The sequence below is a fragment of the Paenibacillus sp. FSL R5-0517 genome (assembly GCF_037974355.1).
In the GTDB taxonomy this organism is placed as follows: domain Bacteria; phylum Bacillota; class Bacilli; order Paenibacillales; family Paenibacillaceae; genus Paenibacillus.
Window position 1 is genome coordinate 5651664 of the sequence record NZ_CP150235.1, and the last position, 115343, is coordinate 5767006.

Sequence of the window (115343 nt, forward strand, 5' to 3'; positions counted from 1 at the left end):
TACCGACATAGATAATCGTGCCTTCACTGTTCTTCATCAGGTAACAACCTGACATATCTGGCAGCAAAGCGAGCTTGTGGCGAATCTGCTCCAATGCCTTCTCCTGATCCTGCAAATCATTCATGAATTGATCCATAATTCGGTGAATCCTCCTTCCCGAAAAAGCTGAAATCCTGACTTTACATGAGTTACTCCGATGACAAAATGATCTTTTGGTCGCCGTAATACAAGAATTTTAATACCTTTATATCAGTTAAACTAAAGATAATTCACACGAACACTACGATAACAGAACAACCATCCAATCGCTGTTATCCCCTGATTTTTTGATTCCCTTTTTTAAAAGGGAAAATCCGGTGATAGCGTATGCTTCCGATGCAGCTTTCTTTCAGAAAGCTTTTAGGCGAACGCTTCGCTTCTACAGCTCATTGCTGTCTCCGTTAACATGTAAATTTCCAGTTTCATTTTATATAAATAGTATACTTTATATTGTCCTATATAAAGGTATTCGACGCAAAACGCCCCCGGTATGTAAACCGGAGGCGTATGTTTAAGCCTGTAACTTATTGGTGTTTTTCAATAATTCCTTTGAGCGCATCTTTCGAGTTCAGACCAACCACTTTATCTACCGGTTGACCATCTTTGAAGAAAATCAACGTTGGAATGCTCATTACGCCAAAGCGGGAAGCAGATTCCGGATTTTCATCCACGTTAACTTTAGCAATTTTCACTGCATCGCCAACTTCTGTGGACAGCTCTTCCAGGATTGGAGCGAGCATTTTACAAGGACCACACCAAGGCGCCCAGAAATCAACAAGAACCGTTCCTTCGCCTTCTACTTCAGCGTTGAAGGATTGATCGGATACGTTAACAATAGCCATGAAATTGTCCTCCTTATATATACTTACGGTTTTATTTTAACCTGTAACGTCGTGAACGACACTTCCAGTATAACACAGGTACATTAAACTTGTGAATTGAACGCTGCAATGTTCATCTTCCCAACATCAAATCTTCACAATTACAGGATGTAGCATACCACTGCAAAATCTTTACAAACGCTTTCTTTTCCAAGTATACTAAAATTACTCCGGGTTTGCAGCCGCTTCAGGCCAAGCTGTCATTCCCCATAAGGAGGCAATAACATGGATGCAAATGTGCGGATCAGCGACCCGCGTGAACATGTGAACGAGGAACCCCGCAACGATCTATTTGATCTGATCGCGGGTGTTGCCGGCATGGCCGGCCTGATGACAGTGATCTTTTTCGGTATGGTCATCTTCAAATTCCTCACCGAATAGGTTGCTCAGGCTCACGCAGGACCAGAAAAGCCCGGTTTTCGCACAATGCGAAAGCCAGGCTTTTTTTGGGACTACTTATAATGTAAAAAGTACATTTTACCGATCAGACCAAAAGAATTACCGGTTAACGTTTGCCGCGCTGATTCTCACCCCGAACGGAGATGACATCCACGAATGGACGAATCCGGTCCATGAGACGCTGGCCTTTATTCATTTCCTCGCCGTCCCGATTGGTGAAGCTAAGATGTTTTTCAAGCCCATCCAGATTGTAATTGGACGTATAGAACGTTGGTTTGCGATTCATCCGATAGTTCAGAATAGACCCCATCACATGATCCCGAACCCAAGGGTTCAGATTCTCTGCCCCGATATCATCAAAGATGAGCAGATCACAACTTTTCAGAACATCCGTCATTTCCTTCAGCTTCTGCCCTTCACTGATCATGGATTTCAGATCCTCCACAAAGTCAGGCATGTAAATAATGACACCCGTGTGGCCTGCCACCGCCAGTTCATGCAGCAGATAACACATCAAAAACGTCTTGCCTGTCCCGAATGTCCCTTCCAGGAACAGTCCTTGCGGAGATAATCCGTTCTCCTTGGTCTCCCTAATATAACGAAGCACCTGATTCACTGCCGGAGCACGCATCCGATCCTTGCCCATGATCTCCACGTCGTTATATCCAGCACTTAGCGCACGCTCATCCACATAGAAACTGCGAATGCGTTGCTTAATGATATGTTCATTTTGCCGGGCGACATGTTTGGAACAAGGTGCTTTTATATCTATAATTTCGGGTTTACCGTTAAAATGTTCTACTTCCAGTTTGCAAAAGTGGCCCTGAAAATCGTTAGGACAGTTGTCGAGTCCCGGACAATTCGCACAGTTCTTTGAGTCTTTGGCGTACTGAAACAGCTTGCTCAGATCGGTCATGAGCTGTGCATCTTGCAGTTCAGGATGACCTGCACGGAATTCGCGTACGTACGGATTTTCCATCAATTCCGCCGCAATCCGCCGCGATTGCTCACGAAAGGCAGGGTTCAGCTGCTGAAGCAGTCCTCCCAAGGATTCCATGGCTTCAAGCCCCCTTAATGTTTCAATATAGAATAAACAATTGAAGTGCTCCCTAGCCATGTTGATGGCATAGAAACTTTCGATCGTTTGCAATTCTACTGTTCATTCTATAGAAAAACAACCAATAACTCAACAGATACATCTGGTAAATAGCGTACCCCTTCCACCACCATACGTAATACCTGATTCATCGCATACTAGTAGTCCTGTACCTTTTAGTGCATGTCCAAAAATCTGTTTTTCAACCTCGTTTAGCGGCGCAAGCCGACAGTGATGATCTCACATGAATCAGCCTGTATGTTCCATTCCTTACTGGCAAATGATAATGTTGATGCCTCTTCTATGCTGTGGGTATGGAGCCTTTCGCCCTCTTCTTCCAATATGTTGCTCTTATACGCCAATTCGAATGGTTGCGGATTTGCTTGCGATGCAGCAAGCTTCAAGTTAACGGACTCGGTGGTCATATTGTACCAACGGAGCATCACATCACCGGAGTCTTCATTCACCTTGAGTGAGGAAAAAGCCAAGCCGTCTCCTTGCCATGCCAATGGTGTGCTGCTAGGTGTCAGATAACCCGGATGTACTTCCGTCTGTGCCAATGTCCATGGAACTTGGAACTGGTAGGCCTCCTTATATGCACCTGACGCTGCACCATTGCCATCGTGAGGAATAACCTCGATCTGAAATGTATGTTCACCAAGGCATTGTGCTTCCGGTGTCGGGAACAATCCCCAGTCTCCAAGTTCGCCCACAGCACGAAGCAACGTAACGGCGATGGTGTTTCGTCCATCCTGAAGAACTTCATATTCGTTCAGACCCAGATTGGCTACGACCAATCCCGCATCTTTTTCACTCACATCCACAAAACTCTGTTGATGTTGTGTATTGCTTGGATTTTGCCACTCCGGTGCAGGTGTGTTATCACGTGTCGCAATTTCAAACATGGAGTCCACATGATGAACAGCAGATACAAGATCTGTTGGGAAGAGTGCGCGCACCCGATGATCCTTCGCCTGATTGTTGAAGGTGGTTTCCATTTGCACTCCTTTTCCACTACGGCTTAATGATATAACCGTACGGATCTGGAGGGGAATCATTTTAGTTGAACGCTGGGCTTTGCGATGTGGATAATAAATCAGTTCTCTCTGTTCCTTGTCCAGCGTTTCATCCGCTGACTCCGGTATTTCCCAATGATGAATCACTTCGAACGAGGCCGAGTAGGAAGTATCCTCAAGAACCCGAATCTCTGCTTGAAGGTCGCGTGTTGTTCGCGCCACTTCGTTCTCTGGCTGCTTGAACATGTATTCATTACCGATATCGCCCACATTTTCGTACACGCCAAGGTCTTTGTAGGTCCGGCCTGTCCGTTTATCCGTGAGGGTGAATGAACCATTGTTCGCTATCGTGACGATCATATGTTGATTTTCCACGCCACGTTCCCCACGCAACAAGGTAGTCGTTTGTGATGGAATACCACTCGTTGCGGCATCCGTAAAGTTGACCAATGCATAGGTCTTCAGACCAAATGCAGCTACATTCTCTGTTTCAAAACGAAGACGAACACGCCGACAGCTATACGGCTGGCGGAAGCGATCATCCGGCAGATCATAGCCGAATTGCAGACCCAGATCCTCCACCGTACATGGAATCTGCGTACCCTCTTCATCTACCAGGATACGATCTGACAGGTCAACAGCTTTCATCTGCACCGCCATCTCTTCCAGCGTGTATCCTTCCCGGAAATATAACCGAGCCGCATCCAGTTCCATCTGAACCACACCGCTACGTTCCCAGCCCGTTGTATTAAATACCACAACAGGTCGAGCACTTTCGCCATAGCGTGCAAAGATGGAGGTATCCACGGCTGTGGCAATCTGATTGGTGCTGTCCTCAATTAATGCTTCTGCCACATGGCGGCTCTTATCAAATCGCGTCACCATCTCGCGATGCACCTCATCCACACTGCATCCACAGATGCTGTCATGCGGGTGATTCTGCATAAGCGTTTTCCAGGCATATGTCAGCTGATCATGTGGATAGGCATGCCCAAGCAGATAGGCATAGGATGCCAGGGGTTCAGCCACCTTTTCCAGCATGGTCTGGCCCAGCTGGTTCATCTGTTTCAGATACACACGAGCCGAGGCAGTGTTCACTAGAGTTCCCCAGCCATCGGTACGTTGGCTGCGCAGTTCACCTTTGACCGTGGACAGCTCATGTTCAGCCGATGCTCTCAGGGCAGTCAGATAATCTGGAAAGTTCGAGTGAATGAACTCGATATCGGGATATAATTGCTCAGCCATACGAATCGCTTCCGGCAGGTCTCGCTGAATCGGCTGGTGATCACATCCGTTCATGTATAACAACTCATTCGTGGATGCATATTTCTCCGCGTCGGCAAGCTTGGTTTCCCAGAACTTTCGGGCCGAAGCCTCGTCTACCGGAACTTCATTCCCGTTGGAGTACCAGTTGGCGAATAATACGCCGAGTACTTTCGATCCGTCTGGCCCTTCCCACATCAGCTCCGAGAAGCTTGATTCATATCCGGCATCCGATACCGTATTATTGAAGCCCGTAGGCTTCACACCCCGGCCAAAGAACACATTATCAATGCCGGATTGCTGCATCAGCTGCGGAGTCTGTCCGACCAATCCGAATGTATCGGGAAAATAACCAATTTTCGAAGGGGTACCATAACGCTTGGCGTCCTTATGTCCAACCTGCATGTTGCGTACATTGGCTTCTCCACTCGTCAGAAAGGCATCCTGTAGAATGTACCATGGTCCAATCACAATCCGGCCATTGCGGATATGCTTCTCCAGTCTTTCCTTCTGCTCCGGGCGAACCTGAAGATAATCTTCGATGATAATCGTTTGTCCATCCAAATAAAAGCTTTTATAGTCTGATCCTTCATCCAGCTGATCCAACAGTGAATCGACGAGCTGAACGAGCCGCATATGATGCTTCTCATACGGCAAGTACCATTCCCGATCCCAGTGGGTATGCGAAATAATGTGCGCTCTCTTCGACTTGTTTGTCCGGTTGATCATCGTGTTACGCCACCTCTTTCCTCATGTTGTACAATCTCAACCTCATCCGGGCGATATACGGCCTTCAGCTCTCCGGCAGCATCTGTGGCAAACAGCACCGAACGATTTTTCTCCAATTGGAACGCATACGATACACCCGTACGTTGATCTCTCACATGAACTTCATGGTTCAAGGCAAACTCCGATACGAATACATACAGATTTCCTTTTGGAAAACTCAACTTCCGGCCGTAGATTCCAGCGATATCCCCACCGGATATCCATTCCAGCTCCTGTTCGACGCCCGAAATCTCAGTGGCATAACGATACAATTCAGCAAGTGGTTCATCCCGTCCGTTTAACTCGAGCGGCAGTGGGGTCCAGATCAATTTTCCTTTACCCAAAGGCAAAACAGTTACTTCATCTGGTGTACCCTTATCCCCATGAAGTAAAGTCTCCTTCGCCACCTCGGCGATCCGACGTCGTCCATAGGTCACCCGGTGATTCACGCCATTAATATTCAGCAGCTCTTCCCGCTGCACGTTACCCAGACTGCGTTGGCCGACGATATGATCTGCCCGGTCACTTGTTTTCCAGTACGCATCCAATCCCAGCGGCCCTGTAATGAGCAGGCTCGTGCCTTCCTTCTCTGCAAACGTGAGCAATTGATGCAGTGCGTCGCTGTCCATATTATGCGGACTCGGCACGATAACCAGCTTCGGTGGCTCCTGCTCCAACGCTTCCAGATGATATTCGGATAACGCACGGAATGGCAGTTTCAGATCATAGGACATCACGCGAGTCAGTTTTGTTGTGGCATCATAGGCTAGAGCACGATTGGAAAAGTCATTGGAATACGGGAACACCACGGCAATATCCTCCAACTCGCGGTCTTCAAAGAGATCACGAATGCCATGCATGAATCGGCCAAAATCATAAGACACATCCGCCTCTGGCTTCTCCGTGCCATCTGCACGCAGCGCTCCGATATGAGACTCATTGGCATTATCCATATAGAAGTTCGTGTTCCAGATCCATTGCACTGCTCCTGCGCCACCTGTCGAGAAAGCATAGGCGTACTTGCGTTCGAGAATGCCGCGCAGCTCTTCTTCCGTACGTTTGGCTCGTCCATCCGGGGTTTCCACATACATGATGCCCGTCTCCTGAATGAGATTGGGCTTATGTGGCGTTTTGGCGAAAATACCGTCCCAGATCAGATCATCGTTTAACCACCAGGAATGCACCGTAGTATAATCCACTTCACGTTCATAGAAGAACGGCGAAGGGCGCTGCGCACCAAGGGCTTCATCCTGCCCCACGGTGACCAGATGATCGGGAACCAGATCCTTGATCGTACCTACAAGCTCTCTTGCCCAAACATTGTGCATCTCCATAGAAAAGAGACAATAATCGAGCCAGCGTGTTCCTTTTTTGGCCTTGTGCATATCCTGTACATCAAAATTAATCTCTTCTGCCTCCGGAATGGCCGCTGCTGCAAAATTGGGAAGCTGCTTCGGTGACATGTTCCATGCTTCCTGCAATGCTTCAATCGTCTGATGCCGCTGCTGAAGCCACTCTACAAAAGCCTGCTGTTCATACGCATCCCTCGTGGAGCGTGGGCCAGCCGAAAAAATCTGTACTGGATCAAACATCGATGGCTCATTAATCAGATCCCAGTCCACATGCGTTGTATGCGTGTGACGACTAACGATGCTGCGGATGAAACGTTTCTGTGCTTCGACACTTTGCTGGTCCAAATACGGATTCGTCCCTTCCCATGTCTCCGGTGTAAAGGAGAAGAAGGTAAACGTGACCTGCAAACCATGCCGCTTCGCTGTTAACAGGAAAGCATCAATGGCACGCAGCACGTCCTCAGCCATGTGACCGTCCACCTGCATCATATTGCGATAAGCGGTCCAGATTCCCGTCCGAATCCAGTTGATCCCGGCTTTCGCCATCTGTGCCATGTCGCGATCCCAGACATCCGCGTTCGGCAGAAACAGAAATTTCCGTGCCACATCCGAGGTCATGTAGGTCATACCCACAACAGGGAGAGGTCGTCCATCTTTCACAAAATAATCTCTGCTGCGGGTGATTACTTCCCCTTCTGCCAGCAATGCGGCATCCTGTCCCCAGAAGCCTTGCCGAAGGATTCGAACTTCCCCATCAGGTGCCTGTGCACGGCTCACAATCCGATACAATCCACTTTCAATGGAAACCGGGAGAAGTATGCGTTCGAAACGCTGTTCACCGGAAAGTTCCATCTCCAGTCGATGGCTCCATACCTTTTCTGCCATGCCATTAGCGCGATTCTCATGCTCCACTGTTATGTCGAATGTCCACAGCTCAGACGCTGTACATCTGTTGCCTGCTCGCTGTAAAATCTGACCTTGAAGTGTGAGAACTGCCCGCTCATCTGGCTCATACGAAGCATAATTCGTTTTCAGGGTTAGCTCGGTGACACCTTGCGCACAGAATTGTGCCCACTTCACCATCTCGCCTGCGCCATCCTGCTCCCAGAATGAAGGAGTCAACGGCAGATGTACAAACATCCAGCGCGAACCAACGAAAGTCCCCCGGGAATTTTCCCATAGGACGATTGGAGCAGCAATGCTTCGATCATCCTTGTTGATCCCGCGAAGCAAAGAGTGAATCTGTGTACTCATCGTGCCTGCTGAACCCATCTGGTGTGGCAAATCACTGTTTTTGGTCGTATGCGGAACCAGATTCCATGTATCTGAAATCTCGAAAAGTCCTTCTTTTCCGGCCAGAAGCGGGATCTGTTCAGATGAAGTGAACGATTGCACACCGTCAGCAGATACGTTTAACGCCTCATGAATATAGAGCTCCTGGTGATAGGCGGTCTGCTCGGACTCTACAACCCATGCCCCATTCTCATATCGAACCGGGCGTTTAAATGGTGCGCCCCCCACACTGATCAAGCTTCCACCCTGATGCAGATAAGCTGCAATCTCCGTCCAGGCGGACTTGGGGAAATAGGGTGCATGCAGATTGATAAAACATCCTTCACCAGCCGTCGCTTTCAACGCCTCTGCAAGTTCATCAGCGTTCACAACACTAATCTCTTTGACTGCTTCCCACGTATTCAGAGCCTGTTCAGTTGGAAAAGCCCCATCCACTGGAAACGCAGGGTCAGCGAAGATAATCAGCTTTTGATCCTTAGGTTGGATACTCATAATAGGCCATCCTTCATGGATGTATAGACCAACTGGGAGAACAGGCTGTTGGACCATGCAAACCATTTTCGTGTAAAGATCGTTGGATCATCGGCGTGGAAGCCTTCATGCATATATCCGGTATCTGCATCTGTCGCTTCAAGCATGCGGATAATCTCCAGTTTCTCCTCGGCAGACTGCGCAGTCAATCCTTGCATGGACAATCCCATATGCCAGATATAATTCGGCGGGGTGTGCGGGCTACCGATTCCTTTGGCAACCTTACCCTCATAGTAAAATGGATTCTCTTTGCTCAGAGCAAAGCGGCGCGTATTCTGATAGATTGGATCATCCGCCGTGACGTAACCCAGATAGGGGATGGACATGAGTCCCGGTGTACCGGCATCGTCCATGAGACAGTGGTTGCCATAACCGTCCGTCTCGTACGCATAAATCGGTCCAAATTCGGGATGACGATAAATACCATACAGCTGAATGCCGTGATCCACGTCCTGCTCCAGATCCTTCAACTCCTGCAAAATTTCCATATCCCTGAATACCCACTCGGCAAACTCCTGCATCTGACGCAGAGCAACAACCGCGAACATGTTGCCTGGAATGTTGTAGTGGAAGTCACACGCATCATCACTGGAACGGAAACCGGACCAGATCATACCTGTGTAGTTGACTGGCATGCCTTTTCCGTGATTGCGCAAGGAATCTGTCGGGATACCGTTATTGCGAGTGAAGCGATACGGAGATTGTTCCATATGATGCTGTTCGACTTTGAACAGATCCACAATTTTACGCATCGCTGCCTTGAAACTGGAATCAAAAATGTCAGTCAGCTCGGTTTCCTTCCAATATAGATAGGCCAGGCGCACAACGAAACATAATGAGTCAATCTCAAATTTGCGTTCCCACACCCAAGGTGACATCTCGGTCTCGTCCGTGGTATTCCAGTGCCAGTCGTTGGCCGTCTCATTGAAGGCATTGGCATATGGATCGATGTGAACGTACTGGATATGACGTTTGATCAGCCCGCCGATGATGCGTTGCAGGTCCTCGTCTTCTTTTGCAAACGGAATGTAGTGTACGACCTGCTCCACCGAATCACGCAGCCAGGAAGCCGGAATATCTCCTGTGATGACAAAAGTGGTACCGTCCTCCATCAACTTAGTGGTTGTTTCGATGGTATTGGGGAAGCAGTTTTTGAATAATTGTAGCAGCTTTGGCCTGTGAGCCAGTTTCTGTTCTGCTTCTTCGAGCACGGCCTGAATGGATTGTGGCAAAGCAACAGGCGGCATGGGTATTTTGGGTAATCTAAACTGTTCCATGGATGAGTGCAACTCCTTAAACAAATTGAATGGTGTAGCTATACAGGATGAAACAAAAAATTTACACGGGACCACTGCGCGGTCAGAAATATCCTCCGATCGCTGTTATCCCCAGATTTTTTTGATTCCCTTTTCTAAAGGGTAAAATCTGGGAATAAAGGCGAACGCTTCGCTTCTTCGAATTCTTTCTGTCCTCTCCGTTATTGTGTAAATTTTTAGTTGAACATATATAGCTCGAAATATTTCAAAAAGGTTTACCGCAGTAGCACGGTTTGTATTTCGTAAGGTTTAAAAGATAGTGTGATCTGGCCGTTCGTGTGGGCCAGTGGTTTGATTGGTTCTTCCAGTGCGTTGGAGTGATAGGCTTGCTCGAACGCATGTGGCCATTGCAATGTGATGTTTTCGCGTTTGCCTGACGACTCATAAAAACGCAGCACGGTGCCTTGTCCATCCTCTGCCAGTTTGACGGTATCCAGAATGACATGCTGGCTTTCGAAGTTAATCCATGATCCAGTTGCTGGACGTGGGTGTGCAGCAGTTACTGTTACATCTGCCGTTGGATATACTTCAGCCCCTGTGCTTTGTTGTGATTGATCCATCTGCTGCACCTGTTCCATCGATTGCACTTGTTGTGGCTGTTGTGTTTGCTCTACTTGTTGCACGACCACTTCCGTGTTCAGTTCAGCTGCCTGACGTACGGTGTGTGCGTTTCTCCAGTCTCCGTCGTGCGGGTACAGGGAATATGTGAATTCATGTTCTCCCAGATCAGCCGTGCGGTCAGGCCATTTTGGGGCACGCAACAAGGACAAACGAATCGTGCTGCCTTGCACGTCATAACCGTATTTGCAATCATTGAGCACGCTCACGCCGTATCCATATTCGGATACATCTGCGAAGCGATGTCCGCAGACCTCATACTGGGCTTGTTCCCAGCTTGTGTTACGATGCGTTGGACGTTCCAGTGCGCCAAATGGAATCTCAAATGTCGCTTTGGAGGTCACCACATCAATAGGGAAGCCGACTTTCAGAAGTTTGTGATCTTCATTCCAGTTCACGTGTGTCTGGAAGTCGATTCGCCGTGAGTCGTGATAAAAGACGATATCTTGTGTGATTTCCGATTGATGTAGCTTCCACCGGAAGCGCAGGACATCCTTCGTTGTACCCGCCAGCACCAGCTTTTTCTCCAACAGTTCCACTTCGCCAGCAATCTGTTCCTCATAACGACTGTCGATATCCCATGCATCCCAGAGTGTCGGACGGTCGTGGAAGAAGTGAAGTTGATTGCCACGTTCACCTGGCTTCAGCATCTCGCGCTCTGCGGTCTTATCCCACAGACGGGTGATCTCCCCGCGTTCGTTGAACTGTATATGATAAAGAGCGGTATCCCATGTATCATTAAAGGTTGGTTGTGCGGCAAGGTTGGTCATTTCCTGTACATTCGTTTCCCTTGTGTTTTCCGGTACCAGCCAGATCGTTTTATATCCAAACGCCGGAATGTCTGTCACGAGAATAGACATGCTGCCATCCTCCCGATCCATCCGCAGGCGTTGGCCTTCTTCATCGACGCCATAGCGATCCAAGCCATCCTGCACAGAAAGTTGAACGACTGCACTCCGTTTCCAGCCCAGGCTGTTGAATACAACATAGGCTAGTGAACCTTCTGGTCCCTTGGTGTTGATAGCCGTTGTCAATGCTGCAATGCCTTGATGCAGTCCGGTTCTACCTAATTCAAATACCTGTACATATTCCTCATTCGAAGTCACGTAGGACTCTGTAATCGCCGATCCCGGTATAATATCGTGGAATTGATTCAGCAAAATCAATTTCCAGCCGTCATGCAGTGCTGAACGCACTTCAGCTTCGGTATTCGCCTCCATATCCGGTTGAGCGAGTGTATTCCACAACTCAGCTTCTCGATACAGAACCTCCGCTTTCCGATTGTTGCGCTTATTGCGCGCATGTGTCGTGTAGGTTCCCCGATGTAACTCCAGATACAGATCACCATGCCACTTCGGAAGTACAGGTTGTTCCTTTTCAATTCCGGCAAAGAAAGCTCCAGCTGTGCTATAACGGCTTGCAGGCTGTCCAACCATCAGTTCTGCGCGATCCATATACTCCAGCATCTCGCGTGTTACCCCGCCGCCACCATCTCCGTGTCCATATAGAAGCATATGCTCCGGATGGGCTGCTTTCTCACGGTAGGATTGCCAGTGATCGTGAATATCTTTTGGCAGGGTGTTCTCATTAACACCATGATTGAGGTAAGACAGAATGGGTGTGCCGTCAATGCCCACCCAATGGAAGAGATCGTACGGAAACACATTCGTGTCGTTCCATCCCAGCTTTGTTGTCATGAAATATTCCACATTGCCATGTTTCAAAATCTGTGGCAGGGAGGCACAATACCCGAATGTATCCGGCAACCATTCAATTTGTGATGTCTTGCCGAATTCCTCCATATAGAAACGCTGACCGTATAACATCTGGCGAATCAGAGACTCGCCGCTTGGGATGTTCAGATCCGGCTCAACCCACATGCCGCCAACCAGTTCCCAACGTCCTTCTGCAATCCGCTGCTTCACGCGTGCGTACAATTCGGGATCATGTTCCTTCAGGAATGCATATAACAAGGGTTGACTCTGGGAATACACATAGTCTGGATATTCATTCATGAGTGCGTCCACGGTGGAGAAGGTACGGCTCGTTTTGCGTACCGTCTCACGTACAGGCCACAGCCACGCAATATCAATATGGGACTGTCCCACCATATGCTCCAGACCTTCTGCGTTACCGCCAATCTCACGTACATGATGCTTCAGATTATGCTCAATCCGACGAATACCTTCCTCCTGCTTGATCTCTTCTGCTGACATGCCTACAAATTGGTCCATCGCACGATAGATGGCTTCCAACAGACGAACCCGCCTGAAGTCACTCTCTGGCAGCAGCACAGCCGAATCACGCACAATAATGACGGTGTACATGAGACTGCGAACGGCTTCATTTGGTCTTACCAGCAGGCTCGTAATCGATGTGATCGGCGGCTGAATAACCGCCTGTTGATTCAAGGGGTCCACAGGTTCAGGTACTGGATCGAACATCTCAATCTCAAGTTCTGGGTTGGTCCCGACTTTGGACGGATCAAGTGTGACGTAGGTATGATTGCGGTCCAATCCCTGGTAGGAGTGTCCATTCACCCGCAGTAAACCTTCTCCCCCCGTTTCAAATACAAGCCCATAAGGCGCTTGCTGCCATGTAGCAGGGATCTCCAAACGTGTTCTGAAGAAATAAGTTGTTCCCTGTTTGCTCGGAAAACGCTCATAATCTTGCCCTTCCGGGTACTCACCCTGATCCTCATACTGTCCTGGCACATTGTAATAAGCACGAGTAATGTCCCAGCTGCGCAGCTGCAATTGCTCCAGCCACTGATGTTCGGACAACTCGCGAATCAATCGTCTGATACGTTCCACAGTCTTACGCCTCCCTTACGGTCAGTTCGGTCATATGCGTATCGTTTACGCTGCCGCCGATATGAATATGAAACAGGCCCGGTTCAACGACAGGCTTCAAATCACGACCAATATACTGCAACTGCTCCGCTCCGATTCGGAATTCCACGGTCTGTGTCTCTCCAGGCTCCAGGTTCACTTTCGCAAACCCCTTCAGTTCCTTGGCAGGACGAGTCAGTGAGCTAACCACGTCCGAGATGTACATCTGTACAACTTCTGCACCTGCATAAGGGCCGGTGTTGGTCACATTCACAGACACCGTGACTGAATCCCCCGCTGTCATGGATGCATCACTCAGCTGCGGTTCACTGTACTCAAATGTGGTATAACTCAGTCCGTACCCAAATGCATAACGTGGCTCCAAATCCTCTTCGAGGTAACGCTTGCCTCGGGAACGTTTGCCGTTGTAATAGATCGGTAATTGGCCGACATGCTTCGGAATGGAGATCGTCAATTTGCCTGACGGATTCACATCACCGAATAGAATATCTGCAATGGCATGCCCGCCCTCTTGACCCGGATACCACGCCTCCAGAATTGCATCGGCATGTTCATCCACCCAAGGTTCCGTGATGGGACGACCATTAATGTAGACAACGACAAGCTTTTTGCCGAGCTTGTGAATCTCCTGAATGAGTTCCAACTGTACTCCGGCAAGACCCAGCGTCATTCGGTCGATCCCTTCACCGCACTCCATATCGTTCCATGAGTGATCCGATACATTGGAAGCGCCCGTCTTCAGATCAATTGTTCCTTCTCCAAAGTCACGCGCACTGGAGCCGCCAACCACCATAATGACGGTATCTGCCTGACTGGCAACTTCGATAGCCCGCTCAAATCCTTCTTTTGAATCACCTTTAATCCGGCATCCTGGTGCATAGAGAACCTGATCTACACTGCTGCCATCAGTCACAAAACCAACAGAACTCTTCTCCGTTTGCAAATCCATACGATTAGCCAGCTTACTGCGAATGCCATCCAGTACCGTCGCCACTTTCGACTTCGGTTGCGGAGACGTGTAATCACCCAGCTGATTGTAGGCCTGATCGGCATTGGGGCCAATGACGGCAATCCGGCCCAAATTTCCTATCGATAAAGGTAGCGTGTCAGCCTCATTTTTGAGAAGCACAACGCCTTCTGCCGCCAACTGGCGTGCGAGCTGAATATGCTGTTCACTGCCAATCACTTCTGTTGCCCGATCAGCATCCACATAAGGCTGTTCGAATAAGCCCAGTCTGAACTTCAACGCCAGCACGCGAGAGACAGCCTGATCCAGAACCTGCACATCAAGCTTGCCTTCTGCCACCGCCTGCACCAGATATTGCTCGAACATCTCACCGGACATTTCCATATCGATGCCTGCCTCAATCGCCTGCACCGATGCATCCAGTCCATCCGTCGCGACATCATGCCCACTAGCCAACATGTTGATCGCGCCACAATCCGTAATAACCAGACCATCAAAGCCCCAATCTTTACGCAAAACATCTTCCAGCAGTTCGGTATTTACCGTACAAGGTGTGCCATCAATTTCGTTATACGCCGGCATGATGGAAACTGCACCTGCTTCTACAGCTTTACGGAATGGATACAGATCCACTTCCAGCAGTTCACGCCAGCCCATATGTACAGGCCCTGCATTGCGTCCACCTTCCGAGCTGCCGTAACCGACAAAATGTTTTAACGTAGCAGCAACTGCATCGTCCCGATCCAGACTTTCACCTTGAAGTCCTTCCACGGAAGCAACTGCCAGTTCTCCAATGAGAAACGGATCTTCACCGAAACATTCCTCCGTACGCCCCCAGCGCGGATCACGCACAACATCCAGTACCGGAGAATAGGTGACCGCACCGCCTTGAGCACGTGTCTCCCGCGCTACTGCCTGACACATCTCCCGGTATAGATCCACATTCCATGTGCTCCCCAGTAAAAGGGGAACGGGATAGACCGTCCCGTCAATGGCCATATGACCATGTGAGCACTCCTCCCCAATCAGGATGGGAATGCCCAGTCTGGAATGCTCTACCGCATAACGTTGAATCAGGTTAACCGCCTCAGCGCCTTCTCTGGCAGATAGTCCATTTTCCAGTGTAACGCCAGTCCAGGGATCTGCCCGAAGTGCACCATAGAGGGAGCCAATGCCGCCATTCTCCACTTGCTGCTTAAAGGATTCATTTAATGTGATGTTCCCCTGATCATTCGTATAGGTCTGCCAGCCAAATGGCTGCGTAAGTTGGCCTACCTTTTCTTCCGTAGTCATCAGGCTCAGCAGGTGTTGTACCCGTTCCTCTACGGATTTGCTTTGGTCCTTGTAAGTTATCAATCTGCATCTCTCCAATCCTATAGCAAGATCCGTTTATTCTTTGACCGCGCCCACCGTCAGACCCTGTACAAAATAACGCTGGAAGAACGGATAAGCGAATATAATTGGCAACGTGGCAAGCACAACCATCGCCATTCGGGACGTATCCTGCGGAATGGACTGCATGGCTGCCAGACTCATCGAACTGTTAGCAGAGTTCTGCTGGATGAACTGGATGCTCGACTCAATCCGCATCAGCATGGATTGCAGCGGCACCAGATTGGGATTATCGATGTACAACAGCGCATTGAACCAATCATTCCAGTAACCAAGTGTACTGAACAACCCGATGGTTGCCAGTCCCGGCAAGGAGAGTGGAATTACAATTTTCATAAAGGTATAGAATTCTCCGGCACCATCAATTTTCGCCGATTCAATGACTGCATCCGGCACACTGGTGGAGTAGAATGTACGCAGGATCATGATGTAGAAGGCATTCATCGCCAGGGGCAGAATCAGTGCCCATAACGTATCTTTCAGTCCAAGCAGCTGGGATACAACCATATAGGTTGGAATCATCCCGCCGTTAAACAACATGGTCAGAATCGCAAAGATGGAGAAAAATCTCCGATATCTGAAGCTCTTTCGGGAGATCGCATACGCATATAGCGACATAAGAATCAGACTGATGATGGTACCAAGTACCGTCACCAAAATGGTAACTCCATACGCCCGCAGCAGCGTATCCCCGCTCTGCCAGACAAATTGATATGCCGCCAGACTCCATTCTGCCGGAATCAGACGATATCCATCACGGGCCAGTGCTTTCTCGTCCGTAAACGAGATGATGACTACAAATATAAAAGGAAATACACAGATCAGAGCGAATAGACCGGCGATGATGTTCATGATTACGTTCCAGCCGCTGGATACGTGGTGGAAGTCGCGTTTTTTAACAAGCCCTGCTTGAGCCATGGTGGTTCACTCCTTTCCCTGTCCTAGAATAGGCTGCTGTCTTTATCTACTTTGCGCACAACATAGTTGGAAATTATAACGAGTACAAAGCCCACGACGGATTGATACAATCCCGCAGCTGTGCTCATGCCAATTTCACCACTTGTTTTCAATCCACGATATACGTACGTATCAATAACATTGGTAACGGAATAGAGCGTACCCGAATCCCTTGGCACCTGATAGAACAGTCCAAAGTCGGCATAGAAAATGCGGCCTACGGCCAGCAAGGTCATAATCGTAATGATGGGTGACAGCAATGGAATCGTAATGTTACGAATCTGCTGCCACTTGCTTGCTCCATCGATCATGGCTGCTTCATAGAGAGATTTATCAATCCCCAGAATGGAAGCCAGATAGACAACGCTGCTATAACCAATCGTTTTCCATAACGCTACGAATACGAGAATATACGGCCAATATTTTGCCTCGGAGTACCACTGAATCGGTTCCATCCCGAACCAGCCGATAATCTGATTCAACATCCCGCGGTCCATGCTCAAGAAGCTGAAAGCGAAGTAACCAACGATAACCCAGGATAGAAAATACGGCAGAAACATGCCAGTTTGATATAGTTTGGCGAGTCGTTTATTAACCAGTTCCGAGAGCAGGATTGCCAATGCCACAGCGAATACCAGTCCCAGGAAGATAATGGCGATGTTATAAAAGAGGGTGTTGCGTGTAATAAGCCATGCGTCACTTGTGCTGAACAGGAATTTGAAATTGTCCCAGCCTACCCATTCGCTCTTCATCAGACTTGCCCAGAACCCTTCACGGCTGAACCGATATTCCTTAAAGGCAGCCACTGTACCCACAAGAGGCAAGTAGGAGAAGAAGAAGAACCAGATGGCGCCTGGCAGCACCATGAACAGCATGACCCGGTTTCTAATCAGGTTTTTCAAAAATGTAGTCATTGTGGAGTTCCTCCTTCAGGCTTGAATGAAAAAGGACCGGACGCGATAAGCAGCCGCCCGATCCTTACGATGTACTCTTACTTGTTTTCCGCTCTCCAGGCATCCAGCTGGCTTTGGGCTTCCGCCATTACTTTCTCCAGTCCGGCTTGATTGAACTTCTCAATCACTTGATCCAGATTGGCTGCCGGGTCCAGTGTACCTGTCATCAGTGCTGCCCAATACTGCTCTTTCACGTTCTGTACCGCCGTCAGTTCGGCAGATACATTGCTTGAATCAAAGTTAAAGCTGAGGATCGGGGAATTGGTACCTTCAGCGTTAAACTTCTTGAACTCATCCCATTTGTTGTCCGGGTCATTGCTGTTCAGATAGAGCAGCATGTTATTCCCAAGGGAGTATGAAGGCATATCGTAGTTTTTCGATTCAGGCAGATTTTCCATATGCGTGTCATCCACTTTTTTGTAGTGTGTGCCCTCGATACCGGAGTCCACCATATTGCGCAGCACAGGATCTGTATTCAGCAGGTTCAGGAACTCCATCGCTTTTTCTGGATATTCCGAGTTAGCCGAGATCGCCATAATGGAACCTTGTACAGATGTATTCGTTATAATCGCTTCACTTGCAGGTGTTGAAACAACTTGATAACCGTAACTTGCAGACCATTGGTTGTCCGCGAGCGGCTGTGTCTGTGCACGATCCAGGAACCAGTTGCCCGATGTTGTCAGGTCGTTCGTGGAACCTGTTGTAGCTGCTTCTGCCGATACATAACCGGCTTTGTAATATTTGTGCATCGTCGTAAGTGCTTCTTTCATTTCAGGTGTTTCCAATATGTTCACGAGCTTATAGTCCGTTGTATCCAGCTTGATTGCCATCGGCAGATTCTGAATGACATAGTCATACGGCACGTAAGGAACATAGTTTTTATCCATGGCAAAAGGTGTTACACTTGCCTCGTTTTCCTTGATCGTTTTCAGCAAAGGCTCCAGACTGTCTAACGTACGGACACCAGAGGTGTCCAGCTTGTATTTATCAACCAGCATTTGGTTAAAGCGCCATACCTCTTGTTGAGGCAGCTCTTTGTTGGCTGGAATTCCGTAATTGTGTCCGTCTACCTTCGAACCGCTCAGGAATGCAGGATCAATGGTCTTGGTGAGATCCTGACCGTATTCAGCAAGCAGGTCATCCAGTTCAAGGAATGCACCTTTTCTGGCATTTTGTACATAATCGAATCCACCGGAAGAGGTGAACAGAATGTCCATTGGCTCACCGGATGCTACGTTAACCTGCATCTTCTGTGGGTAGTCACCCCAGTCAACCATCTTCATCGTTACCGTGGCATTAATTTTCTCTTTGGTATACTTGCTCACTTCTTCCATCACTTTGTTGACGTCTTTCTGAGGGGTACCGATGGTATACCAGATCAACTCTACCGCGTCGTCTCCAGCTCCCCCGGATTCCGAAGCATCTTTGCTTCCTCCACAGGCACTAAGAACAAGTGTAACGGCCATTAACAATGCAAGAACGAGTGAGAAGCGTTTTCTTTGTTTACTCATTTCTTTGATCCTCCCTTTTCGTGTTCCCTTAGGCACTACTTACTAACTGCTTTAACCTTATCGAATGAAAGCATTTACAAAAAGAAGATAAACTTAAGTTTTCGAGGTACAAATTAAAGAGAAATCGTCCTTGGACGACTATTTTGTACCTATTTAAATAAATCGCTTACATGAAAGAGACATGCCGGGTAACGTACGGCATGATCTTCATGCTGCCATTCCTGTTCCCGATATGTCTCTTGGATCTCCGTCCGTACAGTTGAATCTACCGGTCACCAAATTAACCAAACACCTTGAAATCCGTCGGTGAAATTCCCACATATTTGCGGAACTGTTTATAGAAATACCCTGTCTCCCAATACCCCACATTTCGGGCGATCTCATGTACCTTCAGATTGGTATTCCGCAGCTGTTCCTTCGCACGTTCAATCCGGTATTTATTGATGTATTCGGCAAACGTTTCTCCAGTCTCCTTATGAAACAACTGTCCCAAATACACCGGATGCAGATGATAGTGGGCACCCAGCAGCTTCAGGGAAAGTTCTTCTGCGTAGTGTTTGTCGATATGCTGAAGGACTTGGTTCACAATTGGATTCTTCATATCCTGCAATAGGGATTGAATCGTCTGCGCCGCAACTTGCTGAAGCGCCCGCACGAGTTCATCAAAAGTGCCACTGTCCAGCACAAGTTGAAGCCCTTGTTGGTATATGGCAGACTCATCCGAGTGTTTGATGCTCTCCAGTTCCATTTTGAAGCGAATCACCACTTCCAATGCGGTATTCTGTAACTCCCCAGGCGTAAGTCCATTGCGATGCTGTTCAAAATCCATACGAATGCGCTCCGCAAGTTGTTCTGTATTCCGGGACAGAATCAGTTTCGCGTAATCCCTCCAGTCAATGAAGAAGGACGCTGCCGAGTTGCCGCAACGATCCAGGATGGCATGGTCGATGACTTTCAGATCGGGATAGATCATCACGTATTGGAGCGCCTTTTTTGCCTCCTCATAACTGGCCGGCGCATGGTATATCCCCTTCATCAACCTGCCCGCCCCAATACGTACCGCAGGATGTGTTACTGAGATGGCATCGGATAAAGCCCGAAGACCATCCATTAACTTCTGTTCCTCATCCTCGTTACCCTCGACATTGGCAACAATGACGAGATCACCATCGATGTCATGAAAGACATTCAGATGGGACTTGTCCTTCAGCATCTCCTCCACACGTTCAAACATGCCGAATGTTTGCCCTTTGTCTTTGTCACGCAATATAGCGACAGCCACATCCGAGGCTTCCAGAGAAAGGTTCATAAACCGGGCACGTTCCTCAAATTCGGTAGCTGCAATCTGTCCCGTAAGCCATCGATGAAGAATGTTATCTTTCAGAATCTGAATGCCATACGCATCATCGGTTTGAGGTGTCACTGTATGATCCAGCTTGGACGCTGTATTCCTAAGCGTGGATTCCAATTCCTCCACATTAATCGGTTTGAGCAAATAGTTTTCGATCCCCAGCTGCATGCCTTCCTTCAGATATTCGAACTCATTGAAACCACTCAGGATAATGACTTTCATCTCAGGTTGCACTCGCCTTGCTTCCCGAATCAGGTCAAGACCATTCATGAGTGGCATGGATATATCCGTGATCAGGATGTCCACAGGCTGAGAGGAGAGCGCTTGTAACGCTGCCTGCCCATTACCTGCATGGTTCACAATTTCCATACCAAATGAAGACCAATCCACAATATCGTATAACCCTTCAATGATGAACGGCTCATCGTCTACAATAAAAACCTTGTACATGTTAAACCCCCGTCCCTTCTGTATGTGGATAACGCACCCTGATCCGTGTTCCCTCACCGAGGGTGCTCTCTATGGTGATACCGAACTCCGGCCCATACAGGAAGCGCAATCGACTATGAACACTGCGCAGTCCGAACATCTGGCCAGACTCTTCTGGACGTTCCAGTTCTTCAAGGATTTCCGTCAGGCGTGCAGGATCAATGCCTTTGCCGTTATCTTTGATCTCCACCTGCATCACATTATCCGTCTCTTCCACAACAATCGATAATCGGTTATCCGAACGTTCCGTCTGAATGCCGTGCACGACATAATTTTCAATAATGGGTTGCAGCGAAAGTTTGACCACAGGGTGTTGATAATAAGCAGCATCGATCTGGATCGTATATATGAAAATATCCTTGTAGCGGATTCGGAATAACTCCAGATACAAGCGGCAAGCTTCCATCTCATCCTTCAGCGTGTAATTCTTCTTCTGCTGTACCAGGCTCTTGAACAATACGGATAGGCTATAGATCATCTCGCCGACATCTCTCGCCCCCTGGGATATGGCCCTCATTCGAATCACTTCAAGCGTATTGTAGAGAAAGTGAGGATTGATACGCGCCTGTAACGCGACCAGTTCGGTCTCCTTCTGTTTGATCTCGGCTTTGTAGACGCGTTCAATGTACAGATTCAGCTCATCCAGCATGTCGTTGAAGCTATGCGAGATCTGCCCCAGTTCATCATCGCGCGCATCGTCGATGCGAGCCGTCAGGTTGCCGTATTTTACTTTTTGGGTAAAGCGAATGATTCGACGGGTTCGTTTGGCAAAGTTAATAATGAAAAACGCCGGAACCAACACGGCAAACAGAATACACACGATACTGATGGAGATGATGGTATTACGAATCCCCGCATAGGTCTCAGCCATTTCTTCCACCGGAACAGTACCAATAACCACATAACCCTGATCCGCGGAGACAAACTTGTTCACATACATGTTCTGCTCCTTCTTCATCGAATCCATATCCGTCTGATCAAACAGGGAATCGGCCACATTCACGTAAGGGTACTTTTTCCCGTAATACTGATTGTTGGAGTCGAACAGGACTGTTCCTTTGGCCGATAACACCACGATTTCTCCCTTCAGGTTACTCTCGTAGTTATCCAGTGCATTCCCGATTCCCTCCGAGTCAAAAAACACCAGAAACTGCCCCAGATTACGAAGCGTCTGTGTATTATTAATCGGTACGCGGATGGAATAGAGCGCAGGGTCCCATTGATTGATCTCTTTGCGAATCCAGTAATTGGGTGCACTGATATTGGGCGTTTCCATCGCCATCACGTCCGGTATATAGGAATGAGCTACATTGGTGTCCAGCTTGCGGAACTGCTTGTGTTGATTAAAGGCAGACAGATCCTGCTGCTCAGCGCTATACAACATGAGTTGGTTAATCTGCGAATTACGATCCATAATGTTCTGAAAATGTTTCAACACATCGGCCGAATAGTCGTCCTGATTGGCGTAATATCCATTCGTCATGTGCTGCACATATTCAGCGTAGGAGTGGTTCATCAGATACGTAATGTTGGCGGAGAGTGCCTCATTCTGATGCATGTCCCTCACCATGTTTTGCACCGATTCATACTGCTGATGAATATAACGATCCACATGTTCCATCGCCGCTTTCTGGATCGCCAGTTCCCGGCGAATCGTGGAGTCGGACACCGACAGGAAGATGATATAAGACAATGTAATGATCGTGACAATCGATATCATCGAGAAGGTCAGGAGCATTTTCATAAACATATTATTTTTGAAGAAATTATTGTAAACGCTAACAATTTTCAAGTCGCATGTTCCCTCCGATGCTGTTTTCCTGACTATATAAGTTGAAGTAAAGATATTTACACTGACACTACGATGACAGAATAACCTTCCAATCGCTGTTATCCCCAGATTTTTTGATTCCTTTTTTCTAAGGGAAAATCCGGTGATAAATGCGAACGCTTCGCTTTTTCAGGTTTTTTCTGTCCTCTTCGTTATCGTGTAAAAAATTAGTTTAACTTATATAGAATTATATCATTAGGCTTCTGACATTAACTTCTCACCTGTAACTTTTCTTTAGTTTGTACTCGCGTTTCTTTAATTTCACCCTATTTAAAAACGCTTTCATCCACTATCGTTAACCATAAGTTTAGCTTTGTGTAAAAGAATGCCAACCATTCATTCCACTTGAAGGAGGAACATCATGACACGCAAACTCAAACCGAAAGGCATCATTCCCAAAGTAACTGCCATGGTATTGACTACGGCATTGCTTGGACAAGTTGTTGCATCATCCGTTTATGCAGGAGACACGCTCCCTTACACAGGTGAAAGCGCCAAAGGGGTGAATCAGCCCTATCAGCACGGGTATACCTCAGCCCAGATTCTGAACTGGACACCTGAAAGTGACATCCATGGTGATCTGCTTCGTGCCCATGTCCCCTTGCAGCCCCGTAATGAACCGTTCGCTGCCACGCAAGCTTATCCTGAGCTTAGTCCAGACACCCAGCTATTTACGATGAGTGGCGATTACGGCAATGCATTCTTCGATAGCACACCTTATACCAATGAATTCAGCCAATATCTCTTTAATTATTGGCAGTATACAGACTACTACAGCTATTGGCATGGCATGGCTTCTGCCGGAGTGCCGGAGGAATTATACGATCCCAGTAAGGAGTGGACGGAGAAATACTTCGAGTTTGGCATTTTGAATATCCCGAATCCGGCCTATACCAACGCAGCTCACAAAAATGGCGTCAAATCCATTGCCAACATCTTTTTCTCGGACAATGACCGTGGGCCACAAACCTATAAACAAATGCTGATTCAGGATGAAAACGGCAATTTCCCTGTAGCCGAGAAACTTGCCGAGATGGCAGAATACTACAACTACGATGGATACTTCTTCAATCAGGAAGAGGTTGCCCGGGGTGTAGCCCCTGAGGATATCGCTTCCTACAAGAAATTCATGAAATATCTAAGAGATAAAGGCCTGTACGTTCAGTGGTATGATTCCACCATCAATACAACAGGCAAGATTCAATACCAGAACCAATTTAACGGCCTTAATAGCCCCTTTGTAGAGGATTCCGTTCTCGGCAGAGTCTCGGATTCCATCTTCCTGAACTACGTATGGAACCACAAGATGCTACGCGATTCCCGCGACCATGCCCTCAGTCTGGGACTTGATCCACTGGAAACCGTATTTGCAGGTGTTGAAGGTGGTCATGACAGATTCGGCCGCTGGAAGCAATCCTACGACCTGCGCCACAATCTGGATGAGAACGGTCAGCCCATGAATAGTATCGCGACACTAGGTGCCGATTTCACCCACAACGCTCTGGATGAAGAGATGGGCGATGGCGTCACCAATCACCGAGCCGAAGATGAGTACCAATGGATGACCTTCGTGCGCGATCGTGCTTGGTGGTCTGGTCCAAATCAGGACCCTACGGATGCGCGTCGTAACGCTTCTGCCAATCTGTCGGATGTGTATGCTTCCGGCGCAAACTGGGATGGGATTGCTGCATATCTTACCGAGCGATCCGTCATCAATGGCTCGAATTTTGCGACAAACTTCAATACAGGTCACGGTTTGAAATATTATGAAGACGGCGCTGTCTCGAACGACAAGGAATGGTCCAATATCAACATTCAGGATATCCCCGTCACTTGGCAATGGTGGATGGATAGCGAAGGCGACAAACTGAGTGTCGATTTTGATTATGGCCCATCTTATGAGAAAGGCGCAAGGTACAACTACGATTCCATTGGCGCATTCCAGGGCGGCAGCTCACTCGTGGTAAACGGTACACTGAACGCGGAGAACTTCCTGCGCCTGTACAAGACCGACCTGTCCGTCAAAGGACAATCCACACTGGAGCTGACGTATAACAAACCGTCCACCAGCGATGCTTCCTCCCTGCATGTTGGGTTAATCTTTGAAGATGATCCATCTAACGTGGTCAACGTAGAAGTGCCTCAGTCAGGTCAGCATACGGAAGGCTGGAAGACAGCTACACTGGATTTGAGTGCCTATCAAGGCAAGACCATTGCTGCCATGGGATTGTCCTTTGACCCGAATGGTGCAGCAATTGAGAACTATCAAATGAATATTGGTGAGATCCGCATGTTCGACGGTTCAGCGGCTGTGCCGGATGCACCGACCGGATTCCATATTGCCAAAGCACTGACCAACACCAATGAACTGGTTGTCGCATGGGACATGAAGGACTATTCAGAGGTCAAACAATACAATTTGTATGAAAATGGTGCCTATGTTGGCGGCGTGTATGATTCCACTTTTTATATTAAATCGCTAAAACAGCCTTCTGGAGAACTGTCCATACGTGCTGTTGGTGCAGATGGTACCGAAAGTGAAGCAACCGTCCTGCCTTATGATCTGAATGCAGCCGTTCAGAATATTGATGTGAAATTGAAAAAGAATGGCGATGCCATTGTAAGCTGGGACCACCCGAAGAAAGCAAAAGATACAGGGAAAGACAAAGATAAGAATACGGATAAGGATAAGGATAAGGATAAGGATAAGGATAAAGATAAAGACAAGGGTAAAGGTAACGAGTCAATTCAGATCACACTAGAAACCGAATACACCAATAAACCCTTCACCGAGTCGCTTCAGGTCAAAAAAGGAAAATCATCTGCCGTTCTGACCGGACTTCCAACCAACGGTGAACATTATGTACTGAATATCGCCATTGGCGGGCAGAATCCGGTTAGCCATACCGGACAGCTCGCAGATCTTCAGATTACACCATACGCCAAGGATAAGGTCACGGTAAAAGATGGGAAGTACACGCTTGCCCTGCCGGATCTGGAGGACTGGTACAAGATCTATGTATATGAAAATGGGGTAGCACGCGAGTTCGGCGTCACTTACGTTTCGCAGAAATTCCCGTATATCATTCGTGGAAGAACAAAACTGAGTGAACTGACCTTCACACCAGCGTCCAGCAACAGCTCATTGAAGCTAGTCATTGAGGATTATGCAGGCAATCAGGCCACTACGATTTTGAGGTAATTATAATTTTCGTGCACGCCCGTATGCTAGTTGAGATACGTACAGCCCTTCACTTCCCAAAGGAAGTTGAAGGGCTGTTTGTTCCTATAGGAACGCACCCACCTGCTGAACATTCATTGCTTTTGAATCAATGTATTTCTTTGATTACACCCCGTTGGACAACATTGAGGATAGATACTTCCGTAACTGCTTTTTGTCTATTTTATCCACAGCCGTTCTGGGCAAATTATCCACAATGAACAGCTGAGTCGGCCATTTGTACGGAGCAAGGTGTGGCTCACAAAACGCCCGCACCCGCGTTAGATCCAACCTTGCACCGTCCCGTAATACTATGAAAGCAACGAGTTCCTCTCCTTCGTCTGGAAGAGGATGTCCGATTACAGCCGCCTCGCTTACCGCCTCATGGTTCATAAGGACATGCTCCACTTCGGCACAAAATACATTGGAACCGCTCACAATAACCATATCCTTCAAGCGATCAAACACATACAGGTAACCTTCTTCATCCAGGCAACCGACATCCCCAGTTCGAATCCAACCAACGGGCATGGTCTCGGCAGAAGCCTCCAATTGACGCCAATATCCCATCATGATCTGTGCACCTCGAACAACGATTTCTCCAGCCTCACCCGTCATTGTCTCACTTCCGTCCGTATCTAATATCCGAACTTCGAAGGCCTGCTCACCCTGAACAGCCAGGTCGGCTGGACGACCTACGGATCGAAGGCGATGAGAATTCCCCATATGCTGAGCAGGAAAAAGACGGCTTATGGACATCCCGCATTCTGCTTGTGAGTAGTTATTCACAATAGTAGCATCAGGAAATTGCGATACAACCTCCTGTAGTGTATCCGGGGAAATAATGGACCCTCCGCAGCCAATAAGCGTTAGGCTCTTCAAGTTTCTCACTCCTACGGCTGCCTCGCGGGTAAAATCCCGAAGCAGTTGGCCTACTGTACTGAGTTGCGTAATCTGATCACGTTCAATAGCTTCCATAACGCGGTTTACATCCGCCGGGTATTCGTCTAGGAATACAAGACAACCTCCCGCAGCCATGGTCGCCCACAACTGGAACTGACCCACCAGATGGGATAAGTTAAGTACCAACACACGACGACTGAGATCATGACCGAAGCCTGCAGAAGGCGTAAGTTGATTCCAAGCAGCCATACCACGATGCGAATGCATGACCCCTTTGGGTCGGCCGGTTGTCCCACCCGTATAAATCAGGACTGCCGTATCGTCTACACTTGGTTTGAATTGGTCTTTTGGAGAGAACGCAGGTTCATGCTGCAAAAGAGCAGCGAGCAAACTGTTATTCGTCCCTTCTTCGTCTGTCGTGAACAGTTTTGGACAATACCCAAGAAGCTTTACCGTGGCGATCGCTGCGTTAGCATGTTGGTCATCATGAATAATCATATGTGGTTCTGCATCCTGTAATATGGCAGCGAGTTCAGGCACTGTTAGCATAGGAGACGGTACGAGCGGTATAGCACCGATCCCAACTGCTGCATAAAACGCAACAACGAGCTGGGGATCTGGATCACCTAAAAGGGCAAAGCGATCACCAGCCCGGAGTCCTTCAACATATAGAGCATGACTCAGTCTTTCAACTTGACCGTTAAGCTCCCCATAACTCATCGTTTGCCCATGTCGCATTAACGCAGGTTGCTCAGGGTACAGACTTGCTGCAATTGGCAATCGTTCGGATAGAAGCAAGCAATTACCCCCAACATTTATATTTCCATTTTCTCCGTTAAGAAAACTATGGAATAAAAAGAGAGTAGCATATATCTGGAATAATAAGTAATCACTATCCCCTATTAAAATCATAAATTCTTCTGATATTACATTTCTATCAACCCTGGTTAAGTACGGAACGAAGGCGTACCCCAAGTACCCGAAGAAGAACTTTGGCTCGTGCTCTCTAGTTTGTGTCCTCCCATAGTTGGACGAAAAAAAGTATCTTTATATACTAAAAGTGAGAACTTTACATCAAAAGTAATCTTCAACTTGTTTAACTCTTTTCCAATATACTTAACAAAAGTTCATATCGTCTCTTTAACCATTGAAATGACCTACTTATGATGTTTGTAATTATACGTGTATGAGTGATCCGTAGGACGTCCAAATTTTTAAAAAAATAATCCCAACCTTTATTTCGCCTGGCACACTATATAATTGTCAGGAATTACAGATGCAACTATGGAGGAAACAATGGATTCAATTAGTACAAACGGAAAAGAAGTCGCAGAAGCGATTCGGAGCTATGTGAAACCGATTTTCGGTTTTGCGTTAAACCGGGTCAAGCACCGGGCCGAAGCGGAGGATCTGGCTCAGGAGATTATGCTGCAGTTGTTAAAATCCTTCTCTGGGCTGCGGGACATTAGAAGCCTTGACGCTTACGTCTGGACGGTTGCTCGATACACTTGGGTGAATTGGTTGAAAAAGCGCGAGCACGCTCCCCAAGTAATCGAAATCAACGGTATGTCTGAACTGTCTGCCGCCCCTTCCCGGGAGCCGCTTGACCGGTTGCTGGCAACCGAAGCTTCACGCGAGCTGCGCCGAGAAGTCGCGTTTCTGTCCGATATTCATCGCCGGATCGTGGTCATGCATTACTACGAAGAGCTTAAAATCAGCGATATCGCGATTGCTCTGGACATTCCTGCAGGCACGGTGAAGTGGCATTTGAGCGAAGCTAAAAAGGAGTTACGGAAAGGGATGAAACGTATGCGTGCAACAGGAACTTTAAGTGTCAATCCAATCAGCATGGGGGAAATGGGTCATTCCGGTTCGGCCGGCAAAATGGGCGAAACCAACGATTTTCTTGGGCGCGCCTTGGCGCAAAATATCGTTTACGCGGCTTATCACAAGGCGCGTACCGTGCATCAAATCGCGGAGGAGCTCGGAATGCCGCCATCTTTGCTGGAAGGCGAAGTCCAGCACCTGGCCGATTACAATTTTCTCATCCAAACCTCTCCCGGCAAATATCAAAGCAATACCATCGTCTGGGACCTTTTCGAGTTGGCCGTAGCCGGTCATCAATTCTGGCAAGATTGCGCCGCCGAAGTGGCCGATGTTCATTTCGACGCGTTAATGGAAGTTCGCCGGCAAGTCGAGGATAGCGGAGTATACGTTCCAGACGGCGACTATAACTTCCTGCTCTGGACCTTGCTGCCCAAGAACATCGAGGAGCAATCTTGGCGGAGCATGCCGGCTGGCGAAAACTTCGATGCGGTCGCACCAATGCGAAAGGACGGAGGTCAATATATTGCCTATGCGGCGTTAAATCGGAGCCACTATGCCGATCCGGGTTTTGATATGAGTAGTTTCGTCACCTTCGGTCCGTCGCTTCGCTACGTCGAAGACTCTCCTTTATACTTGTGGCAATTCAATACGTACTGGAGCGACCGCCAGATGGATTGGCGTTTCCTGGAATATCGGAATGTCGAGATTTGTCACGCGTTCCAACAAGGGGAACTGCCCGACAACGAAGAGAACGCTGAGCAATATTCGTTCCTGCTGGAGAAGGGGTACATCCGCAAGACAAAGGAGGGGTACAAGTTCAATGCGGTTTGGATGGACTCCCCGCAAACGTTGGATCGGTTGAACAAGGCAATGCCGGATTTGTCCGCTCTGTATGCGCCTGCTGTCGGCAAGCTCTACGACAAAATGCTCAACCTGTTCCTGCAAAATCAGCCGAAGCATCTGGAGCCGCAGCTTGCTTACATGGTGAGAGGCAACACCGGCGGAGGCCGGCTTGTCGCTTATATTTTGAAGCATTTGATCGATAACGGGAAGCTGAAACCGCCGTTGCCGCATCAGCAGAAGACGATTTCAACCTGGATGGGACCGGTCAAGTAAGTCGGTTCGGAGGTGTATACGAAGAATAGTCGTTCCCGGGCAGTGGCCATTTTTACACAAAACTCTGTCTGTCCAACGAAGTGATTAGGACATCTCTATTTCACAAGGCCCCCTCCTGAACGTATGGAAATGATTAAAAACTACCCATGACGCATGTGCGTCATGGGTAGTTTTTAATCGCAATCGTATCTGCCAGAGTTCTCCTCTACCTTACGATTTTTTATCTTTCTTGTTGTCACGTTTTAAAACCTCACTTCAAATCATCTCTAAAATTTCATATCTTTACAAATTAATCATGATAAGCAAAGATTGTAGTAGTCTACGAGCCATTTGTTTTCTGCAACGCCTATAAGTTAACTAGTTCTCTGAAATGTCACAACGATCTGGAGGAAATCACATCAGGTAACCGCCTCCCAACTTAAGGAGTGATAATCATGAAATACACCCATGCTTTATTATCAAGCATCATTGTTTTAGGTAACTTAGGCACGTTATCCACTGCACCAATTTCATTTCATGCTTCTGATAAAGTAGCACACATTGCTACTAAAACAACTTCTGTGAACGCTTCGACATACCAGAATATACCTAAGTTCCATAAAACGATCGGCTCAAACAAAATGGTCTGGAAAGGTGACAACACCACTATAACTGCAAATACTGTAGAGCAGGATGCTGCTGCCGACTTTGAGCACAACATGATTGACACGATCACAGTTGCTCATGGTAAAGAAAAACACATCCTGCATACGGAAGACTTTGGAGTGAAATTAATCGATATCACAAGTGTTGCTGAATCTCCATCTAATAGCTGGATTGCTATCCGAGCAGAAAAAAGTGCCGGCAGCAATCTTATTCTTGTGAACGTTAAAACAGGAAAGTACATCATCTTAAACGAACGTCTTGAAAACGCAGGTAAACAAGATGTCGAAACCATTACATCTTATAATTGGTCACCAAAAGAAGACATCATTGCATTTGCTTATGGAAATACGGAGAAGAGCATTTTAGCCATATACGATACAAAGAAAGACCGTTTAGTTCATCTCCCTCGGGCAACCAACTATATTAGCACAGGTTTAATTTTATGGCATAAAAACGGAAAAAATATGGATTACATTAGTGAGTATCCTTCAGATCAATGGATTCTTTTCAGATACGATACCACAAGCAAAAAAGTTAAACCTGTAAAAAAGATGACTCGGAAAGAATCTCAGCAGTGGTTTAAATTAGATAAATAACATCATTATTTAACTCCCTTCCCTTGTCCCCTGCCTACTGACAACAGTTCTCTTGTCCATATTTTGTAGTAAACCGTTTTTCTTTACGACTTTCATGTCCTTTGTAGCGTTCATATTAGTGAACAGAATATTATAGTAAATTTGGGTTTCATCAAAGAAACAGGAGGTGATTGGTTTTTCCCCGTTAGAAGTCTAGTACTACGCAAATTAAAACCGAGGTGTAAAATGAAGAAATCTATCATCCTGTTACTATTCAGTACGCTGCTACTCTTGCTAATCCCCATGCACACCCATGCAGCTACGAATCAAACTAAAATTATTTTAGATGGCCAGGAGCTAGTTTTACCTCATGATATTGAAGTCGTTAATGTACGAAACAATATTATGATTCCGATTCGGGTAGTCGCTGAGAATTTAAAATTCAACGTGAAGTGGGACCAAAAAACACAAAATGTAAATATCGAACAAGCTTCCAATGCAATCTCCTTGACCGTTGGAAAGGATCAAGCTACAGTCCAGAACAACACCGTCCAACTTAATATCGCTCCACAAATGATCAAGAATACGGTTGTTGTTCCCCTACGTTTTGTTAGTGAAGAGATGGGTCTGAGAGTGGGCTGGAATAACAAAGACAAGATTGTTACGCTAACTAGCAATAATGTATCACAACCAGCTTCACCCTCTCATGGAAATGATGCAGGCACTAACCTGGTTCATGATATAACGTATGCCAATAATCAACTCGTCGTCTCATTGGACCGTGAAGTTGCTCCAGTCATATCTACACTTAAAAATCCCGAACGAATTATTTTGGATTTCCCATCCACCAATTTCGGAAATATGGGACAGGTCCCCTCTGGAGGATCCATGGGAAGACTGAATGTTAACGAATTCCCAAGTGTTACTGATATACGTTATTCTCTTTTCAAAAATGATCCTCCTCAGGTTCGAATCGTAATCGAATTAAACAATATAAATTCGGTGAATTACACACAACAGACAATCGCCGGCAAATTTATCTTTGATCTAAGTATGGCTAATGAACCTGCACCTGCAACTCCTGTGAACAGCGGCAAGAAAATCGTCATTATTGATCCGGGACATGGAGGAAGTGATCCAGGTACAATAAGTTACACTAAGCAACCCGAGAAACATTTTGCCCTTGCTTTAGGGCTAAAAGTGCAGGCTCTTTTGAAAAAGGAACCTGACATAGAACTAATAATGACTCGGGAAACAGATATCTACCCTACACGACCGGAACGTGTCAAACTTGCCAACGATCTCAACGCAGATGTGTTTGTATCTATACACGGTAACAGCGTCCCTGCTGCTCCTCAGATATCGGGAACGGAAACGTATTATTACCAACGGGAGAGCAGTAAAGTACTAGCGACCCTCATTCATAAAAATCTGATCGATGCCTTGGGATTTAAAGATCGTGGTGTTAAGAACGGAAACTACCAGGTGATCCGAGAAACTACAATGTCTGCCGTTCTTCTAGAAATCGGATTCTTAAGCAACCAGATGGAAGAAGAGGCCATGATGTCAGAAAGCAATCAAAATAAAGCAGCACAGGCCATTGTGGATGGGATAAAAGAGTATTTGAAGCTATAGGGCAGTGAATAATTCAAGAGGATGTGCTTCTATGAAAAAAAGAATCTATGTGGCTATCGCAATATGTGCAATAAGCATACTAGCGATAGGGTGCGGTAGCAAACCTACTTCTACTGGTCCAGTGCAGGGTTCCGATCCTGTAAATACGACACCAGCGCCAACAGCTAACCCAAGCGAAGAAAATGGAGAATCTCAAGAAATTGAGGTTTTTTACGCAGATGATCAATTATTACAAGTAGAGCAACGTAAGAAGGAAATTACATTCAAAGATGACTCCGAAAAATACAGTAAGACTTATGCAGCACTTCAAAGTAGTGATCAAACCGAACTAATTCCATTGTGGAGTAATATTGAACTGCTTTCTGCTACTTTTGATCAAGGGAAATTAACGCTGGATGTGCATATTCCGGATGAAGCAAGATTAGGGTCTGGCGGAGAACTCTTAGCGATCGATGCTTTGAAAGGAACCTTTTTTCAGTTTGATGAAGTAACCCGTATTGATTTGCTTGTTGATGGAGATGCAACTGACAGTTTAATGGGTCATGTAGAATTAGAACATCCACTAACCCGTGAATAGATCCATCCGATGGAACATACAAAGCATGATTTAAAAATAAGAGCCATTCGCATTAATACGTTGCGAATGGCTCTTATTCCTTTGGTAAAAGTGGACTTGCACTTCTTCTTGGTCAGGGAGTTATGAAGTTCCTTTTTGTTTACTCGCCTGCATCTGCTGGGCAAATCTCATCATCTCTTCGAACTCTTCCTCAGATACGGCATCCCCATCGTTGCTTATGTCTTGTACAATCGGAATTTCGGGCTTAGCTTTGGTTCCTTTGCCGTATGTACGGGTACGGGTTCCAGCTGCACCAGCAGCCTGTTTACCTTTGACCTTGGCCTGATCACGAATATATTGCACAGCTTTCTCATATGAGTTCACCTGTTTGAGCAACATGTTGGAGGCAATGGCCTCAACGAAGTTACGGTTAATCCGCTGCTCTCCGCCAGATACAAGTAATGCCATCAGATAATGAATCAATACATTGATGACTTCACCAGGCAACTTGTAGCTCAGATCAATTTTCTCAAATATATCAATCAGATTGTCCGGTACTGCACCTGGGAAGAACGTCTGCAACAGGCGGGTATACGGCTCGTTACGCAACATCATATTGTATTGATGAATATCACACTTCGTCATGAATTGCGGGGGTACTTCGACGTAATATTCCATCTGTACTCCATGCTCAACAGGTGGTTCACCGGAGTCTTCTTTCCGCTCTGGCTCCTCCATATGCTGCCTCAGTGCCACAACCTTGGCTGCCTGTACAGTCTGTTGCTCATGGCGCTTCTTCGTCTGTCTGAACTGCATGCTCGCTTTATGCTGAAGATCATCCAGAATCAGCTGGCCCTGTGGAGTGAAGATATCATCTTCATCCAACAGACGGCATACATCCTGCACACTAAGATTGAACTTGTTCACTACGTAATTCACAATGCCCAGTTGTTCATGATCGAATCGCAACTGCTCTACATGACGGCGATTGACCGACTCGCGCGGGAAACGCAAAATAATGTCTGCATAGTTCAAACTGTTTTCTTCCGCTGCATCGTTCGTGCCTGTCCGCTGGGCCGTTGTTGATACTTCCGACAATGCTTGCTCCAACTCGTAATCAATCACATGAGTATTCAATTCAAATATATCGTAAAAGGGAACAGAAATATTCTCTTTGTTGGCTGCGGGATAAGGCGCGTCCCCATTTTCCACTGCCGAGAACCCGGAACGCAGAGAAAGGACGGCGAATTTGCCTATCTTGTCACGAAGCAGCAGTGTCAAATGCTGTGTCCGGAAAAACTCTGCCGGAGAGAGCGGCGGTTGCAGCTCATATTCGTAGATGTAATCATCATTCTCCGGTATATATAGCCGTGAAGTCTGAAGTAGTCCCACCGCTTCAAGCTTGGATGCCTGCTCTACCAGATATTTACGCCCTTTCTCGCTTGGCTCCAGGCCAAGCGTCATGAACAGCCTCCGTTGCTGCTCCAGCGGCGAATAACCGACCTGTTCACCGGGAAGATGCTGAAACAACAGCCGATACAAGCCAACCGCAAAAGCACCTACCATGGGCTGATATGCTCCTGTAAGCATACGGTCATCCAGGGCGCTAAGTCCAAACTCCCTGTATACGCAGTAGCGATGATGTTCAGTATAATGGTGCAGATTCTTCATGCGCATAGCCTGATCTCCTTCTCCCCAAATGTGTGTTTATCTATTCTATCATAAATGTCTGATCCTCAAATGTTCAAAAACAGGTAAAAAGAGGGCCTGTTCTCGCTCCGTTTCGTCCTAGGTCGACATCATTCACGTTTTCGCCGAATTCAGCAAATTTCTAAAATAAAAATGTCGAGTGCCGCTAGAATACTATAAAAGCTGTAGCCGCAGAATACAAGGGATTCTCTAAAGAGAATGTTCTCCAAATGTATATGAAGTACAAGTGTACAATAAACCTTCTGATATAAGTGAACAGCAAAAAAGCCTTCCCTTTGTACTCGTAAGCGTTTACGACAAAGACAAGACTTTTACGCGATTACAGTGGCATGTGTTACCTCGTTCCAACAATCTAAAACATTTTGTACCCACCCAAACGTAACTTCTGGATCGTCCAGCCACTTATTACCGCACCAGCCAGTCCAGCGATGCCCGTCATATAGTCCACAAGCTGGAAAGAACTCAGATGTGACATCAGAGACGACGAATGATCCCATAGAGAGTATACAACAACAGGCAGAATTACAATGATGAACAGATAGGAAGGAAACCAGGTGGTCTTCATCAGCATGTTCAGAATGAAACCGATACCAAACATCATAACGAAAAATAATACCATTAATACCAACACAGGTATAAATTGCATCGGGCGACATTCACCTCTTCTTTCACACTTTCGGGTTTCACTTCTGGATAGTAGTTAGTGTACCGCAAAAAATGTGGCGAAGCAACGAACTTTCTGGACAAATTTCCCTATAATTGTGTACTGTTCATTTGCCCTTCTCCTTCATGTTGGGATACAATGTAAACGATAAAGCACTCACCCGTCCCTTATAGTGCGTGTTCAAAAAGACCGGTTTTCAGTGTGGACTTTTGAACAACCCCTTATAGGGATTTGGAAATATACCTTGCAGGAGGAACACAACCAATGAACGAAGCAGCATCAACACTGGAGGGCTGGTATGCCCTGCATGATTTTCGCTCGATTAACTGGGCCGCCTGGAAAGCAGCAGATGATGAAGAACGTGCTGTAGCACTGGACGAGCTTCAGGAATTCTGGAAAGAATGGAAAGAAGTCGAGGACTCATCCAAAGGAAGTACCGTTGTTTATACGGTTGTAGGTCAAAAAGCCGATCTCGTCATGATGCACCTGCGTGAAACGCTGGAAGATCTGAAGGCTGTTGAGAACGCGTTTAACAAAACGATGTTTGCCCAGTACACAACGAAGTCTTATTCTTACGTCAGTGTAGTGGAACTGAGCAACTACCTTGGCAAAGAAGGCGAAGACCCAATGCAGAATCCAGAGATTATCGCCCGTCTGAAACCTGTTCTGCCACAGCGGCAATACATCTGCTTCTATCCGATGAACAAAAAACGTGAGCTGAATGACAACTGGTACATGCTGTCCATGGACGAGCGTCGTACGATGATGCGCAGTCACGGCATGATTGGTCGCAGCTATGCGGGTAAAGTAAAACAGATTATTACCGGCTCTGTCGGTTTCGACGATTGGGAATGGGGCGTAACGCTGTTTGCGGATGATGCACTTCAGTTCAAGAAACTCGTCTATGAGATGCGTTTTGATGAAGTTAGCGCCCGTTATGGCGAATTCGGTTCGTTCTATGTGGGAAGTCTGTTGAACGAAGGAACGTTGGAAGACATGCTTAAGCTGTAAAAATAGTGCACCGCACAAAAAGCACCGCGACATCTCCTGTAAAGGATATTGTCAGCGGTGCTTTTTTATCTATGAATATTCTACTACCTCAAGCTTGATTTAGATCTATATTGTTTGAACTATTTATTTACACAAAAACGGAAAGGACAGAAAAAACCTGAAAAAGCGAAGCGTTCGCCTAAAAGCTTTCTGAAAGAAAGCTGCATCGGAAGCATACGCTATCACCGGATTTTCCCTTTAACAAAAGGGAATCAAAAAAATCTGGGGATAACAGCGATTGGAAGGTTATGTCTCTAATCCTCGTCCTCTTCATCAACAGCTTTCAGTGATTCGAGGAATTCGGCAGTGGCCCGGTCACGGTCACGACCTTTCTCCTTAAGCCGCTCAATCGCGGGCATAATGAGAATATCCACTTCTTTCTGCACGATGTAGGCCAGATCATATTGATCCTGTTCCTCCAGATAACCACCGACCTGCATCAGGGCGTTGTACCGATCCAGTTCGTCACGCGTCAATAACCCCCGGACCTGAACACTGCAATGTCTCATCCAAAAAACCGCCCTTTCTTCAGGACTAGCGGAATACCACCAATGATGAACAGATAACGCAGATCAACCAGCTTCTTCAACTGAGCCGCTTTCCAACCCTTGTACTTCTTGCCGCCTACAACAGCAATCGCTTCACCTTTACCCAATGAAGCAACCGTACCTTTGCTCGTAAATACAAAAGGCTGTGGCTGTTTCTTGCGAATGGATGCCACGACGTTCTTCGCGCAGTTCACACCCTGCTGCATCGCAATCTGGGCTGTTGGCGGGTAAGGCCGTCCTTCCGCGTTGAACACAAGTGAATTATCACCAATCACATAAACATGCTCATGTCCCGGGGCACGCAGATAGTCATCCACTTTTACCCGGCCACGCATCACTTCAAGACCGGCCTGTTCCAGCAGTGAGTTACCACGAATACCACCGGTCCACACCACTGTGGCAGCATCGAGCTTTTCACCCTCACCCACAATAACCCCATCGGGGAGACACTGTTTGATCGGAACACCAATTTTGAAGGTAACGCCCTTCTTCTTCAGCACGTTCATCGCATGTTCTACCAGTTCCGGGTCAAATCCAGGCAAGGCCGAAGGCGCTGCCTCTACATTATAGATGTGCACATGTTTAGGATTCACGTCGAACTCCTTGCACAGCTGTGGAATACGATCTGCAAGTTCAGCTACGAATTCAACACCACTGAAACCCGCTCCGCCTACAACAAAACGAATACGATTTCGTTTGTTATCGTTTTTGTACATCGCAAATTGATATTCGATGTGTTCTCGGATCAGTCTAACCGAGTTAATGCTGCGGATGGTCATGGCGTGATCAAGCATACCCGGAATACCGAAGGTCTCAGGCTCACCGCCTAGTCCAATAATCAGATAATCATAGGATAACGTGCCGTCCTCCAGAATAATCTTCCGATCCTGCAGACGAATCTCCTTGACAGAAGATTTAACCAGATCAATCTTGAACTCATCAATCAGCTTCGAAATAGGGACTCTTGCATGCTCAATGGTATCCGTGCCGGCTGCCGGCATATGTAGATGTGTAGTAATATAATGATAATCATGCCGGTTCACCAATGTGACGTCGGCCTCGTTGTAGTTCAATTCCTTCTGCAGCCGCTGGGCTGTCAGAATCCCGCCATAGCCCGCGCCGAGGATGACGATTTTGGGAATACTGCTCATGTCTATACCCCTTCCGGTTTCACTTGCATCAGCCCAATCTTGGTTGAGATGCAAAATGCACATACTTACAAATATTGATGAGGTCTTGCCCATTATGACGACAAATGTTAACTTCGCGAATTTATTTAAACGTTTGCATCAATTTCATAGCTCATTCCATTGATTCGTTTGCACGCAAGTTAGCGATTCAAGTTGTGAAATTAACCACAAGATTCTACAAAACACGGGATCTGTGCTCATATTACATATTGACTCTAAATTAGACAAAAAAACACATAGTACAGGTCAAGGATATCTGTATTTGTAGCAAAGATCAAGGTTTTTTTTGTTATTTTTCATAACCTTTCATTTCCAATTTCATCCTATTCTCATCTGATCTTCATCAATTATTCTCAGATTCGTGATACAGCTAACTTTGCAACCCTGAATACACCGTTTATAATAGGAAAGACAGTTCAGCACCCATGCCGGTTATGATCCGTAGCCTGCATATTTTTCCTGTTAACTACCTATTAAAATATGAAAGGTGTTGTTGATTCTTGACTGCACAGAATTCCAGTCATGATATGACTGATTTACTTATTATCGGTGGAGGCCCTGCGGGTCTGTTCGCCGCATTTTACGGTGGGATGCGTCAGGCATCCGTTACACTGGTTGAAAGCATGCCACAGCTTGGCGGACAACTTGCCGCTCTTTACCCGGAGAAATACATCTATGATGTCGCCGGATTCCCGAAAGTTACAGCTCAGGAACTGGTGAATAACCTGGTTGAGCAAATGAGTCATTTTAACCCGAACATCCGCCTTGAAGAAAAGGTTGTATCAGTGGAGAAAAAGGATGAGCAACATTTCATCGTGAAGACGGATGAGAATGAATATCATGCCAAAGCTGTCATTATTACAGCTGGTGTAGGTGCATTCGAACCACGTCGCCTGGAGCTTGAAGGTGCTGCCAAGTTCGAGAAGAGCAACCTGCACTACTTTATCAGTGATCTGAATGCCTTCGCGGGCAAAAAAGTACTGATCAGTGGCGGCGGTGACTCCGCGGTAGACTGGGCACTCATGCTCGAACCCATCGCTGAGCAAGTGACGCTGATCCACCGCCGGGACAAGTTCCGTGCGCATGAGCACAGTGTCGAAAATCTGATGAATTCCAAGGTGAATGTCGTTACACCGACCGAAATCACGGAACTTCATGGGGATGACACCATTACCAAGGTAACCCTTGCCCATGTAAAAACCAAAGAAACTCAGGAAATTGAAGTGGATGACGTAATTGTTAACTTCGGATTTGTCTCTTCTCTCGGACCCATTGCCGAGTGGGGCATCGAAATTGACAGCAACTCCATCGTTGTGGATTCCCGCATGGAAACATCCATTCCAGGGATCTTCGCTGCCGGGGATATCACCACATACCCGGGTAAATTGAAGCTGATCGCTGTCGGATTTGGCGAAGCTCCAACAGCCGTCAACAATGCGAAAGTATACTTCGATCCAGACGCCAAGTTGTCCCCAGGACACAGCAGTAACATGAAACGCTAGTTTCGCTGAATGAACATATATTGATACAAAAAAGGGTATCTTACTCCTGAATGAATCCAGATCAGGAGGGATACCCTTGTCTTATATATGCCCGCTGTGTAACGGTCTGGTTGTACCGGAGCAGGCTTGCCCCCACTGCCTTCAGGGACTGTTAGAATGCGGCAAATTGGACGACTACACCGGACCATACAGCCCCTACGTATTCCAATCTTCCTCTGACACGGCAGACGAAGTCGAAAACGTTTGCAATCATGTGTTGTACTGTCCACATTGTCAGACGAGCACGCCATGGCCTGTCTCACTATGGGACTTGTCCGGAAACCTGTAACATTGCCTGCAATGAGGATCTCTAGTGAAGAATGGCAGATACGTCGGTACCCAGTTTGCGCTTATGGATTTCTGCCAACAGCAGTGCGATGAAATCTCGTTCGAGATTCAACTCAATCGCTTTATGGTAGGAATCCAACAACATCTCATCGGATAACATAGCCATTTCCCGCCACAACCTTTCCTTTTTTTTCCTCAAAACTATCATATCAGAGTTTCATATAGAGAACAAGCGTTCTTGTTATCCACAACGTTATGTGGAAATCCTGTGCATAGTTTGTTGATAAATGGAAAAAATGTAGAGTAATCAACGTGTATAGTGTGGACAATATTTATGCACAGGCATGTTGTACTACGGTCAGAACGTTTATCTGCGTATTTTTTTGGAATAAATTCATAGTTTCAAGACTTGTTGCGAGTAAATTACCCGGTAATGTAAAATTTCAAACCTTTTTCATACTGTTTTCTTCTATATATTATCGGTTTTTCTTGGATTTTCTTGAGCTTTCCCATTCATTTTCTATTGGGGTCTGGTATTCACTTCCAGAATCCAGATCTTGCCTGAATAATCCAGTCCATAATCGAATCCAAGCTGACCAACACCAGGGAACTGACGTTCCATAATGTATGTGCATGTCAGTGTAAGTGAACGCATCTCCCTGCGTTTGTGTCGACCAGATATGTGGGGCAGGGATAAACCGAGAGCTTGCCTTCCTGATAACATGGTGCCACCCTTGCTCAGATTCGTTACACAAAGTCCGGGACGAGCGAGTCGTCCAACCAAGGAACGGAATACCCAGCCTCGGTCTGTTTTAACAACTTTGACTCTGTAATCAACAGGTCTCCCTTGAATCGTTGCCAAATGAATGCCTTGCTGGATCAAGTACCTGCGTCTAGCCTTTACACGCACCAGAGAGCGATACATCTGGCTGAAACTGGCGAAAGAACGTGTCGTTTTCATATGGGTGTATCGATAAGCCCCACCGCTCGCCGATACCCGAATAACACCATAACCTCCGCCACCTACAATAGGTTTGACGTACACCATTCCATAACGACTGAGCATGTGCAGCAGATTCCCTGAGTTGAACGCCTTGGTCTGTGGAATATGGACAGCAGCTACGGGGTATTTCATCAGTGCCGCTGTCTTCCGCCACTTGCTTGCAAGCTGTCTCGACATGGGTTGATCTCCTTCCCTAGAACAATAGTCCTTCCTTATACATACTCAACAGTAGCCTTGCTTTCTTGGATGTCTGTCCACGGCAGGGGCCCCTTTTCCATGAAACTTGTCCCAAGGTGATGGCGGAAACCGGAACAAGCGCCCGGTTTGCTTTTCAAACAAGTCAATCTGTCGTATGCTACTAAGGAACGGCTTGGAAGGGCTTAAATACGAGGATCTAAGGAGCGTTTAGAACAAATGGAAGCATTTTTCAAATCACTTTATGGCGTAGCCTATTTTGCAATGTCGATCGTTCTGGTAGCCGTTACGGTACTTCTCTTTGTCACAGGTATTCGACTGTTTATTCAAAAGCGCAATCGCGGCTTTGCCGTGAGTTGTCTTATATTTGCCTGTTTCATCGTCTTTATCATTGTTGTTATGTTAACCACGCCCTTCTCTGCCACACCGCCGGGTTCACCGGAAGCCATGGCTGCCCTTCTTCACTTCGGGTAGTTGAACCTCTGTAGAAGGAGATGCTTATGACACGTACTAATGAAACCATAGGAATTATTGATATCGGCTCGAACTCCATTCGTCTGGTTATCTATGAACTGGATCAGGATGCAGCCTATCGCATCATTCATGAAGACAAATACGCTGCTCGTCTGAGCAGCGTTGTTGAGTCGGATGGCACCATCCTTCGCCATTCTCTGGATAAAGCCATCACCATCTTGCGTCAATTCAAAGCGACCTGTGAAGCGTATCAGACCAAATTAATCCGTGCAGCAGCTACGGCAGCCATTCGTAATGCAAGCAATGTCCTGCAGATTATCGAATGGCTGGAGACAGAGACGGGGCTTACCATCGAATGTGTATCCGGAGATCGGGAGGCCTATTACGGTTTCCTTGGTGTTACTCAGTCCATTGATCTGGCAGACGGGTTCGTCGTAGATATTGGAGGCGGCAGTACGGAGATCACAGTCTTTCGGGATCGGAAGAGGTTAAATAGCATTTCCCTCCCCATTGGTGCAGTGAATTCACATGCCCGTTATGGGGGGGAAGATCAGTGGACCGAGGAGAATGTGAATGCGCTGTGCAATGAAGTCATTCAAGCTCTCCGTGGACAGGATTGGATTCATGAGCATCCTGGTCTGCCACTCATCGGACTTGGCGGCACGATGCGTACACTCGCCAAAGTGGAGCAGAAGCGTACCCAGTACTCGCTGCCTGTCACCCATCATTATGAGATCAGCGAGCAAGCAATGGAGAACATCGCTCGCTCCCTGCCACATCTCACTTCGGCACAGCGCAAAAAGGTGCCAGGGCTCGCTAAAGATCGCGCAGACATCATCGTGCCCGGCGTATTGATCCTGCGAACCGTCTTCCAGTTAATACAGGGAGATCGTTATGTGGTTAGTGGTGCAGGTCTGCGAGACGGGTTGCTGCGTGATTACTTGGCTGGAGGTCAGCCGGTCGTTCCGGACGCGCTGAAGGACAGCATCCGTAATTTTATCCATTTTGGTCCGCCTATTCCAGAGAAACGTCTGCAACGGATTCATCAGGATGCGGTTACCCTGTATACTGCACTAGAAGGTACTGCTCCTGATGAGGCAGATGCCCGAATCCTGTATGCGTCCTCCATGCTGCACATGGCAGGCAAGCAGATTAACTATTTCCGTTATGCGCAGCACTCGGCTTATTGGATTATGAATGCAAGCATCTATGGACTTTCCCACCGAGAGACGATCCTTAGTGCCAGTGCGGCCGATTATCATCCCAAAAAAAGAACGCCCCAGCTGCTTAATAAGCACCGGGACATTCTGAAAAACTCGGATGAGCGACATGCTCATCGTATAGGCTCTTTGCTGCGTGTAGCCGAAGCGATTAATCGATCCGAGAGCATCGCTGCGATTCAAGCAACCAAAGAAAACGGCTCGCTGCAGGTGCAGTTCACCTGTACAGCAGAGCCGTTACTGGAACTTGATGGTCTCGAAGAGGCCGTCAAGGATCTGAAGGAAGCCTGGGGAATTACGTTATCGTACTCCATTCAGCAGGTTTCCAAGGGATAATTCCCATAGCCTCCGTCTGACTTCTCAGCGGGGGCTTTTCATTTTTTACAAATACATAATTGCCACCAGGCATAAGCTCTCTGGCTTTGACATTATCATTAAGGGACAGATTAAGAATATCGACCAGCATCTTCTTCAGCTCTGGATCGAAAACGGGACACATCAGTTCAATTCTTCGATTGAGGTTACGTGTCATCCAGTCTGCACTGGAGATGAATACATCCGGGTTGCCGCTATTTTCAAAATAAAACAACCGTGAATGCTCCAGAAAACGATCCACAATGCTAATGACCCGAATATTCTCACTGAGCCCCTCGACCCCCGGACGCAGACAACATACGCCACGCACGATCAGATCAATCTGCACACCGGCCTGAGAAGCCTCGTACAACTCATCAATCATATCCTGATGGGATAAGGAATTGATCTTGGCTATGATTCTGGAAGGTTTGCCTTTCAGCGCGTGTTCCGTTTCTCGACGAATCAGTGAGAACAGCTCATCCTTCATACCATCTGGAGCTACACGGAACGCTTGCAATGCCTTCGGACCGGAATATCCGGTAATCTCATTGAACAACTCGGAGGCATCTTCCCCAATAATCGGATTGGAGGTGAACAGACCTACGTCCGTATACACTTTGGCTGTACTCTCATTGTAATTACCGGTTCCTACATGAACATATCGTCTCAACCCCTGCTGTTCCCGGCGTACGACAAGAATGATTTTGGCATGTGTCTTGAGTCCAACCAGCCCATAAACCACGTGACAACCGGCTTTCTCCAGCTTACGCGCCCAAGCAATGTTACGCTCCTCATCAAACCGGGCTTTCAGTTCCACTACCACCGTAACCTGCTTACCACTCTCAGCCGCAAGTGCAAGTGCCGGAATAAGGCGTGAATCGCCATTGACCCGATATAATGTCATCTTGATGGCCAGCACTCTTGGATCTTCCGAAGCCTCCAATATAAAATCAGTGACCGGTTCAAACGATTCATACGGATGATGCACCAGTACATCGCGTTTGCGCAGCAGCTCAAAATGACTTTCTCTTGGCAGAAACTCCGGTGGATAGACTGGCTTTACCGGACTGTATTTCAGATGTGAGAAACTTTCCAGACTGTCCACGAATCCAGCCAGAAAACTCAGATCGAGTGGTCCATCAATCTCGTACACCGGGTCCTGGATTTCGAATTCCTCCTGCAATTCCAATAAGGCATCCGGACGAAAATCTTTGCAGACCTCCAGTCGAACAGGAGCACCTCTGCGTCTGCGCCGTAATTCTTTTTCAATCGCTTCAAGCAGATCTTCCGCTTCCTCTTCATTAATGAACAGATCCGCATTGCGGGTCACCCGGAATTCCTGTGCAGCAAGCGAGATATAACCGCTGAAGAGTGTATGAATATGATGTTTGATGAGGTCTTCAATCAGGATGAACGTTTTCTTTTTGCTATTCGCCCGAATGGGAGCCTGAACTACCCGCGGAAGATTGGAAGGTACCTGGACAATGGCCATAAACGGCTCGCCCTCTTGCTCCCCTTCCTTCTGCAGCATTACGGACAGATAGACCGACTTGTTGTGCACCAATGGGAACGGACGACTCTGGTCAATCGCCATCGGTGTGAGTACCGGGAAAATAATATCATGAAAGTACTGGTCCATTGCGCGCTGTTGTGTCACATTAAGATCTGTATATTCCTGAATGTTTACGCCTTTCTTGGCGAGTAGACGAATGAGTTCACGATACGTTTTATATTGTTCGGCGACCATGCCCCCGGTTCGTTTGATCAATCTGCGGTACAATCCCGAAGGCGTGTATCCTGTAAAATCCTTTTGCGTGAATCCGGCCTTGATCTTCTCTTTCGTCTCTGCCACCCTTACACTGACGAACTCGTCCAGATTACTAGCGACAATACCGAGAAATCTCATGCGTTCCAGGAGAGGCGTTGTTGGATCCTGGGCCTCCTGAAGTACGCGCCGATTAAATTCAACCCAACTCAAATCACGATTAACGTAGTTACCTGTTTTGACGTCTCTATGCATGTATGGCCTCCGAATGTGTTGCATATCTATTCTTCGTTAGAAGTTCTCCTATAATTGTACTATTCGTAATCAACATCAAGCGTCAGCGCAGTGTAAACGCTACGTAAAATTTATGTAAATGATACCTCATGGCCGCAACTTTTTCCATCCCTTTACAAAGGTCAATAGACAGAGTAAAGTGAAGTACAGTGTGATTTGGTCCGGTTGCTAGTTCTCATTCCAAATATATCTGATTAAAGGAGTATATAATGAAATCCAACAAACCTAGAACGTTACAAAAAAATATAGAGTTTTTCACGGCGGCACTATCGCAATGTATGGTAAGCGCATGGCAGGAAGACCCGGCTGGCGTCTATTGTGAGGTCGGTTGTGGCATTGTAGAGCGGATCAGTGAAGACAGTGTACGCATCCGAAACAATGACGGAACGAAGAGTCATTATGCACGAGATATCACGATGTTCCAGACTGAAAAATAATTTTGCATCAATACGTAAAAAAGACTAGCTTTCCGAAACAAGGTGTTGTATACTCTTGCCACAAGGAAAGGAGGTGCGTCAACATTTCTAATCACATGTTGAACGTGTCCCTTACCCGATCCACTAGCTCAAATTAAATGAGTCTGGTGGAGGCGCGGGATACGGATCAATGTTTCAAAAAGCGCCACGGGTAGAAAAGCCGTCTTCGGACGGCTTTTTGTTTTGTCTTTTTCTGTAGAGAGGTTGAGAAAACACCCAAAATATTGGAAATAGACCCTTTAGTAGCGTAAACCAGGATGGCTATAATGAAGATGCAACTCAACCCAAATCCGAGGAGGCATCTTGTAATGTTCAAAAATGTAAGGGGTTTCAAGACATCCATCATGTTGGCTTTTGTTTTGTTATTCACCTCCATCCTGTTACCCGCAGGTCAGCATGCCAGCGCAGCACCAAGTTTCGCCAAAGGAGCAGACATCAGTTGGGTTCCCGGCATGGAAGCCCAAGGCTACAAATGGAAAGATAAAAACGGGGTACAGCGCGACATCATTGATATTTTGAAAAACGACTATCAAATCAACTCCGTTCGCATTCGAGTATTCGTTAATCCGTCGAATGATTATGGGAACGGTTACATGAATAAGGATCGTGCAGCTGCACTCGCACAACGTGCCAAGAATGCTGGCATGAGCGTAATGCTCACTCTGCACTACAGTGACTCTTGGGCAGACCCTGGTCAACAAACCAAACCTGCCGCATGGAAAAATTACACATTCCAACAGCTCATGGATGCGGTATGGAACCACACTCGTGATGTCATGACGGCGATGCAAAGCAAAGGCGTTACCCCGGACTGGGTACAGATCGGGAATGAAACAAGCAACGGCATGTTATGGGAAGATGGCAAAGCATCCACCAACATGAAAAACTATGCGTGGCTGGTAAACACAGGCCATAACGCAGTGAAATCCCTGAGCAGTGGCACCAAAACCATTGTGCATCTGGCAGGTGGAGATGATAACGCCCTCTATGTATGGAATATTGGTGGTCTGATTAATAACGGAGCCAACTTTGACATGATCGCCATGTCCCTCTATCCTTCCGCTTCCGGCTGGAACACCGCTGTGACCAATACGGTAAACAATGCCAAAGATCTGATCAACCGTTATGGCAAAGAGATCATCATCTCTGAAATTGGCATGGACAATAATCAGGCGGCAGCGGGTAAAAGTTTTGTTCAGGCGATGAAAAACCAAATTCGCAATCTGCCGAATGGCAAAGGTAAAGGTGTATTCTACTGGGAGCCTCAGGCTACACCAGGATACAACGGCGGCTATGGCAAAGGCGCATGGCAGTCCAACATGATGCCAACGGCGGTCATGGAAGGATTCATTGACTAGAACACAGAGAGGTTAGAAGTTTGGATGGGAGCAGTGGTGGCGTTCCGGGGGCGGATCGTTCTTACGATCGCTGTTATCCCCAGATTTTTATGAATTCCCCTTTTAGGGGGAAAATCCGGGGATAAAGGCGAACGCTTCGCTTCTTCAGAATCGATTCCTCCCCCTCCACTACGTTGCTGCTCCTTGAGAAACTTCTAAAACCGTGTGTAGTCAAATGGATTAGGTAGTACGGTGAAACAAGGGCTGAAGGCGCTATTCCCGGTGGGAGTGGCGCCTTTTTGTGATGAAGTGCGTTAAGGGGGCAGCGTGTGGCGTTCCGGGGTCGGATCGGGCACTTCTCAAGCATGTTGCGGTCAATCGAGAGTACACACTCAGGCTGGAGACTGATTTTCTTTTGGCTTACATATGAATATAATAAGTTTATTGAGATAACACATAGGATCAACTTCTTATTGGAGCGGGGGAAAATGGATGAGTTTTTTAAAAGGGATGGGGCAGTTGGCTGGGGAAGTTACCGGGAAAGTATTGGGCGGCAGTGTGCGGGTTGTGGGTGAACTTGCAGGAAGTCCTTTTATCAAAGAAATCGGGAACGGTGTAGAGAAAGCTACCATCAATACAGGCAAAACTGTTGGTCAACTTGCGAGTGGGACATATGATCTGGCCAGTGGTGCCATTCGAAAGGACGATACCGCCATAGATGCAGGGCTTGCCGATATTGGAGGTGCCGTAACCAATACTGCAAAAGGTGTAGCCATATCAGCCAAGTATGTATATAACAGCGGTAAAGATGTTGTTGTGGGTATGAAAGAGGAAGATAAGGACAGAGTCAAGCTTGGTGCCAAGAATCTTTTAGCTGCTGCTGCGGTAACAACACTCGCTGTCGGTGTCATTGATGCAGTTGATGGGCCTGAAGGTATAGATACGTAGGAATCCGGAGTCTGTGGTTTCCACGGATATCAGCTAAACCTTTCTTACTGGCCCCGAGATATAAGCGGCATACCAGCCGCTGTCTTAAATACGACCATGGCCCACCGTTTAGAAACAAAAAAGCATATTGTTTGGCTACATACTAAAAAGCTGATTCCAAATATCAATATCTTAAAATCAGCTTTTTACGACATTCCGTATTATTCTCGAAAATTCATACATGTCGAATCCGCTGGACCTGGATTCCATTTATCAAATAATCTCATAATTCATACTAGTTACTTATTTATAAAATTTCGTTTATAGAAAAGTTTTATCTAATCCCCTCAACTAATCCACCGTAGCTTCAGAAGTGGCCTTGTGCCGAAAAGCCTGGTAATTCAGCAACCCCACAACGATGGCTAATATAGTCAATCCGGACGCAAACAGGTAGAGGTTCACAATGCCTATATATTCGGCGAGCACAGCCATACCGAGCAAGGAAATGCAAAATATCAAATGCATAAGAGATGCCTGGGCAGACAATACCTTGGGCAGCAAATGTTTGGTCACTCCACTCTGAATCAAGGCACGGCGATTAATCATGGAAAGCTCTGCGAACGGCCCCATCAGCATAACGAATATGAGAGCAATGAAAGGCTCTGTGTTCAGTGCATAAAATGCAGTCAGTACGCCATAACCGGCCATACCGATCATCATCACGGCGAAATAACGGTTGCCAATCCTTCGTGCCAGAGCAATCACCAGCAAGCCTCCAGCTATGGTTCCAGCAAAATAAGCAGCATTGATGAATCCCCACCATTGCTCCCCTTGTCCCAGTGCGACTTGAACAAAAGCCAAGGTAAAGGCACCTACCCAGATTGAACCGCCAAGCATATCGATCATATCCATAAACGTAAGCACTCGTAGACGAGGAACATTCCATATTATTTTCCAGCCTTCGGTTAAGGTATGCCACCTGCTTGTTTTAAGTATAGGCAAGACATCAGAAGATATGTGCAACTCCTTTGCTCCAGTTTGCTTCTCCGTTGGTTCATAGACCCCAAGCGTAAATGCCGCAGCCAAACCATAAATAACTGCTGTTAACAGTAGCGTCGGGCTAGCCCCAATCAAGGCGACCACAACACCGCTTAGACCCCAACCTGCAAACTGTACAACCTGATCACTGACACTCATAAGTCCGTTCGCCTTAAGAAGACCTTGCTCGTGTGTCACGAGACGTGGAATAAGGGCATTCCGAGCCGGCGTTGTCCAGCCGTCGAGAAAGGACATGACAAATACAAGTGAAAATACGAACACCAGGGATGCTGCCTCTCCGGTGAGCTTCAAATAAATAGCCAGCCAAGCGAACAGCAGAAATTGCCCTGTTTGTGACAGCAGAAGAAGCCTCGACAACTTGAAACGTTGAATCAGCAAAGGGGCAATCAGACTGCTGAGCATCTGTGCCCCGCTGCGCATCAGCGGCAAAAGTGCTGCTGATATAAGCGAATCGGTCCGGTTAAGCACCATTACCGTAAGTGCCATAATATATAGTACATCGGCTGCATTCGCAGCCGTTTGCGTGGTCCAGAGGAAATAGAAAGGACGCGTTAAATAGGATGATTTCATGAACAATCGCCCACCGTTTCATAGCAAGTAAGGAAACAAAATTACAGTCTATCGAAAACCATTTCTATAAGCCATGTTACAGCTGGTCGTGGAATAGATTTAAGGAATATTCTTTTTGGGAGACTACATGTTCCATAATTTGTCGCATGACTCCCGGATCTCGTAACTTTAGCAAGTTCGGATTCAACAAATCCTCAGGAGCTACCCACATCGAATCCATGATCTCCGTTGTATCTAATCGAAGAGAACTACCAACAATTGTACCCTTGAAGTGGAATAAAACAACTTGACGATTGGTACTGCTAATAAAATTGTAAACCCCTGTAGTAGCTGTAAGTCTAACATCAAAACCTGTTTCTTCCTTGACTTCTCTTCGTGCTGCTTCCAAAATATCTTCACCATGTTCGACTCTACCTGAAGGGAAATTCCATGTATGTCTAACCGATTCCTTGTTTTCCTTAATTATAAGTATCTTATCGTTATGTATTATAGAAACACTCACAACCATTACAATCCCGTTTTGTGTCATTAGTTCGGACCCCCATAGCTGAAAATAGTCACTGCATCAATTAGAACATACGTTCCTGTTTTTGTAAATAAATAATTCATATCTCATTACACTGAGCTGCACTAAACCAAAGCACAAAAGCAGCCGACCTCATTGATCGACCGCCTTCTTGTGTGTTCGAATTTCCTTTCCATCCTTTGGAGTGAACGCCATTAGAACTTCATATGTTACAAGGATAGCTACGCCTTCAGCTTACCTTAGCAAGTCGCGTGGCACGCATCGATGCGGTTGCATATACGATAAGCGCAATCCAGATGAGCGCGAAACCAACGAGCAGAACTGGCGAGACCGTTTCCTTAAACACAAACACGCTTAGGATCAGCATGATTGTCGGCCCAATATACTGTACAAATCCGAGTGTGGACAACGACATCCGAGCTGCCGCCCGTGCAAAGAACAACAGCGGCAGCGCCGTCACCACGCCGGCTAGAAGTAATTCGATGAACATAGGTGCAGGCAGCGTCCATGCCGTTGCTTTTCCCACTATGGCCAAGTAGATCCAGTAGCCGAGTGCAATAGGCAGAACTACAGCGGTCTCCGAAAATAAGCCTACAGAAGGATCTTGCTTGATTTTTTTCTTCGCTAGACCGTACAAGCCAAATGACGCAGCCAACGAGATCGCGACCCATGGGAAACGCCCGTAGTCGATGGCAATGATAAGCACCGCGACACCAGCGATGGCAATCGCGAGCCATTGCCCACGGTTTGGCTTTTCATGAAGAAAGACAACCGCCAGCAGCACATTCAGTAACGGGTTCAAATAATAGCCCAGACTTGTCTCAACAACATGACCGTTGTTAACTGCCCAGATGAAGATCAGCCAGTTAATAGCAATTAGCAGCCCACTCGCGGTAAGGGACAGCAGGGTCGAACGACTGGTCAAGATGCGCTTCATGTCACCCCAACGACGTTGGACGGCAACGAAAATCCCCATAAAGACAAATGACCAGACGACCCTGTGCGATAAAATCTCACCTGCCGGTACATTTTCAAACAACTTCCAATACAGCGGGAGAACCCCCCACATGATATACGCAATGATTGCGTTGATTAATCCATTATTCATAACGATGTCCCCTCTTATTGCTCTAATGTCTCAACGGATTATACGCCTCCATCCTCGTTTTAGTAAAGGGGTAATAGGTCCTGCAAGCTGCCACACTCTCGTTCAACAGACTATTCTTTGAGCAAAAGTTTCACTTTAATACAACGAGATTATACTTTGCCCTTTTTCTTTCTTACAATCATAAAGAGGATAAAAATCGCTGCTAATACGACTATACCTACGATATACATATCAATATCTTGCTCAAACATAAACCACATTTTGTGTTCTAAGTTTACTTGTTGTTTGGGTGAATATCCTTCCCCGAATAGTTCAGTTGCTTGATTAATATTGTTCATTTCGATGGTCGAACTGCACGGACTACTGCTTAACTCGCCATTCGCCTCACTAAAGTAGATTAAGTATTTGTTGCCTTCCTTGAAATCAAACCCCCAAGTATAGTTCGTTCCGATAATTAGTTGAGAGCTAACTTCAGTATTCCAACTCCTCTCAGCTTCCACTAAAATATATCTAATTTTCTCTTTTGTGCCCGTAACCCCCTTTTGCTTTAAGTCCACCTTTATTTGCTTTACTTCTCCATAAACAGCACCTGTATTTCTTTCTAACTCTTCTTGGGGACTTCCCGATTCGGCACATGACAAAGCGTTAACATCTTGTACATTAGAACCAAAAAACACGGTAGAGATTAAAAACATCAACGTGATTATACGTAGCTTCAGTTTTTCCACCTTCTTCTCAAGACGTTTTTTGTGCATCTTTATTGACCTTTTCAATAGGAAAAATGTTGCATTTCGCTCTTGCTGTTATTTGAAGAAAAACAGCCGATCACATGGATCAGCTGCTTTCTCAGTTTTATTGGAGTATTACCTATACGTGTAAACCTGTTCCCTTTTTCCGTAGCCTATTTACCCAGATACCCACCTTCTGATTTAATTACTTGTCCGGTGATCCACTGGGATTCATCACTTACCAATAAAGCTACGCCTTTGGCCGCATCTTCGGGCAAACCTATTCTTCCCATCGGAAACATCCCAAGAAAATTTTGTTTCATTTCATCAGTCATCCAACCTGAGTCTGTTGGTCCTGGATTGAATCCATTTACAGTAATATTCAGCCGAGCTAAACCGACTGAAAGCGGTTCGATTATACCAATTACTGCCGATTTTGTTGTAATGTATGCAAGATTATTCGAATCAGGACCTCCCGATACCATGAAAATGACCCTGCCACTGCTCACTTGTGGAGATCTGGATTCAATTCTTTTAGCAAACGCTGTAGTGAGCAATATTGTTCCTCTTAGATTAACAGCATAGTGCTGATCAAGTGTATGTTCGTCTAACGTCATATAATTAGCTGGCGCCTCATATGTCGCATTATTTATAAGTATCGTAGCAACTCCAAGTCTTTTCTCTACTTCATTTAGTATAAGAGTAGGCGTTTCAGATTTAGAGAGATCTGCCTCCATATGAAATGCCCTAACACCTAGGCTTTGTAGTTCCATTTGCAACAGATCCGGCCAATCCAAGTCGAGTCCGTTTCCTTCTTTGGAATCAAAGGCGCTCCAATGAGTAAAGAAAATATCTGAACCTAAAGTGGCTAGTAGGCGACAAATAGCTGTCCCAATTCCGGTTGATCTACTAGCCCCAGTCACTATGGCAATTTTATTTTTTAAAGAAGTCATTTTTGTCCTCCATTCATGTTTGGAGGATAAACAGGTGGAATCATATGAGATGCAGTCTTGTATAAAAAAGGCGAATACCCTAACAGGTATTCGCACGGTTGGTTTGTGATCATTACTCACCTGCGTATCCTGTAAGGTTATATACGAACACCAAATAGAAGTAGTAAAAAACTACTGTATCCAATGCTCATATTGTCAATTCCCCACAGTTTACTGAGTACACATATTAGATTCTTGCCCCTTTACTAGCATCTCATTGGAATTATATCCAACTATATTGATATTTTCAATTATTAAGTAGTCATTCAGAATAATCTACAAGGAATAAACCTAAGATATTTTTCTTACAGCAAACCATAACTCAACAAAATTCAGTCCATCCTTACCACCAGTAATTTCAAATTCCATTCCGTCGACCTGTTCATATCCTGTCGTAGGAAGCCATTCAGAAAAGAATCTTCGATATAAAGCTTCAATGGTTTCATCGAATTTATCCCATGGAAAGGGATCAGACGAAAAGATCGCCCACGTGTGTGCTGGTATCGTTATATTTGTGTAACCATCGGCTTTACTTGTTTCACCTTTAAATGCACACAACATGTATGGGAAAGTATCCTCCCCAGTTTTTTTGTAGCTACATACGGCATGCACTTTATGATAATTCGAATCCAAAGAGTTCGGTAGATTACCGGCAGTTGCAGCAAGTCTTTCAACCTCACCGTTTTCGTGGCTTTGTTTCCATAGTTCTGCCGGTGTTTCTGCACCATTTAATTGAAACACTTTCTCGATTCCAAATATTTCGAAAGATTCTTTTGTTTCGATACGATAGTTCATCGGCTCTTCCCCTTTAATTGAAATAAGGAAGGAAAGCCGAGGATAGGCTTTGAGGGCAATGCCTTCTTCACGAGCCATCGCTGGATTAACACCATGCAACGATTGAAAAGCTCTTGCGAATGATACCGGTGATTCATATCCATACTTTAAGGCAATGTCGACAACTCTCCTGTCACTATTCTGCAATTCAATTGCAGCCAGAGTCAGCCGTCTTCTTCGTATATATTCCGCAAGTGAGACATTGGTAATGAACGAGAACATTCTCTGAAACTGATGTGAAGAACAATACGCACACTGAGCAATTTCCTTCAATTCGATCTCACCAACTAAGTTCATTTCAATATAATCCAATGCCCGATTCATCCTCATAAGCCAATCCATGTCATCCCTCCTCTCGATAAAAGTATAGTTTCATCAGGTTTTCGTATCGCAACTATTTATGCGCAATTAAGTTTCCTATCCGTCGAAGTATATATGTTGTAAATATTCTTTCCTCCGTTAGCTTGGACTTTTAGGTACCATGCGGGTAATGTTCCTGTTAATTGAATCACTTTACTTTTCAGTTCCCAATTGGATGTCTTCAAAATGAGGATGATATTTATCCATTTCAAAGTAACGGTCTAAAAGTTCTTGTGATGGAGAAGTCACTTTAACCAAATTCAATGTAACTCAATGACCTTGCTCGTTTCAACACTAAGAAATGTGACAGCATTTCCGAACGATTCTGGTTCTGATAATGATAATTGAAAACTTGGCATTAAAGAGCATGTCTGTCTCACGCTTTCTAACCAATGAAGATCAACGGTAAGACCCCCCTGCGCTTTTACAGTGATATGAGGCTCGACTACATCATTAAGACGATTACTTGACCAACGATTACGAAATGCCACAATCTTTTCTTTATAATCATCTGGAGGGGTAATTCCAATGAAGTATTTCATATTACCGTCACATCCTTTAGGTAACTAAATAAATCTTAAAATCAAAAAGCAGTCGACCCTTTTGATCAACTGCCGAATGGTGTTCATTTCATTAACGTTTCAGGATAAAGCTACATTTGATCCTATTTTGGTTACGTTCACTCTCCTCCAACATGAAACACACCAATGACGGTTTCACCATCCTTGTCATACAGTGGGATATCATAACCATCTGGTGATCTGTTGTTTTGCATTTCGATAGCTTCTTCAGGTGTATTAGGTAGCTCGCCTTCCATGTCTTTTTTCAGCAGGTATCCTTCTGTACCATCCACACCAAAAGCCAAGATCAAATCAGGTTCAGTTTCAGGAGATGTCGCATATACGGCAGAACCATATGTCTGTCCGTTCTGATTTTTTGGATAAAAAGAAGTGATGTGCATTTGATTCAACGTATTTTTAACATTTGCATACTGGGGTAACCCTAACCCTGAACCACTTGATACACTCATCATAAAAACCGCAATCATCAATAGTATAATTCCTTTAGAATACATCTTCACAACTGTTCACTCCCTTATACTTTTAGGCTCGCAGAAATTCTGATTAAGAAAAAGTAGTCCTCCATATAATCGAATTCAAATACCATATTTAGAATAATATAACATAGATTCAAAGGCGTAGTTGGACATTGAACGATAATAATCTAACCTGCCTAAACTTTATTGCAGAACATCCTTCTTCGATAACCTAAAAAACGGACACCGATCTGTGAAGATCAGCGTCCGTTTATATGTTCCATATTATCAATTAAAACTGTTATTTCACTTCGCCAACAACGGTAAAGCGCTCGTTTTGGTGTTGTGGATTCTCGATCTCATCCACCAAAGCAATCGCATAGTCAGCATAGCTGATGTAGCTGTTTCCTTCACTGTTCACGAGAATAACGTCGTTACCTGCTTGATATTTGCCTGTGCGTACACCTTCTGGATTAAAGAATCCAGCCGGGCTCAGGAATGTCCATTGGATACCTGAGGATGCTTGCAGATCCAGCAAGTTTTGGCCTTGGTTCGTTGCAGTTGCTTTGTAAGCATCAGGGAAGCCAGGGGATTCAAAAACACGCAATGTTTTGGACTCGTCTGTGAACAGGCTTCCTGCTCCACCCACGACGATCAAACGAGTGTTTGGGGCATCCTTCAGGATGTTGATCAACGCTTGTCCTACTTCCACATGCAGGTTCTCTTTCCCCGCTGGAGCACCAAATGCATTTACAACCACATCAAACGCTTTAAGATCTTCAGCTGTAAGATCGAATACATCTTTCTCCAGCGTATTCAGGCTTTTATCTTCCAGTTTGGATGCATTACGAACGATTGCCGTCACTTTATGCCCTCTGTCTGCTGCTTCTTTCAAAATCACACTTCCTGCTTTGCCTGTTGCACCAATGATTGCAATGTTCATCGTAATCTCTCCTTTAAATTATCAATATTGTTTATGTTTGAACTTCATATTGTAACTATAGTTGTTACAACTAAACTTGTCAACCCGTATTCTTTTCTCTCTTTAAAACCTCGTAAAATGAAAAGATTTGTAGTTGGATTTCTATCTTTTATCGTTCTTCATTTCGAATTAGAAAGGCCCTGTCCATCCATAGATGTACAAGGCCCCCTAACTAAAAAATGTATCAGCAATGAGCTATCGATGTAGCATGAATAGGTGGTCGTTACACATCATATTGCTTAGATTTTATGCATCCATGAATATTTTTACGTCATGCGATTAGTCGTTCCCTTTGTAAAGACAGTCCATTCGCTCCAACAGATAGGAAAGCTGATGGGTTCTCAATAAGATTCGTACTCGTTACATTTCCAGGTATTCCTGGAGTTATAACACCTGCATTGTATGTGCTTACCCCGAGAGGAAAGAGATAGTTCCTTCCCGCATTGTTATCCCATGTACCGCTACCGTTGTTAAATACCGCTTCCAGTCCCGTAGCAGTCCCTACATCAATGGTAATTTTGTTATATCCGGTGAGCTCGGATGCCGGAATGGCAACGCCTGGCGGTGTCGTCCAATTCCCTCCTGCAGGGCGGTAATGAATATTGGGCTGGGCAAACCCCTGCTTGTAGTAGATGGTTACACTGTTACTTTTCGGAGCATCATCGGTCGTTACGCTTTGCTCAGCACTTGCATCCGATTTGTTCTGTGCTGCATCAAAGGCCCTGACTGTATAAACATAACTCGTTGATGCCTTCAGGCTATTATCCGTATATGCAGTTGTCGTACTCGTGCCGATTTTGACACCATCACGCAACACTTCATACCCGGTTGCGCCTACATGATCGGTTGACGGATTCCAAGCCAATGTTACACGATCAGCCGCTTTTGCAGTCACGGTCAAACCGGTTGGTACGCTTGGAGGTGTTATATCCATGTGAGGCGCTCCTTGTGTAATGACTCCGGAATTATAGGTGCTAACCCCTAATGGAAACTGATAATTTTTTCCTCCATTATTATCCCATGTGCCACTACCATTGTTAAACACAGCCTCCAGCCCCGTCGCTGTACCCACATTGACTGTCATCTTGGTGTATCCGGGCATCTCGGCTGCCATCATTTTCAGACCCGGAGCAGTCGTCCATGTCCCCCCTGTTGGACGATAGTGAATATACGGGTTCGGATAGCCCAGTTTATAATATATCGTTACCGCATTACCTTCTTTGGTACGTACCGAAAGAGCCACACTAGCAGGTGAAACGTTGCCTGCTGCATCTATCGCTTTAACCGTATATACGTATTCTGTTGCCGGTGCAAGGGACTCATCCGTATAGTTTAGTTTGGTTGATTCCCCTACTTTTGAACCGTCTCGATAGATTTCATATTTTGCTACTCCGTAATTATCCTCGCTGGCTGACCAGTCAATTGTCACAGCGGATGAGGTAGCATTCTGTACAGCTACATTTGCAGGCGCTGTTGGCGGCTCTGTATCTGCTGCCAACGTTTGGATCTGTACAGTTGAACTGGCGGAAGAGACATTATTCGCATTGTCTCTCGCCTTTATACTGTATGCATATGATTTCTTAGGCTCAAGACCGATATCCGTATATTCCGTTGTCAGCGAACTTCCAACTTTGACCCCATCCCGATAAATATCATAGCCCTCAACACCCACATTATCAGTGGATGCTTCCCATTGCAGTGTAATGCTGCGATCTGTCACACGTTTTGCATTGACTTCTGTTGGCACTGAAGGCGGTGTCCGATCGACCACCAGGAATGGATGTGTGCCCTGGATTGTTCCATTCGCATCCTCCACAATTTTGCCTGATGTGTCTTTTTTATATTTTCCCATACCCACATATACCGTCTGTATCTCACTGCGCGTAACATTGCCGTTCGCATCGACAGCTTCAATATAATAATCGACCAGTTGATCCTGGAAATCGTTGAAATACGTGTAATACATATCCCCGATCTCCTGAGCAGGTACACGCTTAAACATATCTGTGCTGCTTGGCTGCCAGGCCACACCGTTCATATCCGATTTAAGATCACGTTTCGTCATCGGATATTCTTGCCAGCTACTCACTTTCGTCGGATCGATGTTGGATACCCCTTTGGCCTTGAGCCCAGTAGGATCGTACACACGGAAGGTGTTGTCCTTGGCATCTGCCAGCTTATCCCGATGGGTCCGTACCTTCACCTTAATATCATTCACACCGTTAACATCATAAGCATAGGTATAAATGCCGAACGTATTGTCAAAATAATGAAGTGTCCACCCTTCTGCCTTGCTGACATTGGCGCTTCCAGGATTATATGGATAACGCTGCGGCCACCATATCGATGGTCCGGTACGGTCCTTCGCGAGTTGACTACTTACATAAGGCTTGGAAAAGAAGAGGGACTGATTGAAAGATAACGTCGGCTTTACCCCATCATCCACATTTTCATCATAATAACCAAACCCGGAATCCAGTGCAGGCAGGAGGAAATACCAACTTAACTCTGCCGGGTTCGCACCTCCCTTATAATTATTAGCAGGATCTCCTTTTACCGGGTAAGCCATCATCCAAGGATTAAGCTGATTGCCCTCATAAGTGATCTCACGGTCTAGTGCCGTCGTTGGCTTCCAATGGTTCGGATTGCTGTCCAGCCAAATCTGTTCAGCTGTCTTGGCATAATTCAGCGCAGCTTGCTCAAGCGCAAAATTACGCTCCAGATAATGGTATCCATATTCAAACGATACGGTCATCCCTTCCTGTACACCATCCAGATTTTTTTTCGGCTCCAGATTAAGGCCTGTAGCCTTGTTGAACGCTTCAAACTGCCCCTTCCAGATTCCAAATGGAAGACGCCAATGATACCATGTCGGATCTGATGAGGAGTCCCGCGTATCGATCCACGAACCGTCTTGAACATGCACTACATCGTCGGCTTTTGGTGTGTTAGTCCGCAAGTATTCATTGATACTCTCTCCCTTTACCCCCGGCTGAGCATAAGTCACATTTCCTGCATTGCGCCAAGTATCCTCTGATCCTGCACGTCCTGAAGAATTATCCCCATCATGAGCAATCACGAAGAACTGCTTCTGATCAACCATTCCTTCAAAAGGCTTCAGCGCATCTGCCTTGACTGAACCCTGATACCCTTCTTCCCACGACTCTGCCTGGGCCACAGGGATACCAACAATCTTTTTCTCAGCACCAGTTTCAGGATTCACATGACGCACCCAATGAGGCGTAGAAGCAAATGGATATTTGTTATGAACCACCTGTTTCTCATTGAACATGGGAGAAGATACCCACGAACCCACATTGCTCGTATTCTGCAAATCCGCTCGGTTTGGCGGTGACACCATCGTATCTTTGCCCGGATCGTTCAGTAGCGGATAGTCCTGGAGAGTTCGCGAAAAATGATTATTTCCAATCACGGACCACTCAATGCCGAGTTGATCCAAGACCGGGATAATCCGTTCCGAGAAACCCAGCTCGGTGGGGAAAAAACCTTTGGACGATTTAAAGCTGTCTCCCAGAAAAAAAGGTTGTGCCAGCAAAGCATTCTGGTAGATCAAATCCTTTAGCAAATATTCATTGCCAGCCAATGGCCCCATGGAATGGTGTCCGGAGAAGTGAATGAGATCCATCGTCCGTTCTCCATTCGTTGTTTTGAGGTTATTGTAAGCATTCTTCCATGGCGCACCCCAATCTTTATTGTTGTAACCGTTTACATTATTGGTATACATAAAACTGTTCACATTGTTCAATACCGACCCTGACATGGTTACCTGCATCCCTGCAGCAGGGTGATTGTTCCTCAGGTCACCAGCAACTTGCCACGGCCAGTTCAGATAAGCACCTGTCTTTGCATGGTGACTATAATACGCCACGAGATCATCATGTGGCATAGGCGCTCCCCCGGGTAAAAAGTATGGATAACCTGCCGGAGGGTTATTTTTCAGATCGATGACTTGCCCATCATATGTGTAGCGGATTGGGGACCCCACAGGTGCAGAAGCATACTTGGATGTGTCGTAGTAGGCCCAGAAATTGGGCATATGGTTATGATACACATGAGAAGCCGAAATTTCGGCATAAGCCGCTGTATTTTGGGTAGAAATAATAATCGATAATACCAACAGGAATGCGCCGAGCTTGCGCTTAAGATCCATGTTCTTCCTCCCTTATTTGCTCCCCTATGGGAAACAAGAATTCTCGTTATTTGTCTAAGCTCTCTAACCCATTTAACGTTTTAGCATGTTCTGGAATCAAGACACTTTTTAATTCGTATCTCTACAACTCATCTCCTTCCCTCTACCCTGTTGTTTCGTGTTCTTCTGTGCTGTTTAAATTTAGTGGATTTCGTGCAAACGTTTGTACAAAAGGGGATATTCTAGAGATTTTATTAGGTTACCTGAACTGTACAACCGCTTTTTTAGCAGGAATACTGTGCCTTTTTTATTGCAAACGTTTGCACAAATAATATACTTTCTATTGGAACAAAATGTCAATACTGAAGATACATGATTTTATACCCTCTATATCTTGGAATCGGTAAATTAGAGAACGCAGCTCCCCCTGCCATAATGTCAAAAAAAAAACACAATCCCAAGCGAATGTCCTTCGCTGGAACTGTGCCTATCATTGCAATCAATTTTATATTAACAATCCTTATCCGGCACACCCGCATCTTCCTTCGTACGGAAAGAAGATCCGCAGCCACACGTAGCTACCGCGTTCGGATTATGAATGGTGAACCCGCCCGTCATACCGGATTCTTCAAAATCAATTTCAAGTCCATTCAGATATTTCAGGTTTTCCTTCTCGACTACAACCTTCATGTTCTGAATATCCATATACAGGTCCTCATCGGACTCTTTATCATCAAAGCCCATGGCGTACGAAAATCCGGTGCAACCGCCCGGTGCTACGCCAAGACGCAGGAACATACCAGGTGTCTCTTGCTGTGCAAGCATCTCTTTCAATCTGTCAGCAGCCGTTTCGCTGATGTTAATCATGCCAGGTCACTCTCCTTTTCATTAACTCTTCTTTAAATTATACTCCACCCCGTCAAGGGTCTCAAGTCATGTTTGCCTCTTTCCGCGTTCCCCCTGTACTCCTTTTTCTTCCCAGTGTATTGAACCCCCGGGACACGAGGTTTATAATGAATAGGTGGTCGCACTGAAATGTCGTTATTTTGTCATGACTTATTCAGACGATGGTCATAATTGGAGTTGTAATTTTTTTCACATTTCGAGACTGCAACGCAGTCCCCAATGCATATATGAGTCAACAGACTCCATTTTTTGAAAAAATTTAGCTTTCATATGCAGCACACGCTGCACCGGGTAAATAAGAGTTAGTCCAACTAAGAAGGCGGCAGTTGACCGCATCTTTTCTATGTAGTTCTGTATGCAGATCCTACACACAACTCAAATCCGGTTAAGAACAGGAGGAAACAATATGTCTACATTGGTAACACCGTTCACAGACAAAAGAATGGCTGAAATCGTCGAGAAAGTGCAGAACGGCGTAAGGCTGAGCGTAGAAGACGGCGTATATCTGTATGAAACAGATGATCTGCTGACTTTGGGCCAGCTGGCCAATGAGGCCAACCTGCGGAAGAATGGCAAGAAAGTATATTTCATCGAGAACATGAGTCTTTACTTTACGAACGTATGCGAAGCCCACTGCGCTTTTTGTAATTTCCGCAAAGACCAGGGTGAAGAAGGCTCTTATACATTATCCGGTCAGGAAATGATCGATTATGTGGAACAGCATATTCATCCGGGCGTACGTGAGTTCCATATCGTAGGCGGACATAACAACCATGTTCCTTTTCAATATTATGTCGATTCCCTGCGCGCTTTAAACGAGAAATATCCGGATGTTACACTGAAAGCTTACACGGCAGCCGAGATTGATTTCTTCACCCGGATTAGCGGACTCAGCATCAGAGAAGTTCTGCAAGAGCTGCAAAAAGCAGGTCTGAAAACATTGACTGGTGGCGGAGCTGAGATTCTGTCCGATGAATATCGCAAAAAAATGCGTGTAGACAAAGCCAACGTGGACCGTTATCTTGAGGTGCACCGCACAGCTCATGAGCTCGGCATGCGTACACATACGACGATGTTGTATGGATCGATCGAATCCTATGAGGATCGCGTTAACCATATGGTGCAGATTCGTGAATTGCAAGACGAGACCAACGGATTTATGGTCTTTATCCCTCTTTCCATGCAGCCAAAAAGTAAAAACGCGAGCATTATGCGTCGTAACTCGGCTTATGAGGATCTCAAAACAATTGCGATTAGCCGTCTGATGCTGGATAACATCGATCATATCAAAGCATACTTCATTAACATCGGCCCACAGCTGACTCAAGTCGCTCTTGGTTTCGGTGCTTCGGATGCACACGGTACGATCGTTCGGGAACGTATTAGTCATGCGGCAGGTGCACTCACACCTGAAGGCCTTACACGTAAAGAGCTTATATGGCTCATTAAGGGTGCAGGACGTATTCCGGTAGAACGTGATACGTTCTACAATGAAATTCAAGTGTACGAATAGGATATAAATACAATCAATATTGCACCCGCACCACTCCAGAACGCAGCTTTCATGATAGGGAGACGTTTGAATTCGAGTGGTGCAAACTGCTGAATAATATCTTTAATTTTCAATGCCTACTTTTCAACTAATCAAATCCTAACAAAAGGAGCAGCTATGTTTTTTGCATAGCTGCTCCACAGTTTACAGCCCCATTTCAGTGGGACTGATGCAGAAAGGAAGCCGAGTCATGAAAAATTTTGTCATTCTTGGAGGCGGTTATGGCGGCCTCACCATCATCAAGGAACTTCTGGAAGGTAAGATTCCATCCGATACACAGATTATTTTGGTGGACCGCAGCCCCTTTCAGGGATTAAAGACCGAATATTACGCACTCGCAGCAGGAACCGTATCCGATTATGACCTGCGTATCCAATTTCCAGTGAACGATAAAGTCACTTACCGTTATGGAGAAGTTACTTCAATTGACTTGGAACAGCGTCAGATTGAATTTGAAGGCCAAGACCCGCTTGAATACGATAAACTTGTTATTGGACTGGGTTGTACAGACCGGTTCCACAACACACCAGGCGCTGAAGACTACAGCTGTACCATTCAGAGCTTTAGCAAAACACGCGAGACTTACCTGCGACTTAATGAAGTCAAAGCCTATGGCAATGTGCACATTGTAGGCGGTGGATTAAGTGGTGTCGAGATGGCAGCCGAACTTCGTGAGAGCAGACCGGATCTGAACATCAGCATTTTGGATCGTGGTGAACGTGTATTATCCGCTTTCCCGCAACGTCTGTCCGTGTATGTACATGAATGGTTTAACGAACATCAGGTAGAGACACGTGGACATATCGCCATTTCACGTGTTGAGCCCAATGCCATCTATAACCGGGATGAACAGATTCTAACGGATGCTGTCGTCTGGACAGCAGGCATTCAGCCTGTAAAAGTGGTACAGGATCTGGACGTGACCAAAGACCCTCAAGGTCGTGTCGTCCTGAATGAATACTACCAAATCCCGGAATATACCGATGTATATGTGGTTGGTGACTGTGCCAGTGTACCTTATGCACCTAGCGGTCAAGCTGCGGAAGTACAGGGTGAGCAGATCGCCCATATTCAGCATGCCCTCTGGAAAGGCGAAAAGCCCAATCCACATCCACTCAAGCTTCGTGGCACACTGGGTGCACTCGGCAAGAAGTCCGGGTTTGGGCTAATGGGCAAAACGTCCATGATGGGACGTGTACCTCGTATTTTGAAAAGTGGTGTGCTCTGGATGTCCAAGCGCCATCTCGGTTAGTCGAGATCGAGCTCATCCCAGACATCGGCTTCGGCAATTTTGGCCAGAATGGCGTTATATAGATCTTCCACTTTGTCCGTGATGACTACTTCACCATTCACCAGTGCAAATGGAGTCATAGAACATTGGCCACAGTTGGTAAGGCAGCCGTATTCAATCACGTCATAGTCTGGATTTTCTTCCAGTTGATCCATGACTTCATCTGTGCCAAAATGCATATTGTTGGCACAAAATTCAATAATCGGTCTCATGTAGGTTCACCTGCTTTGTTTGACCATTTTAATTTATGGCCATTTGTAATATAATATAATAAGGAAAGGAGTTGAAAAATATGAGCGAAAACGCACAAGACACCATGTATGATGAGGTATCTGATGTTCTTGACAAGCTTCGTCCGTTCCTGCAACGCGATGGCGGTGACGTGGAACTGGTTGACGTGGAAGACGGCATCATTAAGCTGAAACTGGTCGGTGCCTGCGGCAGTTGCCCAAGCTCCACCATTACCTTAAAAGCCGGGATTGAACGTGCCCTTCTCGAAGAAGTTGAAGGTGTACAAGAAGTCGTACAAGTATTCTAATCAATCCTTCACGAAATAAACCTCAAGAGCCTTTCGCTTCGCATGAAGCGGAGGGCTCTTTTTTTGTGCGCATATTCAGCCTGTCCATTTCATCTGTCCCCTAGACCAGCACCAACGTCTTCAACGTCCAGTCCTATAACTCACCTTAAGTATCCTCACGCTGTATGGTCGGACGAATCGGATCAAGCCCTCCAGATACATCCATAATGTTACCTGTTATAAAATCGGAATGATCAAGGCATAGATACGTAATTACTCGCGCGATATCTTCACCGCTGCCAGGACGTCCTCTTGGCGTTTCCTCGTCGGTGATACCCGCCATTTCATCAATCGTTTTCTCTTTGTTGGCACCGCGAATATCTCCCGGGCATACCATGTTGACCGTAATTCCATAAGGAGCTTCCTCAACGGCGAGTGTCTTTGTAAAAGAGACCAGACCCACCTTGGCAGCCGCATATACGGCGCGATGTGGCCAAGATCTCGCTTCTCCAGCATGACTGAAGCCAAAATGGATAATACGTCCCCATTGCTTGCGTCTCATCTCTGGCAATACACGCTGATCCAGCAACATCGGTCCCAGCAGATTTCCCTGCACGAGCATCTGGACCTCGGCTTCAGAATAATCCGCAAATAATCGTCGTTCACGGACAAATGGACCCGCGTTATTCACCAAAATATCAATGCTGCCCAGGTTGTCTTCCACCTGTTCAACCAATGAAGAGATATCTTCTACCTTCGATATATCCGCCTGGATAGCAATGCACCGCACACCCTTGGCTGTAATCTGAGCCCTTAAAGCCTCAGCTTCTGCTCTGCTGTGTACATAGTTGAGGGCAATATGACACCCCTGATCTGCCAGACTGAGGGCCGTCATTTTACCAAGACCTTTGGCACTTCCCGTTATGAGGGCAATCTTTCCCTTCACGTTCATCCCCCTCTTCAAAGAGCAGTCACTATCCAGTATAAAAGATTTATCGTCCTCCTACAACTCGCTTATCCACAAGGGATTATCCACCTTTAATTCCAAATATATCTTGATCGGAATCGAATACCTATGGTACTGTCGAGGATATAACCCGAAAGGACCTCTACTTGAATATGAAGAACAAACGATGGATATCATTTCTTACACTTTTAATGGTGAGTGTATTCACAGTCTCTAGTGCCTTACAGGTATCAGCAGAAAGTGAGACGGATCAATCACCCGATGAGTATGATTGGATTATTGGCCCTGCATCTGTAACGCTCGATGGCAAAGCCACACTGAAAGTCCCTGAAAGTCATTCCTTTCTGGATAAGGCCAATACCCAACGCTCAATACTTAACAGCGGTGGAAAGCCTAACGGGAATGAAATCGGAAGCCTAACCAGCAATAGTGAATACGGCTCGTGGTATGTTGTATTTGAATACGTGAAGACAGGTCATATTCATGATGATGATCAAAATTTGAATGGCGAAGAACTGTTAAGCAGTTATATCCGAGGCACAGAAGAAGAGAACAGAGAGCTCGATCCCGAATACAGAACGTACATAACAGGTTGGGAAATCGAACCGGCATACGATAAGACCAAACATCAGTTGGTCTACTCCCTAGGTTTCAAGAATGCTGATCAGCAAGCCATGGTGAATTACAATGTAAAACTCCTGACACGCGAAGGGTACATCACAGCCATTCTGGTTATCGATACGGCAAACTTTCAACAGAGCCGCCAGGCATTCGAGGAAACCGTCCTTAATCAGCTTCACATCAATGCAGGACATACCTACGAGGAATATAATGCATCGACTGACAAAACTTCGACCATAGGGCTCAACAGCCTTCTGATGGGCGGAATCGGGTATACGGCTTCCCAAAAATTTAGCGCTCTTCTTTTGCTCAAAAAAGGATGGGCCTTAATCTTGGTTGTCGTTCTTGGACTAATCGGTTGGATCAGATACAAAATCAAAAGTTCACACGGAGATGAAGAAAAACTCTCTCCCTCCGAGCGGACGTACCTGCAAGAAGCAGATGAACAGCAGCATGCTGATCAGAATGAATTATCATATTACCGCCAATCTTGTCACTCCAATGCTGATACATCAGAGAAACTTTGACCTATGTTGTGACTTATGTTGATCCATGCTTCAGCACAGACTTGGGGAGTGGCTGTTCAAAAATTGCACCTTGCTACAAGCGCTAATAACGCAAAAAGAGGATGTCCTTCCGTCATATTCATGACTTATGGGACATCCTCTTCTTATCAGTTCACGTCAACTCATACATTCAACTCATACATATCGTTAAATTATTCAGTTGCAGGTTCAACTGCACCTTTATAACGCTCTTTGATAAATGTTTTCACTTCTTCGGAGTGCAGGGCAGCAGCCAGTTTCTGAATTGCATCTGAATCCTTGTTGTCCTCACGAGAAACGAGAATGTTCGCGTACGGGTTACCTTGCAGATCTTCGATCAGCAAGGCATCATTTGCCGGATTCAGGTTGGCTTCAAGCGCATAGTTGGCGTTAATGAATACCAGATCCGCTTCATCCAATTGACGAGGCATCATGGCTGCATCCAGCTCGATGATATCCAGGTTCTTCGGATTGGCTGTGATATCCTGAATCGTAGATGTGATATTTGTATTGTCTTTCAGCGTAATAATGCCTTCCTTCGCGAGCAACAACAATGCACGTCCACCATTGGATGGGTCATTTGGAATGGCTACTTTTGCGCCGTCAGCCAATTCATCCAAAGACTTAATCTTTTTGGAGTATCCGCCAAAAGGTTCAACATGAACAGGAGTTACAGCAACGAGGTTGAATCCACGTTCTTTATTCTCGGTGTCCAAGTAAGGCTGGTGCTGGAAGAAGTTTGCATCCAATTTTTTATCAGCAAGTTGCTGGTTGGGTTGTACATAATCATTGAACGTAACGACTTGCAGACGAATGCCTTGTGCTTCCAGTTCAGGTTTGATGCTCTCCAGAATCTCAGCGTGTGGTGTAGGTGAAGCTCCCACTTTCAATTCAACCGTGCGTGGTGCACCTGCTGAATTGTCTGCGCCGCTATCGGCATCCTTGTTGTTTCCGCAAGCTGCGAGAACCGCAATCAGCATAAGACTAAGTAGAGCGAATGACCATTTTTTCATGTGTAAAACCCCTTCTCTAATCATTTTTTCATGTGGCGTTTGAATGACTGCACAGCCAACATGTTATCTATGTGTTATTTCCTGGTGAAAAATGTAACTAACCGATCTCCAGCCATCTGGAGAATTTGCACGAGAATAATCATCGACACTACGGATATGATCATGATTTCATTTTGATAACGGAAATATCCGTAGTTGATTGCCAGCGTTCCCAGTCCACCACCACCAACCATGCCCGCCATCGCCGTATAGGAGACAAGCGTAACGATGGTAATGGTTATCCCAGCAACCAGACCAGGTAACGCCTCAGGCAGCAACACCCGTCTTACAATCTGTCCGGTCGATGCCCCCATTGACTGCGCCGCTTCAATTACACCACGGTCAACTTCTCGCAACGTTGTCTCCACCAATCGAGCAAAATAAGGAGCTGCTGAAATAACCAAAGGAGGTATAACACCAAGAACCCCCGTAGCTGTACCGACAAGTATACGAGTGAATGGAATAAGAGCAACAATCAATATGATAAATGGAACTGATCGCAAAATATTTACAATCAAGGACAATATAATGTACACCGTCCGTGACTTGATCGAAGCAGATCGGGCTGTCATAAACAGCAGAACTCCGAGTGGTAAACCAAAGATAACGGTGAATAGGCCTGATACACCCAAAATTTGCAGTGTCTCTATGGAAGCTTTACCAACCTCTTCCCAACGAACTGTTGAAAAATCCATCTAACGAAGCACCTCCACATCAAGTCCCTCAGCGGTCAATTCGGATATCGTCCGATCAATCGCATTGGAATCACCTTCGAACCGAACGGTCAGCTGACCATAAGGAACCTGTTTAATCGTAGAGATTGTCCCTTGCAGGATGGCAAAATCCACACCCGTCTTGCGAACCGTCCTGGACAAAATCGCTTCATACGTTTTGTTCCCCAGAAAGGATATCTTCACAAGTTTCGATGCAACACCTGCCTGCAATTCAATGCCTGCATTTGCCAGAGCAGTCTCTTCCAGAGCCAGTCCAGCTTCATGGTCACGCATCATGAAGTCCCGCGTAATCGCATGCTGCGGCTTCAGGAACACTTCGGTTACAGGTCCCTGTTCCACAATGCCACCTTGATGAATGACAGCCACCTTATCACAGATGTTCTGAATGACATGCATCTCATGTGTAATCAGCACAATGGTAAGGTTGTACTTTTCGTTAATGTCGAGCAATAACTTCAGAATTGAATTTGTCGTCTGCGGATCAAGCGCTGAAGTAGCCTCATCACAGAGAAGTACATTCGGATCACTCGCAAGTGCTCTGGCAATCCCCACACGTTGTTTCTGTCCACCTGATAATTGAGCTGGATATTTGTTGCTATGGTTCTCCAGACCAACGAGATTGAGCATTTCCTTCACTTTGCGATCAATGGCATCCTTGGGTGTATTCACAAGCTTTAGTGGAAAAGCCACATTATCATATACCGTTGCAGAGGATAACAGATTGAAGTGTTGGAAAATCATCCCGATCTTGCGTCTCTGTTGCTGCAATTCGGTTTTGCTCAGTTCAGTCAGATTGATCCCGTCAACCCATACTTCACCCTCCGTAGGCCGCTCCAGCAAATTAATACAGCGAATCAGTGTACTTTTACCCGCTCCGGAATGGCCAATAACGCCGTAGATTTCACCCTTTTGGATGTTCAAATTCAGCTCGGATAACGCTGTTGTCGACTTTTTTCCTTTGCCGTACGTTTTGGTTAATCCTTTTAATTCAATCAATCGCACTTGCCCCTTTCCAACCACCTACATGTATCTTTACCCGATCTAAAGGAAAACTCCCCTTAAAGTACAAAAAAGAGCCCTTTGCAGAAACAAAGAGGGCTCTTTACGTGAAAGAATATACCTTCTCATCTGCCAAAATCGTGCCTTGCACCATTTTGTAGGAATTAGCACCTAACATCTATAACGAATGATACATGTATCATGTCATTACAAATCGGTTGCCGGGCTTCATCGGGCCTGTCCCTCCGCCGCTCTCGATAAGAAATATGTTATTGTAGGATTTTATAAGTTCATGTAGTTCATGCTTTATAATGTGAATGTAACTTTTGAGAAATATCAGTTCATTATTCGTCATTGTAACACTCTAATTGAAACTCAGTATATTCCAAGTATTCCGATTTGTCAAAGGGAATTATTTCTTTGCCATATTTTATTGATATAACGATAAGAGGCTGTTAACGTTTCACAGACCATATCCACGCCCTGACGCATTTCCTGCACATGCTGATTCAGATCCTCCAACTTTACTTTACCTTGCAAGGTCTGGTGTAACTGCCACAGGTCATCGTGCATTTCCGAGTTCATGTAGTGAATTTCCATATTACGTCGTTTGCGCAGCTTGCTCATCGGCTCCCGATATGAGTCCTTGATCTGAATTAATTTCAATGCAAGATCATGATGCTCCCTCGCAAAATCGAACTGCCTTAACACCGTAAAATAAGAAAAATGCGCTTTTGTATTTGAAGTATTCAGCTGGAATATTTCATTCAATACGGTCCCGACTTTATCCAAAATGGCAAAGCAGCGGATGAAGCCATCTTTGTAGAAATACACATATCGGGCATACTCAGCTTTTTCAGTCGGCGTCATGTCGTCCGTTGAGCCTGCAACGACCTTTTTGCGAAAATGAGCTGCAGCGAAGCTGCTTTGCTCCAGTTCATCCAGTGAGGAGATGAGTCCCTGAGTCCACACATACAGTTTCCGATAGTCATGCGTGGGATCATGATCCACATGCATTTGCCGCTGAAAGAGCTCAAGTGTATGCGCCATGGAGTCCATCGCTTCCTTCAATTTACCTTCGTTTATACGCGGTTTTTCCCCCAACAACGTTCGCAGCATATTTAACCTCCTCTTTTCCGAATCAACATTTCATCACCGTAACACTTCATCCATTCCGTAATTGCTGCTTGCCATAGGTTGCCCTGATCCCCCTGACATCAAACAAAGTCCACCTGTCCAATGATGTACATCACTGGATGGTGGACTTTCATATTAGGCCGAGTACCTTCAAGAGAACTGTATCTGTATCTAGAACCGATTAACCGGTCGATGTAGCTTGTACACCAGGAAACTCATATACGTTAAAACTCCGAACAATATGGCGATATCCAGCATATGAGCGAGAGCTACGAACATATATACTTCCGGGCGGTTCATTGTCACCATCATGAAAATACCAATCACGACTTGCATCAGGATGAGAACAACGGATACCACGCCAAGGGTACGCATTTCCTTGTTGTCCGGATGATTACGGTAAGCGAAATGACCCAGAATTGCAATAACAATGACGAGCGACGCTGCTGCTGCACGGTGAGCAAAAGCAACCGCTACCCCTCCTGAGAGCTCAGGGATGATCTGCCCGTTACAGAGCGGAAATCCGGAACATCCGCCAGCAGAATTCGTGTGGCTCACAAATGCACCCGTGTATACCACGAGATATGTGTAAATAGTGGAGAACCAGACCAGATTCCTGAATTTTTTACTCACCCGAGGGTATTTATTCAGGCGCTCCAATCCGCCATCTTTTGCCTCCTGCCTTATGCCCAGCGCCATCATCAGGGAACTGGCAAAAGCAATCAGTGCAAAGCCGAAATGCAGTGCCATGACTGCTGAAGATTGGGAGAAGACAACGGCAAAAGCCCCCATGATTCCCTGCACGATAACAAATACCAGGGTTAAGAAAGAAAACAATTGCAGGTCACGACGTGACTTGCCAAACAGCAGAAAAGCAACAAACGAGGCAATGGACAACAATCCAGCCAGTGCGCTTACAGCGCGATGGGAATATTCAATAAGTGAAGCCACAGTATGTGCCGGAACGAGTTTCCCGTTACATAAAGGCCATTCCGTTCCGCAGCCAAGGCCCGATTCCGTTTTGGTTACGATGCCTCCACCAAAAGTGGCCAGAAACATGACAAGACAGGTTAATACGGTTAACCATTTAAATAAAGTTAAGTGTTTCAATTTTTTCTCACCCGCTGTTGGTTTAAGATGGCGAAGAATATTCTCCGCTTGTTTCGATACTTTGACACTTATTTCACAACTAAATTCATTATACCGGATAAAATGTTCATTGACGTCCGCGCTTTGTGACAAAATGTTAACGTCTGATGAAATAATGACCCATAGGTCACTGGGGATATGTACATCAAATTTCTAACATAGAAACGTGTCGAACACACAAACGCCATTTCCCTATTTCAAGAGAAATGGCGTTTCATCTAGTATACCCTTTTACAACATGAACCTGTCATACTTTTATATAAGTTCAATGAAACATTTACACAATAACAGCGATCAGAAGGTTATTCTGGCATCGTAGTGGCAGTGTAAATATAACTTATATAACTTTATTTATGGATCGTGTTGTACACTTCAACTGCGCGATCTAGGAACTGCTCAATCTCTTCTCTCGACTTGCGCAGCTTGTTCACGTACCGTACGAGTTCGCGCCCATCTGTATACGCCACAAAGCTCGGAATGCCAAGAATATTCTGCTCTTCACTAACCGTTCCAACCTGATCCACGTCGACCTCAATCAATGTCAGTTCACGTGCATATTTCTCTTCAACCTCAGGCATAAACGGATCGATGTATTTGCAGTCACCACACCAGTCTGCCTTGAATACGGCAATCGTCAAACGTGGGGATTGGATGGCTACATCAAAAGCCGGTTTGGAAGTAATCTGTTCCATTCGGTTCATCTCCCTTTCTGTACCTTGTCTTATCCTAAGTGAAGCAAATTGGCGAGTGGAAGTCAAATAATCAGTGCATACTTAGAATAAACCACATGGTCTGTGAATTTAAACCCAGAACATCATGAAAGGATGTCACATCATGACTTCCACCAGAACCGATCCTTCCAGCGAACAGCATCACGGATCCCTCTTGCAGATTGTCCGTTCCATTCCGGGTGCTGCCCGGGAAATCTGGCGTGGCAAACAGGCTGCATGGCAAGCCTCAGCACAGCTTCGTCACCCATTGCGTGACATCGAGTGGGATACCGATACGGCAGCTGCCATACAGTCTGAGGTAGAGCGTCTGTTACCTGCCAGCAGCAAGTCTTTTGTACGCGCGGACCAGGTTCAAAGCGCACTCGTCTGTGAAGAAGATTGCATCATTCTGGAAGAGATCAAGACACTGACCCAGGAGCATAACCGAAGTAATGTTACCCGCACGTCAGCCTATCTGGAATGTTATGAGCAATACCCTGAACTGCATTGGGCTCTGCTGGCGCATATGGTCTCTCGCAACGGCGGATATCACATGACAGATCTTCAGAGTGACTTAATGCATAATCTGCAGAATCAGAGCGATCGCGAGCATATGTATCGGCTGCTGGAGCGATGCAATGCACTCATTTTCCAGGATGCATATCCCCAGCTACAGCTGTATATGAACAGTCGCCGGATTGGACGAAGCTGTTTTCATCTCTTGTCACACTTTCACGTATCTGCGTTTATGACGCCGTTTTGGGAACGCTTTTGGCTGGAACGGTGCAGTTCACTGCTTAGTGTGGCATTAATTATTAATGAGCAGAATTATATCGAGAGCCGGGTCGTGCAGCATCCTTATTTTCAAAAAGAAGTACTCTCCAAAGCCGCATTCCATCTGCATAATTTGGCGGGGCTTAATCATATTATCTTTCCTCTTGGTCGGGGAGCAGGCCTCGCAGGACGCGTCATTGAACATTTTGGCAAGTTGGATGAGCGGATCATGTTTGGCAAAGGCCTATATGCTCTGTTATTTGGGGTGGAGCAAGTCCACACACAAGTGTTGGCGTTCGCACGTTCGGTTCCCCATCGTGGATCACGGGCCGAATATTGGCCTGGCCTGTTTACCCATCGTGAAGAAGAGGCAGGTGATCATACATTATACGCGCAAGCGCTACTTGATGAAGAATGGCTTCCAGAAGGGCAACGATTATATAGTCCGGAACTGCTATCCGTATGGGGCGACACGCCTTATGAACCGATTACCAGACAAGACTGGCTTCAGACTCGGGATTGTCTCGGTTATCTAACAGCACCGCGCCGGCCATGGCTGTTTGAGATGAGTCACGAACATCGGTATGGGATGTTGAAAACAGCACTGGCTCATGATGCGAAAGCCATCACACACTAATGCTGAAGATCATATGGAGCAGGTAAAGCCGGATGATGTGAATTTCCCAATGTACCGCTAATTCTCGTTTGCTGGGCTAATATATAACGCAGTCACGCAGCTCACCTTAGCCATACAAAAAGCCCTGTCCGCTTAATAGCAGACAGAGCTTTTATTCATGAACTTTTATTTATTTATTATCCGATGTTCACAACATATTGGAGCTTGAGTGATGCTCCTTGTATTTTTAACCTCTTTGCCCGGCTCCACGTTGAAGACGCATAAGTGGACGAAGAATTTTTTGCAGAATACGGGGGTAACTGCCCAGCTCGTCCTTGCGTAATACACGCAGTACAACCATGAGAACCAGATACACCACCACAACAAGCACACCAACCACAAGGCAGGTAAACAAGAAGGATACACGCGCTGGCAGGAACAGTCCAAAGATCGTATTCCCCATCCAGTTCGTTGCAAATCCTACACCAGCTGCAAGCAACACTGTAATGATAAAACCTTTCCAACGATCTCCCATGATGGAGAAATCAACGATTTTGCGAAGGACCCGCAGATTCAGGTACGTGATAACCAGGAAACAAAGGGCGGTAGCAATAATGATGCCGTATATGCCAAACATCGGTGCAAGGATCAGACTTGCAACCAGTTTGACCACAACACCTGCTGCCACACTGATCATGGTAATCCGCGGTTTACCTACGCCAAGCAAAATGGAGTTGGTGGTCATCATCGTAATCTGGAAAATGGTACCGAATGTCAGCAAGGCAATAATCGGCGTTCCATCCAGATTGGTAAACAGCAATCCGTTGACCGAATATGCTGCCGCACAAAGTGCAATGACAATCGGCATACCTGTCAGAATCGAAATACGCATCGCAAGTGTAACCTGACTCTTCAGATGCGCTTCATCCTTGCGGGCAAATGCTGCCGATATGACTGGCACCAACGATTGACTTAAAGCGATCGCCAGAATCGGAGGAATACCCGCAATACTTTGGGCCTTAGCACCCAAGATTGCCAGAACGCCCGTCGCTTCTTCGAGTCCGATCTGGCCACTGAGCAGTGGGACCACAAGGGATGAATCGATAAAGTTAATGGCTGGAACCGCAAGTGAGGACAGCACAATGGGAATAGACAGCTTGAAGATGTCACTGTAGATGCCTCGCATCGGTAACTGTTCTGCACGTTCGTAATTCAATTGGGCCGCACGGTCGCTACGACGCAGCTTCAAGGTGAAGTATAACATGACACCAAAGGCACCCACACTTCCCAATACCCCACCAAATGAGGCACCCGCAGCAATCGTTTGGTCATCATAATTCCATTGCAGCATGACATAAGCCACGATAATGGCTGTACCTACACGGGCGAACTGTTCCACAATCTGTGAAATGCCACCCGCTGTCATGTTGCCACGTCCCTGGAAATATCCTCGCATCATTGCAATGGCCGGGAAGAGCAGCAAGGCTGGTGCCAAGGCGCGAATGGCGCTGACCGACTCCGGTACTTTGGAGACATACGTGGCATAATAAGGTGCAGCAAACCACAATAAAGCAGACATGACTACCCCGGCGACAGCCGCAAAGATCAGGGCTGCACGGTAGATCTGTTGGGCTTCACTCGCGCGTCCGAGCGCATAGCGTTCCGACACCATTTTGCTAAGTGTACTCGGTATGCCCGCCGTTGCAACAGTTAACAGCATTAAATATACCGTGTTGGAGATGGTGAACGAGGCGTTACCGACATCTCCGAGGATATGCTCCAGCGGCACCCGCTGAACCAATCCGAGTACTCTCGCGATTAGCGCAGCGGCCGCCAGAATGAGCGTACCCCTAATGAATGTTTCTTTCTTAGACAAACGAATTCCCCTTCTTTCCTCCACACCGGACGTGCATCCCGTTGAAGCTAATCCTGAACGTTTAGGCGAATCTTACCACCCAGATAATAAAGAGAACAATCATGACGATTTGCAAAATAATTTTCATCACGGTGCTCGTAAATAGTCCCACCACGGAACCAAATCCGACTTTTGACGCTTTGGAAGGTGAAGACCCACCGATCAGTTCCCCGATAAAAGCACCGATAAATGGTCCCAATACCAGTCCAAATGCCGGAATGACGAAAGGACCAATGATCACACCAATAGTGCTGAGCGTGGTCGATAACTTGGAGCCACCGAACTTCTTCACACCCCATGCGCTGACGACATAATCAGCCACAAACAACACAACCACAATCAGAATCTGGATGATCCAGAACCACACACCGAATGGATCAAAACTGAAGAACCAGCCGTAGACCAGAAACGCGAAGAAAATCGCTACAGCACCAGGCAGTATGGGATATACCGTTCCAGCCATCCCCACGGCAAACAGCAACACAATTAAAATCCAGGCAATGGTTGCGAGCAAAGGTTACTCCCCCTTCAAAATATGTTCACGAATCACTTCGACGATGCCGTCTTCATTGTTACTCGCTACAATCAGATCAGCTGCTTCTTTCACTTGTTCCTGCGCATTGCCCATAGCTACACCCAAACCTACCGCCTCAATGACAGCCAGATCGTTCAAGCTGTCTCCGACCGCAACAACTTCGGACATCTCGATGCCCAGCAGCTTACAGACTTCCGCTACACCACTAGCTTTGGATATACCTGCAGGGTTGATCTCAATATTAACGGGTGAGGAGTTGGTCATTTGCAGACCGCCCATTTGTTGCAATTCCATCATGATCTGGTGACGAACTTCATCCACTTCCGTATTGAAGCCGAATTTCAGCCATTCCAGACCTTCAATATTGTCCGTCCAGCGATCACGGTTGAACAGTTCTTCCACGGAGTATGCCCAGTACCAGCTGTTATATTTCTCACCAATCTCCTGCATTCTGCGAATCAATGCAGGGTCCATCAGATGACGCATATGCAGATCATGCGGAGCTTTCCAGACCTCACTGCCGTTAACGGTCACCATCGGTGTCTCCAGCCCAAGCTGCACCGCATAAGGCATCGCGTGGAATACTGCTCTTCCCGTAGACAGGCACACATGTACACCCCGACGAATGGCAATCTGTATCCACTTGGCGGTCTCCTGCGTAATTTCATGATTATCATTAAGCAATGTTCCATCCATATCCAATGCAAGCAATTTGTATTTCAGTTCACTCATACAGTAGTTCCTCCTAGGTTGTCTCTCTCCAAGTTGAACTCATGGGTATCCATTCAGACACTAAGCGGGCAGAAAACCTTTCGAGTCGTAGTATCTTTGTTTTAGAATTACCTTTTTCTTTAATGTGTTGAGATTATACGAGGTAACCGTTACGTGTACGGATCGTCTTCAGATCGATTCCGCCCCCTTCACTACATCACCTTTTGTATTTAGAGCTCATAACACCTACCATCAAGAAGGAAAACAAATTTCTCTTCTCTAGGTTCTTTCTGCCCTCTCCGTTCCACAGTGGTTCTCCAGATCAACTTAAAGGTTCTCTTTATCTATTCTAAACATTCATTCACAACAAGATCGCCCGGCTTCCGTAAAAACGGACGCTCCGGACGTCACAGCTAACGACATTTTACCACAGATCATCTATATGCAACAAAATAACCCGTAATCGGCAGGATGACGCTACAATATCATTTTATATTGTATATCTTATATGGGTTGCCCTTGTAAAAGTCATACGTCCAGACACGTAGAAAAGGGGCTGTCTCAGAAGGAACGCCGCCTCGCTCCAAGTGCTAACGAACCTACCGCACCTTAAAAGGCGCATCATCAACGGTTGCAAGATTTAACGAACCTCACTAACGCTATTTCGTCATAACAGGGCTTCCCAACCTATAAAAACCAGTAAATCGACGAAATAGCTTCTCTATAGTTCGTTAGTTCTCAGATCTGGGCAAATGGGAGCGAATAGCGTGTATCAGGTTCATTAAAACAAAATAACACTAAATGAGGATGTCCCTCGTCATATTCATGACTTATGGGACACCCTCATTGTTATAATTTTGTTTATTCACCTATAATTCAATTTAAACTTTAATTACCGTGCTGCGAATTTGCGACGAGCGTAACGGAATACGATGCCATGTTTCGGGGACAGCAGCAGTGCGAGAACAAACAAAATCCCAGCTACTGCCACCATGCAGCCCGCGATGGAAGCATCCAGGGCGTATGCCATGATGTAACCCCCAACCGAGGAAGCTGCTCCGATCAAGACGGCATACAGAATCATTTTGCCCAGACGATCTGTGAGCAGGTACGCCGTCGCCGCAGGTACAATCAGCATGCCCACCACGAGAATTGAACCCACACTTTCAAATGAAGCTACGGATGTCATGGAAACGAGTCCCATGAGCAGATAGTGGAACAGCACTACTGGAATGCCACAGGCAGCAGCCAGCGCCGGATCGAAGGCACATAGCTTGAACTGTTTGTAGAACAGCCCAATGACGACGAGGATAACGAGTAACGTGATACCAAGCATCCAGACTGCCCTCGGCCCCACATCTGTGCCCCCAAGGGTTAGCGTATCCCACTGCACATAAGCGATCTCGCCGAACAAGACACAGTCCAGATCCAGATCGATGTGCTGAGCGTTTAGACTAATCAGAATGACGCCTACTGCGAAGAGTGCTGTGAACACAATTCCGATGGAGGCATCTGACGAGAGTCCACCCGCCTGCAAACTCTGTATGAAGAATACCGTCAGTAGACCAAACACGGTGGCACCGAGCAGCATCCATAACGAATCTCTGGAACCGCTCCACAGGAAAGCAATCGCAATACCAGGGAGAACCGCATGGCTGATCGCATCACCGACCAGAGCCATTCGCCGCAGGATCAGAAAACAACCGAGGATGGCGCAGGCAGAAGAAACCAGTACGGCCGTCAAGATAATCCAAAATGTTGCCATTACATCTCCCCCCGTTCCTGCTGATTCCGCTGTGTGGCGAGAGTCTGAAGTGTAGCCCGCTCTTCACGCATATATGCGGACTTCGCCTGAATACTACGTAACCGCCTGGCTAATAATCCACGACGCGGTGCGAGCAAGGCTGATCCGGCAAACAACACCGTAGCCGCAAGAACGGTTACAGGTCCTGTCGGCAGATTAGGTACAAGCGTGCTGAAGATGGTTCCTGTTGCTCCACTCAATGCACCAAATATGCCTGCCAACACCACCATCAGTGCGAGTGAGTCGGTCCAGCAACGTGCCGCTGCTGCCGGAGTTACCAGCAAGGCTGCAACAAGCACCACACCAACGGCCTGAATCCCGGCCACCACCGCGATCACCGTCAAGAGCAGGATGAGCTGCTCTAACATGGCTACTGGCAGTCCCATACCTCGTGCAAATCCCGGGTCAAAACTCACCAGTTTGAATTCCTTGAACCAGGCCAGACAGGCAATCAGCAATACGAGACATACACCACCCATGACATACACATCCGTCATGACCATGGATGCCGCCTGCCCAAACAAATATTTATCAAGTCCGCTTTGGCTTCCGCTCGCTCCATGCTGGATGCGCGTCAGCATCACTACACCAATCCCGAAAAATACGGTCAACACAATGCCCATCGCCGCATCCTGTTTGATCCGGGAGTAGCGTGTAATCCACGAAATTCCGAAGGTAGCAACGATACCTGCCACCAGAGCACCGAACAGGAATAACCCTACAGACTTCGTTTCCGTTAACATAAATGCAATACAGATCCCAGGCAGAGCAGCATGAGCAAGGGTGTCCCCCATCAGACTCTGCTTACGAAGGAAGGTGAAGGAGCCAATAATTCCACTACTGAATCCGAGCAACAGACAGCCAAGCAATATCCAACGGGTATTGGGGTCGGACAAGATGGCAATGATCCAGTTCCACATGTACTACACCTGGCCTTTCTCCGTCCGGCTTCCGATCATGGCAATCCGGCCTCCGTACGTCTCTTGCAGTGTATCTGGTACAAATACTTCACTTGTCGGTCCGCCAGCCACCAGTCGTCCATTGAGCAGCAGCACATGGTCGAAGTATTCCTCGACTGTCGCCAGATCATGGTGAACGACAAGTACCGTCTTGCCTTGTTTCTTCAACTGCTCCAACAGGGAAATGATCGCTTTCTCCGTGGTGGCATCCACACCTGCAAACGGCTCATCCATGAAATACAGATCTGCGTCTTGCACGAGTGCCCGCGCCAGAAAGACACGTTGCTGCTGTCCACCCGACAGCTGGCTGATCTGCCGGTACATGTAATCGCCCATGCCGACTTGTTCCAGGCAGTGTGCTGCCAGGTCCCGCTCCTTTTTCCCCGGACGACGGAACCAGCCCAGATGACCATACCGTCCCATCATGACTACATCGAGTGCATGCGTAGGGAAATCCCAGTCGACCGATTCCCGTTGGGGTACATAACCGATGCGACGACGTTGTTCCCGGTACGATTGTCCGAAGATCCGTACCTCACCATGCATCTTCGGTACCAGTCCCAGAACGGCTTTGATCAGGGTTGATTTTCCGGCACCATTCGGTCCGAGTATTCCGATAAGCTGCCCTTCAGGGATATCGAAGGATACGCTGCTAAGCACCGGCTTTTTGTGATAGGCCACGGCCAGATCCCTCACACTAAGAGGAGCCGACGTAGGCAGCGTTCCCTGCAAGTGGCTGTTGTTCAGATTCGTAGGAGTTTGTTCCGATAAAGTTGTATCATTCATAATCCTGTAACTCCTCTCTTCATAGGATTCATTATTTCAGGGCTTCTACAATCGTCTCAACATTGTGGCGAATCATACCGATGTATGTGCCTTCTTCCGTTCCTTCAGCCCCCATGGCATCCGAGAACAGTTCTCCACCAATGTTCACTGTATGCCCTTTTTGAGCTGCTCCGGCAATAATGGCTTCCATCGCTTTGGCAGGCACACTTGATTCAACAAAAACGGCTTTGATATGGTTATCCACGAGATAATCCCTCAGTTCGCTAACATCTTTTGCACCGTATTCGGCTGCTGTACTAATGCCCTGAAGCCCCATCACTTTCATGCCATAAGCTTGACCGAAATACCCAAATGCATCATGTGCCGTGACCAATACCCGGCTTGCTTCCGGAATCTCCAGAATCTTCTCACGTACCTCGGTATCCAGATCTTTGAGCTTCGCCAGGTATGCCTCTGCCTGAGCCTTGTATTCTTCCGCATGATCCGGGTCCGCCTCCACGAGTGTATCGCGTACAGCTTCTGTCGCATGCATCCAGTGGCTGACGTTAAACCAGACGTGTGGGTCATATTCGGTGCCGCCTGTATCTTTGCCTGAGTGTAACTCCTCGACTGGAATGGTCTCTGTAACGGCTGTAACCAGCTTGCTTGAGGACATTTTCTCCAAAATGTCTGTCATTTTGCCTTCGAGATGCAGTCCATTATAGAAAATGACTTTTGCTTGTTCCAGCTTGCGAATATCACCTTGGGATGCCTTGTACAAGTGGGGGTCAACGCCCGGGCCCATGAGCCCGGTAACCTCAACATATGCTCCGCCTACCTCACGTGCTACGTCAGCGATCATGCCCGTTGTAGCGGTTACTTGCAGCTTGCCGTCGTTGCTCGTCTCCGCATCACTTGAACATGCTGAAAGTACGACAACCAGCACCAGAACCGCTAGCGTGATGACTCCCCTCTGAATACTCCTCATCTTCACCATTAACAATTCAATCGTCCCCTTTCCCTCTCCTAAAAGTATTGTCCACATCTAATTTTGTTGTACAAGGTATTAAGTTTTAATCAAGACTAATAATGTTTCCCTTGTGCAAATTTTATCCGAAGCCAAAAAAAAAGGCAAGGGATTATTTCCCCTGCCTGTCCTCATATACATTTAATTCACTTCATGAACCTTTTGGTTACAATGCTAAAAGAGCTGATTCCCGCGATGTTCTTTGCGTTACTCTTTGTCTTTTGCTTCGTCTTTTTTCCCTTTTGGTGTTCCGTCAAGACCGTACACTTCATCGTATGCATCGAAGATTTTCCGTGCAATCGGCGACGCACTGACTGACCCGAACCCACCTTCAGGTACAACAACAGCTACAGCAAGCTTTGGATTATCTCGTGGTGCAAAGGCGATAAATACACCATTCTCTTTTTTGTTCGGTCCGGTCCCCTGCTCTGACGTTCCTGTTTTCCGAGCAAAATCGTAAGGGAAACCGTCAAATGAACTTACTTTGGTAACCATTCCTTTATGCACTTCATTCCAGTGCGCATCGGCAAAATCAACTTCATTGAGTACTTTAGGTTTGATCTCCTTCACTACATTGCCGTCCGCGTCACGGATTTCCTTCACTAAGTGAGGCTCCATCCGTTTGCCCTTATTGGCAAGCATGGTCGTGTATTGGGCGAGTTGCATCGTGGTATACTTGGCTTGCTGACCAAATGAGGCAAACGCCAAACGTGTTAGAGCTGATTCGTCTTCATTATTATATTCTAGCCTACCCAGAAATTCATTAGGCAGATCTACACCAGTGGACACACCCAAGCCAAATTCCTTCATGTGTTTGTCCCAGATATCAATTCCTTTATCCGAGCCATATTTGCTTAACAAACGTTTACCTACCATATCGATCATAAACGCATTGGAGGATTTCTCGATCGCTCTTCTCGCCGTAATAGAACCATTATAAGCAGAATGCGAGTTCTTTACTTGTCGTCCATCTTTCCCCAGAATGGCATATCCCTGATCATGATAGGTCTGTCCTGCTGTAAATAATCCCTCTTTTAATCCAATCAGCACACTTAGCGGTTTGATGACCGATCCAAGAAGTACTACGGATTCCGCACGACTAGGCTTGGCATCATTCGGTGGGAACGACTCGGTGGTTCCGTTTCGAAACACATACTTGATTTTGTCATAATCCCAATCGTTCGGATCATAATCCGGCATACTCGCCATCGCTACCACATTTCCCGTATCCACTTCCATGGCTACTGCATATCCAGTAATCGCCTTCGGGAGTCTGCGCAGTTCGTCCGTAATCGCCTCTTGTGCAGCCATCTGAATTTCCTTGTTAATGGTGGAAACCAGACTGTAACCTTTCTCCGGTGGAGTCTGTAGCATCGTTCCATCCGGCAGATTACGTGCGTCAATATCAATGGACTGATATCCGCTTCGTCCACGGAGTTCTTCCTGATATTGCAGCTCGAGCCCATCAAAGCCAACCTTCTCCTCCTCATGGTACACAAGACCAGGATCACGTTGGTTACTTGCCCCCTCGCGGATGGCTTTATATTTGGCAATGGAATCCGGTGCCCGTTTAAACTCTCGTGTGTAACCCACAATCTGAACTGCTACACCATCCGGGTCATATTTCCGTATGTTTTCTTCCAGCACCATAACGCCCGGATACTCCGCTTTTTTCTCCATGAAAAAGGCAATTTCTTTGGTCGATAGATCAGACTTCACCAGCCTCGGCACATATCCAAACGTTTTCTGGTAGTCCAGATCCAATCGTTTGATGATTTCTTCCGCGTCCGGCTGCTCTTTGTCTCCTGGATTAAACTGCTTAAACACAGCCGCCAGATCATGAGCCAGTTCCTCTGCTTCCTGTCTACGTTCATCATTCCGATAATCCTCATATAACAGCACATACAGGGACTGTACAGGTTCGGAATAAGCGAGCGCGACTTCCCCTGTCGCATCATAGATGGGACCGCGAACAGGTGCAAGTGGAATATCTTTGGTATTACGACTCGTTTCCATATACGTCAGTTCAGGACCCTCCACAAACTGCACAAAGGCTAATCTGAAAATAAGGATACTGAATATGACAAATGCCGCGAAAAAAAACAGATTCAGCCTTGCGGTGGAAGGCTTGTTGACGGGTGTATCTTCCTCAGTCATGGGTTTCTTCCTCAATCGGTTAAACATGTTTTAAGCCTCTCCCGTTCCTCTATAAAAATAAAATATTTAATCTGTCTTGTGAACGTGTTCAATCCCCTATTTAATCCTATCTCATACAAGTCTACCAAAGGTTTGCTGTCACGTCTTTCAATTTTTGGTTACATTTTCGTAAACAGAAACGTACACTACCCAATCTATTGATTTCAATGTAAACACTGACATATCAACGTTTGTCCCCTTCTCCCGATCGCGTTTACCCTTCCCTTATATAAACGTGGTACAGCTCATATGGTTACATATTAATGCAACTAAATAGTTCACTCTTACGATCCATTCTCCTTGTAAAAACAAAAAAGAGGACCCACGAAGGGTCCTCTCTGTAACCAATGCCTCACATCACTGTGTGCCTGATTCCGATTCTGAATCTTTATTTTTGTCCTTTTTCGGTACACCATCAAGACCGAATTCCTCGTCATAGGCATCGAAGATCGCACGTGCAACCGGAGCCGCACTACTCGAACCAAAGCCCCCTTCGGGAATAACCACAGCGACAGCAAGCTTCGGATTATTACGTGGAGCATAGGCGATAAACACCCCGTTATCCACCAGTTTGCCACCTACTACCTGTGTCGATGTTCCTGTTTTTCTGGCAAAGTCATAAGGGAATCCACTAAATGCCGAAACTTCGGTGGCCATGCCTCGTTGCACTTCATTCCAGTAGGCGTCGTTAAACTCAACCGTGCTGAGTACCTTCGGTTTTACCTTCTCGACCACATTGCCTTCCGAATCACGGAACTCTCTAACCAGTTGTGGCTCCATACGTTTACCTTTATTCGCCAGCATCGTCGTGTACTGAGCAAGCTGCATCGTTGTATATTTCCCTTGCTGACCAAAGGAACCATACACGAGGCGAGTCAGCGAGCTTTCCGTTTCGTTCATGTAATCCCGTATGCCCAAGAACTCATTCGGCAAATCAACCCCTGTAGATATCCCAAGGCCGAACTGCTTCATGTATTCATCCCATTTCTCAATTCCAGTCGCACCGTATTTCGAGTACAACTTCTTCCCGATCTCATCAATCATGAACACGTTCGAGGAATGACGAATCGCATCACGAGGATACATTGCACCATACACATGCCCTGATGAGTTCTGCACTCTGCGGTTGTCTCCACCAAAGGTCGTTGAACCTCTATCGGAATAAACCGTATTGGTAGTGAAGAAACCTTCTTTCAAACCGATCAAGACACTCAGCGGTTTGATGGTGGAGCCGAGTAGAACGATTGATTCAGCTCGCTTTTTAGAGTCATCCGGAGGGAATGAACGAATCGTACCATTTTGATACACATACTTGATATCATCATACTGATCATTTGTGATACTGCCTGTTCTCCAGATGTTGGTATCATAATCTGGCATACTGGCAGCAGATATGATTTTTCCCGTATCCACTTCCATCGCAACTGCAAATCCCGTCTTTGCATTTGGATGCAATCGACCAGAAACCGGGTTCCGATGAAGCCAACTCAACTGATCCAGAATGGCCTGTTCTGTTTTCACCTGAACGTTCTTGTTAATGCTGGAAATCAGGTCGTAACCTTTCTCCGGCGGGGTAGAACCAGCCACACCTTCAGGCAAGTTACGCAAATCCACATCAACGGATGTATATCCGCTTTTGCCGCGGAGAGCATCCTGATATTGCAGCTCAAGTCCATCAAAGCCTACAAATTCATTTTCCGTATACACCAGGCCCGGGTCCGTTTGCGTTTTGTTGGCCTCGTCCACTTCTTTGTATTTATTCAAAGTTTTCGAACTTTTAAATTTCTTCAGATAACCGATCGTCTGAACTGCTACCGTATCCGGATCATAGAACCGTACACTCTCCTCGACGATCTGAATACCTTTGAACTCGTCCTTGTGCTGAAGGAAATAAGCGACTTCTCCCTCGGACAGATCACTCTTGATCAGGCGTGGCATAAAACCGTTCGCTTTGCGGGAGTTCAAGTCCATCTCTTCAATGATCTGTTCCACTGTAAGTGACTCTGAATCCTTCGATTTGTACTGTTCAAACACATCATGCAATCGGGTTGCAATATCCTGTACTTCCCCTATGTTAGGACTCGGTTTCCCATCAACATCCCCATAATTCTTATACAGCGTCAGGTATAGAGACTGAATGGGCTTGGAGTAAGCCAATTTCACCTCACCAGTAGAATCATAGATCGTACCTCTCACAGGAGGAAGCGGTACATCCTTGGTAATGTTACTTGCTTCTTCCTGACTGAGTTCAGGCCCTTCGACAAATTGCAAAAAGGCCAAACGTACAATAATAACGCTAAAAATAACAAAGGAAGCGAAGAAAAATACGTTCATTCGGTAACTGAATCGCCGTTTGTCTGTAAGTTCATCCTTCTCATTGGAATGCTTTTTCATCCATCCTACCTCTTTCATGACTTGATGCATACCGCTCAAACTGATTCTTTCCGGCATGATAACCTGGCAACGTCGTCATATTCCGGACCCATGTCCGTAGTAATGTTAAGCTGATTGATCCTTCAGATGGGTGTCGGCAAAATTCGGAGGATTGAACCAGTCTCCACTGATCGCCCATGTCGGGTCAAGCGGGACCCAGCTCTCGGAATCGCTCAAATACACTTCATTCCATGCATGCGGACCATATCCGCCCTGACCGTTATACCCAAGTCCTGTAACCACTTTGACTTCAAGCCCTTGTGAACGGGCCATCACAGCATAGAGACGGGCATAATCAATACATACACCTTTGCGTGTATCAAATGTATTCTGCGGATTCTGTTCATGCCATATGCCCTTTTGTTCATAGTCATCCACTTTACCATAGTCATACTGAATACGTGAACCTACCCACTCGTATAACGCTCTTGCTTTGGCTTCATCCGTCGATTGGCCTTTGACAATTTCTTTCGCGGCAGATTCAATATCCGTCGGAATATTATGGTCAATGACTTCATATTTGCGTTGCAGGATGCCGCCCAGTTCCTTCTGCACAGCCTGCGTGAATACGGGCAGCTTGTCCTTGATAAACGTGCCAGACAACGGTTCAATTACCGATTTGGCCCCTTGCATATAGATTGGAGATGCCTCCACATATCGGCTGAACATGCTCCCGGGGTAAAGACTGACAATCATGAACAAGACCGCAATGACAATCATTCCACGGACGGAGCCTATGATGGTGCCAATGATTGCACCCGTCAGCCGACTAAGCATACCTTTCGGCGCACTTTCCTCGGCTGACCCCTGCCTGCTGCTGAAAATAAATGAAGAGAGCAATCCGAGAACCAATCGGATGAGTCCATAACTCAGTACAAATAATACAGCGAACCGCATCAGTGGAAAATCTGCGATCGCCGTAACCAACGTATAATACATCTGTTCCCACCGGTTCAACTCACGATTAGGCATGGCTGAAGCATACTCAGACAACCACTGCTGTACATATGGTGCAAGCCATAACGTTAAACCGATCGATAACAGAATACCAATAACCGCCATAATGCCATCCATCAGGAACCCGAAGAGTCTGCCTGCTGAACGAGAAGCCCCTCTGGACCAACCCTGCAATAAAGAAGCAGCCACAATCAGCAGCAGCATAATCGTGATGCCATTCAATTCCTTCAGGCTGTCCAGCCAATTCTGCAGCACGTACCGATTCCCCCTTTACTACGATGCTGGTGCTGTTTTGTTCTCCTGTGCCTGTTCGACAAACGTACGTATCGTTTCATTGTCGAGTTTCCATTCGCCAAGTGAAATGCCGCGGAAGGTCACATCGACTTTATCCGATTGTGTTCTGCCTTTAATCTCCACATTGGGACTTGTGATAGTGAACGCTCCATCCTGTCCTTTGACGTATGTCGCTTTGGAAGCTTCCTTAAGCATCATGCTGGTTGCTTCTTTCTTCAATGTGTCCATCGTACTGGATTGCACGTCTGTCACTGTTTGTTTGATCTGATCAATGGAGATGCCACTGTATATCAGTAGAGCCGCAATAATGATGATGGCAATCAACCATTTCAATACGGTTTTGACCACATTCAGAACAAAGAACAATATGATCAATGCAACCACGATCACCAACCAGTTCTGCATCAAAAACTCTTTGATTACTTCTATGTTCATGATTACACCTTCCGTATTAGAATTCATTTGTAACACTCCCGAATATTATACATGATTTCCGAAGCTGCTGTCAGCTAAGCCCTCCCCCTTGAAAATAAACGGTCTAAGTTCGTCCCGCCAGGCGTACAAGTAGTACCATAAGGTTCTGCTGGCGAACGGGAACACGTTCAAGACCTGTAATTTGCACATGCATCGCTTAACAAGGAGGGGCTTATGTGAAAACGGCCATCTGGCTATACCTGTTTTTGTTCCTTGCTGTATTTGATCTGCACGCCCAGTATCCCATTCTGACCCCTTTTGCCATCTCGCTGGGAGCTGCCCCTACTTTCATTGGCTGGATGATGGGTATCTATTCCTTAACGCATCTTCCTGGCAATCTCATTGCCGGAACACAAATCGATAAACATGGCAGTCGCCGCTACATTGTATTCAGTCTGCTTGGGGCAGGAGTCATCCTGCTCCTGCAAGCCTATGTCCATACCCCTTGGCAACTGCTGGCACTGCGTTCCATCAGCGGTTTTGTGCTGGCATTCCTGTCTCCTGCATGTCTCGCCCTGCTTGCCCAGTTATCCAGTGATCCGGTGAAGCAGGGGAAGTATATGTCAGGACACGGGGTAGTACATACCCTCGCGTCTGTGGTATCTCCCGCAGCCGGGGCGATCATTGTGGGTTCCATGGGATTCTCTGCTACATTCTCAGGTTTGGGTTACTTGCTCATTCTCACAGGTGTGATTGCTTTCATGACCATGCCTCGTGGCATCGTCAAGCAGCATGAGAGAGTGACTGAACCTGCCAAACCTGACGTTTCAACAGTAGATGCCAAAAGTGCATTCCTTCCGGTGTCCTGGCGCTATTTTGCCCTGCCTCTGGTTATTGCTTGTGCTCAAGGGATTCTCTTCTTCGAGCTGCCCCTGCGGGGAGGAGGGCAATCGTCCATCATGTCTACCGGGTTGTTATTTTCCATTATCAGTATTGGAGCGCTCTTCACACTGAGCATGTTATTTCTTAACCGGTATTCCCCCAAGCTGCGTCTGGTTGCGGGTGTGCTGCTGATGTCCTTGTGCTTTTTTGCAATGGCCGCCATTCCGCAAATTCCGTTGTCTACCGTATTATTTGTACTCGGAATGTCCAAAGGCATTATCTTTCCAGCTATGGCTACACTATTTATCCGTCTGAGCGGTGGAAGCAGGTTAGGCCGCATTTTCTCGTTGCAATCCATCGCCACTTCCATCGGCTCATTTATCGGCCCCATCACGGCTGGGCAACTCCGTGTCGGTTTATCACCCTATTTCATCGCCTTTGTTTTGTTAATGATAGGTATGCTGCTGCTTCCATACTATACATCCAGACGCGAAGCTTCCCTCGCCGATCCGAATAGTATATTGAATTAAATTTCGATCAGTCTCTCTCTCCTTACGTTATGACAGCAGTTAGGCCTGTATTTTCATTAGCTTTGCATCATTCCCCCATTTACAGCTAAACTATATAAAATGGACTAACGTTTTACACACGAACGGAACGGCCTAAAAGGCATAAGCGCTGTCTTCAAGATTTCAACTTTTTCTTAAATATCATCATTAGGTATGGACGATCATTGGAAGTAGTGAAGGGGACGGAATCGATTTTGAAGAAGCGGTAGCGTTCGCCTTTGTCTCCACATTTCAACCTATAAAAAATCAATCAGAAATTTGGAGACAACAGCGATCGAAGAAACGATCCGTAACCGTAACGGCCACTATTGATCAGATTTATTTCCTGATGTAAATGAAAAAGAATTTAGAAATCCAAGGTGCTCCTGTCCGCGTGGTGAACAGTGTAAAGAAGAGGAGTCCATTTTATATAATCCGTCGATTTTCGCTGTAACATTTCCCGGGGAATGTCGACATAAGCTCTCGAACAAGAGGTGAATATCATGCCTATTCATGTCATTGTGGAAGGTAAGAATGATCGAAGCAAACTGAAACGTCTGGTTGGACCCGAAATCAACATTTTATGCACGTTTGGGACGCTTAATTCACTTAAGCTGGAGACATTGCGTAAACAAGTCGGGTATGATGAAGTTTATTTGTTTATGGATAATGACAGTTCCGGCAAAAAAATTAGAGGTGTGCTTCGGGATGCATTCCCGGATGCAGTACAGATGTATACACGACGAGGATATGCGGGTGTGGAAGGAACACCTGATGAGTATATCATTGCCCAGCTGGAGAAAGCCGGGTTAGAGACATACATCCAATACCCTGAGCATCCTTCCTTTTGAAAGAATTACCAAAAGGCTGCCTTAGGTTGATATTCAACCTGAAGGCAGCCTTTACAATAGGAGTAGTATCCAGTGATTATTCCTTGATCAGATTGCGAATATCCTCGGCAATGACAGCAGGCACAACGTCCTCTGTATTAAACGCATTATATACCTTGCGCAGCTGGTTATTCTGATCCACCAAGCCAATCATGTTCATATGGGCAAAATCGTCTTTATTCTCGCCTTCAATCAGGATCTGGAATGAATCCCTGGCGAACTGTTTTGTTTTGTCCATATCCCCTCGCAAGAAGTACCATCCGGAATAATCCGCATGGAAGCGATCCGCAAACGTCTTAATCTTCTCTCTCGTATCGACTTTCGGGTCGAATGAAATGGATACAAACGAGACATCTTTACCGAAGGTGTCGTCCTCTTTCAACAGATCCTGCACTTGGGATAACGTGAACGTCGTAATAGGGCAGACATCCGGACAACTGGTGAAATAAAAGTAGAACAAACGGACTTTCCCTTGAGTATCCTCCAGTGATACCGTACTGCCATCTACATTTTCCATGGAAAAGGATTGGATCTCGCGAATCTCGGGTAATTTCTCCTTACTGACAAATAATGTGCCCCACATCAGATACACAACCATAATCAGTGCGAGCCCGAGTAGTATCCAGGTCCATATGTACTTTTTGAGCATCTTCCTCGTCCCTTCTGTATCTTCTCTTATGAATACGTATACATAAGTAAATCCAAAATCACAATTGTTTCGCTTCATCCATCTACTGTGACATATGTACTCCAAGAAACCTACTTTTTATGAGATTCTATATTATTGTAACGGTTTGTCGTAACAATGCCCATACATATTTATGGAACAAGCTGACCTCGTATACTCTGATGAAATTTCTCTCTGTTTCCGATATAAAGTTTATCATAAGAAATGCCAAAATAGTTTGACAAACTACGTACATTTATTGGGTATGGACCAAGTTATTATCATAACTTTGAAATTAGGGATGTTTTGCATCCGGACAGACGGATATTATACACTATATATGGGTATCACCTAGATAGAGAAGTAATATGCCTTAGAACGATACACCACACAAAGGAGACGTTTATGGATACCTCTACACATTTTGTCATGGGGATTGGTCTAGCTGGTCTGGCTTATGTCGATCCTGTTGTCGCAACGAGTCCAATGCTTGCAGCTGCGGTAATGGTTGGCACGATTGCTGGCTCCCAGGCCCCTGACATCGATACTGCGTTACGTCTCAAAAGCAACTCACTTTACATTCGGAATCATCGGGGCTTGTCACACTCTCTGCCATTTCTCCTGTTATGGGTTCTGCTCATCACCGGCGTCATTGCCCTGATATTCCCTGGTGTCCCCATTGGACACGTTGCCATCTGGACCGCTGTAGCCGTAGGCTTTCACGTATTCACCGATCTGTTCAACACCTATGGAACCCAAGCCGCCCGGCCTTTTACGGAACGCTGGATCGCCTGGAACATCATTCATATTTTTGATCCGTTTCTATTCACTACGCATGTCGTAGCTATTCTGTTATGGGCCTTTGATCTGATCGCCCCTGCACCACTCTTCGTTACGCTGTATAGTTTGACCGGTATATATTATATATGGCGAACGATTGCTCGTGCACAAGCGGTCAGAAAAGTCAGACGTTTAGATAATAGCCCAGAACAGGCTAAATACATCGTCATTCCAACGATATCCTGGAATCGCTGGCATGTGGTTAAGCGAGTCGAGGACGGCAGTTATGTGATCGGCAAAATGGATGGTTCTAATCTGGTATGGAGTCTGCACGCCTCATCTTCTACTCATGCGGCCGTTGCTGCTTCACGCAAATCACCGGAAGTCAGTGCTTTCCTCTACTTCACCTCTTATGCGGTGGCAGAAGTGGAAGAACTGCCTGCCGGTTACAAGGTCCGCTGGGCAGATGTACGTTATCGACACCGAAAACAATATCCATTTGTCGCTGTAATTGTGATGGACCGGAATTTTGAAACGATTGATACGTATGTAGGCTGGTTAAGCGATGAGAAGATGGATAAAAAACTTTTATCCGCACGCCCTTGACGAAGTGAGCATGGCAAGGCACAATCAGTTATAGGAACTGATACGCGAGAAAGCCCGGAGCGTTTCCGCCCCGGGCTTTCTGTTTATTCTTTTATTGCTGTTGGTTAAGATAAATTATTTGCCAGACCCAGCCAGAGACTGCTCAGCGATTTGTACCAGACGTTTGGTGATATATCCACCCAAAGATCCTGTTTCACGGGAAGTGTAGTTACCATAGTAACCATCTTGCGGGATAGTTACACCCAGTTCCTGTGCAGCCTCCATTTTCAATTGTTGCAATGCAGAATTTGCTTGAGGTACCACCAAGTTGTTAGAACGAGATCCTTGAGCCATATTTATAATCTCCCTTCAATCTGTGTCTGTAATGTCATTGCAAGCTTGCAAGATTATTATGGCTCGTAGGCTTCAGGTTATACGGAATTTTACTAAATTTGTAGATGGAGGTTTTTCCCAATGAGCAAAGGTTTATCCTTATGGTTCGCGTTTTCATCCATTATCTTGTTAACGGTTACAGCAATCTCAATCTCGTACTCCGGTTGGCTTGCTACGCTCCTGTTCGTCCTGTCCATTGCCAACATTGGCTGGGGCTTTGTCATTCGTGCCAAAAAAGAACGGCAGGAAGTTCGCTCGGCTACTTCAGAGCCCACTTCTTGAGCAGGTCATATTCTAACGCAAGTTTGGACGTATAAATAAAGAGGAGCCCTTAATAGGACTCCTCTTTATTTATGTTAACTATTCATTTCTTTAACTATAATTTTGTTCAGCAGCACTACATTTTACGTCTAGGAACAAACCCCATACGTTCTTTCACAGCACTCAACGTTTGAGAAGCAACTTCTTCTGCACGACGAGCTGACGTCTCCAGAACATCGGCCAGTTCGCCAGACTCGCGAATCTCATTATATCGTTGTTGCAGTGGTTCGATAACAGACACAACCACTTCAGCCAGTTCTTTTTTGAACGGACCGTACATCTTGCCTTCATAACGCTCAGCTACTTCCTTAAGCGTCATACCCGCACATTCCGCGTAGATACTCATCAGGTTGCTAACTTCCGGTTTGTTTGCCGGATCATAGACGACTTCACGTCCCGAATCTGTAGTGGCACGGCTGATCTTTTTGCGAATGACATCCGGCGGATCCAGCAGGGCAATATAGCTGCCGGCATTAGGATTACTTTTACTCATCTTCGAAGAGGCATCATCAAGTGACATTACCCGTGCACCTACCTGTGGGATATACGGATCTGGAATGGTGAAGTACTCCCCATAACGGTGGTTAAAACGCCCAGCCAGATCACGTGTCAGCTCCAGATGCTGCTTCTGGTCTTCACCTACAGGTACAAGATCAGCATTGTATAACAAAATATCAGCCGCCATTAATGATGGATACACGAACAGTCCGGCACCAACGGAATCTTTCCCGGATGATTTATCCTTAAACTGAGTCATGCGTTCAAGCTCACCCATGGAGGTCAGCGTCGTCATCAACCAGCCCAATTCGGCGTGCTGCGGTACATGGGATTGCAGAAATACGTTAGATTTCGAAGGATCAATACCTGCTGCAAGAAACAGCGCAGCTACCGCTTCCGATTGTTCACGCAATGCTGCTGGCTCTTGAGCCACGGTAATGGCATGAAGATCTACCACCATGAAATGACATTGATAGTCATGCTGGAGTTTTACAAAATTTTTGATTGCACCAATATAGTTGCCCAATGTGAGCTTACCACTTGGTTGAATACCTGAAAGTACTGTTTTCATTGCACATAACGCCTCCCTGATTGTATATAAAAAGCTCCTGCCATTCTCTGCGAACGCAAAAAGGCCCCACATCCGCAAGGGACGTGAGACCGTGGTGCCACCCTTATTCGCTTTTCTTCCATTGCCCCTAACCCTCAATCAAGTCAAGCTGAAGAAACGCCTTCATTGTTCCGTAACGTGGATTATACGGCAGACTCTAGTGAGGCAAGCCCGTCTCTGGCTTAACCTGTTCAAATCCACACTCAAGGGTCCATTCAGTAAAGAGTTCACACCGGTTCGCATCAACCACCGGCTTTCTGAAGAGAATTCTCTTGGCCTACTTATCCCTGTCATCGATTTATATCATTCAATTTGAATACGTACCTTTAGAGTTCCATCTTAATGCGCACAGGCGCGAATGTCAAAATGAGTTGAACTTTTTTACCCGAGACACTGAAATCTGTTATGATGGAATTGCTTATTAACATGCCTGCTTCACAAGAAGCAGCGCAGGAAATAGCTGGCATGTACACAATGACACGCCTGCAGCAGTCCAATCATTACAACTGCTCGCAGACAGATTTCAAGTGGGAAAAGGAGCATCGATATGAAACAAGTGACCAAAGGCCAATGGAATGGTTACGACACGTATATCCTACATAGCCGTGAATTGGAAATCACCCTGCTGCCACGTCTTGGAAATAACATTATTTCTATTCGGGATTTAGTGCAGGACAGGGATATCGTCCGCCGTCCGGATGAAGACGATCTTGCCTTTTATCTGCAGAAGCCGTACCATTTTGGCGTTCCTCTCCTGATTCCACCAGGACGCATTCATCGGGGACAATTCGAATATGAAGGTGTCCGTTACCAGTTCGATCAGAACACGGCAAATGACAACCATATTCACGGTCTCCACCGTACCCAATCCTGGTGTGTCAGTGATATCGAGGAAGATGAAGACGGATGTGCAATTACGACCGAATTATTGACTGAAAATGAAGAACACTGGATGGCTCAATTCCCGATTCCTCTGAAACTTGAGATGACGTTCAGTCTGCAAAACGCTGTATTTAGCCAGCGTCTGCGAGTCACCAATCTGAGCTCAACGCCTGCTCCTTTTGGGATGGGCTATCATACATGGTTTTTGTTAGACGGCAAACCTGCCGATTGGACACTGCAACTTCCTGTTTCCGGAATATACGGTCAGAATGAAGAACAACTACCAACAGGTGAGCTGGAATCCTTGGGTGAATGGTCTGCTCTTAACGAAGGCATCAACTTGCAGGGACGTAACTGGGATACGCTGTTGAAAGCTACCGAAGGTGAACCGGCTGCGGCTTACTTACGGAGGCAAGATGGATATACGCTGAAATATTCAGCAGATGAAACATTTTTCAAACACTGGGTTCTCTTCACCAAAGGGGAATCCGATCAGTTTTTGTGCATTGAACCGTACACTTGGCTTCCGGATGCACCTAATTTGGATTTATCGGATGAACAGACGGGATTGATTCGCCTGGAACCGGAACAGCCTGTTGAGCTATTTACACGTATTGAGGTTATACCTCCTACAGACTAAGTGAGCTAATCATCATCTATACTGTTTACGCTGATCAACATATATTTCGATACCATGTACAACTTGCCGACCCACATTGGGTCGGCTTTTTTATGTGATCCGCGCACCAATAATTAACCATATATTTCCTTACGCCATATCATGTATATTTCCTTATTCTCTAACCATACTAACATCACCAACCCATAAGGAGGTGACACATATGTACGGAGGTCAAAACCAAGGTAGCGGTAGCCGCTCCAACAACCTGGTCGTTCCCCAAGCAACTGCAGCATTGCAACAATTGAAAATGGAAGCTGCACAAGAGCTGGGTGTAACTATTCCACAAGATGGTTACTACGGTAACTATACTTCCCGTGAGACAGGTTCTCTGGGTGGATACATCACTAAACGTCTGGTGCAAATCGCTGAGCAGCAATTATCGGGTCGTTCGTAAGCTCGTAATTATTGCTTGAGCTAAGCAGAATCCAAAAGCGGCCTTCTTCGGAAGTGCCGCTTTCTCTTGTGTAACGAATTATGAGGTCGACTCCATATCAGAATCCTTGTATGTATTGGTTCTAGGGTAACGAATCATGAGACTCGCCATATTGTAATTGGACTCCATTGTTGCATCTACCAGAATCATACCTTGTCTTACTGTGAAGTCGTACGATATTTCGCCATGTGTCCAATTGCGTTTGAATTTCAAAGTTTCCAGTGCCATCGCCCGGAAAGAAGTTCTCTGGGTTTCGTTTAGTCCCTTCTCTTCCAAATCCATCTGCCCATCCCGTCCAGTTATCGGATTATGTCGAATACCGAACTTCCCAATTACGTTGTTTCGTATTTGCACAAAAACTACCCCTGAATCTAACCCTGACAACTCATGATCAAGCTCTTTAAATACTAAATCTAACTGACGTGCTAATGAAAGCTGGTCGATTTTCATAATAACACTCCTCCTACATGCTTATAGTCCTATGTAACAAGGACTTACGACTCATTATATGACATCATTTGCGCATGTTCAACAAACAACGGCAAACTTGGGTATTTTTAACTATAAATTGCGCAATTAATTGCCATTTCCCTTCCTTAAAGTGAGTTTTTTCGTTCATTTGCGACAAAATATTTGAGAATCAAAAATAAGGATTCTGTACAAAAAAAGGCTGCAATCCTGTGTTTGTTAACACGGAATTGCAGCCTTTCATATATATTCAACCTATTACATTCAACCTATTTTTGGGGTGCTGTCATCTGCAAAAACTGCTCAATATCGGCAATAACCAAGTCCGCAGCATTTTGCCAGAATTCCGGTTGTGTCAGGTCTGTACCCAGATGTTTCTGAGCAAGTTCTTCGACCGTCATACGCCCTGTATCTCGTAACAAATCATCATATTTATCTGCAAATGCTGTGCCTTCTTGCTGTGCTCTCGCATAGATTCCCGCACTGAACATGTACCCAAACGTGTATGGGAAGTTATAGAATGGCACACCTGTCAGATAGAAATGCAGCTTGGATGCCCAGAAATGTGGATGATCTGATGCAAGTACACCACAGAACGCTTCCTGCTGAGCATCCACCATTAATTGGGATAGTTCATCCGCGTTAACCAGGCCTTTTTTGCGTTGTTCATAGAAACGATTCTCAAACAGGAACCGGGCATGGATATTCATAAAGAAAGCCACACTTCGCTGTATCTTGTCTTCCAACAAAGCCAGCTTCTCTTGTTCATCTGTTGCCGCCTGCACAAGGGCATCTGCTACAATCAATTCAGCAAACGTGGACGCTGTCTCAGCCACATTCATCGCGTAACGTTGATTCAACGCAGGCAACTCTTCCATAATGTGTTGATGATATCCATGACCAAGTTCATGCGCAAGAGTCGACACATTGGATGGTGTCCCGGAGAAGGTCATGAAAATGCGGGTTGCTTTGCTAAGTGGCAAAGATGTACAGAATCCACCTGGACGTTTGCCTGGGCGGTCTTCTGATTCGATCCAGCGTTTCTCAAAAGCCATCTCTGCAAACGAGGAGAGCTTAGGACTGAACTTGGCAAACTGTTCAACGATATTGATAGCTGCCTCATCGTAAGTGATTTTGCCACTCGACTTACCTACAGGGGCGTCTACATCGCTCCAACTGAGCTTGTCTACCCCGAGCAGTTCTGCCTTGCGCTCCAGATATTGAACAAGTGCAGGTTTGGCACCATTAATTACATCCCACATCGTATCCAGTGTCTGACGGGACATCCGGTTGATGGCCAGAGGTTCCTTGAGGATATCATGCCAGCCACGTTTCTCATATAACTTCAGACGGAATCCCGCGAGGTGGTTCAGTGTGTCTGCGCAGAAATCTTCGACATCCGTCCAAGCCTGTTCCCAGTTTGCAAATACCGTCTCGCGTACATTCCGATCACTATCGCTCAGCTTGTTGGCAGCTTGTCCTGCCGACAGCATGACCGTTTCCCCATTTTGCTCAAATGGAATGTTCACCTTGCTGACAATCGTGTTATAGAATTTGCCCCAACCATGGTAACCATCCACACCCAGATCCAGTGCAAGACCTTCAAGTTCCGGCGACAGCTTCTCACGAGCCAGCGTGCGACTCTCGTTCAGTACAAATGCAAGTGGCTGAATATCCTCCCGAGCAATCCAGGCGTCCCACACCGAATCTGACGTCTGACTGAGTGTATTATCGAACTTCGATTTGCTGCCGTTCAGCATCGCAGCAATAGAACTGATGGCCCCCTGAAGCTGGGTTGCCTTCTTGTCCTTCTGGTTTTGCGATGAGAGGCAGGATACAAACGCAGAACCTTCCGATATGCGGACATAACAGCTTTGCAGCAGTTCCAAAATGGGATCAAAAGCTGTCGTCTCTTCTAATGAAGTCGGTGCAGGTGTTTCGTTCAATAGTTGTTGCAGTTTACGTACATCCTCTTCCAGTTCAATCAGATACGCAGCGAATGTCTCGGAGGAAGAACCTCCACTAAAAATGGACTCCAGATCCCATACGGGGTGTAATGGCGTTTTCATTTAATAAGGCACCTCTCTCTATAAATTGGATGGTTAGGATTGAATTAAAAACTGGTTTTCTGTTCACTGTATCTCTATACTAGAGAAATACTTATAGTATCTTTCAGGAGGTAAACGTATGAAACCTTTACAAGTATCGGCTGATACAGCCGTCAAATTAGCAGAATCCTTGGGCGTACCTTTGGAACATCTGATGCACATGCCCCAACATATCCTAATGCAGAAGATTGCGGAACTCGCCAAACAAGAAGCCTCCAAACCTTCCGCACCAGAAGGCGAACAAGAATGATTCCCTTTGAGAACAGCTGGCCTTACGATATTGTGATGGGAGACATCTATGTACAGCAATGTCCCTACTGTCATGCAAGCAACGTGCTGCTCCCCCTCAAACCGAAAGAGCTTGTGCGCATCCGCGAAGGCAAAAAGAAATTACTCGTCTTTCCCTGCTGTAATACCAGCATGACCGTGATCGACAATGACAGTGACTATTTGTTATCCAGCCGTCCTGTCCGTAACTAATGTAAGATCAACCTAGAGGGGGCTGCGCTTCGCAGCCTCTTTGTCTGCTTCAAGCATCTCTTCAGGCAGCTCCATCTTACCGGAGATCATCTGTTCACGCAGCACGGCCCATTGTTCCCTTGAAGCACGAATCATGGCCGCATCGGTGATCCGCTTGTCATGAATGACCTTGCTGAACCATTGCACTGCTTCATTAAACCGTCCTACCCTGCGGTTCAATTCCCCGAGTAAATACAACAGTTTGGCTTCATTGCCACCTGTTCCCTCCCGTTCGAACACCTTCACATAAGCTTCAAGGCTAAATTCGAGAAAGCGATGTTCCTGTGCATGGTCCTCCATATAACGATACAACCAAGCTATATGATGTAACAGACCAGCGACGACACGGTCTTTCTCCTGGATAACCTGTGCACACAGCAAGGCAAGCTTGTACGTAGCCAGCGCCTGGTCCAGTGTCCGAGCTCCGCTATAGTCACGTTTTACCCAGCGATTACCGATCTGTTCCTTAAAAGCCTTGCGTTGAGCATCATTCAAATGCTCCGTTGCGTTCTCCGTGGAAGCAAACCCGCACTGTGGACAGATGCGAACCACATAAAAATCCGGATTCTCCAGCTTGTAGTAGGCACAAAAATCTGAATCTGTCCGGTAGGGCCTTTTCAAACTCGGTCTTACCCGTGAAGTGTCATACTCGGTTTCGCAATAATGACAAGTCACTTTCACCTTATATAGCGGCTCTAATTCCAATCTATTCCATCCCTCTCCCGTACGCTTATAATCATATTCGGAACTACGGTGTATTCACAAAATGATGTGCAGGCCCGGATAAACGCTGCAGGATAAACGAGTGCAAAGGCTCCTCCACACCGATCTGTGTTAAGGCTTGATCCATACATGCAAGCCAAGCCTCAGCGCGTTCAACGGTCACTTCAAAATGCATATGACGGGCACGCATCATCGGATGTCCGAACGCCTCGGAAAACAGCCCTGGTCCTCCAAAAAACTGAGACAAAAACATATACTGCTTGTCGATAACCGGCTGAATATCTTCCGGGAAAAGCGGAGCCAGTTGCTCGTTCTGCTGAACGATTGGATAGAAGGCCTCAACCAGTGCGCGAACACCTTTCTCACCGCCAAGATTGTCATAAATACTCAAACTGGGATTCATTCGTCTGATTCCCCTTTCTGATGTCGAATTTTGCCATATATTACACGTTCCGTGAACATTGTGAAAACAGTAACAATATCCAGGCCACAGAAGCCTTTATCTCCATTCTATCAAAAAAAACCAAAAAGTCCTATATAACATGAAATCATCAGGACGCATTCCCTGCCATCTGTATATAGGACCTTCTTCGGAACCTAACACAAAAAAAGCGCCAACCACATAGGTTGGCGCATTAGATATTCCATTAATAACTCCGCCAGTCCTCTTCCTCAGAGCGTACTAGCGAGGCACGTATCACATATACAAAAGCACAGACCAGGATTCCGGTGACAAGACTCATGATCATCACTCCATCCGATTTGAATTCCACCTTGGAGACAATTAGGTGACGTTCAGGCGTTTTTCTCATTTTAGCACACATCACTCAAAAACACAGCCACTTTTGCAAGCGCTTTCTACGTATAATTTTGTACTGTTTGTCCACTTTTTTTCATATATTGATGGCAATAGCATCACAGATTTCCGCACACCGACCATTCCAAAAGTAAAGGAGAAGAATTCATGGCTGCTTCACAACGACTCACCCATGTCCTGGTCACACTCGCTCTCCTGATCCTTTGTGTGTTAATGGTCTTGTATCCAGCGGAAACCTGGCATGCAGGTGTACGCGGACTGTCCATCTGGTGGGACGTATTGTTTCCCTCCCTTTTTCCTTTTTTGGTGCTGTCCGAGCTGCTGCTCGGCTTTGGCATTGTTCATTTTCTGGGTACCTTGCTGAATCCACTGATGCGTCCATTGTTTCGTGTTCCCGGAAGCGGTGGTTTTGTATTTGCCGTGAGCTGTGCATCCGGTTATCCTACAGGGGCGAAACTGACCGCACAGTTATGGGAACAAAAGCTGGTTACCCGGGAAGAAGGAGAACGGCTCGTTGCCTTCACCACATCCTCCGATCCGATCTTCATGATTGGAGCCGTATCGGTTGGGTTCTTCCATAATGTCGCCATTGCTCCGCTATTGGTTGCAAGTCATTACGCTGCAGCTTTTCTGGTGGGTATGCTCATGCGTTTTCACGGGGGTACAGCGAAAGGCTCACAGCCAGACATCTCTTCTGCATCTCCATCGGAGCAAATACCTAGAAACAGACTGGTCCGGGCCATCTATGCAATGCATGAGGCAAGAAAGGCTGACGGACGGGTATTCGGTGAACTGCTGCGCCACGCCGTCTCCTCATCCCTTCGCCTTATTATTATCGTAGGAGGGCTGGTTGTATTCTTCTCGGTCATAATGGAGTTGCTTGTACAGACCGGTTGGCTTGGCGGATTATACGGCATAACCGAGCAACTGCTTCGATATAGCGGACTTCCTCCATCCTTATCTCCTAGCTTGGTCGGGGGGCTATTTGAAGTCACACTGGGGGCCAAAGAGGCCGGAGGTGTCAGCACTTCCATTCCACTGATATATAAAGTGGCGGCAGCAGCCTTTGTTCTCTCCTGGGGCGGATTATCCGTCCATGCACAGATTATGAGTATTCTTAGCAACACCCCCATGAGATATGGTCCCTTTTTATTTGCCAGAGCGATTCATGCGCTAATCGCACCTGTGCTGGTCCTGCTATTGTGGACCCCCATGATGGGGCGTTCCGCTTCACCCGTTCTCATGGAGCCTGGTGTAATCCCATCGTTATCGACGTATACACCGGACTGGGGACTGATCGTCCTGACGGGGGTCATTGTTTTTGCGAGTATCATTATGTTGTTGTTATTGCTTACGATATTAAGTTATATCTTCAAGCCAAGACGACATGTCAAAAAATAAGTCGCTCATTCATCTATATTTAACTGAATATGCTTCCAAACGTTGTGTTCTTCCGCGGAATTGATTATCATCGGTAGTATAATGACCACAAAGGAGCTTTCATCTTGAGATACTATGTTCAAGACCGCGGAGACCAGTTATCGATTGATCTCAGTCAGCAGTTTCATGCGCTGGCGAAGGAAGAAGGGTTCAAGCTGGATGCAGAATCGCCGGAGATTGTCATCTCCATCGGGGGCGATGGTACGATGCTGCAGGCATTTCACAATTTCATCGACCGTATTCCGGATATTGCTTTTGTTGGGGTTCATACAGGCCATCTCGGCTTTTATGCCGATTGGAAGAAGGAAGAATTACGGGAATTAGTCAGGCTGATGAGTGGCAAGGGAGATCCGGAGCGTCTCAAACCACGCATTGTCCAATATCCGCTGTTGGAGCTTGAGATTCGGAAAAAGTCGGGGAATTCCTCTTACATCGCTCTTAATGAATTTACGTTAAAAGGTGTAGACGGTACCGTCGTGGCCCAGGTCGATATTAACGACGTGACATTCGAGATGTTCCGTGGCGATGGAATCTGTGTATCCACGCCTTCAGGCAGCACGGCATACAACAAGGCCCTTGGCGGTGCAATGGTTCATCCGACCATCGAGGCTATTCAGATTGCGGAGATTGCTTCAATTAATAACCGGGTCTATCGGACACTTGGTTCACCGGTTATTTTGCCCAAGCATCATCATTGTGATATTTTCTCCCGCAAGGATCAGCGGTTATTGATGACGATTGATCATGTGAATGTGATGGTGGAGGATCTGATATCTGTCCGTTGTCAGGTATCCAGTCACAAGGTCAGTTTCGCGCGTTTCCGTCCTTATCCATTCTGGAACCGGGTTCGCACGGCATTTCTTGACTAAAATAAAGACACCAAAAAAGCGGTCCTTCTCAGGAACCGCTTTTTGTTTTGGCTTGAGGCTGATCTTTGCTCTTCTGGAGCACAAAATACGCACAGCCAAAGTTACAATATTCATTGATATAGTCCACCATGCTGGCGATCGTGGAATCCTTCGTCGCTTTCGGATGGTTATCACGGTAAAAACCTTTTAATCTTAACTGGCTATAACCCCAGTCTCCGATAATATAATCATAACGCTCCAGCACCTCACTGTAACGATCACGGAAGACCTCTGGATTCCAGCCCTCTTTGTGGTTCTGGACGATTTCATAGTTTTTGCCGCCGATCTGTACAATGACCGGTTCTTTGGGCTTTTCTTCAACCGATTCAACAACAGATTCTTGAACTGGCTCCTGGATCTGCTCCTGGAGTTGGTCCTGAATCTGTTCTGTGCTTTTTTCTTCTTCCAATCCGGTATCCTCCATCACGCGTGTGTTGCCGCCTGTTCAGCATGTTTGGTGGCCGATTTCACCTGTTCATGCGCATGGTAGGAGCTGCGTACCATCGGGCCGGACTCGACGTGGCTAAAACCACGTTTTAATCCTTCCTGTTTCAATGCAGCGAACTCCTCTGGCGGATAATACTTTTCAACATACAGATGTTTCTCGGATGGCTGCAAATATTGACCAATCGTCATAATATCACAGTCTACCGCACGAAGATCATCCATGGTTGATAAAATTTCATTATATTCCTCACCTACACCAAGCATAATGCTTGATTTCGTTGGGATGTTAGGTTGCATTTCTTTGGCACGAGCAAGCAATTCCAGTGAACGTTTATATTTTGCCTTGGCACGCACTTTGTCTGACAACCGCTCAACCGTCTCAATATTGTGATTCAGAATGTCCGGTTTGGCATCCATTACAATCTGCAAAGATTCCCGATCGCCCAGAAAGTCTGGAATGAGCACTTCAACGCTGCACAATGGCAACCGCCGCCGTACGGCCTTAACTGTCTCTGCAAAAATTGTAGCTCCTCCATCCTTCAGATCATCACGGGCTACACTTGTAATGACGCAATGTTGCAGATTCATCTGCTCTGCTGCTTCCGCCACACGTTCTGGTTCCTGCAAATCAAGCTCCGTTGGCAAGCCTGTATTCACCGCGCAAAAACGGCATGCCCTTGTGCAAATATCGCCCAATATCATAAAAGTGGCCGTTCGATTGGCCCAGCATTCATAAATATTCGGACACCGCGCTTCCTCACATACCGTATGCAGCGTTTTGGAACGCATCATCGTTTTCATTTCCTGATAGTTATCGCCGGTTGTCAATTTGATCCGAATCCAATCCGGCTTCGGTTCTTTAACACGTTTTGCCAATGCATAAACCTTCTTTCTAACTGAAGTTAGGCTGTTGCTCGGAACATATTATACCATGAAAGCGTTGGAAAAACCCCCATTTGTCACATCTTGTGCATTCATGCCCGATATGGACAATTTGGTTCATTCGATTCATCACAAGTGCTTACATGGATAAAACGAGAACTTTTGAAGAACGCTAACCTTTAGCTTGGTTCATCGGGTACCTTGTATCATTCTATTGGAAAGGGGCTGCTTCCCAGTGCAACAACGCTTGACCTCCAGGCATACGTACCGATTTTGGATCAAAACCTTACTTGCAGGTACGCTGCTTCTCCCATGTTTATCTGTTGACGTCTACAGTGAACCTGTCGGGGCTACTCCGAAACCACAGGCCACCGAGTTAAAACCCGCAGAAATTTTCGCTGCACGTCGCCATTTATATGAGACCATCGGTCAGATGACTCAGATTCCCTGGTATAGGCTAGCCGCAATTGATCAGTATGAACGAACAATTACTCGCGCACATCCAAAGGATCGCAAGCATCCGGAGCGGCTTACAGGTATTTTCATGACTCCTCCGGCCTGGAGAGGATGGCTAAATCCTGATGAGACGGATCAACATCCGGAATCCATTCTTTTTTTCAAAGGATATGGACGTGACGGTTCAGGAGACGGTATAGCGGATGCTAACAATGATCAGGATGTGCTGTACAGCATGGCTTCGGTCATTCAGGGTTACGGAAACAAGCAAGAGGACTTCAACATCGCCCTGTGGGAATATTATCACAACTCCCGTGCTGTGCAACGGATACAGCAATTCGCGAAGTTATATGAGCATTTTGACAATCTGGATCTGTTTGGACACGCCTTCCCGGTTCCGCTCGGAACCAATTACTCCTATCGCAGCACCTGGGGGACAAAACGAAGCTGGGGCGGTTATCGCATTCATGAGGGAACGGATATCTTCGCTCCACATGGTCTGCCAGTGCGCAGCACCTGTTATGGGGTCGTGGAGATCAAAGGCTGGAATCCGTTTGGAGGCTGGCGCATCGGTATCCGGGATTTGAACAATCATTATCACTATTACGCCCATCTCTCGGGTTTTGACAAAAGTGCACGCATCGGTGAAGTTGTTATACCTGGTCAGGTTGTGGGTTGGGTTGGCAGTTCGGGTTACGGTAAACCTGGGACACAGGGCAAATTCCCTCCACATCTGCACTATGGGATCTATCGCGACAGTGGACTGCACGAATGGTCGTTCGACCCTTATCCACAGCTCAAACATTGGGAACAGGAAGAACGCAAACAAAAGAACAAGAAAAGCAAGTGAGACGAGCATATGTCAATATAAGCGTTTCCGCTCGGAGTACGATGAACATTCGAAATAGGGACCTCTTCAATAGAGGCCCCTTTTCTCATTTTGTACTTAAAGTCTTTTACTAAAAATTAGTCTGTATTACGGGTGCGCGCCCTTGTTAGACTGTACGCCCCCATTCACATCAGGCAGATCATCCGGTTCAAATTGTTCAAGTTCGTTCCCTTGCAAAGGGTCTGACGGTGTCTGTTGCTGGTTCTGGCTAGGGGGATTCGCAGTCACTCCATTACCGCTTGATACACCCGTATGGCCTGATGGCAGCGCAATAGCTGGGGCATTACTTCCGTTACTGCCTACCGGCTTGCCCTGATTATCGTAATAATACATCGGCACATCCCCGACAACCAGCAGGTAGGAGATCGGGATTTCCGTATCGACCGTTTCGGGCTCCATGTCGAAGGGCACCACGACGGCGACCTCAGCAATGATGTGAATGTACACTTCCACCAAAATCATGTTAATCCCCGCATTTTGCTGACGGGTGTTGAGGTCCACTTTGACAGCGCCTTGGGGCTCAATACGAACCGGTATACTCGGGCCAAATGAAGCCATCACCGGACTTCCCAGCGCCTGCCCCAGCGGGATTTTTTCTTTTAACATGTGTACATTCTGCAGCGTGGATTGCACAATATTCATTGTACTTGCGGTGATTCGCATATGCTCATTGTAGTTCAGCATGAAACCGGACACTTTCCCGGCGGTATCCGTCTTCCAGTCAATCAATCCTTCGTTGGTTTTGCCATCTGCAACCTGTGCTGTAATCGCCTTGTTGATCGCTTCGGTCGCAATCTGCTTCACTCTGATCTTGGCCAAGTGCATGATGGGGGGCTTCATTTTTTTATCCACATAAGCAAAGCCCTGCATCAAACAAAACGCAGTGACCAATAAAATGATCAACCACATTTTGCGCTTGCCGCTTGGCGGCTTACGGCGTTTCCGGCTTCGCCATTTTCTTCTCATCATCGAAGTGTCCCTCCCCTGCGGGATGAGCTATAGGCTATAGTTAACCTTATGCACCGTTGTCCTGAAAAAGAAGGACAGTACGTGGACACTGGACAGAAAGTAACAACAACATTAAAGGGACAAGTACTGTACTTCTTATTGGCTAAGCCTAACCGGAAATCGGAAACTACGTAAACCGAGATAAAAAAAACCTTTCGTCCGCAGATTCCTCTGCAAAGCGAAAGGTTTTATGTTCAGACCGCCCAAAGACTTGGGCACTGGTAGCCATTTATTTCGGTACAGATTCCCAGTCTTTCAGGAAACGTTCAATCCCGCTGTCCGTCAGTGGGTGCTTCCAAAGTGTCGGCAGAAGCGAACCTGGAATGGTGGCAATGTGCGCACCGGAAAGGGCTGCATCTTCGACGTGTTTGATATTGCGAATGCTTGCTGCGATAATCTCGGAAGGCAGATCATACATGTCCAGAATAAGACGCAGATCACGAATCAGTTTCATGCCATCCACCGCAATATCATCCAGACGCCCAACGAATGGACTGATGTAGGTTGCACCAGCTTTCGCTGCCATCAGGCCCTGTGCTGCGGAGAAGATCAGCGTGACATTGGTTTTAATCCCTTTTTGCGTTAACTCATGACAAGCATACAGCCCATCTTCGGTCATCGGCAGTTTAATAACTACATTCGGTGCCCATTCTGCAATTTCATAAGCTTCCTTCAACATATCCTCGGCTTTGAGACCGATAACTTCAGCACTGACCGGGCCTTTAACAACGCCACAGATCTCCTGAATGACTTCTTTAAATACGCGACCTTCTTTGGCAATCAAAGACGGGTTAGTAGTGACTCCATCCACCAGACCCAGACGCTCGATCCGTTTGATTTCTTCCACATTCCCTGTATCCAAGAAAAATTTCATGATATGTTCCCTCCACTTGATGAATTCGTAAACACGATATAAGTTATTACCCGATGTCCATCATATGTTAACAGTTATATATAAAATTATTTTTTCTCTACAGCGTGACCGCCAAATTCATTACGCAATGCCGCTACCACTTTACCTGTAAATGTGTCTGTCTCCAGGGAACGATAACGCATCAGCAAGGACAAAGCGATTACCGGTGTAGCGGTTTGAAGGTCAAATGCCGTTTCTACCGTCCAACGTCCTTCACCGGAAGAGTGCATTACGCCTTTAATTTCATCGAGGTTTGCATCTTTGGAGAAGGCACGTTCTGTCAGCTCCATCAACCAAGAGCGGATAACAGAACCGTTGTTCCATACGCGTGCTACTTGTTCGAAGTCGAAATCAAATCCACTTTTCTCCAATACGTCAAAACCTTCACCGATGGATGCCATCATACCGTACTCGATACCATTGTGGACCATTTTCAGGAAGTGACCGCTGCCCGCTTTACCAGCATACAGGTAGCCGTTCTCTACGGAAGTATCTTTGAATGCCGGCTCAACGATAGCCCAAGCTTCAGGGTCTCCACCGATCATATAACATGCTCCATTACGTGCGCCTTCCATACCGCCAGATGTACCTGCATCCATGTAGTGAATGCCTTTGGTTTTCATCTCTTCGTAGCGACGGATGGATTCTTTGTAGTGGGAGTTACCCGCTTCAATAATGATGTCGCCTTTGGACAACAACGGGCTAACTTCAGCCAATACAGCATCTACCACGTTGTGAGGAACCATGATCCACAATACACGTGGGGATTCGAGCGAAGCCACCATCTCTGCGTATGAAGATACGCCTGTAGCGCCGTATTCTTTCATTTCATTTACTGCTTCAGCGTTCAGGTCAAAAGCAACCACTTCATGTTTGTGATCAATCAAGTTTCTGCCCAGGTTCAATCCCATTTTTCCTAATCCGACTAGTCCAAGTTTCATTTTAAAATCCTCCTGTTATGAACAATGTTTAAATTTTATTTGCGCTCAAAATTAAAAATAAGTGCCTAACGTTTGGTGATGTAACCGTTCCGGTCACAAATCGTTCTTTTGATCGCTGTTATCCCCAGATTTTTTTGAATCTCCTAATATAGGAGAAAATCCGGGGATAAAGGCGAACGCTTCGCTTCTTCAGAATCGATTTCGTGCCCTACACTACATTCTCAGCGTTCAAAGCCAACCCATTTTCAAAACTGAACCGCTAATCTATATTTAAAAATTTTCACGGCCTTCCGGTCACATAACCGGAAGGGCTTATGCAAAATTGGAACGGTATAATTCATAATAAATACTTCATATATATCAGCATTTTGCTTCATCAATCAGTTCGCTCCAAGCACAAACGCTCTAGGTGAATAGAAGCTTGTCGTTCTACATTATGCTAACTTGGAAGACGCATTTGGATTGTGCAAAATGTATGTTCATTCGTGAGCAGAGCGGATTATACCGCCCCTATCTCTGCGCTCACTTCTTCGTTTCACTTACCACCAACGGAAGCCATCTGCTGCTGTCAGGCGATCTGCTGACTCTGGTCCATGCGAACCTGCACTGTACGTATCCAGTGGCACGCTGCCGGCTTCGAATGCTTCTTGAATCGGTTGAACCCACTGCCATGCCAGCTCCACTTCGTTCCAGTGAGCGAAGAAGGTGGAATCACCACGCATAGCGTCAAAGATCAGATTCTCATACGCTTCAGGGATGTTACGTTTGCCGGAGTTGAAGGTCATATGCATCGGCTCCACTTCACCATGGTTCAATGGATTCTTCGCATTTAATTGAAGGGAAATACTTTCTCCCGGACCAATTTCAATCGTAAGCAGGTTAGGTTCCGTTGTATTCTCGGATTCATGACCTGTTTTGAGTGGCGATTTGAATTCAACAACGATTCTCGTGGATTTCTCAGCCAGGCGTTTACCTGTACGGATATAAAATGGAACCTCGCTCCAGAATGGATCATCGATCCACAATCTTGCGGCAACATAGGTCTCGTTCTGAGATCCGGCAGGAATGCCAGGCTCGTCCAGATATCCAACTACCGATGCACCTTGCAGCTCGCCTGCTGCATATTGTGCACGAACAACTTCAGAAGCAATATTTTCTTTCGTCAAAGGACGAAGCGCTTCAGCAATTTTTTGCTTTTTGAATTGAATTTCTTCCGGTGTGCAACGTTTTGGCAAATGCAAACCAATCATCATCAGCAACTGGAGCATATGGTTTTGGAACATGTCACGAAGCGCACCACTTTGATCGTAATACGCGGCACGTTCTTCAACGCCCACCGTCTCACTTGCCGTGATCTGTACATTGGCAATATAACGGTTGGACCACAACGCCTGAATTACCGGATTCGCGTATGTGAGCGTCTCAATATTTTGAACCATCGGTTTACCAAGGAAATGGTCAATGCGATAGATCTCTTCTTCCGCAAAGGTATTGCTCAATTTCTCGTTCAGATCACGAGCCGATTGCAGATCGTGTCCGAAAGGTTTTTCGATAATCAGTTTCTTCCAGCCTTTGGTGTTACCCAAGCCACTTTCTTGAATATTCAATGCGATCGGCTCAAAGAATTCCGGTGCCACCGACATGTAGAACATGCGATTTTCGGGAATGTTAAGCTCTTGTTCACGCTGTTGAACGAGTTCCAACAATTTGGTGTAATCTTCAAGCTTCGTATTATTTAAAGAACAATAACGGAAAGCGCCAATGAAATCACGAACCTGAGATGCTTCTTCAGGGGTCTGACGAGAGAATTCATGAAGTGACTTTTCTACATTTGCCTGAAAGTCCGCATCCGACAATTCACGCCGTCCCAATCCGATAACGGAGAAGGATTTCGGCATTTTCTGATCCATGTACAAGTTATATAATGCAGGGTAAATCTTACGTTTGGCTAAATCGCCTGTTGCCCCGAACAGGACAAATGTCATTGCATCCATTGGAGTGCCTCCTGTGATCTGTGCAGTATAGTATATGATGTTGCAAAATGTTCAAATCCAAGCATGACAAAAGACGGAATAAGTGGGTGTCGTCCCCGCCTTGCCTCCGTTTATATAACACACCTGAATTTAACCATGGAACATTCCTTCTCTCCACAACCTGTATTTAGGTTATAAATTGTAACCTTTTGAATTAACGTTACCCATATTACACCTGTCGTCACAATTCGTCAATAATCGTGTCGAAACTGTGAACTCCAGTGTTTATAGGCTTTTTATTTGATGATAACGCTTTATGTGGTAAGATTAATAACAATTGGTATGTGACATTTTACACATATGGCCTGTGGACAAGTGGGTTACAATAAGTATACTAATGATATTACAGGCAATACTAAATCAAAGGAGTACAATCATGAGCGATGATGAGAATGCCAAGCAAATATGCACAAAAGTGGAACAATCTTATCAGATCATTGGTCGAAAATGGGTAGCCCTCATTATTCATGCATTGATGGAGGAGCCCAAACGCTTCAGTGAGATTCACGCTTATATCCCTGACTTGAGCAAACGTGTTTTAAATGAGCGAATGAAGGAATTGGAGGAAGAAGGACTTGTGGTTCGCCATGTGGTCACTGAACGTCCAGTTCGGACTGAATATATGTTGTCACGAAAAGGCACGGAACTGGGGAGAGCACTAAGCGCTGTGGAACGTTGGGCTGATAAGTGGCTATAACCTTTTGATGAAGCCTTATTATATTAATTTAAATTTTAAATAATAATGGTGCACAGTAAGATAACGTAATAACGTCATTTCAAAAATATGAATGGATAAAATTATTGTATTTTTAGAACAGGAAGATGTCTCAGACCTAAAAAAGATGCCCATCCTCACTTTTTTTTGTGAGAAGGCATCTTTTTCACATAAAATACTACGAATCCATCTTGCTACCCAGCGTAATACTCGAATCCTCGAAGTTCTCCACCGTCGTCTTTTTTTCATAAAAGTGTACAGCATGTTGCATAATTCCTTCTCTTGTGTAAAATGCGTCTTCCGCCCCTAGTGGAAAAACAACCTTTTCTCCCGTACTAGCCGATTTGTAGATGCCTACAATCAGTTCAAGTGTATTCCGACCACTTTGACCATCCACCAGAAGGGGTGATCCTGTCTCAATCGCGTTTAACACATTCTCCACTTGCCCAGCGTGACCGACATGAGTCACATCCGGCAATTCGTCAACAAGCTTCTGAATCTGTTGTTCCAACTCTCGATTGGGTTCCGGAAATCCGTTATTCCGTGCGGTAGAAGCAACCACTTTCCAAGGTGCCGATACACGGGCTTCTTTACCCTGAAAAATTAACTGCTGTTCCTCTCCGTGATGTACAACGGAACTGGTAATCATGCCAAGCGCCCCTTCCTGAAAGCGCAGCATCGCCATGGATATATCCTCAACTTCGGCATTGTCATGTGCCGTATTCGCCATCATGGCCTGCAATTCCACCGGAGGTCCCATCATCCATAACATCGCATCAATATGATGTACCGCATGACTAAGGGTACAGCCTCCGCCTTCTTTTTCCCATGTCCCGCGCCACCACAGATCATAGTAATTGTGGCCCCGCCACCAGAATGAATCAACCTGCACATGTACAATAGGCCCCATCCGTTTACTGTCCAGCACACCTTTTAACTTCATCATCGGTGTCGTAAATCGATTCTGTGCTACTACGGATAGTAATTTGCCACTTTCTTGCGCTACTTTCAGCATCAGATCCGCTTCCTCCAGGGAAGAAGCCATCGGTTTTTCTACCAATGCATGTGCACCTGCTTGCATGAAATCACACGCAATTGAAGCATGCGTATACGGCGGCGTACAGACGGATACCAGATCAATATTTTGCGCAAATAGCTCTGTGTAATCCGTAAAAGCTTGTGCTCCTTCCAGTCCATATTCGTTAATTCGCTTCTGTGCCTTATCCACGTACATGTCCACCACCGCAACAATCTGACATCGCTCAGGGAATGCCAAATATGCTGAGATATGCGCTCCACTAATTGCTCCTGCTCCGATAATCGCCACTCTTAACATCGTTATATACCTCCCTTGTTCCCTTCACAATACACAATAATAAAGCGCTTTTATGTGTTCATCTTGTGGTAAAATATAACTATCTTGCGCATGATAGGGAGGTATTCATGATGTCCATCATTCTGGGAAACCAATTTGATCTGGCCTGTCGTCGTCTTACATCTAACACTACGTTTCGCGAAGTGTTCCATGCTCATTCCCAGATGGAAATAACCTATATCCACGAAGGTTATGGGCAGTTAATAACCGAAGGTCAGGTTTTTCCCCTTGAACCCGGTATGCTTTTGATTTTTCGACCTTTTCAATTGCACCACTTTCAGATTCAAATATCCAGTCAGCAGCCTTTCATCAGAAACGTGCTTATGTTTGAACTCGAAATATTAAAGACACATTGGTCGCATTTTATGACGACTCAGCGTTTCATACATGACCTGCTAGGAGAGCAATCTCCGATTCAGCCGATCCGACTTCCTGCCACTTCCCCACTCATTCAACGAATGGAACAATTTGATAAGACCTATCCAGAACTAATGCCTCATGAAGCTGTGGAGGATACTTGTCTCTTTATACTTGATTCACTTACGCAACTTCGTTACTTATGGAAAGATGTTGTCATTCAAGATCTAAAGGCACATTCTGCATCCAGTTCAGTAATGCTTCATCCTCATGCCGAAGCCATCATGCAGTGGATTGAACAGCATTACCACGAGCCTTTTCGTTTGGATCATATCGCAGATACACTTCACTTATCCCCCTATCATCTATCTCATGTATTCAAAAAAGCGACTGGCACCACAATCGTTGCTTATGCCCAAGCTACCCGCATTCGTCATGCGTGTGTGCTGCTCACCCGTTCCTCACTCACCGTTCCCGAAATCGGTCACCGTGTGGGTATGACGAGTCCCTCCTACTTTTGTAAAGTATTCCGTTCCGTCATAGGGTCCACACCGCATCAATATCGGCTGAAGGTACAAGGGAGGAAGTAATTCGCGCGACTCAACGCACATTGAGCTCCAATCGTTTTAAATAGGGTATTAGACGTCTCTCAAGCTGCCTCAATTCATCTTTTTGCTCCGCTGACAATCGTTCCTCATGTATACTTCCATCCTTGTCCATCACCATAACTTTGTATTTCCTCATCTGATCATAGTCCGACTTGAACTCACGATATTGTTCCTTGGTAAATGTCTCCTCTGCCCGTTCCAACTGTTCTGTCCAAAATTGCTGCTCATCCATCAGTTTTTTGGAGGACTCCACACTCACAGCTTCCAGCTTCTCAAAAAACGGTTCCAACTCAGCTACAAGAAGGTTATATCGTTCCTGCTCCACTGTACTCCACTGCTCTGGATGCATGTTTCCCTTAGAATCTGCAAGATTTACCGCCATTTGCCCCATTTGTTTCAGCAAGTCCATATATTGAACAAATTCTTCTTCACTGAAATGCGCCTTGGCCGTCTGTAATTTCGCTTCCAACCTCATATAATTCTCAGCTGTTCCGCCCATAGCAGCGATATTTTCCTGTGAACCATATATTCCGTCCGCGAGATAGGTGTACCCTGCATAGGCTCCGGTGGGAATAATGAGTACAACAGCCAATAGCCCAGTGACCAGCCATCTTTTTCGATTTCTTCTAATGTGAGAATCACTTCGAATACCATCTAACATTTTATGTTTAATTCTCGCAGGAACGGACCACTCTTTAGTCTCTTCCTGGTAGGCTGTTCGCAACTCTTCATCGATTCTCATGCAGATTCTCCACCTTTCCCCGTAACCTTGGATTCATCTTCTCTTTTTGTCTCAACTTCGCCAGCGCCGCATGTATGCGCGATTTCACGGTTCCAAGCGGAATCTCCAATATGCCAGCAATCTCCTCTTGCGTGTATTCATTTAAATAATGAAGTGTGATCACCTGCTGCAGCTTGTACGGCAAACGACGTACCTGTTCCAGCAGAGGACGATTTGCCAGTTTGTTGACCAGATCAGTGGAAAAATCATATTCCAATCCCACGTCAGATTTTTCGATTCGCTTGCCAAACCGAAACTGCATCAACCTTTTGCGTCGATAACTCTGGACATGTCGCATCGTCACACCCATTAACCAGGGACGAAACGCACGCTCCGCATCATATCGCGCCAATGATCGATACGCCTGAATGTATATCTCTTGGACCACATCCTCCGCGTCAGACTCGTCCTTGATGAGAAATCGTACAGTCCGATATACACCCGTCACTGTTTTCTCATATAATTCTC

The 115343-nt window shown here is 46.3% G+C and carries 100 protein-coding genes, 1 riboswitch and 1 other annotated feature (2 of these 102 cut by a window edge); of the genes, 32 read left to right on the forward strand and 68 right to left on the reverse strand.

What is annotated here, in order from left to right:
* Both uvrC and trxA read right to left on the reverse strand, forming a co-directional pair.
* Positions 1-136, reverse strand: partial view of an excinuclease ABC subunit UvrC gene (gene uvrC, locus MKX40_RS25220; RefSeq protein WP_339237441.1) — the 5' end (the start) only. Its footprint begins 1952 nt before the window's first position; 136 of the gene's 2088 nt are visible here — the first part of the coding sequence; its start codon is at positions 134-136; its stop codon lies beyond the left edge, outside the window.
* Positions 137-563: 427 nt separating this feature from the next.
* Positions 564-881 carry a thioredoxin gene (gene trxA, locus MKX40_RS25225; protein WP_036605788.1) on the reverse strand — a complete coding sequence of 106 codons (318 nt, stop codon included), beginning with the start codon at positions 879-881 and terminating at the stop codon, positions 564-566.
* A 264-nt stretch (positions 882-1145) separates the two neighbouring features.
* Here trxA and MKX40_RS25230 point away from each other — a divergent pair, with 264 nt between their 5' ends.
* Positions 1146-1301, forward strand: a complete 156-nt coding sequence (locus MKX40_RS25230; protein ID WP_017692450.1) for a hypothetical protein — start codon at positions 1146-1148, stop codon at positions 1299-1301.
* Positions 1302-1425: 124 nt separating this feature from the next.
* Here the strand turns inward: MKX40_RS25230 and dnaI are convergent, their stop codons facing one another.
* The 11 genes from dnaI to MKX40_RS25285 form a co-directional block, all read right to left on the reverse strand.
* Positions 1426-2376: a primosomal protein DnaI gene (gene dnaI, locus MKX40_RS25235; protein WP_253440604.1), complete on the reverse strand. Its 951-nt coding sequence runs from the start codon at positions 2374-2376 to the stop codon at positions 1426-1428.
* Positions 2377-2627: 251 nt separating this feature from the next.
* Entirely contained in the window at positions 2628-5423 is a 2796-nt protein-coding gene (locus MKX40_RS25240; RefSeq protein ID WP_339237443.1) for an alpha-mannosidase, read from the reverse strand.
* Positions 5420-8599, reverse strand: a complete 3180-nt coding sequence (locus tag MKX40_RS25245; RefSeq protein WP_339237445.1) for a beta-galactosidase — start codon at positions 8597-8599, stop codon at positions 5420-5422. Before MKX40_RS25245 ends, MKX40_RS25240 begins: the two co-directional genes overlap by 4 nt.
* On the reverse strand, positions 8596-9915 hold the full coding sequence (locus tag MKX40_RS25250; RefSeq protein ID WP_339237447.1) for a glycoside hydrolase family 125 protein: 1320 nt from the start codon (positions 9913-9915) through the stop codon (positions 8596-8598). Before MKX40_RS25250 ends, MKX40_RS25245 begins: the two co-directional genes overlap by 4 nt.
* Positions 9916-10169: 254 nt before the next feature.
* Positions 10170-13385: an alpha-mannosidase gene (locus MKX40_RS25255; protein ID WP_339237449.1), complete on the reverse strand. Its 3216-nt coding sequence runs from the start codon at positions 13383-13385 to the stop codon at positions 10170-10172.
* Between the two features lie 4 nt (positions 13386-13389).
* Positions 13390-15747 carry a glycoside hydrolase family 3 N-terminal domain-containing protein gene (locus MKX40_RS25260; RefSeq protein ID WP_339237452.1) on the reverse strand — a complete coding sequence of 786 codons (2358 nt, stop codon included), beginning with the start codon at positions 15745-15747 and terminating at the stop codon, positions 13390-13392.
* Positions 15748-15780: 33 nt separating this feature from the next.
* Positions 15781-16701, reverse strand: a complete 921-nt coding sequence (locus MKX40_RS25265; protein ID WP_062837930.1) for a carbohydrate ABC transporter permease — start codon at positions 16699-16701, stop codon at positions 15781-15783.
* A gap of 23 nt (positions 16702-16724) precedes the next feature.
* The gene (locus MKX40_RS25270; RefSeq protein ID WP_339237455.1) at positions 16725-17654 is read right to left on the reverse strand and encodes an ABC transporter permease subunit; all 930 of its coding nucleotides are present in this window, start codon (positions 17652-17654) and stop codon (positions 16725-16727) included.
* A gap of 77 nt (positions 17655-17731) precedes the next feature.
* Positions 17732-19204: an ABC transporter substrate-binding protein gene (locus tag MKX40_RS25275; protein WP_124117530.1), complete on the reverse strand. Its 1473-nt coding sequence runs from the start codon at positions 19202-19204 to the stop codon at positions 17732-17734.
* 280 nt (positions 19205-19484) lie between these two features.
* Entirely contained in the window at positions 19485-21005 is a 1521-nt protein-coding gene (locus MKX40_RS25280; RefSeq protein WP_339237458.1) for a response regulator transcription factor, read from the reverse strand.
* 1 nt (position 21006) lies between these two features.
* Positions 21007-22794, reverse strand: a complete 1788-nt coding sequence (locus tag MKX40_RS25285; RefSeq protein WP_339243199.1) for a sensor histidine kinase — start codon at positions 22792-22794, stop codon at positions 21007-21009.
* Between the two features lie 442 nt (positions 22795-23236).
* Here MKX40_RS25285 and MKX40_RS25290 point away from each other — a divergent pair, with 442 nt between their 5' ends.
* Complete coding sequence (locus tag MKX40_RS25290; protein ID WP_339237461.1) at positions 23237-26077, forward strand: endo-beta-N-acetylglucosaminidase; 2841 nt, start codon at positions 23237-23239, stop codon at positions 26075-26077.
* A 144-nt stretch (positions 26078-26221) separates the two neighbouring features.
* Here the strand turns inward: MKX40_RS25290 and MKX40_RS25295 are convergent, their stop codons facing one another.
* A complete protein-coding gene (locus MKX40_RS25295) occupies positions 26222-27796 on the reverse strand; it encodes a class I adenylate-forming enzyme family protein (protein WP_339237463.1) in 1575 nt (524 codons plus the stop codon).
* 498 nt (positions 27797-28294) lie between these two features.
* Between MKX40_RS25295 and MKX40_RS25300 the strand changes: the two genes are divergently transcribed.
* From MKX40_RS25300 to MKX40_RS25315, 4 genes are all read left to right on the forward strand, one after another.
* Complete coding sequence (locus tag MKX40_RS25300; protein WP_339237465.1) at positions 28295-29941, forward strand: RNA polymerase sigma factor; 1647 nt, start codon at positions 28295-28297, stop codon at positions 29939-29941.
* Positions 29942-30375: 434 nt separating this feature from the next.
* Positions 30376-31182 (forward strand): hypothetical protein, encoded by an 807-nt coding sequence (locus MKX40_RS25305; RefSeq protein ID WP_339237467.1) that lies wholly within the window; start codon positions 30376-30378, stop codon positions 31180-31182.
* A 225-nt stretch (positions 31183-31407) separates the two neighbouring features.
* A complete protein-coding gene (locus tag MKX40_RS25310) occupies positions 31408-32796 on the forward strand; it encodes an N-acetylmuramoyl-L-alanine amidase family protein (protein ID WP_339237469.1) in 1389 nt (462 codons plus the stop codon).
* Positions 32797-32827: 31 nt separating this feature from the next.
* Positions 32828-33373, forward strand: a complete 546-nt coding sequence (locus MKX40_RS25315; RefSeq protein ID WP_339237472.1) for a GerMN domain-containing protein — start codon at positions 32828-32830, stop codon at positions 33371-33373.
* Between the two features lie 120 nt (positions 33374-33493).
* Here the strand turns inward: MKX40_RS25315 and MKX40_RS25320 are convergent, their stop codons facing one another.
* Both MKX40_RS25320 and MKX40_RS25325 read right to left on the reverse strand, forming a co-directional pair.
* Positions 33494-35029 (reverse strand): helicase DnaB, encoded by a 1536-nt coding sequence (locus MKX40_RS25320; RefSeq protein ID WP_253440624.1) that lies wholly within the window; start codon positions 35027-35029, stop codon positions 33494-33496.
* Between the two features lie 385 nt (positions 35030-35414).
* A complete protein-coding gene (locus tag MKX40_RS25325) occupies positions 35415-35708 on the reverse strand; it encodes a YuiB family protein (protein ID WP_339237474.1) in 294 nt (97 codons plus the stop codon).
* A gap of 282 nt (positions 35709-35990) precedes the next feature.
* On the opposite strand from MKX40_RS25325, the gene hemQ reads away from it, so the two are divergent.
* The gene (hemQ, locus tag MKX40_RS25330) at positions 35991-36737 is read left to right on the forward strand and encodes a hydrogen peroxide-dependent heme synthase (RefSeq protein ID WP_062837936.1); all 747 of its coding nucleotides are present in this window, start codon (positions 35991-35993) and stop codon (positions 36735-36737) included.
* Between the two features lie 293 nt (positions 36738-37030).
* On the opposite strand, the gene MKX40_RS25335 is transcribed toward hemQ, so the two are convergent.
* Together MKX40_RS25335 and MKX40_RS25340 are read right to left on the reverse strand one after the other, a co-directional pair.
* Positions 37031-37285 carry a hypothetical protein gene (locus MKX40_RS25335; RefSeq protein ID WP_339237475.1) on the reverse strand — a complete coding sequence of 85 codons (255 nt, stop codon included), beginning with the start codon at positions 37283-37285 and terminating at the stop codon, positions 37031-37033.
* Positions 37282-38475, reverse strand: a complete 1194-nt coding sequence (locus tag MKX40_RS25340; RefSeq protein WP_036605766.1) for an NAD(P)/FAD-dependent oxidoreductase — start codon at positions 38473-38475, stop codon at positions 37282-37284. Before MKX40_RS25340 ends, MKX40_RS25335 begins: the two co-directional genes overlap by 4 nt.
* 539 nt (positions 38476-39014) lie before the next feature.
* Between MKX40_RS25340 and MKX40_RS25345 the strand changes: the two genes are divergently transcribed.
* Positions 39015-40016, forward strand: a complete 1002-nt coding sequence (locus MKX40_RS25345) for an NAD(P)/FAD-dependent oxidoreductase (RefSeq protein ID WP_339237477.1) — start codon at positions 39015-39017, stop codon at positions 40014-40016.
* Positions 40017-40092: 76 nt separating this feature from the next.
* Complete coding sequence (locus MKX40_RS25350) at positions 40093-40344, forward strand: hypothetical protein (protein ID WP_339237478.1); 252 nt, start codon at positions 40093-40095, stop codon at positions 40342-40344.
* Positions 40345-40365: 21 nt separating this feature from the next.
* Here MKX40_RS25350 and MKX40_RS25355 read toward each other — a convergent pair whose 3' ends face one another.
* Together MKX40_RS25355 and MKX40_RS25360 are read right to left on the reverse strand one after the other, a co-directional pair.
* Positions 40366-40509, reverse strand: a complete 144-nt coding sequence (locus MKX40_RS25355) for a sporulation histidine kinase inhibitor Sda (protein ID WP_017692430.1) — start codon at positions 40507-40509, stop codon at positions 40366-40368.
* A 354-nt stretch (positions 40510-40863) separates the two neighbouring features.
* Positions 40864-41523 (reverse strand): YheC/YheD family protein, encoded by a 660-nt coding sequence (locus MKX40_RS25360; RefSeq protein ID WP_339237480.1) that lies wholly within the window; start codon positions 41521-41523, stop codon positions 40864-40866.
* A gap of 237 nt (positions 41524-41760) precedes the next feature.
* Between MKX40_RS25360 and MKX40_RS25365 the strand changes: the two genes are divergently transcribed.
* Together MKX40_RS25365 and MKX40_RS25370 are read left to right on the forward strand one after the other, a co-directional pair.
* Positions 41761-42015 carry a hypothetical protein gene (locus MKX40_RS25365; protein WP_062837940.1) on the forward strand — a complete coding sequence of 85 codons (255 nt, stop codon included), beginning with the start codon at positions 41761-41763 and terminating at the stop codon, positions 42013-42015.
* 26 nt (positions 42016-42041) lie between these two features.
* Positions 42042-43571 carry a Ppx/GppA phosphatase family protein gene (locus MKX40_RS25370; protein WP_339237483.1) on the forward strand — a complete coding sequence of 510 codons (1530 nt, stop codon included), beginning with the start codon at positions 42042-42044 and terminating at the stop codon, positions 43569-43571.
* Here the strand turns inward: MKX40_RS25370 and ppk1 are convergent.
* Positions 43531-45612: a polyphosphate kinase 1 gene (ppk1, locus tag MKX40_RS25375; protein WP_339237486.1), complete on the reverse strand. Its 2082-nt coding sequence runs from the start codon at positions 45610-45612 to the stop codon at positions 43531-43533. The genes MKX40_RS25370 and ppk1 overlap by 41 nt on opposite strands.
* Positions 45613-45860: 248 nt before the next feature.
* On the opposite strand from ppk1, the gene MKX40_RS25380 reads away from it, so the two are divergent.
* The 3 genes from MKX40_RS25380 (at position 45861) to MKX40_RS25390 (ending at position 48412) form a co-directional block, all read left to right on the forward strand.
* Positions 45861-46088, forward strand: a complete 228-nt coding sequence (locus MKX40_RS25380) for a hypothetical protein (protein ID WP_017692425.1) — start codon at positions 45861-45863, stop codon at positions 46086-46088.
* 383 nt (positions 46089-46471) lie between these two features.
* A complete protein-coding gene (locus MKX40_RS25385) occupies positions 46472-47485 on the forward strand; it encodes a glycosyl hydrolase 53 family protein (RefSeq protein WP_339243201.1) in 1014 nt (337 codons plus the stop codon).
* 471 nt (positions 47486-47956) lie between these two features.
* The gene (locus MKX40_RS25390) at positions 47957-48412 is read left to right on the forward strand and encodes a hypothetical protein (RefSeq protein WP_339237489.1); all 456 of its coding nucleotides are present in this window, start codon (positions 47957-47959) and stop codon (positions 48410-48412) included.
* 330 nt (positions 48413-48742) lie between these two features.
* On the opposite strand, the gene MKX40_RS25395 is transcribed toward MKX40_RS25390, so the two are convergent.
* From MKX40_RS25395 to MKX40_RS25445, 11 genes are all read right to left on the reverse strand, one after another.
* Positions 48743-50020 (reverse strand): MFS transporter, encoded by a 1278-nt coding sequence (locus tag MKX40_RS25395; RefSeq protein WP_339237492.1) that lies wholly within the window; start codon positions 50018-50020, stop codon positions 48743-48745.
* A gap of 76 nt (positions 50021-50096) precedes the next feature.
* A complete protein-coding gene (locus tag MKX40_RS25400) occupies positions 50097-50549 on the reverse strand; it encodes an NUDIX domain-containing protein (RefSeq protein WP_339237494.1) in 453 nt (150 codons plus the stop codon).
* Between the two features lie 226 nt (positions 50550-50775).
* On the reverse strand, positions 50776-51654 hold the full coding sequence (gene rarD, locus MKX40_RS25405; protein WP_339237497.1) for an EamA family transporter RarD: 879 nt from the start codon (positions 51652-51654) through the stop codon (positions 50776-50778).
* Between the two features lie 149 nt (positions 51655-51803).
* Positions 51804-52409, reverse strand: a complete 606-nt coding sequence (locus MKX40_RS25410) for a hypothetical protein (protein ID WP_339237500.1) — start codon at positions 52407-52409, stop codon at positions 51804-51806.
* 146 nt (positions 52410-52555) lie between these two features.
* Positions 52556-53335, reverse strand: coding sequence for an SDR family oxidoreductase (locus MKX40_RS25415; protein WP_339237502.1), 780 nt, complete (start codon positions 53333-53335; stop codon positions 52556-52558).
* Positions 53336-53665: 330 nt separating this feature from the next.
* Complete coding sequence (locus MKX40_RS25420) at positions 53666-54550, reverse strand: effector binding domain-containing protein (RefSeq protein ID WP_339237504.1); 885 nt, start codon at positions 54548-54550, stop codon at positions 53666-53668.
* A gap of 278 nt (positions 54551-54828) precedes the next feature.
* Positions 54829-55110 carry a 2'-5' RNA ligase family protein gene (locus tag MKX40_RS25425; RefSeq protein ID WP_339237507.1) on the reverse strand — a complete coding sequence of 94 codons (282 nt, stop codon included), beginning with the start codon at positions 55108-55110 and terminating at the stop codon, positions 54829-54831.
* A gap of 137 nt (positions 55111-55247) precedes the next feature.
* Positions 55248-55649: a peptidase M56 BlaR1 gene (locus tag MKX40_RS25430; protein ID WP_339237510.1), complete on the reverse strand. Its 402-nt coding sequence runs from the start codon at positions 55647-55649 to the stop codon at positions 55248-55250.
* Positions 55650-55905: 256 nt separating this feature from the next.
* The gene (locus MKX40_RS25435) at positions 55906-56547 is read right to left on the reverse strand and encodes an NAD(P)-dependent oxidoreductase (RefSeq protein WP_339237513.1); all 642 of its coding nucleotides are present in this window, start codon (positions 56545-56547) and stop codon (positions 55906-55908) included.
* Positions 56548-56857: 310 nt separating this feature from the next.
* Positions 56858-60757, reverse strand: coding sequence for a carbohydrate binding domain-containing protein (locus MKX40_RS25440; RefSeq protein ID WP_339237516.1), 3900 nt, complete (start codon positions 60755-60757; stop codon positions 56858-56860).
* Positions 60758-61246: 489 nt separating this feature from the next.
* Positions 61247-61603, reverse strand: a complete 357-nt coding sequence (locus MKX40_RS25445; RefSeq protein WP_062837974.1) for an iron-sulfur cluster assembly accessory protein — start codon at positions 61601-61603, stop codon at positions 61247-61249.
* 445 nt (positions 61604-62048) lie between these two features.
* Here MKX40_RS25445 and mqnE point away from each other — a divergent pair, with 445 nt between their 5' ends.
* Positions 62049-63155, forward strand: a complete 1107-nt coding sequence (gene mqnE, locus MKX40_RS25450) for an aminofutalosine synthase MqnE (protein WP_091020813.1) — start codon at positions 62049-62051, stop codon at positions 63153-63155.
* A 229-nt stretch (positions 63156-63384) separates the two neighbouring features.
* Entirely contained in the window at positions 63385-64446 is a 1062-nt protein-coding gene (locus MKX40_RS25455; protein WP_253440680.1) for an NAD(P)/FAD-dependent oxidoreductase, read from the forward strand.
* On the opposite strand, the gene MKX40_RS25460 is transcribed toward MKX40_RS25455, so the two are convergent.
* Positions 64443-64697: a YuzB family protein gene (locus tag MKX40_RS25460; RefSeq protein ID WP_036605750.1), complete on the reverse strand. Its 255-nt coding sequence runs from the start codon at positions 64695-64697 to the stop codon at positions 64443-64445. The two genes, MKX40_RS25455 and MKX40_RS25460, sit on opposite strands and share 4 nt — an antisense overlap.
* A gap of 80 nt (positions 64698-64777) precedes the next feature.
* Between MKX40_RS25460 and MKX40_RS25465 the strand changes: the two genes are divergently transcribed.
* On the forward strand, positions 64778-65023 hold the full coding sequence (locus tag MKX40_RS25465) for a NifU family protein (RefSeq protein ID WP_062837977.1): 246 nt from the start codon (positions 64778-64780) through the stop codon (positions 65021-65023).
* Between the two features lie 145 nt (positions 65024-65168).
* On the opposite strand, the gene MKX40_RS25470 is transcribed toward MKX40_RS25465, so the two are convergent.
* Positions 65169-65948: an SDR family oxidoreductase gene (locus MKX40_RS25470; RefSeq protein WP_339237523.1), complete on the reverse strand. Its 780-nt coding sequence runs from the start codon at positions 65946-65948 to the stop codon at positions 65169-65171.
* Between the two features lie 173 nt (positions 65949-66121).
* Here MKX40_RS25470 and MKX40_RS25475 point away from each other — a divergent pair, with 173 nt between their 5' ends.
* Entirely contained in the window at positions 66122-67117 is a 996-nt protein-coding gene (locus MKX40_RS25475; protein ID WP_339237525.1) for a DUF2167 domain-containing protein, read from the forward strand.
* A gap of 191 nt (positions 67118-67308) precedes the next feature.
* Here MKX40_RS25475 and MKX40_RS25480 read toward each other — a convergent pair whose 3' ends face one another.
* From MKX40_RS25480 to MKX40_RS25505, 6 genes are all read right to left on the reverse strand, one after another.
* Positions 67309-68148: a MetQ/NlpA family ABC transporter substrate-binding protein gene (locus MKX40_RS25480; protein WP_253440683.1), complete on the reverse strand. Its 840-nt coding sequence runs from the start codon at positions 68146-68148 to the stop codon at positions 67309-67311.
* A 74-nt stretch (positions 68149-68222) separates the two neighbouring features.
* Positions 68223-68882, reverse strand: a complete 660-nt coding sequence (locus tag MKX40_RS25485) for a methionine ABC transporter permease (RefSeq protein WP_339237529.1) — start codon at positions 68880-68882, stop codon at positions 68223-68225.
* A complete protein-coding gene (locus tag MKX40_RS25490; protein WP_339237530.1) occupies positions 68883-69917 on the reverse strand; it encodes a methionine ABC transporter ATP-binding protein in 1035 nt (344 codons plus the stop codon).
* Between the two features lie 125 nt (positions 69918-70042).
* Positions 70043-70184, reverse strand: a riboswitch (SAM riboswitch).
* Positions 70185-70322: 138 nt separating this feature from the next.
* Entirely contained in the window at positions 70323-71039 is a 717-nt protein-coding gene (locus tag MKX40_RS25495; protein ID WP_339237532.1) for a Cthe_2314 family HEPN domain-containing protein, read from the reverse strand.
* A 189-nt stretch (positions 71040-71228) separates the two neighbouring features.
* Positions 71229-72167 (reverse strand): heme A synthase, encoded by a 939-nt coding sequence (locus MKX40_RS25500; protein WP_339237535.1) that lies wholly within the window; start codon positions 72165-72167, stop codon positions 71229-71231.
* A gap of 386 nt (positions 72168-72553) precedes the next feature.
* Positions 72554-72898 (reverse strand): thioredoxin family protein, encoded by a 345-nt coding sequence (locus MKX40_RS25505; protein WP_017692403.1) that lies wholly within the window; start codon positions 72896-72898, stop codon positions 72554-72556.
* A gap of 142 nt (positions 72899-73040) precedes the next feature.
* On the opposite strand from MKX40_RS25505, the gene MKX40_RS25510 reads away from it, so the two are divergent.
* Positions 73041-74327: a DUF2515 family protein gene (locus MKX40_RS25510; protein WP_339237538.1), complete on the forward strand. Its 1287-nt coding sequence runs from the start codon at positions 73041-73043 to the stop codon at positions 74325-74327.
* Between the two features lie 226 nt (positions 74328-74553).
* Here MKX40_RS25510 and MKX40_RS25515 read toward each other — a convergent pair whose 3' ends face one another.
* The 11 genes from MKX40_RS25515 to MKX40_RS25565 form a co-directional block, all read right to left on the reverse strand.
* Positions 74554-76182 (reverse strand): polysaccharide biosynthesis protein, encoded by a 1629-nt coding sequence (locus MKX40_RS25515; RefSeq protein WP_339237540.1) that lies wholly within the window; start codon positions 76180-76182, stop codon positions 74554-74556.
* A gap of 61 nt (positions 76183-76243) precedes the next feature.
* On the reverse strand, positions 76244-76684 hold the full coding sequence (locus tag MKX40_RS25520; RefSeq protein WP_047841365.1) for a DUF456 domain-containing protein: 441 nt from the start codon (positions 76682-76684) through the stop codon (positions 76244-76246).
* A gap of 54 nt (positions 76685-76738) precedes the next feature.
* Entirely contained in the window at positions 76739-77488 is a 750-nt protein-coding gene (locus tag MKX40_RS25525; RefSeq protein WP_339237542.1) for a Cof-type HAD-IIB family hydrolase, read from the reverse strand.
* A gap of 871 nt (positions 77489-78359) precedes the next feature.
* Entirely contained in the window at positions 78360-79232 is an 873-nt protein-coding gene (locus tag MKX40_RS25530; RefSeq protein WP_047841304.1) for a metal ABC transporter permease, read from the reverse strand.
* Positions 79232-80191 carry a metal ABC transporter permease gene (locus MKX40_RS25535; RefSeq protein WP_339237544.1) on the reverse strand — a complete coding sequence of 320 codons (960 nt, stop codon included), beginning with the start codon at positions 80189-80191 and terminating at the stop codon, positions 79232-79234. Before MKX40_RS25535 ends, MKX40_RS25530 begins: the two co-directional genes overlap by 1 nt.
* 3 nt (positions 80192-80194) lie before the next feature.
* Complete coding sequence (locus tag MKX40_RS25540; RefSeq protein ID WP_253440698.1) at positions 80195-81016, reverse strand: metal ABC transporter ATP-binding protein; 822 nt, start codon at positions 81014-81016, stop codon at positions 80195-80197.
* A gap of 31 nt (positions 81017-81047) precedes the next feature.
* The gene (locus MKX40_RS25545) at positions 81048-81992 is read right to left on the reverse strand and encodes a zinc ABC transporter substrate-binding protein (RefSeq protein ID WP_339243203.1); all 945 of its coding nucleotides are present in this window, start codon (positions 81990-81992) and stop codon (positions 81048-81050) included.
* Between the two features lie 237 nt (positions 81993-82229).
* Entirely contained in the window at positions 82230-84179 is a 1950-nt protein-coding gene (locus tag MKX40_RS25550; RefSeq protein WP_339237548.1) for a penicillin-binding protein 2, read from the reverse strand.
* A gap of 396 nt (positions 84180-84575) precedes the next feature.
* Positions 84576-86612: a penicillin-binding transpeptidase domain-containing protein gene (locus tag MKX40_RS25555; protein WP_339237550.1), complete on the reverse strand. Its 2037-nt coding sequence runs from the start codon at positions 86610-86612 to the stop codon at positions 84576-84578.
* A gap of 105 nt (positions 86613-86717) precedes the next feature.
* Positions 86718-87863, reverse strand: coding sequence for a transglutaminase domain-containing protein (locus tag MKX40_RS25560; protein WP_339237553.1), 1146 nt, complete (start codon positions 87861-87863; stop codon positions 86718-86720).
* Positions 87864-87881: 18 nt separating this feature from the next.
* Positions 87882-88364, reverse strand: a complete 483-nt coding sequence (locus MKX40_RS25565) for an ATPase (protein ID WP_339237556.1) — start codon at positions 88362-88364, stop codon at positions 87882-87884.
* 188 nt (positions 88365-88552) lie between these two features.
* On the opposite strand from MKX40_RS25565, the gene MKX40_RS25570 reads away from it, so the two are divergent.
* Positions 88553-89728 carry an MFS transporter gene (locus tag MKX40_RS25570; protein WP_339237558.1) on the forward strand — a complete coding sequence of 392 codons (1176 nt, stop codon included), beginning with the start codon at positions 88553-88555 and terminating at the stop codon, positions 89726-89728.
* 521 nt (positions 89729-90249) lie between these two features.
* Positions 90250-90597 carry a toprim domain-containing protein gene (locus MKX40_RS25575; RefSeq protein WP_192135859.1) on the forward strand — a complete coding sequence of 116 codons (348 nt, stop codon included), beginning with the start codon at positions 90250-90252 and terminating at the stop codon, positions 90595-90597.
* Between the two features lie 76 nt (positions 90598-90673).
* On the opposite strand, the gene MKX40_RS25580 is transcribed toward MKX40_RS25575, so the two are convergent.
* On the reverse strand, positions 90674-91285 hold the full coding sequence (locus tag MKX40_RS25580; RefSeq protein WP_339237563.1) for an SCO family protein: 612 nt from the start codon (positions 91283-91285) through the stop codon (positions 90674-90676).
* 423 nt (positions 91286-91708) lie between these two features.
* Between MKX40_RS25580 and MKX40_RS25585 the strand changes: the two genes are divergently transcribed.
* Entirely contained in the window at positions 91709-92689 is a 981-nt protein-coding gene (locus tag MKX40_RS25585) for a metal-dependent hydrolase (protein ID WP_339237566.1), read from the forward strand.
* Between the two features lie 114 nt (positions 92690-92803).
* Here the strand turns inward: MKX40_RS25585 and MKX40_RS25590 are convergent, their stop codons facing one another.
* Positions 92804-93022, reverse strand: coding sequence for an alpha/beta-type small acid-soluble spore protein (locus tag MKX40_RS25590; RefSeq protein ID WP_024634589.1), 219 nt, complete (start codon positions 93020-93022; stop codon positions 92804-92806).
* A gap of 120 nt (positions 93023-93142) precedes the next feature.
* Here MKX40_RS25590 and MKX40_RS25595 point away from each other — a divergent pair, with 120 nt between their 5' ends.
* Positions 93143-93343 (forward strand): hypothetical protein, encoded by a 201-nt coding sequence (locus MKX40_RS25595; protein WP_339237569.1) that lies wholly within the window; start codon positions 93143-93145, stop codon positions 93341-93343.
* A 115-nt stretch (positions 93344-93458) separates the two neighbouring features.
* Here the strand turns inward: MKX40_RS25595 and trpS are convergent, their stop codons facing one another.
* The gene (trpS, locus tag MKX40_RS25600; protein ID WP_339237571.1) at positions 93459-94451 is read right to left on the reverse strand and encodes a tryptophan--tRNA ligase; all 993 of its coding nucleotides are present in this window, start codon (positions 94449-94451) and stop codon (positions 93459-93461) included.
* Positions 94452-94525: 74 nt separating this feature from the next.
* Positions 94526-94793: a binding site (T-box leader), on the reverse strand.
* Between the two features lie 244 nt (positions 94794-95037).
* On the opposite strand from trpS, the gene MKX40_RS25605 reads away from it, so the two are divergent.
* Positions 95038-96012: an aldose 1-epimerase gene (locus MKX40_RS25605; RefSeq protein ID WP_339237574.1), complete on the forward strand. Its 975-nt coding sequence runs from the start codon at positions 95038-95040 to the stop codon at positions 96010-96012.
* 202 nt (positions 96013-96214) lie between these two features.
* Positions 96215-96448, forward strand: a complete 234-nt coding sequence (locus tag MKX40_RS25610; protein ID WP_105601328.1) for an alpha/beta-type small acid-soluble spore protein — start codon at positions 96215-96217, stop codon at positions 96446-96448.
* 78 nt (positions 96449-96526) lie between these two features.
* Here MKX40_RS25610 and MKX40_RS25615 read toward each other — a convergent pair whose 3' ends face one another.
* Together MKX40_RS25615 and MKX40_RS25620 are read right to left on the reverse strand one after the other, a co-directional pair.
* Positions 96527-96940 (reverse strand): O-methyltransferase, encoded by a 414-nt coding sequence (locus MKX40_RS25615; protein WP_339243206.1) that lies wholly within the window; start codon positions 96938-96940, stop codon positions 96527-96529.
* 284 nt (positions 96941-97224) lie between these two features.
* Positions 97225-99024: a M3 family oligoendopeptidase gene (locus MKX40_RS25620; RefSeq protein ID WP_339237579.1), complete on the reverse strand. Its 1800-nt coding sequence runs from the start codon at positions 99022-99024 to the stop codon at positions 97225-97227.
* Between the two features lie 118 nt (positions 99025-99142).
* Between MKX40_RS25620 and MKX40_RS25625 the strand changes: the two genes are divergently transcribed.
* Positions 99143-99313 carry a YycC family protein gene (locus MKX40_RS25625; protein ID WP_017692379.1) on the forward strand — a complete coding sequence of 57 codons (171 nt, stop codon included), beginning with the start codon at positions 99143-99145 and terminating at the stop codon, positions 99311-99313.
* The gene (locus tag MKX40_RS25630) at positions 99310-99543 is read left to right on the forward strand and encodes a hypothetical protein (protein ID WP_062324061.1); all 234 of its coding nucleotides are present in this window, start codon (positions 99310-99312) and stop codon (positions 99541-99543) included. The genes MKX40_RS25625 and MKX40_RS25630 overlap by 4 nt, the downstream gene beginning before the upstream one ends.
* Positions 99544-99555: 12 nt before the next feature.
* On the opposite strand, the gene MKX40_RS25635 is transcribed toward MKX40_RS25630, so the two are convergent.
* The 3 genes from MKX40_RS25635 to MKX40_RS25645 form a co-directional block, all read right to left on the reverse strand.
* Positions 99556-100287: a DUF2225 domain-containing protein gene (locus MKX40_RS25635; RefSeq protein WP_339237587.1), complete on the reverse strand. Its 732-nt coding sequence runs from the start codon at positions 100285-100287 to the stop codon at positions 99556-99558.
* Between the two features lie 43 nt (positions 100288-100330).
* Complete coding sequence (locus MKX40_RS25640) at positions 100331-100708, reverse strand: globin (protein WP_036605723.1); 378 nt, start codon at positions 100706-100708, stop codon at positions 100331-100333.
* A gap of 244 nt (positions 100709-100952) precedes the next feature.
* Positions 100953-101117 (reverse strand): hypothetical protein, encoded by a 165-nt coding sequence (locus MKX40_RS25645; protein ID WP_253440723.1) that lies wholly within the window; start codon positions 101115-101117, stop codon positions 100953-100955.
* A 152-nt stretch (positions 101118-101269) separates the two neighbouring features.
* Here MKX40_RS25645 and ylbJ point away from each other — a divergent pair, with 152 nt between their 5' ends.
* Both ylbJ and MKX40_RS25655 read left to right on the forward strand, forming a co-directional pair.
* Positions 101270-102523: a sporulation integral membrane protein YlbJ gene (gene ylbJ, locus MKX40_RS25650; RefSeq protein WP_339237590.1), complete on the forward strand. Its 1254-nt coding sequence runs from the start codon at positions 101270-101272 to the stop codon at positions 102521-102523.
* 104 nt (positions 102524-102627) lie between these two features.
* Positions 102628-103431, forward strand: coding sequence for an NAD kinase (locus MKX40_RS25655; RefSeq protein ID WP_036673293.1), 804 nt, complete (start codon positions 102628-102630; stop codon positions 103429-103431).
* A 28-nt stretch (positions 103432-103459) separates the two neighbouring features.
* Here MKX40_RS25655 and MKX40_RS25660 read toward each other — a convergent pair whose 3' ends face one another.
* Positions 103460-103879 carry a YutD family protein gene (locus MKX40_RS25660; RefSeq protein WP_339237593.1) on the reverse strand — a complete coding sequence of 140 codons (420 nt, stop codon included), beginning with the start codon at positions 103877-103879 and terminating at the stop codon, positions 103460-103462.
* Between the two features lie 14 nt (positions 103880-103893).
* A complete protein-coding gene (lipA, locus tag MKX40_RS25665; protein ID WP_253440726.1) occupies positions 103894-104793 on the reverse strand; it encodes a lipoyl synthase in 900 nt (299 codons plus the stop codon).
* Between the two features lie 241 nt (positions 104794-105034).
* Here lipA and MKX40_RS25670 point away from each other — a divergent pair, with 241 nt between their 5' ends.
* Positions 105035-106105 carry a M23 family metallopeptidase gene (locus MKX40_RS25670; RefSeq protein ID WP_339237596.1) on the forward strand — a complete coding sequence of 357 codons (1071 nt, stop codon included), beginning with the start codon at positions 105035-105037 and terminating at the stop codon, positions 106103-106105.
* Between the two features lie 126 nt (positions 106106-106231).
* Here MKX40_RS25670 and yunB read toward each other — a convergent pair whose 3' ends face one another.
* The 4 genes from yunB to zwf all read right to left on the reverse strand — a co-directional run bounded on the left by yunB (position 106232) and on the right by zwf (position 111000).
* Positions 106232-107113 carry a sporulation protein YunB gene (gene yunB / locus MKX40_RS25675; RefSeq protein ID WP_339237598.1) on the reverse strand — a complete coding sequence of 294 codons (882 nt, stop codon included), beginning with the start codon at positions 107111-107113 and terminating at the stop codon, positions 106232-106234.
* 268 nt (positions 107114-107381) lie between these two features.
* Positions 107382-108026 (reverse strand): fructose-6-phosphate aldolase, encoded by a 645-nt coding sequence (gene fsa / locus MKX40_RS25680; protein ID WP_036605718.1) that lies wholly within the window; start codon positions 108024-108026, stop codon positions 107382-107384.
* A gap of 86 nt (positions 108027-108112) precedes the next feature.
* Complete coding sequence (gene gnd, locus MKX40_RS25685; protein ID WP_339237600.1) at positions 108113-109006, reverse strand: phosphogluconate dehydrogenase (NAD(+)-dependent, decarboxylating); 894 nt, start codon at positions 109004-109006, stop codon at positions 108113-108115.
* A 539-nt stretch (positions 109007-109545) separates the two neighbouring features.
* Positions 109546-111000: a glucose-6-phosphate dehydrogenase gene (gene zwf, locus MKX40_RS25690; RefSeq protein ID WP_339237603.1), complete on the reverse strand. Its 1455-nt coding sequence runs from the start codon at positions 110998-111000 to the stop codon at positions 109546-109548.
* Positions 111001-111415: 415 nt separating this feature from the next.
* Here zwf and MKX40_RS25695 point away from each other — a divergent pair, with 415 nt between their 5' ends.
* Positions 111416-111736 (forward strand): helix-turn-helix domain-containing protein, encoded by a 321-nt coding sequence (locus tag MKX40_RS25695; protein WP_036605715.1) that lies wholly within the window; start codon positions 111416-111418, stop codon positions 111734-111736.
* Between the two features lie 196 nt (positions 111737-111932).
* Here the strand turns inward: MKX40_RS25695 and MKX40_RS25700 are convergent, their stop codons facing one another.
* On the reverse strand, positions 111933-113090 hold the full coding sequence (locus tag MKX40_RS25700) for a Gfo/Idh/MocA family oxidoreductase (RefSeq protein WP_339237605.1): 1158 nt from the start codon (positions 113088-113090) through the stop codon (positions 111933-111935).
* 107 nt (positions 113091-113197) lie between these two features.
* On the opposite strand from MKX40_RS25700, the gene MKX40_RS25705 reads away from it, so the two are divergent.
* On the forward strand, positions 113198-114076 hold the full coding sequence (locus MKX40_RS25705) for an AraC family transcriptional regulator (protein ID WP_339237607.1): 879 nt from the start codon (positions 113198-113200) through the stop codon (positions 114074-114076).
* A gap of 10 nt (positions 114077-114086) precedes the next feature.
* Here the strand turns inward: MKX40_RS25705 and MKX40_RS25710 are convergent, their stop codons facing one another.
* Positions 114087-114836: a DUF3600 domain-containing protein gene (locus tag MKX40_RS25710; RefSeq protein WP_339237610.1), complete on the reverse strand. Its 750-nt coding sequence runs from the start codon at positions 114834-114836 to the stop codon at positions 114087-114089.
* A protein-coding gene (locus MKX40_RS25715; protein ID WP_339237611.1) for a sigma-70 family RNA polymerase sigma factor crosses the window boundary here: on the reverse strand, positions 114823-115343 show its 3' portion. The gene runs 67 nt beyond the window's last position; 521 of the gene's 588 nt are visible here — the last part of the coding sequence; its start codon lies beyond the right edge, outside the window — the gene reads right to left on this strand; it ends in the stop codon at positions 114823-114825. Before MKX40_RS25715 ends, MKX40_RS25710 begins: the two co-directional genes overlap by 14 nt.

Excerpts from the sequence above, each read along its gene's own strand:
- trxA (WP_036605788.1), bottom strand. The coding sequence starts at position 881 with ATGGCTATTGTTAACGTATCCGATCAATCCTTCAACGCTGAAGTAGAA.
- MKX40_RS25230 (WP_017692450.1), top strand. The coding sequence starts at position 1,146 with ATGGATGCAAATGTGCGGATCAGCGACCCGCGTGAACATGTGAACGAG.
- dnaI (WP_253440604.1), bottom strand. The coding sequence starts at position 2,376 with ATGGAATCCTTGGGAGGACTGCTTCAGCAGCTGAACCCTGCCTTTCGT.
- MKX40_RS25240 (WP_339237443.1), bottom strand. The coding sequence starts at position 5,423 with ATGATCAACCGGACAAACAAGTCGAAGAGAGCGCACATTATTTCGCAT.
- MKX40_RS25245 (WP_339237445.1), bottom strand. The coding sequence starts at position 8,599 with ATGAGTATCCAACCTAAGGATCAAAAGCTGATTATCTTCGCTGACCCT.
- MKX40_RS25250 (WP_339237447.1), bottom strand. The coding sequence starts at position 9,915 with ATGGAACAGTTTAGATTACCCAAAATACCCATGCCGCCTGTTGCTTTG.
- MKX40_RS25265 (WP_062837930.1), bottom strand. The coding sequence starts at position 16,701 with ATGGCTCAAGCAGGGCTTGTTAAAAAACGCGACTTCCACCACGTATCC.
- MKX40_RS25270 (WP_339237455.1), bottom strand. The coding sequence starts at position 17,654 with ATGACTACATTTTTGAAAAACCTGATTAGAAACCGGGTCATGCTGTTC.
- MKX40_RS25275 (WP_124117530.1), bottom strand. The coding sequence starts at position 19,204 with ATGAGTAAACAAAGAAAACGCTTCTCACTCGTTCTTGCATTGTTAATG.
- MKX40_RS25280 (WP_339237458.1), bottom strand. The coding sequence starts at position 21,005 with ATGTACAAGGTTTTTATTGTAGACGATGAGCCGTTCATCATTGAAGGG.
- MKX40_RS25285 (WP_339243199.1), bottom strand. The coding sequence starts at position 22,794 with ATGTTTATGAAAATGCTCCTGACCTTCTCGATGATATCGATTGTCACG.
- MKX40_RS25290 (WP_339237461.1), top strand. The coding sequence starts at position 23,237 with ATGACACGCAAACTCAAACCGAAAGGCATCATTCCCAAAGTAACTGCC.
- MKX40_RS25300 (WP_339237465.1), top strand. The coding sequence starts at position 28,295 with ATGGATTCAATTAGTACAAACGGAAAAGAAGTCGCAGAAGCGATTCGG.
- MKX40_RS25305 (WP_339237467.1), top strand. The coding sequence starts at position 30,376 with ATGAAATACACCCATGCTTTATTATCAAGCATCATTGTTTTAGGTAAC.
- MKX40_RS25310 (WP_339237469.1), top strand. The coding sequence starts at position 31,408 with ATGAAGAAATCTATCATCCTGTTACTATTCAGTACGCTGCTACTCTTG.
- MKX40_RS25315 (WP_339237472.1), top strand. The coding sequence starts at position 32,828 with ATGAAAAAAAGAATCTATGTGGCTATCGCAATATGTGCAATAAGCATA.
- MKX40_RS25320 (WP_253440624.1), bottom strand. The coding sequence starts at position 35,029 with ATGCGCATGAAGAATCTGCACCATTATACTGAACATCATCGCTACTGC.
- MKX40_RS25325 (WP_339237474.1), bottom strand. The coding sequence starts at position 35,708 with ATGCAATTTATACCTGTGTTGGTATTAATGGTATTATTTTTCGTTATG.
- hemQ (WP_062837936.1), top strand. The coding sequence starts at position 35,991 with ATGAACGAAGCAGCATCAACACTGGAGGGCTGGTATGCCCTGCATGAT.
- MKX40_RS25335 (WP_339237475.1), bottom strand. The coding sequence starts at position 37,285 with ATGAGACATTGCAGTGTTCAGGTCCGGGGGTTATTGACGCGTGACGAA.
- MKX40_RS25340 (WP_036605766.1), bottom strand. The coding sequence starts at position 38,475 with ATGAGCAGTATTCCCAAAATCGTCATCCTCGGCGCGGGCTATGGCGGG.
- MKX40_RS25355 (WP_017692430.1), bottom strand. The coding sequence starts at position 40,509 with ATGGCTATGTTATCCGATGAGATGTTGTTGGATTCCTACCATAAAGCG.
- MKX40_RS25360 (WP_339237480.1), bottom strand. The coding sequence starts at position 41,523 with ATGTCGAGACAGCTTGCAAGCAAGTGGCGGAAGACAGCGGCACTGATG.
- MKX40_RS25365 (WP_062837940.1), top strand. The coding sequence starts at position 41,761 with ATGGAAGCATTTTTCAAATCACTTTATGGCGTAGCCTATTTTGCAATG.
- MKX40_RS25370 (WP_339237483.1), top strand. The coding sequence starts at position 42,042 with ATGACACGTACTAATGAAACCATAGGAATTATTGATATCGGCTCGAAC.
- ppk1 (WP_339237486.1), bottom strand. The coding sequence starts at position 45,612 with ATGCATAGAGACGTCAAAACAGGTAACTACGTTAATCGTGATTTGAGT.
- MKX40_RS25380 (WP_017692425.1), top strand. The coding sequence starts at position 45,861 with ATGAAATCCAACAAACCTAGAACGTTACAAAAAAATATAGAGTTTTTC.
- MKX40_RS25385 (WP_339243201.1), top strand. The coding sequence starts at position 46,472 with ATGTTGGCTTTTGTTTTGTTATTCACCTCCATCCTGTTACCCGCAGGT.
- MKX40_RS25390 (WP_339237489.1), top strand. The coding sequence starts at position 47,957 with ATGAGTTTTTTAAAAGGGATGGGGCAGTTGGCTGGGGAAGTTACCGGG.
- MKX40_RS25395 (WP_339237492.1), bottom strand. The coding sequence starts at position 50,020 with ATGAAATCATCCTATTTAACGCGTCCTTTCTATTTCCTCTGGACCACG.
- MKX40_RS25400 (WP_339237494.1), bottom strand. The coding sequence starts at position 50,549 with ATGACACAAAACGGGATTGTAATGGTTGTGAGTGTTTCTATAATACAT.
- rarD (WP_339237497.1), bottom strand. The coding sequence starts at position 51,654 with ATGAATAATGGATTAATCAACGCAATCATTGCGTATATCATGTGGGGG.
- MKX40_RS25410 (WP_339237500.1), bottom strand. The coding sequence starts at position 52,409 with ATGCACAAAAAACGTCTTGAGAAGAAGGTGGAAAAACTGAAGCTACGT.
- MKX40_RS25415 (WP_339237502.1), bottom strand. The coding sequence starts at position 53,335 with ATGACTTCTTTAAAAAATAAAATTGCCATAGTGACTGGGGCTAGTAGA.
- MKX40_RS25420 (WP_339237504.1), bottom strand. The coding sequence starts at position 54,550 with ATGGATTGGCTTATGAGGATGAATCGGGCATTGGATTATATTGAAATG.
- MKX40_RS25425 (WP_339237507.1), bottom strand. The coding sequence starts at position 55,110 with ATGAAATACTTCATTGGAATTACCCCTCCAGATGATTATAAAGAAAAG.
- MKX40_RS25435 (WP_339237513.1), bottom strand. The coding sequence starts at position 56,547 with ATGAACATTGCAATCATTGGTGCAACAGGCAAAGCAGGAAGTGTGATT.
- MKX40_RS25440 (WP_339237516.1), bottom strand. The coding sequence starts at position 60,757 with ATGGATCTTAAGCGCAAGCTCGGCGCATTCCTGTTGGTATTATCGATT.
- MKX40_RS25445 (WP_062837974.1), bottom strand. The coding sequence starts at position 61,603 with ATGATTAACATCAGCGAAACGGCTGCTGACAGATTGAAAGAGATGCTT.
- mqnE (WP_091020813.1), top strand. The coding sequence starts at position 62,049 with ATGTCTACATTGGTAACACCGTTCACAGACAAAAGAATGGCTGAAATC.
- MKX40_RS25455 (WP_253440680.1), top strand. The coding sequence starts at position 63,385 with ATGAAAAATTTTGTCATTCTTGGAGGCGGTTATGGCGGCCTCACCATC.
- MKX40_RS25460 (WP_036605750.1), bottom strand. The coding sequence starts at position 64,697 with ATGAGACCGATTATTGAATTTTGTGCCAACAATATGCATTTTGGCACA.
- MKX40_RS25465 (WP_062837977.1), top strand. The coding sequence starts at position 64,778 with ATGAGCGAAAACGCACAAGACACCATGTATGATGAGGTATCTGATGTT.
- MKX40_RS25475 (WP_339237525.1), top strand. The coding sequence starts at position 66,122 with ATGAAGAACAAACGATGGATATCATTTCTTACACTTTTAATGGTGAGT.
- MKX40_RS25480 (WP_253440683.1), bottom strand. The coding sequence starts at position 68,148 with ATGAAAAAATGGTCATTCGCTCTACTTAGTCTTATGCTGATTGCGGTT.
- MKX40_RS25485 (WP_339237529.1), bottom strand. The coding sequence starts at position 68,882 with ATGGATTTTTCAACAGTTCGTTGGGAAGAGGTTGGTAAAGCTTCCATA.
- MKX40_RS25495 (WP_339237532.1), bottom strand. The coding sequence starts at position 71,039 with ATGCTGCGAACGTTGTTGGGGGAAAAACCGCGTATAAACGAAGGTAAA.
- MKX40_RS25505 (WP_017692403.1), bottom strand. The coding sequence starts at position 72,898 with ATGGAACAGATTACTTCCAAACCGGCTTTTGATGTAGCCATCCAATCC.
- MKX40_RS25510 (WP_339237538.1), top strand. The coding sequence starts at position 73,041 with ATGACTTCCACCAGAACCGATCCTTCCAGCGAACAGCATCACGGATCC.
- MKX40_RS25520 (WP_047841365.1), bottom strand. The coding sequence starts at position 76,684 with ATGGCTGGAACGGTATATCCCATACTGCCTGGTGCTGTAGCGATTTTC.
- MKX40_RS25525 (WP_339237542.1), bottom strand. The coding sequence starts at position 77,488 with ATGAGTGAACTGAAATACAAATTGCTTGCATTGGATATGGATGGAACA.
- MKX40_RS25530 (WP_047841304.1), bottom strand. The coding sequence starts at position 79,232 with ATGGCAACATTTTGGATTATCTTGACGGCCGTACTGGTTTCTTCTGCC.
- MKX40_RS25535 (WP_339237544.1), bottom strand. The coding sequence starts at position 80,191 with ATGTGGAACTGGATCATTGCCATCTTGTCCGACCCCAATACCCGTTGG.
- MKX40_RS25540 (WP_253440698.1), bottom strand. The coding sequence starts at position 81,016 with ATGAATGATACAACTTTATCGGAACAAACTCCTACGAATCTGAACAAC.
- MKX40_RS25545 (WP_339243203.1), bottom strand. The coding sequence starts at position 81,992 with ATGGTGAAGATGAGGAGTATTCAGAGGGGAGTCATCACGCTAGCGGTT.
- MKX40_RS25550 (WP_339237548.1), bottom strand. The coding sequence starts at position 84,179 with ATGACTGAGGAAGATACACCCGTCAACAAGCCTTCCACCGCAAGGCTG.
- MKX40_RS25555 (WP_339237550.1), bottom strand. The coding sequence starts at position 86,612 with ATGAAAAAGCATTCCAATGAGAAGGATGAACTTACAGACAAACGGCGA.
- MKX40_RS25565 (WP_339237556.1), bottom strand. The coding sequence starts at position 88,364 with ATGAATTCTAATACGGAAGGTGTAATCATGAACATAGAAGTAATCAAA.
- MKX40_RS25575 (WP_192135859.1), top strand. The coding sequence starts at position 90,250 with ATGCCTATTCATGTCATTGTGGAAGGTAAGAATGATCGAAGCAAACTG.
- MKX40_RS25580 (WP_339237563.1), bottom strand. The coding sequence starts at position 91,285 with ATGCTCAAAAAGTACATATGGACCTGGATACTACTCGGGCTCGCACTG.
- MKX40_RS25585 (WP_339237566.1), top strand. The coding sequence starts at position 91,709 with ATGGATACCTCTACACATTTTGTCATGGGGATTGGTCTAGCTGGTCTG.
- MKX40_RS25590 (WP_024634589.1), bottom strand. The coding sequence starts at position 93,022 with ATGGCTCAAGGATCTCGTTCTAACAACTTGGTGGTACCTCAAGCAAAT.
- MKX40_RS25595 (WP_339237569.1), top strand. The coding sequence starts at position 93,143 with ATGAGCAAAGGTTTATCCTTATGGTTCGCGTTTTCATCCATTATCTTG.
- trpS (WP_339237571.1), bottom strand. The coding sequence starts at position 94,451 with ATGAAAACAGTACTTTCAGGTATTCAACCAAGTGGTAAGCTCACATTG.
- MKX40_RS25605 (WP_339237574.1), top strand. The coding sequence starts at position 95,038 with ATGAAACAAGTGACCAAAGGCCAATGGAATGGTTACGACACGTATATC.
- MKX40_RS25610 (WP_105601328.1), top strand. The coding sequence starts at position 96,215 with ATGTACGGAGGTCAAAACCAAGGTAGCGGTAGCCGCTCCAACAACCTG.
- MKX40_RS25620 (WP_339237579.1), bottom strand. The coding sequence starts at position 99,024 with ATGAAAACGCCATTACACCCCGTATGGGATCTGGAGTCCATTTTTAGT.
- MKX40_RS25625 (WP_017692379.1), top strand. The coding sequence starts at position 99,143 with ATGAAACCTTTACAAGTATCGGCTGATACAGCCGTCAAATTAGCAGAA.
- MKX40_RS25630 (WP_062324061.1), top strand. The coding sequence starts at position 99,310 with ATGATTCCCTTTGAGAACAGCTGGCCTTACGATATTGTGATGGGAGAC.
- MKX40_RS25640 (WP_036605723.1), bottom strand. The coding sequence starts at position 100,708 with ATGAATCCCAGTTTGAGTATTTATGACAATCTTGGCGGTGAGAAAGGT.
- MKX40_RS25645 (WP_253440723.1), bottom strand. The coding sequence starts at position 101,117 with ATGAGAAAAACGCCTGAACGTCACCTAATTGTCTCCAAGGTGGAATTC.
- ylbJ (WP_339237590.1), top strand. The coding sequence starts at position 101,270 with ATGGCTGCTTCACAACGACTCACCCATGTCCTGGTCACACTCGCTCTC.
- yunB (WP_339237598.1), bottom strand. The coding sequence starts at position 107,113 with ATGATGAGAAGAAAATGGCGAAGCCGGAAACGCCGTAAGCCGCCAAGC.
- fsa (WP_036605718.1), bottom strand. The coding sequence starts at position 108,026 with ATGAAATTTTTCTTGGATACAGGGAATGTGGAAGAAATCAAACGGATC.
- gnd (WP_339237600.1), bottom strand. The coding sequence starts at position 109,006 with ATGAAACTTGGACTAGTCGGATTAGGAAAAATGGGATTGAACCTGGGC.
- zwf (WP_339237603.1), bottom strand. The coding sequence starts at position 111,000 with ATGGATGCAATGACATTTGTCCTGTTCGGGGCAACAGGCGATTTAGCC.
- MKX40_RS25695 (WP_036605715.1), top strand. The coding sequence starts at position 111,416 with ATGAGCGATGATGAGAATGCCAAGCAAATATGCACAAAAGTGGAACAA.
- MKX40_RS25700 (WP_339237605.1), bottom strand. The coding sequence starts at position 113,090 with ATGTTAAGAGTGGCGATTATCGGAGCAGGAGCAATTAGTGGAGCGCAT.
- MKX40_RS25705 (WP_339237607.1), top strand. The coding sequence starts at position 113,198 with ATGATGTCCATCATTCTGGGAAACCAATTTGATCTGGCCTGTCGTCGT.
- MKX40_RS25710 (WP_339237610.1), bottom strand. The coding sequence starts at position 114,836 with ATGAGAATCGATGAAGAGTTGCGAACAGCCTACCAGGAAGAGACTAAA.